At 63.0% G+C, this 115343-nt stretch carries 99 protein-coding genes and 2 tRNA genes (2 of these 101 cut by a window edge); 70 read left to right on the forward strand and 31 right to left on the reverse strand.

Annotation, left to right across the window (positions count from 1 at the left end):
- The 19 genes from BUS12_RS20250 to BUS12_RS20340 all read left to right on the forward strand — a co-directional run.
- On the forward strand, window positions 1-511 hold the 3' portion of the coding sequence (locus tag BUS12_RS20250) for a hypothetical protein (protein ID WP_074298679.1). The gene continues 212 nt to the left of window position 1, outside the view; the window shows 511 of its 723 coding nt (coding positions 213-723); its start codon lies beyond the left edge, outside the window; its stop codon occupies window positions 509-511.
- Window positions 512-601: 90 nt separating this feature from the next.
- On the forward strand, window positions 602-1648 hold the full coding sequence (locus BUS12_RS20255) for a major capsid protein (protein ID WP_074298681.1): 1047 nt from the start codon (window positions 602-604) through the stop codon (window positions 1646-1648).
- Window positions 1649-1657: 9 nt separating this feature from the next.
- Window positions 1658-2140: a Bbp16 family capsid cement protein gene (locus BUS12_RS20260; protein WP_074298683.1), complete on the forward strand. Its 483-nt coding sequence runs from the start codon at window positions 1658-1660 to the stop codon at window positions 2138-2140.
- A gap of 77 nt (window positions 2141-2217) precedes the next feature.
- Entirely contained in the window at window positions 2218-2553 is a 336-nt protein-coding gene (locus BUS12_RS20265; protein WP_074298685.1) for a hypothetical protein, read from the forward strand.
- 9 nt (window positions 2554-2562) lie between these two features.
- Window positions 2563-2919, forward strand: coding sequence for a hypothetical protein (locus BUS12_RS20270; protein WP_074298687.1), 357 nt, complete (start codon window positions 2563-2565; stop codon window positions 2917-2919).
- Window positions 2916-3266: a capsid staple protein gene (gene gp10 / locus BUS12_RS20275; protein WP_074298689.1), complete on the forward strand. Its 351-nt coding sequence runs from the start codon at window positions 2916-2918 to the stop codon at window positions 3264-3266. Before BUS12_RS20270 ends, gp10 begins: the two co-directional genes overlap by 4 nt.
- Before the next feature lie 3 nt (window positions 3267-3269).
- The gene (locus BUS12_RS20280; RefSeq protein WP_074298691.1) at window positions 3270-4034 is read left to right on the forward strand and encodes a phage connector family protein; all 765 of its coding nucleotides are present in this window, start codon (window positions 3270-3272) and stop codon (window positions 4032-4034) included.
- The gene (locus tag BUS12_RS20285; RefSeq protein WP_074298693.1) at window positions 4034-7123 is read left to right on the forward strand and encodes a ubiquitin-activating E1 FCCH domain-containing protein; all 3090 of its coding nucleotides are present in this window, start codon (window positions 4034-4036) and stop codon (window positions 7121-7123) included. Before BUS12_RS20280 ends, BUS12_RS20285 begins: the two co-directional genes overlap by 1 nt.
- A complete protein-coding gene (locus tag BUS12_RS20290; RefSeq protein WP_074298695.1) occupies window positions 7123-7581 on the forward strand; it encodes a hypothetical protein in 459 nt (152 codons plus the stop codon). Before BUS12_RS20285 ends, BUS12_RS20290 begins: the two co-directional genes overlap by 1 nt.
- A 1-nt stretch (window position 7582) precedes the next feature.
- On the forward strand, window positions 7583-8116 hold the full coding sequence (locus BUS12_RS20295; RefSeq protein WP_074298697.1) for a virion core protein, T7 gp14 family: 534 nt from the start codon (window positions 7583-7585) through the stop codon (window positions 8114-8116).
- 8 nt (window positions 8117-8124) lie between these two features.
- Window positions 8125-10404 (forward strand): hypothetical protein, encoded by a 2280-nt coding sequence (locus tag BUS12_RS20300; protein WP_074298699.1) that lies wholly within the window; start codon window positions 8125-8127, stop codon window positions 10402-10404.
- Window positions 10404-16049 carry a hypothetical protein gene (locus BUS12_RS20305; RefSeq protein ID WP_074298701.1) on the forward strand — a complete coding sequence of 1882 codons (5646 nt, stop codon included), beginning with the start codon at window positions 10404-10406 and terminating at the stop codon, window positions 16047-16049. Before BUS12_RS20300 ends, BUS12_RS20305 begins: the two co-directional genes overlap by 1 nt.
- Before the next feature lie 89 nt (window positions 16050-16138).
- Window positions 16139-18487: a glycosyl hydrolase family 28-related protein gene (locus BUS12_RS20310; protein ID WP_074298703.1), complete on the forward strand. Its 2349-nt coding sequence runs from the start codon at window positions 16139-16141 to the stop codon at window positions 18485-18487.
- A 12-nt stretch (window positions 18488-18499) separates the two neighbouring features.
- A complete protein-coding gene (locus tag BUS12_RS20315) occupies window positions 18500-19585 on the forward strand; it encodes a hypothetical protein (protein ID WP_074298704.1) in 1086 nt (361 codons plus the stop codon).
- A 207-nt stretch (window positions 19586-19792) separates the two neighbouring features.
- On the forward strand, window positions 19793-20110 hold the full coding sequence (locus BUS12_RS20320) for a hypothetical protein (RefSeq protein ID WP_074298706.1): 318 nt from the start codon (window positions 19793-19795) through the stop codon (window positions 20108-20110).
- Window positions 20103-20606: a glycoside hydrolase family 108 protein gene (locus tag BUS12_RS20325; protein WP_074298708.1), complete on the forward strand. Its 504-nt coding sequence runs from the start codon at window positions 20103-20105 to the stop codon at window positions 20604-20606. The genes BUS12_RS20320 and BUS12_RS20325 overlap by 8 nt, the downstream gene beginning before the upstream one ends.
- Entirely contained in the window at window positions 20603-20875 is a 273-nt protein-coding gene (locus tag BUS12_RS20330; protein WP_074298710.1) for a hypothetical protein, read from the forward strand. The genes BUS12_RS20325 and BUS12_RS20330 overlap by 4 nt, the downstream gene beginning before the upstream one ends.
- Window positions 20872-21159 carry a hypothetical protein gene (locus tag BUS12_RS20335; RefSeq protein ID WP_074298712.1) on the forward strand — a complete coding sequence of 96 codons (288 nt, stop codon included), beginning with the start codon at window positions 20872-20874 and terminating at the stop codon, window positions 21157-21159. The genes BUS12_RS20330 and BUS12_RS20335 overlap by 4 nt, the downstream gene beginning before the upstream one ends.
- Complete coding sequence (locus BUS12_RS20340; RefSeq protein ID WP_074298714.1) at window positions 21156-21959, forward strand: patatin-like phospholipase family protein; 804 nt, start codon at window positions 21156-21158, stop codon at window positions 21957-21959. The genes BUS12_RS20335 and BUS12_RS20340 overlap by 4 nt, the downstream gene beginning before the upstream one ends.
- Here the strand turns inward: BUS12_RS20340 and BUS12_RS20345 are convergent.
- The 3 genes from BUS12_RS20345 to BUS12_RS20355 all read right to left on the reverse strand — a co-directional run bounded on the left by BUS12_RS20345 (window position 21909) and on the right by BUS12_RS20355 (window position 24932).
- A complete protein-coding gene (locus tag BUS12_RS20345; protein ID WP_074298716.1) occupies window positions 21909-23021 on the reverse strand; it encodes an acyltransferase family protein in 1113 nt (370 codons plus the stop codon). The genes BUS12_RS20340 and BUS12_RS20345 overlap by 51 nt on opposite strands.
- Before the next feature lie 247 nt (window positions 23022-23268).
- Window positions 23269-23721: a MarR family winged helix-turn-helix transcriptional regulator gene (locus tag BUS12_RS20350; protein WP_074298718.1), complete on the reverse strand. Its 453-nt coding sequence runs from the start codon at window positions 23719-23721 to the stop codon at window positions 23269-23271.
- A 65-nt stretch (window positions 23722-23786) separates the two neighbouring features.
- Window positions 23787-24932: a glycerate kinase gene (locus BUS12_RS20355; protein ID WP_074298720.1), complete on the reverse strand. Its 1146-nt coding sequence runs from the start codon at window positions 24930-24932 to the stop codon at window positions 23787-23789.
- A gap of 442 nt (window positions 24933-25374) precedes the next feature.
- Here BUS12_RS20355 and tig point away from each other — a divergent pair, with 442 nt between their 5' ends.
- The 8 genes from tig to BUS12_RS20395 all read left to right on the forward strand — a co-directional run bounded on the left by tig (window position 25375) and on the right by BUS12_RS20395 (window position 34551).
- A complete protein-coding gene (tig, locus tag BUS12_RS20360) occupies window positions 25375-26721 on the forward strand; it encodes a trigger factor (protein WP_074298722.1) in 1347 nt (448 codons plus the stop codon).
- A gap of 166 nt (window positions 26722-26887) precedes the next feature.
- A complete protein-coding gene (clpP, locus tag BUS12_RS20365; protein WP_074264769.1) occupies window positions 26888-27541 on the forward strand; it encodes an ATP-dependent Clp endopeptidase proteolytic subunit ClpP in 654 nt (217 codons plus the stop codon).
- Between the two features lie 177 nt (window positions 27542-27718).
- The gene (gene clpX / locus BUS12_RS20370; protein WP_074298724.1) at window positions 27719-28990 is read left to right on the forward strand and encodes an ATP-dependent Clp protease ATP-binding subunit ClpX; all 1272 of its coding nucleotides are present in this window, start codon (window positions 27719-27721) and stop codon (window positions 28988-28990) included.
- Between the two features lie 184 nt (window positions 28991-29174).
- Window positions 29175-31595 carry an endopeptidase La gene (gene lon, locus BUS12_RS20375; protein ID WP_074298726.1) on the forward strand — a complete coding sequence of 807 codons (2421 nt, stop codon included), beginning with the start codon at window positions 29175-29177 and terminating at the stop codon, window positions 31593-31595.
- Window positions 31596-31953: 358 nt separating this feature from the next.
- Entirely contained in the window at window positions 31954-32226 is a 273-nt protein-coding gene (locus BUS12_RS20380; RefSeq protein ID WP_007585907.1) for an HU family DNA-binding protein, read from the forward strand.
- Window positions 32227-32345: 119 nt separating this feature from the next.
- Window positions 32346-32421 (forward strand) — tRNA-Val (locus BUS12_RS20385).
- A 35-nt stretch (window positions 32422-32456) separates the two neighbouring features.
- Window positions 32457-32533: transfer RNA gene (locus BUS12_RS20390), tRNA-Asp, on the forward strand.
- A gap of 86 nt (window positions 32534-32619) precedes the next feature.
- Window positions 32620-34551, forward strand: a complete 1932-nt coding sequence (locus BUS12_RS20395) for a SurA N-terminal domain-containing protein (protein WP_074298728.1) — start codon at window positions 32620-32622, stop codon at window positions 34549-34551.
- 129 nt (window positions 34552-34680) lie between these two features.
- Here the strand turns inward: BUS12_RS20395 and BUS12_RS20400 are convergent, their stop codons facing one another.
- Entirely contained in the window at window positions 34681-35022 is a 342-nt protein-coding gene (locus BUS12_RS20400; RefSeq protein ID WP_074298730.1) for a hypothetical protein, read from the reverse strand.
- 116 nt (window positions 35023-35138) lie between these two features.
- Complete coding sequence (locus BUS12_RS20405; protein WP_074298732.1) at window positions 35139-35834, reverse strand: arylesterase; 696 nt, start codon at window positions 35832-35834, stop codon at window positions 35139-35141.
- Here BUS12_RS20405 and BUS12_RS20410 point away from each other — a divergent pair.
- A complete protein-coding gene (locus tag BUS12_RS20410; protein WP_074298733.1) occupies window positions 35833-36519 on the forward strand; it encodes an ABC transporter ATP-binding protein in 687 nt (228 codons plus the stop codon). The two genes, BUS12_RS20405 and BUS12_RS20410, sit on opposite strands and share 2 nt — an antisense overlap.
- A gap of 110 nt (window positions 36520-36629) precedes the next feature.
- Here the strand turns inward: BUS12_RS20410 and pgi are convergent, their stop codons facing one another.
- The 3 genes from pgi to BUS12_RS20425 form a co-directional block, all read right to left on the reverse strand.
- Window positions 36630-38252 carry a glucose-6-phosphate isomerase gene (gene pgi / locus BUS12_RS20415; RefSeq protein WP_074298735.1) on the reverse strand — a complete coding sequence of 541 codons (1623 nt, stop codon included), beginning with the start codon at window positions 38250-38252 and terminating at the stop codon, window positions 36630-36632.
- 242 nt (window positions 38253-38494) lie between these two features.
- Window positions 38495-40102, reverse strand: coding sequence for an NAD(P)H-hydrate dehydratase (locus tag BUS12_RS20420; protein WP_083640529.1), 1608 nt, complete (start codon window positions 40100-40102; stop codon window positions 38495-38497).
- Between the two features lie 272 nt (window positions 40103-40374).
- Window positions 40375-41676 (reverse strand): FAD-dependent oxidoreductase, encoded by a 1302-nt coding sequence (locus BUS12_RS20425; RefSeq protein ID WP_074298738.1) that lies wholly within the window; start codon window positions 41674-41676, stop codon window positions 40375-40377.
- A 312-nt stretch (window positions 41677-41988) separates the two neighbouring features.
- Here BUS12_RS20425 and purL point away from each other — a divergent pair, with 312 nt between their 5' ends.
- Window positions 41989-46071, forward strand: coding sequence for a phosphoribosylformylglycinamidine synthase (gene purL, locus BUS12_RS20430; RefSeq protein WP_074298741.1), 4083 nt, complete (start codon window positions 41989-41991; stop codon window positions 46069-46071).
- Between the two features lie 148 nt (window positions 46072-46219).
- On the opposite strand, the gene BUS12_RS20435 is transcribed toward purL, so the two are convergent.
- The 5 genes from BUS12_RS20435 to BUS12_RS20455 all read right to left on the reverse strand — a co-directional run bounded on the left by BUS12_RS20435 (window position 46220) and on the right by BUS12_RS20455 (window position 50123).
- Window positions 46220-46999, reverse strand: a complete 780-nt coding sequence (locus tag BUS12_RS20435) for a peptidylprolyl isomerase (RefSeq protein WP_074298742.1) — start codon at window positions 46997-46999, stop codon at window positions 46220-46222.
- A gap of 10 nt (window positions 47000-47009) precedes the next feature.
- Window positions 47010-47324, reverse strand: a complete 315-nt coding sequence (locus tag BUS12_RS20440; RefSeq protein WP_074298744.1) for a BolA family protein — start codon at window positions 47322-47324, stop codon at window positions 47010-47012.
- A gap of 1 nt (window position 47325) precedes the next feature.
- The gene (locus BUS12_RS20445; protein ID WP_074298746.1) at window positions 47326-47859 is read right to left on the reverse strand and encodes a septation protein A; all 534 of its coding nucleotides are present in this window, start codon (window positions 47857-47859) and stop codon (window positions 47326-47328) included.
- 225 nt (window positions 47860-48084) lie between these two features.
- Complete coding sequence (gene msrB, locus BUS12_RS20450) at window positions 48085-48504, reverse strand: peptide-methionine (R)-S-oxide reductase MsrB (protein WP_074298747.1); 420 nt, start codon at window positions 48502-48504, stop codon at window positions 48085-48087.
- Between the two features lie 62 nt (window positions 48505-48566).
- Complete coding sequence (locus BUS12_RS20455) at window positions 48567-50123, reverse strand: protein adenylyltransferase SelO (protein WP_074298749.1); 1557 nt, start codon at window positions 50121-50123, stop codon at window positions 48567-48569.
- 143 nt (window positions 50124-50266) lie between these two features.
- On the opposite strand from BUS12_RS20455, the gene BUS12_RS20460 reads away from it, so the two are divergent.
- The 4 genes from BUS12_RS20460 to BUS12_RS20475 all read left to right on the forward strand — a co-directional run bounded on the left by BUS12_RS20460 (window position 50267) and on the right by BUS12_RS20475 (window position 56098).
- Complete coding sequence (locus BUS12_RS20460) at window positions 50267-51913, forward strand: 3-(methylthio)propionyl-CoA ligase (RefSeq protein ID WP_074298751.1); 1647 nt, start codon at window positions 50267-50269, stop codon at window positions 51911-51913.
- A 193-nt stretch (window positions 51914-52106) separates the two neighbouring features.
- Complete coding sequence (locus tag BUS12_RS20465) at window positions 52107-54191, forward strand: 3-hydroxyacyl-CoA dehydrogenase NAD-binding domain-containing protein (RefSeq protein WP_074298753.1); 2085 nt, start codon at window positions 52107-52109, stop codon at window positions 54189-54191.
- Window positions 54192-54273: 82 nt separating this feature from the next.
- On the forward strand, window positions 54274-54927 hold the full coding sequence (gene pncA / locus BUS12_RS20470) for a bifunctional nicotinamidase/pyrazinamidase (RefSeq protein WP_074298754.1): 654 nt from the start codon (window positions 54274-54276) through the stop codon (window positions 54925-54927).
- On the forward strand, window positions 54920-56098 hold the full coding sequence (locus tag BUS12_RS20475) for an acetyl-CoA C-acyltransferase (protein ID WP_074298756.1): 1179 nt from the start codon (window positions 54920-54922) through the stop codon (window positions 56096-56098). Before pncA ends, BUS12_RS20475 begins: the two co-directional genes overlap by 8 nt.
- 7 nt (window positions 56099-56105) lie before the next feature.
- Here BUS12_RS20475 and BUS12_RS20480 read toward each other — a convergent pair whose 3' ends face one another.
- Both BUS12_RS20480 and BUS12_RS20485 read right to left on the reverse strand, forming a co-directional pair.
- On the reverse strand, window positions 56106-56825 hold the full coding sequence (locus tag BUS12_RS20480; protein WP_074298759.1) for a DsbA family protein: 720 nt from the start codon (window positions 56823-56825) through the stop codon (window positions 56106-56108).
- Between the two features lie 43 nt (window positions 56826-56868).
- Complete coding sequence (locus BUS12_RS20485; RefSeq protein ID WP_143788413.1) at window positions 56869-57375, reverse strand: LEA/WHy family protein; 507 nt, start codon at window positions 57373-57375, stop codon at window positions 56869-56871.
- Window positions 57376-57576: 201 nt separating this feature from the next.
- Here BUS12_RS20485 and BUS12_RS20490 point away from each other — a divergent pair, with 201 nt between their 5' ends.
- Entirely contained in the window at window positions 57577-58167 is a 591-nt protein-coding gene (locus BUS12_RS20490; RefSeq protein ID WP_074298761.1) for a BPSL1445 family SYLF domain-containing lipoprotein, read from the forward strand.
- A 78-nt stretch (window positions 58168-58245) separates the two neighbouring features.
- Here BUS12_RS20490 and BUS12_RS20495 read toward each other — a convergent pair whose 3' ends face one another.
- A complete protein-coding gene (locus tag BUS12_RS20495) occupies window positions 58246-59232 on the reverse strand; it encodes a zinc-dependent alcohol dehydrogenase family protein (protein ID WP_074298763.1) in 987 nt (328 codons plus the stop codon).
- Window positions 59233-59347: 115 nt separating this feature from the next.
- Between BUS12_RS20495 and BUS12_RS20500 the strand changes: the two genes are divergently transcribed.
- From BUS12_RS20500 to BUS12_RS20515, 4 genes are all read left to right on the forward strand, one after another.
- Window positions 59348-60202: a LysR family transcriptional regulator gene (locus BUS12_RS20500; RefSeq protein WP_437123877.1), complete on the forward strand. Its 855-nt coding sequence runs from the start codon at window positions 59348-59350 to the stop codon at window positions 60200-60202.
- Window positions 60203-60383: 181 nt separating this feature from the next.
- Window positions 60384-60725, forward strand: a complete 342-nt coding sequence (locus BUS12_RS20505; protein ID WP_074298769.1) for a PadR family transcriptional regulator — start codon at window positions 60384-60386, stop codon at window positions 60723-60725.
- On the forward strand, window positions 60722-61852 hold the full coding sequence (locus tag BUS12_RS20510; RefSeq protein WP_074298770.1) for a DUF1700 domain-containing protein: 1131 nt from the start codon (window positions 60722-60724) through the stop codon (window positions 61850-61852). The genes BUS12_RS20505 and BUS12_RS20510 overlap by 4 nt, the downstream gene beginning before the upstream one ends.
- Before the next feature lie 94 nt (window positions 61853-61946).
- Window positions 61947-62744, forward strand: a complete 798-nt coding sequence (locus BUS12_RS20515) for a BPSS1780 family membrane protein (RefSeq protein ID WP_074298772.1) — start codon at window positions 61947-61949, stop codon at window positions 62742-62744.
- Window positions 62745-62789: 45 nt separating this feature from the next.
- On the opposite strand, the gene BUS12_RS20520 is transcribed toward BUS12_RS20515, so the two are convergent.
- Window positions 62790-63248 carry a GNAT family N-acetyltransferase gene (locus BUS12_RS20520; protein ID WP_074298774.1) on the reverse strand — a complete coding sequence of 153 codons (459 nt, stop codon included), beginning with the start codon at window positions 63246-63248 and terminating at the stop codon, window positions 62790-62792.
- A 75-nt stretch (window positions 63249-63323) separates the two neighbouring features.
- Entirely contained in the window at window positions 63324-64238 is a 915-nt protein-coding gene (locus BUS12_RS20525) for an AraC family transcriptional regulator (RefSeq protein WP_083640530.1), read from the reverse strand.
- 102 nt (window positions 64239-64340) lie between these two features.
- Here BUS12_RS20525 and BUS12_RS20530 point away from each other — a divergent pair, with 102 nt between their 5' ends.
- The gene (locus BUS12_RS20530; protein ID WP_074298778.1) at window positions 64341-65090 is read left to right on the forward strand and encodes an SDR family oxidoreductase; all 750 of its coding nucleotides are present in this window, start codon (window positions 64341-64343) and stop codon (window positions 65088-65090) included.
- Window positions 65091-65189: 99 nt separating this feature from the next.
- Window positions 65190-65948 (forward strand): SDR family oxidoreductase, encoded by a 759-nt coding sequence (locus tag BUS12_RS20535; protein WP_074298780.1) that lies wholly within the window; start codon window positions 65190-65192, stop codon window positions 65946-65948.
- A 452-nt stretch (window positions 65949-66400) separates the two neighbouring features.
- Here the strand turns inward: BUS12_RS20535 and BUS12_RS20540 are convergent, their stop codons facing one another.
- Entirely contained in the window at window positions 66401-66925 is a 525-nt protein-coding gene (locus tag BUS12_RS20540; RefSeq protein WP_074298782.1) for a DUF6998 domain-containing protein, read from the reverse strand.
- A 39-nt stretch (window positions 66926-66964) separates the two neighbouring features.
- Between BUS12_RS20540 and BUS12_RS20545 the strand changes: the two genes are divergently transcribed.
- Window positions 66965-67537: a hypothetical protein gene (locus BUS12_RS20545; protein WP_074298784.1), complete on the forward strand. Its 573-nt coding sequence runs from the start codon at window positions 66965-66967 to the stop codon at window positions 67535-67537.
- 503 nt (window positions 67538-68040) lie between these two features.
- Here BUS12_RS20545 and BUS12_RS20550 read toward each other — a convergent pair.
- The gene (locus tag BUS12_RS20550; RefSeq protein WP_074298787.1) at window positions 68041-69162 is read right to left on the reverse strand and encodes a type I restriction endonuclease; all 1122 of its coding nucleotides are present in this window, start codon (window positions 69160-69162) and stop codon (window positions 68041-68043) included.
- 1033 nt (window positions 69163-70195) lie between these two features.
- Between BUS12_RS20550 and BUS12_RS20555 the strand changes: the two genes are divergently transcribed.
- The 5 genes from BUS12_RS20555 (at window position 70196) to BUS12_RS20575 (ending at window position 74101) form a co-directional block, all read left to right on the forward strand.
- Window positions 70196-70498 (forward strand): Dabb family protein, encoded by a 303-nt coding sequence (locus BUS12_RS20555; RefSeq protein ID WP_074298789.1) that lies wholly within the window; start codon window positions 70196-70198, stop codon window positions 70496-70498.
- Between the two features lie 102 nt (window positions 70499-70600).
- A complete protein-coding gene (locus tag BUS12_RS20560; RefSeq protein WP_074301602.1) occupies window positions 70601-71047 on the forward strand; it encodes a PaaI family thioesterase in 447 nt (148 codons plus the stop codon).
- 88 nt (window positions 71048-71135) lie between these two features.
- A complete protein-coding gene (locus BUS12_RS20565; protein ID WP_074298791.1) occupies window positions 71136-72134 on the forward strand; it encodes an NADP-dependent oxidoreductase in 999 nt (332 codons plus the stop codon).
- Window positions 72135-72168: 34 nt separating this feature from the next.
- Complete coding sequence (locus BUS12_RS20570) at window positions 72169-73035, forward strand: SDR family oxidoreductase (RefSeq protein WP_074298793.1); 867 nt, start codon at window positions 72169-72171, stop codon at window positions 73033-73035.
- A gap of 91 nt (window positions 73036-73126) precedes the next feature.
- Window positions 73127-74101, forward strand: coding sequence for an alpha/beta hydrolase (locus BUS12_RS20575; protein ID WP_074298796.1), 975 nt, complete (start codon window positions 73127-73129; stop codon window positions 74099-74101).
- A gap of 144 nt (window positions 74102-74245) precedes the next feature.
- Here BUS12_RS20575 and BUS12_RS20580 read toward each other — a convergent pair whose 3' ends face one another.
- Together BUS12_RS20580 and ygfZ are read right to left on the reverse strand one after the other, a co-directional pair.
- Window positions 74246-75076 (reverse strand): NRDE family protein, encoded by an 831-nt coding sequence (locus BUS12_RS20580; protein WP_074298798.1) that lies wholly within the window; start codon window positions 75074-75076, stop codon window positions 74246-74248.
- Window positions 75077-75131: 55 nt separating this feature from the next.
- Window positions 75132-76184 (reverse strand): CAF17-like 4Fe-4S cluster assembly/insertion protein YgfZ, encoded by a 1053-nt coding sequence (gene ygfZ / locus BUS12_RS20585; RefSeq protein WP_074298800.1) that lies wholly within the window; start codon window positions 76182-76184, stop codon window positions 75132-75134.
- 78 nt (window positions 76185-76262) lie between these two features.
- On the opposite strand from ygfZ, the gene mltG reads away from it, so the two are divergent.
- From mltG to BUS12_RS20635, 10 genes are all read left to right on the forward strand, one after another.
- On the forward strand, window positions 76263-77273 hold the full coding sequence (mltG, locus tag BUS12_RS20590; RefSeq protein WP_074301603.1) for an endolytic transglycosylase MltG: 1011 nt from the start codon (window positions 76263-76265) through the stop codon (window positions 77271-77273).
- A complete protein-coding gene (gene tmk, locus BUS12_RS20595) occupies window positions 77273-77893 on the forward strand; it encodes a dTMP kinase (protein ID WP_074298801.1) in 621 nt (206 codons plus the stop codon). Before mltG ends, tmk begins: the two co-directional genes overlap by 1 nt.
- 93 nt (window positions 77894-77986) lie before the next feature.
- Window positions 77987-79024, forward strand: a complete 1038-nt coding sequence (locus BUS12_RS20600; protein ID WP_074298803.1) for a DNA polymerase III subunit delta' — start codon at window positions 77987-77989, stop codon at window positions 79022-79024.
- Between the two features lie 177 nt (window positions 79025-79201).
- Window positions 79202-79708 carry a GNAT family N-acetyltransferase gene (locus BUS12_RS20605; protein WP_074298805.1) on the forward strand — a complete coding sequence of 169 codons (507 nt, stop codon included), beginning with the start codon at window positions 79202-79204 and terminating at the stop codon, window positions 79706-79708.
- Between the two features lie 81 nt (window positions 79709-79789).
- Window positions 79790-80581 (forward strand): TatD family hydrolase, encoded by a 792-nt coding sequence (locus BUS12_RS20610; RefSeq protein WP_074298808.1) that lies wholly within the window; start codon window positions 79790-79792, stop codon window positions 80579-80581.
- A gap of 52 nt (window positions 80582-80633) precedes the next feature.
- A complete protein-coding gene (locus tag BUS12_RS20615; RefSeq protein WP_074298810.1) occupies window positions 80634-81383 on the forward strand; it encodes an ankyrin repeat domain-containing protein in 750 nt (249 codons plus the stop codon).
- A gap of 120 nt (window positions 81384-81503) precedes the next feature.
- Entirely contained in the window at window positions 81504-81860 is a 357-nt protein-coding gene (locus tag BUS12_RS20620; protein ID WP_074298812.1) for a Rap1a/Tai family immunity protein, read from the forward strand.
- Window positions 81861-82021: 161 nt separating this feature from the next.
- Window positions 82022-83434 carry an alpha,alpha-trehalose-phosphate synthase (UDP-forming) gene (gene otsA, locus BUS12_RS20625; protein ID WP_074298814.1) on the forward strand — a complete coding sequence of 471 codons (1413 nt, stop codon included), beginning with the start codon at window positions 82022-82024 and terminating at the stop codon, window positions 83432-83434.
- A 17-nt stretch (window positions 83435-83451) separates the two neighbouring features.
- Window positions 83452-84621: an AAA family ATPase gene (locus BUS12_RS20630; RefSeq protein WP_074301604.1), complete on the forward strand. Its 1170-nt coding sequence runs from the start codon at window positions 83452-83454 to the stop codon at window positions 84619-84621.
- A 128-nt stretch (window positions 84622-84749) separates the two neighbouring features.
- The gene (locus BUS12_RS20635; protein WP_074298816.1) at window positions 84750-85820 is read left to right on the forward strand and encodes a glycosyltransferase family 4 protein; all 1071 of its coding nucleotides are present in this window, start codon (window positions 84750-84752) and stop codon (window positions 85818-85820) included.
- Between the two features lie 94 nt (window positions 85821-85914).
- Here the strand turns inward: BUS12_RS20635 and BUS12_RS20640 are convergent, their stop codons facing one another.
- From BUS12_RS20640 to BUS12_RS20650, 3 genes are all read right to left on the reverse strand, one after another.
- Window positions 85915-86502 (reverse strand): BPSL1445 family SYLF domain-containing lipoprotein, encoded by a 588-nt coding sequence (locus tag BUS12_RS20640; RefSeq protein ID WP_074298818.1) that lies wholly within the window; start codon window positions 86500-86502, stop codon window positions 85915-85917.
- Window positions 86503-86937: 435 nt separating this feature from the next.
- Entirely contained in the window at window positions 86938-87384 is a 447-nt protein-coding gene (locus BUS12_RS20645; RefSeq protein WP_074298820.1) for a hypothetical protein, read from the reverse strand.
- A 170-nt stretch (window positions 87385-87554) separates the two neighbouring features.
- The gene (locus tag BUS12_RS20650; protein ID WP_074298822.1) at window positions 87555-87842 is read right to left on the reverse strand and encodes a PsiF family protein; all 288 of its coding nucleotides are present in this window, start codon (window positions 87840-87842) and stop codon (window positions 87555-87557) included.
- A 459-nt stretch (window positions 87843-88301) separates the two neighbouring features.
- Between BUS12_RS20650 and BUS12_RS20655 the strand changes: the two genes are divergently transcribed.
- Window positions 88302-88598 (forward strand): YciI-like protein, encoded by a 297-nt coding sequence (locus tag BUS12_RS20655; protein WP_074298824.1) that lies wholly within the window; start codon window positions 88302-88304, stop codon window positions 88596-88598.
- Window positions 88599-89131: 533 nt separating this feature from the next.
- Window positions 89132-90277 carry a DUF6566 family protein gene (locus tag BUS12_RS20660; protein ID WP_074298826.1) on the forward strand — a complete coding sequence of 382 codons (1146 nt, stop codon included), beginning with the start codon at window positions 89132-89134 and terminating at the stop codon, window positions 90275-90277.
- A gap of 88 nt (window positions 90278-90365) precedes the next feature.
- On the opposite strand, the gene BUS12_RS20665 is transcribed toward BUS12_RS20660, so the two are convergent.
- Window positions 90366-91886: a mannose-1-phosphate guanylyltransferase/mannose-6-phosphate isomerase gene (locus BUS12_RS20665; RefSeq protein ID WP_074298828.1), complete on the reverse strand. Its 1521-nt coding sequence runs from the start codon at window positions 91884-91886 to the stop codon at window positions 90366-90368.
- Window positions 91887-92503: 617 nt separating this feature from the next.
- Between BUS12_RS20665 and BUS12_RS20670 the strand changes: the two genes are divergently transcribed.
- The 10 genes from BUS12_RS20670 to BUS12_RS20715 all read left to right on the forward strand — a co-directional run bounded on the left by BUS12_RS20670 (window position 92504) and on the right by BUS12_RS20715 (window position 105532).
- The gene (locus tag BUS12_RS20670; protein WP_074298830.1) at window positions 92504-93901 is read left to right on the forward strand and encodes an undecaprenyl-phosphate glucose phosphotransferase; all 1398 of its coding nucleotides are present in this window, start codon (window positions 92504-92506) and stop codon (window positions 93899-93901) included.
- A 108-nt stretch (window positions 93902-94009) separates the two neighbouring features.
- Window positions 94010-95452 (forward strand): UDP-glucose dehydrogenase family protein, encoded by a 1443-nt coding sequence (locus BUS12_RS20675; RefSeq protein ID WP_074298831.1) that lies wholly within the window; start codon window positions 94010-94012, stop codon window positions 95450-95452.
- A 22-nt stretch (window positions 95453-95474) separates the two neighbouring features.
- Window positions 95475-95936, forward strand: coding sequence for an arsenate reductase/protein-tyrosine-phosphatase family protein (locus BUS12_RS20680; RefSeq protein WP_074298833.1), 462 nt, complete (start codon window positions 95475-95477; stop codon window positions 95934-95936).
- Window positions 95930-97102: a polysaccharide biosynthesis/export family protein gene (locus tag BUS12_RS20685; RefSeq protein WP_074298835.1), complete on the forward strand. Its 1173-nt coding sequence runs from the start codon at window positions 95930-95932 to the stop codon at window positions 97100-97102. The genes BUS12_RS20680 and BUS12_RS20685 overlap by 7 nt, the downstream gene beginning before the upstream one ends.
- Before the next feature lie 105 nt (window positions 97103-97207).
- Window positions 97208-99406: a polysaccharide biosynthesis tyrosine autokinase gene (locus BUS12_RS20690; RefSeq protein WP_074298837.1), complete on the forward strand. Its 2199-nt coding sequence runs from the start codon at window positions 97208-97210 to the stop codon at window positions 99404-99406.
- 27 nt (window positions 99407-99433) lie between these two features.
- Window positions 99434-100360, forward strand: coding sequence for a glycosyltransferase family 2 protein (locus BUS12_RS20695; RefSeq protein ID WP_074298839.1), 927 nt, complete (start codon window positions 99434-99436; stop codon window positions 100358-100360).
- Window positions 100361-100458: 98 nt separating this feature from the next.
- On the forward strand, window positions 100459-101607 hold the full coding sequence (locus BUS12_RS20700; protein WP_074298841.1) for a glycosyltransferase family 4 protein: 1149 nt from the start codon (window positions 100459-100461) through the stop codon (window positions 101605-101607).
- A gap of 3 nt (window positions 101608-101610) precedes the next feature.
- Window positions 101611-103071: a glucose-6-phosphate isomerase gene (locus BUS12_RS20705; protein WP_074298843.1), complete on the forward strand. Its 1461-nt coding sequence runs from the start codon at window positions 101611-101613 to the stop codon at window positions 103069-103071.
- A complete protein-coding gene (locus tag BUS12_RS20710; protein ID WP_074298845.1) occupies window positions 103072-104307 on the forward strand; it encodes a glycosyltransferase family 4 protein in 1236 nt (411 codons plus the stop codon). It begins immediately after the preceding gene.
- A 58-nt stretch (window positions 104308-104365) separates the two neighbouring features.
- Window positions 104366-105532 (forward strand): glycosyltransferase family 4 protein, encoded by a 1167-nt coding sequence (locus tag BUS12_RS20715; RefSeq protein WP_074298847.1) that lies wholly within the window; start codon window positions 104366-104368, stop codon window positions 105530-105532.
- 41 nt (window positions 105533-105573) lie between these two features.
- Here the strand turns inward: BUS12_RS20715 and BUS12_RS20720 are convergent, their stop codons facing one another.
- From BUS12_RS20720 to BUS12_RS20740, 5 genes are all read right to left on the reverse strand, one after another.
- Entirely contained in the window at window positions 105574-107403 is a 1830-nt protein-coding gene (locus BUS12_RS20720) for a tetratricopeptide repeat protein (protein WP_074298849.1), read from the reverse strand.
- Between the two features lie 362 nt (window positions 107404-107765).
- The gene (locus BUS12_RS20725) at window positions 107766-108236 is read right to left on the reverse strand and encodes a hypothetical protein (RefSeq protein WP_074298851.1); all 471 of its coding nucleotides are present in this window, start codon (window positions 108234-108236) and stop codon (window positions 107766-107768) included.
- A gap of 764 nt (window positions 108237-109000) precedes the next feature.
- Window positions 109001-110044: a GDP-mannose 4,6-dehydratase gene (gene gmd, locus BUS12_RS20730; protein WP_074298853.1), complete on the reverse strand. Its 1044-nt coding sequence runs from the start codon at window positions 110042-110044 to the stop codon at window positions 109001-109003.
- A gap of 57 nt (window positions 110045-110101) precedes the next feature.
- Complete coding sequence (locus tag BUS12_RS20735; protein WP_429305067.1) at window positions 110102-110854, reverse strand: SGNH/GDSL hydrolase family protein; 753 nt, start codon at window positions 110852-110854, stop codon at window positions 110102-110104.
- 8 nt (window positions 110855-110862) lie between these two features.
- Complete coding sequence (locus tag BUS12_RS20740; RefSeq protein ID WP_074298858.1) at window positions 110863-111951, reverse strand: acyltransferase family protein; 1089 nt, start codon at window positions 111949-111951, stop codon at window positions 110863-110865.
- Window positions 111952-112494: 543 nt separating this feature from the next.
- On the opposite strand from BUS12_RS20740, the gene BUS12_RS20745 reads away from it, so the two are divergent.
- Complete coding sequence (locus tag BUS12_RS20745; protein ID WP_143788415.1) at window positions 112495-114690, forward strand: NHL repeat-containing protein; 2196 nt, start codon at window positions 112495-112497, stop codon at window positions 114688-114690.
- 192 nt (window positions 114691-114882) lie between these two features.
- Window positions 114883-115343: the 5' end (the start) of an oligosaccharide flippase family protein gene (locus BUS12_RS20750; protein ID WP_074298861.1), read on the forward strand. It continues 1006 nt past the right edge of the window; the window shows 461 of its 1467 coding nt (coding positions 1-461); its start codon is at window positions 114883-114885; its stop codon lies beyond the right edge, outside the window.

Consider the following 115343-nt stretch of genomic DNA (forward strand, 5'->3'; position numbering starts at 1 on the left):
GGCGAAGCCCGAAGAGCCGATCACCTACGAGGCATTCAAACTGCCAGACGGCGTGACGCTTGACGAGGCGAAGCTCGGTGATTTCACCAAGCTCGCTGCCGAGGCGCGTATACCACAAGACGTGGCGCAAAAGTTAGTAGACCTGTATAGTTCTGATCTCAAGGCAATCCAGGATGCGCCAATGCGCGCGTGGACTGAGATGCAGAACAAGTGGCAGGAGCAGGTCCGGAATGACCCCGAGATCGGTGGAAAGAATCTGGACAAGAATCTTGCTGCGACGAAAACCGGGCTGAAGAATCTGCTCGGTGAAGGTGCAGACAAGTTTTTTGAGGCGCTCAACATAACGGGCGCCGGCAACAACCCCGAAATCATCCGTGGACTTTTTAAGGCGGCGTCAGCCCACGCACCCGCCAGTCCGGTAGCTGGTAGCCCTGCAGGCTTGAGTCAAAAGACTGCTGGTGCAACCCTCTATCCAGGCATGGCAGCACCGGGTAAAGGTAACGAAGGCTAACCCCACTTGCGCAGATCGGACACATCCCACGTGTCACCCGCGCTGAACAGCAAGGAGATTCGACTATGACCACTTAAAGGAAAGTCCATCATGGCACTTCTCGGCGGTACCGCGCTTACGTACGCGGACTGGGCGAAGCGGATCGATGACGATGGCAAGGTTGCCACGATCATCAACCTGCTGTCGCAGACCAACGAAATCCTCGACGACATGCTCGTCGTCGAAGGCAACCTCCCCACTGGCCACAAGACCACGGTTCGAACCGGTCTGCCATCGGCTACGTGGCGTCTGCTGAACTACGGCGTTGTCAAGACAAAGTCCACAACTGCACAGGTCACGGACAACTGCGGCATGCTGGAGTGCTTCAGCGAAATCGACAAGGCGCTGGCTGACCTGAACGGCAACACCGCTGAATTCCGCCTGTCGGAAGACATGGCCTTCCTCGAAGGCATGAATCAGCAGATGGCCGGCACGCTGTTCTACGGGAACGTGCAGACGAACCCGGAGCGGTTCATGGGCCTCTCGCCGCGCTACAACACGTCGACCACGGCCAGTGCTCAAACCGCTGTGAACGTGATCAACGCTGGCGGCGTGGCTTCGACCAACACGTCGATCTGGATCGTGACCTGGGGTCCGAATACCTGTCATGGCATCTTCCCGAAGGGTCAGATTTCCGGTCTGCAGCATTACGACCTCGGCGATCTCGTTCCGCTGACCGATGCCAACGGCAACCTCTACCGCGGCTACCGTACCCACTTCAAGTGGGATATGGGCCTCACGGTTCGTGACTGGCGCTACATCGTCCGGATTGCCGACATCGATGTGACGCTGCTCTCCGGCGGTTCGGCGGCGAACCTGATCAACGCGCTGATCCGCGGCGTGCACCGTCTCCCGACGGCGCCGGTGCGTGTGTCGACCGAGCAGAAGTCGGACGCGCCGGACGGCGCAATGATGCAGATGGGTCGCCTCGCGATCTACTGCAACCGTACGATCCGCACCTATCTGGACATCCAGGCGGTGAACAAGACGAACGTGCTGCTGCGCCTGGAAGAGTGGGAAGGCAAGGCAATCACGACCTTCCGTGGGATCCCGGTTCGCACCTGCGACCAGATCCTGTCCACCGAATCGTCGATCTAAGGAGCGGCCATGATCATCGATCAAATGCTGGTGTTCGACCAGGGCACCTACAGCACGACCACTGGCATGTCGGGGGCGAACCAGTTCGCCTCCGGTGCGACGACGACGAGCACGAACACGATCAACCTCGTGAACGCGCGCGACATCGGGGCGGGCTCCGTGAACGACAGCGCCGACCTGACGGTTGAGTGGCTGATCACGACCGCCTATACCGGCGGCACGTCGGTCAACTTCCAGATCCTCGGTTCGACCAACAACGCAGCGTGGACGGTATATGCCGAGACCGGTGCGATTCCGATCGCGAACCTGACAGTCGGCGCGCGCCTCAAGCTGAAAATGCCGATCGTCAACCCGGACGGTGGCCCGGCTCCGCAGTATCTGCAGTTGAACTACGTGAACGGCGGCGCGAATACCGCCGGCGCGGTGATCGCGTGGCTCGGCTCCGTCGACAACGCCCGTTACTACCCGCCGGGCATCGTCGTCAACAACTGAGTCTCCTCGGGGTCTTCGGCGGCCCCGTTTGCGGCGGGCTTCGGCCCGTCGCTTTTTAACCGGTTGAGGAAATCGCAATGGCATCCCAGGAAAAGAGCAAGGGTGAAGCTCCCGTTCAAATTCCCCGATATCGCCTGACCGAGAAGGCGTACATCAACGACATCCTGTATGACCCGGAGGCGCAGAACCCCAACCTCCACGAGGTCGACTACGAAGGCATTCCGGGCCACCACATGGAGCCCGTGAACGAGGCCGCTCGCGTCATGAAGGAAAAGCATCCCGGCGATTATGTCGACCCGATCGAGGCCATGACAAACATCCGCACTGGGACGGAGAACAGCGCGCTGGTGGATTTCGCCACCGTTCTCGCGAATGCCATGTCGCAGGCGAACACCGCCCGGGCGCACTCCTAAGGAGCTGTCATGGGCAAGTTTGGCACTTCCGGGCCAGAGCAGGCCCAGACCGTCGTGTCGGGTACCTTCGTGGCGACCGGCACGAGCGCGAGTGCTCCGTTCCTCGGCAAGTTCAACTTCGCCCTGTGGGGCACTTTCGCCGGCACGGTCAGCCTGCAAAAGTCATACGACGGTGGCTCGACGTGGATCATTGCGCGCGACATGAACGGCAATGCCATGACGCTGACGGCGCCCGACACCCACGTGGTCGAAGAGGATGAGCCGGGCGTGCTGTATGACGTCACGTGTTCGGCCTATACCAGCGGAACGGTCAGTTACCGAATATCTGCTGGCGCATCGCGCAGCAACGACGCGAGGTTCACATGAGCGACAACATCGTCGACATGGCGCGCAGCAAGGACTTCGACTACGTCGACTGCCCTCCCAATCCCTACCCCTACGGCCTGCGCATCCAGTTGTGCAAGGAAGATCTCGAAAAGCTCGGGATCGACACGATGCCCGATCTGGGCGACACGGTGGCGTTCTACGTCTGCGGGTGCGTCTGCAGCACGGCCGAATCGAAGGATGAGTATGGCGAGACGCGCTGCGTCGGCGTCCAGATCGAAAAAATGTCCATCGAAGAGCCGCCCGGCGAGGAAGAGGAAGAGCGTGCCGACGCAGTGAAGGGCGGCTTCAAGGAAGCTGCCAAGAAAATCTACAAGAAGCAGGGGTAATACATGGCCAGCAGCCAGGTCCAGATCGCGAACATGGCGCTCGACGTGATCGGCACGCGGTCGACCATTGCTAGCCTGACCGAAGGCAGCACCGAGGCCAACGCTATCGCGCGGCATTGGGACAACGCCGTCGATGCAATGCTTCGTGCCGCCCACTGGAATTTCGCGCGCAAGCAGATCCCACTTACGCTGTTGCAGGCTACATTCCTTGGTGGAACGGTCCCCACGCCGTGGACGCATGAGTACGCATACCCGAGCGACTGTGTCCTGCTGCGTCAGCTCGTGCCGCTAATCCAGCCGACCGACGGCGCAACCGCGACTGCGGATTTTGCGGCCACCAGTGGATCTCCTCTGTCACAAGCCGCCTTTATGGGGCCGCCGGTGCGATTCATCCTTGCGACCGATCTCGACATCAACGGCAACCCGATCGAGGTGCTGCTGACCAATCAGCCGCAGGCGATCGGCATCTACACCTTCCGCAACACGAACACGTCGATGTGGGACGCGCTCTTCGTGCAAGGCTTCGCCGCTTACCTTGGCGCGCGTATCTGCATGGCCTTGACGGGTGACAAGAACACGCAGCGCATGGCGCTGTCCGAAGCGCAGCAGTACGCCAATGATGCGCAACGCATGAACGGCAACGAGGGTCTGACGGTCATCAATCAGACACCGGACTGGATGCGCGTGCGTGGGTATGAGATGGACTGGGCGTGGCCAGATGGCGGCATGTTCGGGTTTGGTCCTCAAGCTCTATCGTTGATCGGCTGATGGGCAACCCGATCATACTTCCGAGTTTCGCCGCCGGCGAGCTGGCGCCGTCGATGTACGGCCGCGTCGATCTGGCCAAGTATCACGTCGGCGCGGCGTTGCTGCGCAACTACTTCGTGGACTACCGCGGCGGCGCGTCCTCGCGCACCGGAACGTCGTTCGTCGGCCAGTGCAAGGACAGCACGCAACCCAACCGTCTCATTCCATTCCAGTTCAACACGCAGCAGACCTATGCGCTAGTTTTCGGCGCTGGCTCGCAGTACTACTCCGCAACCGTCACCGGAAATTCTTACGACTCTCCGAGTGGACAGATTATCGTCGAGGTGACCTCGACCTCTGGCCTGACCAGTGGCGAGCGGGTTGTGATCGCCGGTACGCTCACGGCCGGCACTGGCGGTGGCGCGCGTCCCACGTTCGACGGTACTTACAGCGTCACTGTGATAGACAGCACGCACCTTTTGCTGCAGGGGAGCACTTATGTAAAGCCGTGGGTTTCCGGCGGTACCGCGACCGCGTCCGGGGGAAGCCTTCGCTTTGTCACAAACGGTGGCTATGTACTGGAGATAGGTACGGCGATAACGGGTATATCCCAGGCTAATCCGGGCGTTGTGTCCGATCCGGGCCATGGATACAGCAATGGCGACCTGGTGCTTCTTCAAGGTATCGTCGGCATGACGCAAATGAATCAGCGGTTCGGCGTCGTGGCGAATGTGACGACGAACACGTATACGCTAACGGACATGTATGGCAACCCAATAAACACGGTTGCTTACAGTGCGTATGTGTCCGGTGGCACAGCCGCGCGAGTCTACACGCTCACGACGCCGTACGACGCATCCGACCTGGCGCTGCTGAAATACACGCAGTCGGCTGACGTCATGACGCTGGTGCACCCCAGCTATACACCGCAGACGCTGACGCGATCGGGAAACGCCGACTGGGCGCTGGCTGCAATAACTTTCCAGCCGGCCAGCGCTCCTCCGGCCAGTTCGACCGTGAACGAAACGGAGACCGGGACGCAATACCCGAACACCGTCTACAGCTACCAGGTTACCGCAGTGGTGAACGGTGTGGAGAGTCTCCCGACGCCGCCGTGCACGACGGCCGGCATTCCTGCCCTGAGCCAGAACGTGGGCGCATTCAATGTCGTTTCATGGTCGTCTGTCACGGACGCGACTGTGTACAACATTTACCGGACGCAGGAAAACTTGGGCACGAATCCGCCGGCGGGCGCCCTTTTCGGTTATATCGGCTCCGCCAATCCGGCGACCACAAATACGTTCAACGACGACAATATCCTGCCGGATTTTACAAATTGCCCACCGCAGGCATATGACCCATTCACCGTTGCCGGGAACCCGGGCTGTGTGTGCTATTACCAGCAACGTCAGGTTTTCGCTGGCATGTCGAACGCTCCGGAGCAGATGGACTTTTCGAAGTCGGGCGACTTCTTCAACATGGACTTCTCGATTCCGTCGAAGGATGACGACAACATTGAGATCACGATCGCGAGCCAGCAGGTCAATGCGATCGAATTCATGATCCCGATGCAGAGCCTGCTGGTGCTGACGTCGAGCGGCGCATGGGCTGTCAGCGGCGGAACATCTGGCGCGGCCCTGACGCCATCCCAGGTTCAGGCGTTGCCACAAGCCTATAACGGCTGCAGCAGCTACTGTCCCCCGATCGCAATCAACTACGACATCCTGTATGTGCAGGCCCGCGGGTCGATCGTTCGTGACCTCGCGTACAACTTCTATGTGAACCTGTACACCGGCACCGACATCACCATGATGTCGAATCACCTGTTCTTCGGGCACCAGATACTGGAGTGGGCTTACGCCGAGGAGCCATTCAAGCTGATCTGGTGTGTGAGAGAGGATGGCATCCTGCTTTCCCTCACCTATCTGAAAGAACAGGACGTCATGGCATGGGCACACCATGACACGGAGGGGCTGTTCAAGAGCGTCTGTTCGGTGATCGAGGGCGAGGAGAACGTCGTTTATGTGATTGTGGAGCGCTTCATTCAGGGGCAGTACCTTCAATATATCGAGCGCTTTGCGAGCCGTCAGCTTGGCGGGGATCCGACGATTGGTCTGGCGGCGAATCCATCTCTGGCGTGGTGCGTAGACGCCGGGCTTCAGTATCCACTGAACGCGCCCGCCGCGACTCTAACGCCCGTAGAAACGGATGCTATCCCCATTATCAGTGCCGTTAATCTTATTGCCGGCGGCCAGAACTACAGCACGCAGACGGTGATCAACATCACGGATAGCACGGGGACTGGTGGCATCATTTCGCCGGTCATCGTGGGCGGCGTCATCACGGGCGCCGATATCCTTGAGGAAGGCATTGGTTGGACTAACCCGACATTGACGGTTTTCGATCCCACGGGGGCTGGATCGGGCGCTGCACTGCAAACCATCCTGGCTAGTCCGGTAACGATGAATGCCAGCGCTGCAGTATTCGGCTCGACGCAGGTGGGTGATGTGGTTCGCATCAACAACGGAATGGGCTATGTAATGTCTATTCCGAACCCCAGCCAGATCGTCGTTAATGTCGTCAATGCGCTGACCGGAACATGGCCGGCCAGCGCAGGAACGTGGTCGGTAACGACCCCGGCGCAGACGATTAGCGGACTAGACCATCTCGACGGGCAAACCGTGTCGGTACTCGCCGATGGAAGCGTCGCACCGGCTCAGGTAGTGGTCAATGGTGCCATCACGCTGGACCGCGCCTACAGCTCGATTACGGTGGGCCTGCCGTTCACTTGCCAGTTGCAAAGCCTGTACATCGACGTACAGGAACAGGGCGGCACGATCCAGAGCAAGCGAAAGACCATCCCGGCCGTCACCGTTCGGGTGCAGGACTCGCGCGGCGTCTTCGCTGGACCCACTTTCAACACCCTGATCCCGATCAAGGAGCGGACGACCGAAGCCATGGGGCAGCCGATCCAACTCTTCACGGGGGACCAGCGCGTCGTACTACCGGCGAATTACAACGTGCCAGGCCAGATTTGCGTGCAGGTCACGGACCCCTTGCCGTCGACGATTCTGGCGCTCATTCCCGAAATCGTGGTGGGCGACAACTGATGCTCGGCGAACTTGTCACCGCAACGCGAACGCACGCACTCATGATGGCGCCGCATATGCGCGCCGCCGAGGTGCGCGAGATCATGGCGTCTGACGGGCTGACCCCGATCAGGGGCCTGCTGCGCGAACTCGATCGATCGTCGTCCGCGTGGTCGTGGATCATCGACGGCGAGGTGGCGTGCATGTTCGGCATCATCACGCCGTACCTGCTCGATCAGGAAAGTTACCCGTGGATGCTCACCACTCCTCTTGTGGAGAGTAACTCGAGGCAGTTCGCGCGTGCATGCCGGGCGCTTTTGCCTGAATTGCTGGCAGTCCACCCGAAACTTTCCGGTATGGTCGACGCAAGATATGAGTTGTCGGTGCGCTGGTTGGGCTGGCTTGGCGCTAAAATTAGTAGTCCTGAGCCATGGGGCGCCGAGGGTGTCCCGTTCTGCAGATTCGAAATAGGAGCCTGATATGGGATTGGCCGTTCTTCCCGCCGTAGCGTTGGCGGCGACCGCAGTGGGCGCCGGAGTGAGTGCGTACGGCGCGATCGAGAATGGCGAAGCGCAAAAGTCGGCAGCGAACTACCAGGCTCAGGTCGCGAGCAATAACGCGCAGATCGCAAACCTGAACGCGAATGCCGCAATCCAGACCGGAAACACGCAACTGCAAGCGGCGCAGGAGCAGGCATCACAGCATCAGGGCATGATCCGGGCGGTGATGGGTGCTGGCGGAATCGATCTGAATTCCGGGAGCGCGCTGCGCAATCAGGAAGGTGAAGCCGAAGTTGATCAGCTCAACGAGGCGACGATCACGAGCAATGCCGCCAGATCGGCGTGGAACTATCGCAACGAAGGCGCAGACTATACCGCTCAGTCGGGTCTGGAGACGATGCAGGGAGAGCAGGCCCAGTCTGCCGGGTTCATGAGCGGCTTCTCGTCGATGCTGTCTGGAGCGGGGCAATTTGCCAATACGTGGAACAAGTTCTACCCGTCGCCCACTTCGTAAGGTAAGCCATGCCAGTTCTGCCAACCCTTGAATCCTCGCAGAGCGTTTTTAATAACGTCGCCCTTCGGCCGCAAGAAATCCAGTCGAGCCCGGCTGATTTCGGCGCGCTGGCGGGTGAGGCTGCGAAGGGCATCGGTCAGGCTGCTGAAGGCGCGGGCGCACAGGTTGCCGACGCCGGGCTGCGACAGCTTGACCTGCAGAGGGAGGCGAACGCGAATCAGTCATATACTGGATTCGCAAGTGACTCGCGCGCCCTGACGGACAAACTCTTCGCCTTGCAGGGCCAGGATGCGATCACTCAGGCTCCCCAGATCTCCGGGCAGTTGAATACCCTTCGTGAGCAGTATCGCGATCAGCTGAACGATCCTGTTGCGCAGCAGATGTTCGATCAGGTATCGATGCGTCACACAGAAATGACGCTCGACGAGGTTTCACGCTTTGCCGACGTGCAGACCAAGACCTATCAGCATCAGGTCTCGGATGGCATGGTGAACACCTTCCAGCAGAGCGCAGCGCGGCACTGGAATGACCCGAACGCGTTTAACGGTGACCTGGCCAATATAGTTTCGGAGCGTACCGCGCAGGGGCAGTCGGAAGGTCAACCGGTTGAATACACTAACGCGCTGATTCAGCGCGATACCAGTTCCACATGGATCGATCGCCTTAAGGGAATGGCAGCGGCCGGCACCGCTCAGACCGCTCTTACGCTTTTGAATAACGGCGAGGACTGGACAGACTCGACTGGGCGCACTCGACATACGGACATCCGCTCGCAGATCCTGCCTCAGGACCTACCTGCTATCCAGTCTGAGCTTTCCTCGCACGCCGCCGACCAGATTGGCGTGAGCTACGGCAACACCGCGACGGCCCCGGCGGCGGCATCCGGCGCGATTCCCGGTATCCGGAACAACAACCCGGGCAATCTGAAAGACCCGGCGACGGGCCAATTCCAGACCTTTGCCAGCCAGCAGCAAGGCATCCAGGCGGCAGACGCCAATCTGCTGGCCTACCAGACGAAGCACGGCATCAATACGATCGACGGCATTGTGAACCGGTGGGCGCCTCAGGGCGACGGCAACAACAATCCGGCGGCGTATGGTGCAGCGGTGGCGAAAGCCACCGGCATAGGTGCCGACCAGAAAATCGACCTGACCGACCCGGCGGTTCGCACGAAGGTGCTGAACGCGATGCTCGACGTCGAGACGCCGGGATGGCGCAGTGCGGCTAACCAAACCCCTGCTGGCGCAGCGCCAGGTGCAGTAAGTGGAACACTTCCTGTAGGCAATGCCGCGGGCGTGCCGAATGCCGCGCAGATCGCGCCGCCTCCTGTCGGGCTGGCGCAGGACCCGGCGCAGATGAGGGAAAATCAGGATGCCGCTGCCGAACAGGCGAGGCAGGCCGCGCAAGCGCACGTGCTCCAGTTGACCGGCGATCCCATCGCGGCGAAGCGCGCGGGCGACGTAGCCGCCTCGACGGTGGTGGGCAATACGAATGCTGCGATCGCCGCCCAACAGTCCCGTCAGCAGGTTGCGTCTGGCACGCTGGCCAAGATGATCGCGGGCGATCCTACGAACGGCACTCAGCCCATCACGTCGATGGCGCAGCTCGTAGCTGACCCGGTCGCCTACGCGAATTTTCGGCAGCTCTCGCAGGAGGGTCAGGCGGCCGTGACAGAGCGGCTGTCGAACCCGGCCAAGGTGCAGATGACGCCTCAAGGGTTCAACACCTACTACCAGCTCCGCGGACAGGCCATCAACGACCCCGGCAGTTTTTCGAAGCAGGACCTGTCGAAACTGTACGGCACTCTTCCGGAGGCGCAACTCGGCGAGCTCGTCAATCTGCAGATGACCATTGGCAAGGGTGATGCTGCGCAAGCGCAGAAGTCACTCGATTGGTCGCGTACGAAGGGCGATGTCGACGACATGCTCAAGCCGCTCGGGCTGGGCGCTACCGCAAAGTCGGGGAGCGACGAGGCAAAGACCACCGAGCAGTTCTACGGGAAGCTGCAGGCGTCGCTCGAGCAGTATCACGACCAGAACCAGAAATACCCTGACACGGCCACTACCCGCAAGCTCGCTGGCGCTTTGCTGGTGCAGGGCACGCAGGGAGACTCAAGCATCCTGCCTTCATGGCTCGGCGGCGCGCAGACCATGCCCGCGTTCCAGTCACCCGACATGTCGAAGTTCCACGCTCCGCAGAACGACAAAGGCTGGTCGCTCCACATCGACAAGAACGGCAATCAGGCCTACGTGAGCCCTGACGGCAAACAATTCCAGGCGGTCCAGTAATGGCTGGCTTCGATCTCGATTCCGCGCAACCGATCGGCGGCGCGCCGACGGCCGCACCGGCGCCTTCGGATAACGTGTTCGATCTGGCCACGGCCAAGCCGATCGGTCAGGCTCAAACGCTGCAAGCCGCGCAGGGCGTCGCGGTGGCAAACAGCGAACAGAGCGCGGATGCTGCCGGCCGTGCGGCAGGTATCGCGAAACAGATTGGCGCGCCGCAGGCTGCTGTCGAGACAGACCTCCCGCGCTACGAAGCTCAGGCCAAGGCGCAGAACAACGCACAGATCCTGTCGCAAAGCCCGAGGCTGGCGGACTGGGTGGCGAACAATCCGGACAGCGCGCGCGTCGCACAGGATGACTTCGACGGCATGTCCCAACTCGAGGGGTTGACGTCGGCGCAATCTGCGCAGGCGCTGACCGCGACCAAGGACATGCTGACGGGCTTGGCGAAAGGCGTCGGCTCGTCGTTCACAAGCTCAGCGCTAGCGCTTAACCGGGCCGTCGGCGGTGGCTTGAGTCTCCTTGACAAGGCCACCGGCACGGACGCTGGCGACTGGTGGTATCAGCGCATGATTGAGCCGGCGCTTGCGAACCGCCAGGCTCTCGCCGAACCCGCGACTGCGCCGTTTGGCGTGAAGGCCGCGGACACCGTCGGCAATATGCTAGGCCTGCTGGCGCAGGTTGCGTTGACAGGCCCTGCTGGCGCCGAGGCCCAGACCGCAGAAGCAGCTCCCGGCGTTGCGCAAGCCGTTGGGCAGACAGTGGCGCACGGCGCGCGCGCAATGGCGTTCCCTGCACTGACGTCGGCGGTCAACACCGGAAAGGATGTTTATGATCAGACGGGTGACATGGCGCAGGCCATCAAGGCCGCGCAGATGTCGTACGCCACAACGACACTCGGCGGTATCGTACCGCTCGGCGCGGAGGGGTCGCTTGCTTACCGTCTTGCGACGGGAGCGGCATCGGGAGTCGCAACGGGCGAAGTAAGCCGGCAAGCGATGAATCTCGTCATGCCGCAACAGGAAGGATTCGACCCAGAGCAAACCATCCTGTCGGGTCTGTCAGGCGCGATGCTTTCCGGCGTGATGGGCCGCAGTCCTCTGCACGACGCTGTGCAGCAGGCTTATCAGGTCGGGCTCGATGCCGAGACGGCCGAGCGCGGCGGCGCGACCGTGCAGCAGATCAGCCAGATTGCCCAGGCGTCGAAGCTTCGAACGCATGATCCTGAAGCCTTCCGCAACTATGTCCAGCAGGTCAGCGAAGACGGCCCAGTGTCGAACGTGTATGTGGACGGCAAGATGCTGGCGGATGCGCTGCATCAGTCTGCTGTCGACCCGAGCCAGATTCCCGGCTTGCCCGATCGACTCAACGAGGCCGTGGCCACCGGCGGTGACGTCCAGATCCCGATCGCGGACTATGCAACGCACATCGCTGGCACGGACCTCGACAAGGTCATCCTGCCTGAGCTGAAAACGGAAGAGGGCGGTATGACCTATTCCGAGGGACAGGCGTTTTACCAGAATGCCCGCGACGAGATGCAGGAGCGTGCCAACGGCGTAGTCGATGAGACGACGAACGCCGGCACGACCCAGAAGGAATTGGGCGATATCAGCGACAGCCTGACGAGTCAGATCGCAGCGACGGGCCGCTATCCGGCCAATGTCGGCCGCGCGAGCATTGAGCCTGCAGTTCAGTTCTACCGGACAATGTCCGAACGCATGGGAATCTCGCCGGCCGAGTTATTCGACCGCTACCCGCTGCGCATTGTTGGCGAGGATATGGGGGTCGGCCTGCAGCAGTCGGAGCGCGGTGCGTTCAATCCCGACACCAATACTATAGCGCTGCTGAAGGATGCCGATTTGTCGACCGCGCTGCACGAGTCGGGGCATTTCTTCCTGTCGACGTTGGGCGATCTGGCTGGTCGCGAAGATGCGCCGCAGCAGATCAAGGACGACATGCAGTCGTTCCTGACGTGGGCCGGTGGCAAGGATCTGGCCGACTGGCAGGGGCGCACACTCGAGCAGCAGCGCACCATGCACGAGAAGTTCGCCCGCGGCTTCGAGTCGTATCTGATGGAAGGGAAGGCGCCGACGATCGAGATGCAGTCGCTGTTCTCGCGCTTCCGTTCATGGTTGATGAACGTGTATCGCAACATGACGGCGTTCCATGGCGCCGAGCCAAACGACGAAATGCGGGGCGTTTTCGACCGCATGCTGGCGAGTGATGAGGCTATCCAGCGCGCCGAGCAGGTACGCGGGTATCTGCCGCTCGACGTGAAAGCCGCTGGCGCCTCGGATGCGCAGCAGGCAGCTTACGCGCGTCAGGGTGAGCAGGCCACCCAGGACGCAATCCGGGACATGCAGGCGAAGTCGATCAAGGACATGCAGTGGATGTCGAAAGCGCGCGGCAAGATCATCCGCGAGATGCAGCGACAACACGATGTGCTGCGCGACGAGGTCCGCGAGAAGGTTGCACTCGAGGTGATGGACCAACCCGTCAACCTTGCCCGCACATTCCTCGAAACCGGCGAAAGCACGGACCCGCGCACGGGCGACCGCGTCAGCGCAGAAGAGGGCTACAAGCTTAACAGCGATGCGCTCAAGCGCATGTACGCCGAAGACACCTACCCGCCAGACCTCACGAAGCTGCGCGGCCTGACGGCGAAGGGCGGCATGCATCCGGATGACGTCGCCGACCTGTTCGGCTATCGCAGCGGCGACGACCTGGTGCGCGATCTGATCAATGCCGAGAAGCCGAAGGCGGCTACCGAGCGCCTGACCGATGAGCGCATGCTGCAGGAGCACGGCGAGTTGACCGACCCGCAGGCGATCGAAGACGCGGCCAATCTTGCAGTTGCGAACCATGCTCGCGCACGCTTCATGGCCACCGGCCTGAAGATCCTGAGCAATTCCGATATCCCGGCCACCGAACTGGCTAAGGCCGCACAGGCGACTGCCGAGCGGATGATCGCCGGCAAACGCGTGCTCGAGCTCAACCCGCGACAGTACGAGGTCGCAGAGGCCAAGGCGAACCGCGAAGCGATCACAAAGGCGCCGAAAGACCCGAAGGGCGCCGTCGAATCCCAGCGACAGGCGTTGCTCAGTAACCGGCTGGCCCGCGCCGCTCGCGAGGCGCAGGCCGAGGTCGACAAGATCGTTGCGGAGCAGAAGCAGTACGACAAAGCGAGCATCCGCAAAAAAATGGATCTGGACGTGCTCGAGCAGATCGATGCGCTGCGCGAGCGCTTCGACTTCCGCCGCAACCCGCCTGACGAAAACCAGAAGACCGCCGGCCAGAAGAGCCTGAGCATGTGGATTCGCTCGCAGCAGGACCTCGGTTATTCGCCACTCGTCAACCCGGACATGACGAACCCCGCCGTGCGTATGCCGTATCGTGAAATGACGGTCGAGCAGATCCGCGGCTTCCGCGACACGATCCACTCACTGGAGACGATTGCCCGCGCGCGCAAGAGCGTCACGGTGGAGGGCCAGCAGCGCGACCTGGCGTCGGTAGTCGATGAGCTGGTGGCGAAGATGAAGGAAAAGCCGGACCAGTTCCAGATCGAGGATCTGGTCGAGAAGCCGCGCTCCGGCGTCGACAATCCGATGAAGGTCGCGCTCGACCGCGTATCCAGCTTCCTGCGCGCGACGGCGGCCGAGCTCAAACCGCAGCAGTTCAAGGCGAACCAGTTCGACGCGCAGGAAATCCTCGGCCCCTTTACGCGTACGATGTTCGACCGGGTATTCAGCGCGAACTATCAGAAGGTGGACATGCTCAAGAGCCTGTCCGATTACTTCGGCAATGCCGTCAAGGAAAAGCTCGGCCAGGAGTGGCAGGATCGGCTCACCGAAGAGGTGCCGAATAACCGCCTGCTCGACGCTGATTTGAGCAAAGAATTCGGCCCGAAGGTCTACCGGCGCCTGACGCGAGGCGACATGTTGGGCATCGCGCGCAACGTCGGCAACGAGTCAAACTTCGAAAAGCTGACGAAGGGTATGGACTGGGATCCTCGCGACGTCTGGCTGTTCCTGCATGACAACATGACCGAAAAGGACTGGCAGGCCACCCAGATCACGTGGGACGCCTTCGAGCAGCACTGGCCGGAAATGGTCGAGATGAACAAGCGCCTCGGCAACACGTCGCCAGACCGCGTCGAGCCCCGGCCGTTCCAGACCAAGTTTGGCGAGATGAAGGGCGGCTACGCGCCGATCGATTACGATCCGATCCGCTCACGCCTCGGCGCGCGCAAGCAGGACTCGGCTGCGATCGACCCGAGCGAGGGCCTGTTCGGCAAGGGCTACTATCGCGCCGACACCACGACGAACGGCTCGCTGAACGGCCGGATTGAAGGCTACTTCGACCGCGTCAACCTCGATTACCACTCCCTCGAAAAGCGCCTGCACGACACCGTGCACGACCTGGCGTACCGCGAAGCGCTGATTGACGTCCACAAGATCCTGATGAACCGGGACTTCGCGAAGCAGTTCAAGCTGTCGAATGGCCCGGAGCAGTACAAGTCCATGCAGCGGTGGCTGGGCAATCTGGCGAACTCCCAGAACATGGAGGACAAGAGCAGCCGGCTCGTGGCCATCATGTCGTCTGCTCGACGGGCGATCGTCGCGAACGGCATCGCGCTACGCATCTCTACGGTGCTCAAGCACGGCGGCAGCGCGGCGCTCAAGTCCACCGGCTATTTCAGTGGCGGCGGCCAGAAGTACTTCGCCGCGCGCATGGCGGCGATCGGGTTAAACCACAGCGCAGAGGTCGAGGGAGCGATCGAGAAATTTCCAGAGATCCGCGCACGGCTGATGCAGCAGGACCGCGACTACCGACAGACGTCGGCCAGCCTGTTCCAGCCAGAAAGCCTGCATGCCAAGGCAGAGCGCTTTGGCCACTCGATGGTGGCGTGGTCGGACATGATGACGGCCGTGCCGACCGCTTGGGCTGCGTACGACCGCGCGATCACGGAAGGTATCCCGAAGAACCGCGGCGGCACTGGCCAGCCCATGAGTGAAGCCGATGCCATCTCCTACGCAAACCAGATCGTGCGGGAGGCGCACGGCAGCAATATTGAGGCCAGCCGCTCGATGATTCTCGCCGAACGCAACGAAGCGATCAAGATGTTCACGACGCTCTACGGCTTCATGAACAACACACTCGGCCAGAACATGGACATAGTCGACAAGCTGCGCACGAATGGCTTCAGCAAGCCGGAGGTCCTGTCGCGCTATCTGATGGCGATGATCGTGCCGGCGCTGTGGGCGGGCGTGCTGGCGAAACCCGACAAGAAGGAAGGCGTTGCGAAATGGGCTATGGGGGCAATCGGCGGCGAATACGCTTCCATGGTGCCCATGATGCGAGACGCGTGGTCAGCGATCCAGGGCTACAGCTCGGCCGGCATGCCGGCGTACATGTCGGCGCTCGGCGCGATTGCCAAACCGGTCGAGGACATCGTTAAGAGCGTCGAAGGTAAACCCGTCAAGGCGCCGATCAAGGATTTTGGCAATGCGATCGGCCTCGCTATACCAGGTGCCGGACAGGTCGGGACTACTATACAATATGCGGCAGACGTGAAAAGCGGTAAGCAACAGCCTAAAAACGTTGTCGATGTCGCGCGCGGACTCGCGCTTGGGCAAGGCAATCAGTAAGTAATGCTAATGTAATTCTTGCGCTAGCCGGACACACATACCCACGCTGTCAGCCGCGCAACCGCAAGGCAACCCTTCCAGGTGCTGCCTTGACGATCTCGACCACGTCGAACACGACGGTTGCCCAAGGCAACGGCCTGACGACGAGCTTCAATTATTCGTTTCCCGTACCGGCGGCGTCTGAGTTGAACGTCTCCTACACGGACATCAACGGAAACGTCACCGAGCTTTCCCCATCGACCTATTCGGTTACCGGCATTGGCACGTCGAATGGGGGCGCCGTTACATATCCCCTCACGGGTAGTCCGATCGCATCCGGCACAAGCCTGACAATCCAGCGCGAGGTGCCTTACGTGCAGTTGACCGATCTCGTCAATCAGAGCGGCTATTATCCGAGCGTTGTGGAAGCCGCGCTTGACTATCTGACGATGCAAACGCAGCAACTGGCCGAGCAGACCCAGTTGTCGCTTCAGGTCCCTCTGGCATCCACGCCAGCGAACCTGGTGTACCCGCCCGCTGCCGCTCGTGCGAATATGCTGGCCGGTTTCGATTCCAACGGCAACGCCGCGGCCTATCCGGTTACTGCGTCCGTTGGCGCGGGAAATCTGACGATCGAAGGACCGTTCATCGCTGGCGTGAATTTCACCGCCGGCGTATCGAACAGCGTCACGCTGAGCCAGTCGTACGGCAGCAAGGCAAATCTCGGCACCGTGGTCATGGCTGGCATCGCGCAGTCGCCCGACACGTACAGCCTCGCTGGTAATGTCTTGGCGTTCAACGCGGTCATTCCGGTGGGCGTCGACAAGATCTGGTGCATTGGCGGAACGACTCTTTCGCTGGATGTGCCGCCCAATGGCACTGTTGGCGATGCCCAACTGGCCTGGGGCAATATCCTCGCCCGGGTTTGCGATTCGGTGTCGGCATTGGCTGCGCTCAATCCGACCACCTACACCCGCGCTTTCGCGACCGGTTACTATGCGGCCGGCGACGGTGGTGGTGGCCCGTACTACTACAGTTCAACGACATCTCAGGCACTGGCGAACGGCGGCACGATCATTGCGTCTGGCGTCGGCAGTGGCTGCTGGTTGATGGAGGTTGGTGCTGGCGGCGTGAGCGTTCGACAGTTTGGTGCGAAAGGTGATGGCGCAACCGATGACACGGCTGCAATCCAGGCCGCCGAGAACTCTGGAATTAGTCCCCTCCATTTTGACTTTGGGACATTCATCGTCAACACCACGGGCGTCACGAAGAAATCCAATGTTGATTGGATCGGCTCACAAAATGGTCTGTCGAGCATAAAGGCGATTTCCGGCGCATTCGGAAGTTCGAGTGGCATTGTCAACGGGACGTCGATTTCAGGTTTCAAGATATCTAACATTACATTCGATTTTACGGCCGCCACCGGAAACCTCGGACTGCTTAATTTCAGCCTGGTGAACAACTATGCGGTGGAGGGTTGCGTATTCCTTGGGAACTTCAAATTCGCCATCTCGCACAACGGCGGCAACCGCTTCACCTTCCGAACTAACCAGTTCCTGCGCACCACGGCGTCAAGTAGCCAGAACCAGGGCCTGTTGGTTTCCACGTCAGCCGGCCCTTGCCTTAATGGCTTGATCGAGGCGAATTATCACAACAACACGGGCATGGACATTAGCGCCCAGTACACGACGATCGCTTATAACCAAACTTACAACTGGCAGTTTGGTGCGGGTATCACGATCGAGCAGAACAACAACTGTTCTGATCTTAAGATCATCGGGAATATATCTTCCGGAGGATCCGGGACCGACGTCAACAACACTGTGTGCCTTGGCATCGAAAACTGGGCTCCACGTACTGCGATCGCATTTAACACATGCGCTGGCAATGCTGGCGACGGCATCGCGAATGGTGGTCAGAATTGCGTGATCTCGGCCAACACTTGCCTGAACAACGGCCAGGTGTCTGGCAATGGCATCACGACTCGATACACGAGTTCGTCAATTAACGGAAATTACAGCACGGTATTCGGCAACAACTGCATCGACACGCAAGGTACGCCGACGCAGAACTATGGCTATGCCGATTACAACTCCAGCGTGTACGGAGTGAACGTAGGTATCAACACGTTCTCAGGGAACAAGATTGGTCCGCAGAACATCCTTGGAACGACTGCGGTGCTCACGCCATCGTTCCAGGCTTACACGACGTTCAACCCCAGTTCTATCTCAAACGGAGCATCAGCCGGCGGCACCCTCACATGCAATGGTGCAGAGCCGAACGATTTTGCGCAGGCCAGTTTTCAGCAAAGCTTGCAGGGCGTGAAATTGTTTGCATGGGTATCCGCTGCGAACTCAGTGTCATTCCGGTTCGAAAATAATACCGGCGGAACTGTCATCTTCAGCACCGCGCAAATCAGCGTATCTGTCACGAAAGCAATAAATTACCCAAATTACTGATTGAGGCGACCGATGAAAAGGATTCTCTCCGCGCTTCTCCTGCTGTTTGCTTCGACTACGTTCGGCGCGTCGCTGTATCCGGTTCAGTTGCTAAATCCGGCTGGATCGACAGCCGGCCAGGTGGTGCTATCGGCTGGCGCGTCGAGCGCGCCCGGATGGGGAAGCGTGTCAGCTTCCGCGCTCGCGGCTCAGGCCGCAAATACGGTGCTGGCGAATGTCACAGGCGCGGCGGCGAGCCCAACGGCTTTTGTCATGCCGACCTGCAGCACGTCCAGTAGCGCGCTTCAGTGGACATCAGGAACCGGCTTCACGTGCTATGCGAGCTCGGCGACGACGGCGGGCACGCTAGCGCAGTTCGCTGCGACCACATCGGCGCAACTGGCGACGGTCCTGTCGGATGAAACGGGCACCGGCTTTGTGGTGTACAACACCAGCCCGGCGATCAGTTCACCAACGATTACGGGAGGCACAGTCAATAACGCTTCGGTCGGCGCGACGACTGCATCGACGGGTGCCTTTACGACGCTGTCTGCGAGCAGCACCATTAGTGGCTCGGGATTCTCAAGCTACCTCGCGGCGCCTCCGGCGATCGGCGGGACAACGCCGGCGCCTGGGTCGTTCACGACTATTGCTGCTTCTGGCGCTATTACTCCTTCGCAGACGGCCGGCATTGTCGGGACGACTACTAACAACGCGCCGAACGCGGGGAGCGTTGGCGAGATACTATCAAGTAGCGCCCTGACCACATCGGCCACCAACGGGACGCCGCTGAATGGCGCAAGTGTCAGCCTCACCGCCGGCCAGTGGGATGTTGCTGGCTTGTGCCAGGCCAACCCGGCGAGCGGTACTACTGTCAGCTATGTTATTGCGGGTATAAGCAGCGCATCGGCGACTTACCAGACGGTCGTTACCGGAATCACCAATGCAGCGCAGACGGTCGGTCTGTCAAGCACGGGAACTTCGAATCAGATAATTGCGGCACCAATTACGCCCGTAAGAATAGCGTCGACCACCACGATATATCTCGTGTGCCAGGCGGGCTTTACCAGCAGCACCTTGACATTTAGCGGCTTTATAAGCGCGGAAAGGCGACGGTAGGTCAACTATTCGGGGGGGTAAGATGTCGATAGACAGACTAATCAGTTGTCCTTATTGTGGACACGTCCACGGCGACCTTTGCCCACAGGTGAAGTCGTACACCTATGGCGAGGACGGCCGGATCATCAAGGTCGAGTTTTTCTCGCCAGTCGACCGCGTGCACCCGGAGTTGCTTGAGGCAGCTCGTCGCATTGTGGAGAACCAGAAATGACGCTCGACGGCGGCTGGGGGTTGATCATCGCAGGGATGCTGGTCCTGATCGTCGGCGCCGTGGGCACGCTGATCTGGCGACACGTCGACAACGCCCAGAAGTCGGCGAGCGAAGCGCACGAAGCGCTCGCCAGACTCGCCGAGAAGGTCCATGCGCAAAAGGAGGATTCCCTGCGATTCGAAACCCACGTGGCCAACACATACGCGCGCTTGCTGGGCGTCGAGCGCATGGAGACGAACATCTTCGCTGTGATGGCGCGGTTTGAAACCAAGCTGGACACGCTTCTTGAATACAGGAGCAACAACCATGGATAGCTACCCCGACGCTTTTGCCGTGCTCATGAACGTCGAGCGCGGTTTCCAGAACAACCCTCTCGATCCGGGCAACTGGACAGGCGGCCGGGTTGGTGTGGGCTCATGCCGTGGCACGAAGTACGGCATCAGCGCGGCCAGCTACCCCGACCTCGATATCGCGAAGCTGACGCTCGAGCAGGCTCAGTCGCTGGCGAAGGCGAAGTACTGGGACAAATATCACTGCGACGAGTACGACATCCGCGTGGCATTCCAGGTGTTCGACGCCGCGTACAACGGCGGCCATCCAGCTCAATGGCTGCAGCAGGCCGTCGGCGTGCGTCCGGATGGTGACATTGGGCCGGCCACGATCGCGGCGGTGAAGGCGGCGGATCCGCGGCGTGTCGTGCTGTTGTTCGACGCCGCCCGCCTCGACTATCTGGCTGACATCAATAACCCAACGTTTGCGGATGGCTGGATGCGCCGCATCGCGTCGAACCTTCGCGCGGGGGCGGCATGAACCAGACCTATCTCAAATACGCCGCTGCAGCGGCGCTGTTCGTCCTTTGGGCGCTCCTCGACTACCTGTTCAAGCAGGATCCAGCAGATCTGATTTCGTCGATCAAGTGGGCGCTTGGCGCGCTCGGCGCATATCACACGATTACGAATCTGCAGGGACCCCAGCAGCAGGTGCCCCTGGCCGTACTGATGCAGATGCTGCAGCAGTTTGCTCCACAGCAACCGGCCAAGCCTGGCCTCCCGACCGTTCCCTTGAAGGAAGCACCATGAAAACGCTCATCATGATTTCTGTCGCTGCTGCTGCACTTACCGCCTGCGGCGGTTTGACGCAACAGCAGCTTGATACCGATCTCGCCCAGACGGCGACGCTCATCAACGCCGGATGCGATGTCGTGCAGCCGACGCTTGGCGCTGCTGCCGTGGCCACAGCCAACCCCATCGCAGGCGTTGCAACCGGCGTGAATGGCGTATTCTGCGCCTCGCAGCCCGGCATCGCCGCGTCGGCATCTGCTGCCGCAGCCACCGCTGCATCATCGCCGACCGCTTCGAAATGAAGCCAATCCGCGTCGCGCTGTCTGGTTCCGGCTTCCTTCTGCCTGCGCATGTTGGTGCACTTCACGCTGTGGCTGATGCCGGGTATGAGCCGGTCGAGTACGCCGGTACGTCCGGCGGCTCAATCGTGGCGATTCTGGCCGCGACGCATATGCCGCTCGACGTCATGAAGAGCATCGCGCTGACGCTCGACTGGGCGCCGCTGATGTCGTTCTCGCTGCTCAACTTCGTGCGCGCCAAGTCGTTGTCGTCCGGCGCCGCGCTCCTGGATTTCCTCACCCAGAAGACGCACGGGATCGAGTTCAAGCAACTCGACGTGAGCCTGAAGGTGATGGCGTCTAACATCGGCACGAAAGAGCCGTTCATTTTCAGCAACTCGCTGACCCCGGATACCCCGATCGCGCTGGCGGCACGTGCGTCCGCATGCATCCCCGGCATCTACGATCCGGTGATATTCGACCAGGCGATTCTGTTCGACGGCGGCATGGTCAACAACATGCCGAGCGACATCCTGACGAACGGCGATGGCGTGCTGCGCATTGGCGTGGATCTGTCGTCGGACGAGTCGATTCTGCTGCCAGAGGATTACTCGCTGGTGAAAGCGTTGCCGCGGTTCATCGACATGTTGCTCTCCTCAAGCGAGGATGCGCACATCTCGGACGGCGAGGCGAGCGGGGTGAAAATCATCCGGGTAAACACTGGTACGGCGGAGAGCCTCGACAAGACGATGCCCTACGCCGAGAGGAAACAGCTATTTGACGTTGGGTACAGATCGACGGCCGCCGCTCTTGAGGCGCTCTGATGATCTGGCGCCTGATTTCGCCTTGGCGCCGGCGAGCAGGCGATTGGAAACGTGGTGGATCGCAGCGCCCATGAGCGCGACCGTTACCATATAAAAAATGTAGATCGCCCACTTCGGATCCTCGACAAATCCAAAGAAGTGCCGGTACCACCCCAGGAACGGCGCGTGTACCAGATAGGTCTCGAAGCTGATCTCGGTCAGCTTAGGCAGATGCCACGGTAGCGAGCAGATCGCGTAGGCGATGAGAAGTCCGCCAGCGCCGATCAGCGGGTGCACAAACGGGTCCAGAGGCTTCCTGAACGTCATCACTGTGCCGGCGGCGAACATCACTACGCCGAGCGGAAGCAGACGCCGCAACCACATCTCGGTGCGCGCCCGGTTCTCCCCCAAGTTGATCCCCACATAGACGCCGATGCAGAACGAGGCCATCCAGAAGATGACTGTCGACGCACCGGAGAACGGCCCTGTGCTGATCGGGTGGTGTACCCACAACGAATGGAAAATCAGCAGGCCAGCCAGCCCGAGCGCCCGGAAGCGGTTGATCAGCCAGTACAAGGCCGGGAAAATGACATAGAGCTCGACGAGGTTGTACAGGAACCAGAAGTGCGATGAAAACGGATTGAAATCATTTTGGCGCAGCAACAGGAAATTGCAGACCCAATCTAGCTGCGTGAAGGGTCCGCCGAATGGCCGGTCCCATGTGCCGCCCGCCACTGCGGCGCCCTGGTAGGCGAAGATCGCCACGACTGCCACCCAGTAGGGCACATAGATCCGTTTGAACCGCTTCAGCGAGAAGGAGAGCCAGTCCGGTTTCTTTCCAGCGAGCGACAGGGCCAGTCCTAGCCCGCTGACCAGAAAGAACAGGTCGTCGGCTTCCCAGCCGAGTTGCAGCGGCAGGGCGAGCGTCTGCGTGGTCGTCGCGAACATCTCGCGCAGACTGTGCACCTGTGGATGGAAATTGGTCCAGAAGTGGAACGACAGCACGCCGATCATCGCGACGAGCCGCATATTGTCGAGCCATGGAATAACGTTGCGGCTCTGCGGTGCATTGGCCCCCAACATTGTCTCTCCGATATTTTTGGTAAGGAGCGCAGTTTAGCGCGTCGCCCGAAATCTTTGTTTGACAGCTTTTTGCCAGCATTGCATATGCTAAGTACTATCTACAATGAATTGTAGGGGTTCGAGTCCCCTTCCTCGCACCATGTATTTGTGAGAACCCCGCCAGTCGATGACTGGCGGGGTTTTTTGCTTGATGGGACTGGCTCGCGGGGTTGGTCTTCCGGGGTCCGCCTTCCGGGGTTGGCCCTCGTTACTCGCTGCGGGTCTGCACGCTCTCGATGATCTTGTCGAGCGCCGCGCCGAACGCCGCTTTCTCGTCATCATCAAGGCAATCGAACAGATCGGCGTTCCACTTGCGGGCGACGGGCATGACCTTGCGATACAACTCGCGTCCTGCGGGCGTCAGGGAAATCAGCACGACGCGCCCGTCTTCTTCGCTGGCCTCGCGCTGCACGAGCCCCTGCTTGATGAGCGCCTCGGCTGCGCGGCTGGCCTGGCTTTTGTCGAGGTTGGCGTGCCGCGCCAGATCCATGATCGAAAAAGGCCCGAACGATCCCACCGACGCAATCACGCGCGCCTCCGGCACGGTCACGCCGAGCTTTTCCTGGTAGCGCTCGCCGATGCCGCGCTCGGCAAGCTTGTTCAGGACGTGCAGGCGATACGTCAGAAACTGTTCGAGCCCGGCTTTGGCGGAGGCCTTCATGGTCGTCCCGAATTTGAGTGGAGGCGGAAGTGGCGCTGTGATTGTTGCCGCAACCGCCGCACGGGTCAACGCGTGCCGTACTTCAGGCGCGTCAGTTGCTCGGCTTCGTTAGTGAGCAGCCGCGCCGCGTCACGGATCGCGACTTCGAGCGTGATCGGGCCGGGCGCCGGCGAGAAGCAGCCGCTGAAGTGCTCGGACAGGCGCGGCAGCGCGGCGGCGTCGACGCCGCCGGACAATAGCGTGGCCGGCACGCCCGCGGCGCGCGCGTGGCTGCAGGCGATGAACGGCGCCTTGCCGTGCAGCGTCTGCACGTCGGAGCGGCCTTCGCCCGTGATCAGCCAGTCTGCTCCGGCGAGCGCGGCGTCGAGACCGATCAGCCGTGCGACCGTCTCCGCGCCCGGTTCGAACTGCGCGCCGAGCATATGCAGCGCGAAACCGAGGCCGCCGGCCGCGCCGGCGCCGGGCAGGTTGCGCGCCGTGCGCTGCAGCGCCGGTTCGATCAGGTCGGCGAAGCGGCCGAGGGCAGCGTCGACGCTTGCAATCTGCTCGGGCTGCACGCCTTTTTGCGGCCCGAAGACCGCGGTGGCGCCGTGTTCGCCGGTGAGCGGATTGTCCACGTCGGACATGCCGACGAACGATGCATCGGCAAGCCGCGCGTCGAGTTGCGATACGTCCACGCGAGCGAGGCGGGCCAGTTGTTCCGGCGTCGGCTCGAGTTCCCGGTCTTCGGCATCGAACAGCTTCACGCCGAGACCGGCCAGCAGGCCCGCGCCGCCGTCATTGGTGCTGCTGCCGCCGAGCGCGACGAAAAAGCGCCGCACGCCGGCGTCGAGCAGGGCGCGAATCGCCTCGCCCATGCCACGCGAGCTGCGGGCTTCAACCGGGACGCCCATGCCGACCGGGTCGGTAATGCCCACAATCTCGGCCGTCTCGACAATCGCGCTGCCGTCGGCGAGCAGGCCTGTGGCCGCTTCGCGCACCGGCCCCGCGGCGCCGCGCACGGTCAGCACGCGGCGCTCGCCGCCGCCGGTGAGCATGGCGTCGAGCGTGCCTTCGCCGCCGTCGGCCATCGGGCAGATGCGTACCGTGGCATCCGGCCGCGCGCGCGTCACGCCGGTTGCAATGGCAAGCGCCACCTGTTCGGCGCTAAGCGAGCCTTTAAAAGAGTCGGGAGCAATGACGACGATGGGCGCGGACGACGGGTTCGGCATGGTGTCTCTGGATGGTTGGAATCGAGGCGATGGCGGTGCAGGCGGGCATGGGCCCGAACGCGTTCGCTAGCTTATCAGCATGCCGCGCGCGGCTGAATATGTCGAACGGCATAGCCGGCATCGAACGCGGCGACCCGGGCAAACCTCGGCGGCGATGGCGGCAGGCCGCCCAAACGATCCCAGGAGGGCCGCAAAGTTGACTCAAAGCACCCCCAAAACGACCCGAAAGCGGACAAAAACGGTCGCGAACCATCGAATCCCGGCTAAGCGCGCGAATAGTTTGCTAAAATATTCGGCTCTTTAGACCCAAACCGTGCTGCCGGTGGCCTGCAAGCCCGCGGCGCAGGCGCTGAATGGATGTGACGCTCGAAGCGAAGCGACATCGAAAAGCAGCACGAGAAGATAACTGATTCGCTCGAATAATTTTAGGACGATTGAAGCCATGGCTAACGTTGTTGAAAACCTCGGCAAGCTCGAACGCCGCGTAACGATTTCCCTGCCGAAGGACGCCGTGCAGAAGGAAGTGGACTCGCGTATCCGCCAACTCGCGAAGAACGTGCGCATGCCGGGTTTCCGCCCGGGCAAGGTGCCGCTCAAGATGGTCACGCAACAGTATTCGGGCCAGGTGGAAGCCGAAGTGCTGAGCGACAAGGTCGGCAAGGAATTCTTCGACATCAGCCGCGCTGAAAACCTGCGCGTAGCCGGCCAGCCGAGCTTCGCACCGAAGTCCGACGCGGCAGAAAACGACTACGCTTTCGACGCGACCTTCGAGGTTTACCCGGAAGTCAAGCTGGGCGACGTCGCCACGGCTGAGATCGAGCGCACCACGACCACCATCAGCGAAGCGGAAATCGACCGTACGCTGGACATCCTGCGCAAGCAGCGCGTGCATTTCCACGCACGTGGCGAAACGGGCGAGCACGGCGACGGCGGTGCGGACACCGCAGCGAAAGACGGCGACCGCGTCACGGTCGACTTCGTCGGCAAGATTGACGGTGAAGTGTTCCAGGGCGGCAGCGCCGACGATTTCGCGTTCGTGCTCGGCGAAGGCCGCATGCTGCCGGAATTCGAAAAAGCAGCGCTCGGCCTGAAGGTCGGCGAAGCGAAGGAATTCGATCTGGCATTCCCGGCTGACTATCACGGCAAGGACGTGGCCGGCAAGACGGCTCAGTTCACGATCACGATGAAGAAGATCGAATGGCCGCACCAGCCGGAAATCGACGCTGAGTTCGCCAAGTCGCTCGGTATCGAAGACGGCGATCTGGTCAAGATGCGCGCGGAGATCAAGGACAACCTCGAACGCGAAGCGAAGCGCCGCACGCAATCCATCGTCAAGAACCAGGTGATGGACGCGCTGCTGAAGATTTCCGAACTGGACGTGCCGAACGCCCTGGTCGAACAGGACCAGCAGCGCCTCGTCGAAATGGCGCGTCAGGACCTGACGCAACGTGGCGTGCCGAACGCCGCCGACGCGCCGATCCCGGTAGAAATGTTCAAGGAACAGGCTGAGCGTCGCGTCAAGCTGGGCCTCGTGCTGGCCGAGCTGGTCAAGGCCAACAACCTGCAGGCGAAGCCGGAGCAGATTCGTGCCGAAGTCGACGAATTCGCGAAAAGCTACGAAGACCCGAAGGAGGTCGTCCGCTGGTATTATTCCAACCAGCAGCGCCTTGCAGAAATGGAAGCGTACGTCGTGGAAGCCAACGTCGTCGATTTCGTCCTCGGCAAGGCCAAGGTGACGGACAAGGAAGTGAGCTTCGAAGAACTGGCAAGCGCAACGGCGCAAGCGTAAGCGTCGCTGCAACGGCGTGCCGGCTGTCGGAGCGACGGCCCGCACGCCGTTTTTTTCTGGAACGCCGTGTTGATCGCGTTGCGCTGGGTTTTGCGCACTTGAATACGGCGCTGTCGTACTCACCTGTCCGGCATCGAATAACTATTCCCAGACAAGGATCCATTGCATGACTTTTCGCGCCCAAATGCTGGACACGTTGACCTCCCAGTCGTCGCGGGATCTCGAAGCGCAGGCGCTCGGACTCGTGCCGATCGTCGTGGAAACGAGCGGCCGTGGCGAGCGCTCGTATGACATCTACTCGCGTCTGCTGAAGGAGCGTGTGGTGTTTCTGGTTGGTGAAGTGAACGACCAGACGGCCAACCTCGTCGTGGCGCAGTTGTTGTTCCTGGAAAGCGAAAATCCGGACAAGGACATCAGCTTCTACATCAACAGCCCGGGCGGTTCGGTTTCGGCCGGGATGGCGATCTACGATACGATGCAGTTCATCAAGCCGGACGTGTCGACACTGTGCATGGGCCTCGCGGCCAGCATGGGTGCGTTCCTGCTGGCGGCCGGTGCGAAAGGCAAGCGTTTCACGCTGCCGAATGCACGCGTGATGATTCACCAGCCGCTGGGTGGCGCACGCGGTCAGGCGTCGGACATTGAGATCCAGGCACGTGAAATCCTGTACTTGAAGGAGCGGCTGAACCAACTGCTCTCCCATCACACGGGCCAGCCGGTCGAACGCATTGCGCGCGACACCGACCGCGACAATTTCATGTCCGGCGATGACGCTCAGGCGTACGGTCTGGTCGACCAGGTGCTGCACAAGCGTCCATGATCCGGCGCGTTTTCGCCCTTTTTGAGGGCGAGAACGACCGCGTTTTTGGTGTGAAATAATTAGATTCGTCCAAACGCCTGCGGCAAGCGCCGTCACTGCTTTTGCTCATTCGCCCCAACTGCGAGGCAGGGGCAAACGGCGTATCATGTAATCGAGTGTCCGGAGGCTCACACATCTATGGCGGACAAAAAAGGTTCTAACAGCGAAAAGCTGTTGTATTGCTCGTTCTGCGGCAAGAGCCAGCATGAAGTCAAAAAGCTGATTGCAGGCCCGTCGGTCTTCATCTGCGATGAATGTATCGACCTGTGCAACGAAATCATTCGCGATGAGGCTGCAGGTGCGGGCATTGAAGCGGGCTTGTCCAAGTCCGATCTGCCGAGTCCGCAGGAAATCCGCGAAATTCTCGACCAGTACGTCATCGGGCAGGAACGCGCGAAGAAGATTCTTGCAGTGGCTGTTTACAACCACTACAAGCGTCTCAAGCACCTCGACAAGAAGGATGAAATCGAACTGTCGAAGAGCAACATCCTGCTGATCGGCCCGACCGGTTCCGGCAAGACCTTGCTCGCACAGACGCTCGCCCGCCTGCTGAACGTCCCGTTCGTCATTGCCGATGCAACGACGCTGACGGAAGCCGGCTATGTCGGCGAAGACGTCGAGAACATCATTCAGAAGCTCCTGCAGAACTGCAACTACGAAGTCGACAAGGCCCAGCGCGGCATTGTCTACATCGACGAAATCGACAAGATCAGCCGCAAGTCGGATAACCCGTCCATCACGCGCGACGTGTCGGGCGAGGGTGTTCAGCAGGCCTTGCTGAAGCTGGTTGAAGGCACGATGGCGTCGGTGCCGCCGCAAGGTGGCCGTAAGCATCCGAACCAGGACTTCATCCAGGTCGACACCACCAATATTCTGTTCATTTGCGGTGGCGCGTTCGACGGCCTCGAAAAGGTCATCGTCGACCGTACGGAAAAGACCGGCATTGGCTTTGGCGCCAGCGTCAAGAGCAAGCAGGACCGCGATGCGGGCGAAGTGCTGCGCGAAGTGGAGCCGGAAGATCTGATCAAGTTCGGTTTGATCCCTGAACTGATCGGCCGTCTGCCGGTGGTCGCCACGCTCGGCAAGCTCGACGAAGCCGCACTGATGAAGATTCTCGTCGAACCCAAGAACGCGCTCGTGAAGCAGTATCACAAGCTGTTCAATATGGAACGCGTCGAGCTCGAGATTCGTCCGGGTGCGTTGCAGGCGGTGGCCCGTAAGGCGATTCGTCGCAAGACGGGCGCGCGCGGTCTGCGTTCGATCCTGGAACAGGCATTGCTGGACGTGATGTACGAATTGCCGGCCATGAAAGGCGTTAGCAAGGTCATCATTGACGACAACGTCATTGATGGCGACGGCAAACCGCTGCTGATCTACGAAGACGCGCCGAAGGTCGCGGGTTCGAATTGATCGGCTTGACGAGTTCTGCAAAAAAAGCCGTTCATGGCAACGTGAACGGCTTTTTTGTTTATCTTGGGTTAGGATGGTTGTGTTTCCTTTGGAGTCACTGAACTTTTCCCACACGCGGAGGCTTGTAATCGTTTTTGCAGGCCTCACCTATCGAACGAACTGATACCACTCATGGGGAAATGAAATGTCAGGAACCCAACTCCTTCCGCCGGAACGCACTACGCTCCCGCTGCTCCCGCTGCGTGATGTAGTCGTTTTCCCGCACATGGTGATTCCGCTCTTCGTAGGCCGCCCGAAGTCGATCAAGGCTCTCGAAGCAGCGATGGAAGGCGGCAAGCACATCATGCTCGTCGCCCAGAAGACGGCTGCGAAAGATGAGCCGACCGAAAAGGACATGTACGAAGTAGGATGTATTGCCAACATCCTGCAAATGCTGAAGCTGCCGGATGGCACCGTGAAGGTGCTCGTCGAAGGCTTGCAGCGCGCGAAGACGCTCTCGATCGAAGAGCAGGAAACGCAGTTTTCGTGCGAAGTCATGCCGCTCGAACCCGACCACGCCGACAGCGCTGAAACTGAAGCGCTGCGCCGCGCGATCGTGTCGCAGTTCGACCAGTACGTGAAGCTGAACAAGAAGATCCCGCCGGAGATTCTGACCTCGCTTTCGGGCATCGACGAAGCCGGCCGTCTGGCCGACACAATCGCCGCGCATCTGCCGCTCAAGCTCGATCAGAAGCAACACATCCTCGAGATGTTCCCGGTCATCGAGCGCCTCGAGCATCTGCTCGCGCAACTCGAAGCCGAGATCGACATCCTGCAGGTGGAAAAGCGCATCCGCGGGCGCGTGAAGCGCCAGATGGAGAAGAGCCAGCGCGAGTACTACCTGAACGAACAGGTCAAGGCCATCCAGAAGGAATTGGGCGAAGGCGAAGAGGGTGCGGATCTCGAAGAACTCGAGAAGCGCATCACCGCCGCGCGTATGCCGAAGGAAGCCAAGAAAAAGGCGGACGCCGAGCTGAAGAAGCTCAAGCTAATGTCGCCGATGTCGGCGGAAGCCACCGTCGTGCGCAACTACATCGACACGCTGATCGGCTTGCCGTGGCGCAAGAAGAGCAAGGTCAACAACGACCTCTCGAATGCGGAACGCGTGCTCGACGAAGACCACTTCGGTCTCGAGAAAGTCAAAGAACGCATTCTCGAATATCTTGCTGTCCAACAACGCGTGGATAAGGTGAAAGCGCCGATCCTCTGCCTCGTTGGGCCTCCGGGTGTCGGCAAGACGTCGCTGGGTCAATCGATTGCACGCGCAACGAATCGCAAGTTCGTGCGTATGGCGCTCGGTGGCGTGCGCGACGAGGCCGAGATTCGCGGCCACCGCCGGACCTACATCGGTTCGATGCCCGGCAAGATCCTGCAAAGCCTGACCAAGGTCGGCGTGCGCAATCCGCTCTTCCTGCTCGACGAAGTCGACAAGATGGGCCAGGATTTCCGCGGCGACCCGTCGTCGGCATTGCTGGAAGTGCTTGATCCGGAGCAGAACCATACGTTCGCCGACCACTACGTCGAAGTCGACTTCGATCTGTCGGACGTGATGTTTGTGGCGACGTCGAACTCGCTGAACATTCCGCCGCCGCTGCTCGACCGGATGGAAGTGATCCGTCTGTCGGGTTATACGGAAGACGAGAAGGTCAGCATCGCGCAACGCTATCTGTTGCCGAAGCAGAAGAAGAACAACGGCCTGAAGGAAGGCGAGGTCGACGTCACGGAAACTGCGATCCGCGACATCATTCGTTACTACACGCGTGAAGCGGGCGTGCGTTCGCTCGAGCGTGAAATCTCGAAGATCTGCCGCAAGGTCGTGAAGATGCTTCTGCTGAAGAAGGCAGAAGGCGCGGTGAAGGTCGACGGTACCAATCTCGACACCTTCCTCGGCGTGCGCAAGTACGACTTCGGTCTGGCAGCGAAGGAAAACCAGGTCGGCCAGGTCACGGGTCTCGCGTGGACGGAAGTGGGCGGCGATCTGCTGACCATCGAAGCCGCGGTGATGCCGGGTAAGGGCAATGTGACTCGCACGGGTTCGCTTGGCGACGTGATGAAGGAATCCGTCGAAGCGGCACGTACGGTGGTCCGTTCGCGCTCGCGCCGCCTGGGTGTCAAGGACGAAGCGTTCGAGAAGCAGGACATTCACATTCACGTGCCGGAAGGCGCGACGCCGAAGGACGGTCCGTCCGCCGGTATCGCGATGACGACCGCGCTGGTGTCGGTGCTGACCGGTATTCCGGTGCGCGCCAATGTCGCGATGACGGGCGAAATCACGCTGCGTGGTGAAGTGTTGCCGATCGGCGGCCTGAAGGAAAAGCTGCTCGCAGCGCATCGCGGCGGCATCAAGCTGGTGCTGATTCCGGAAGAAAACACCAAGGATCTGACGGAGATTCCGGACAACGTGAAGAATGCAATCGAGATCGTGCCGGTCCGTTGGATCGACAAGGTGCTCGAACTTGCACTCGAACGTGTGCCGCAACCGTTGCCGGACGAAGAGCCGAAGCCTGCTGCGCCGGTCGCGGCGGAGGCCGGCAAAGACGCCGCAACGGAAGTGGTGAAGCATTAAGCGAGTCCCTGCCGTACGCAGTCTTCGCATCAACAAAAAACCCGCGGCATAGCCCGCGGGTTTTTTGTTATCCGGGCTGAATGCGCCATATGCGGCGCCTCGCGTTTTGCCTTTGGTTTCCCATTCTCTGGGCCAAAAATCGCTGGACTCGATCGATGAGTTACCCCCGTATTCAGCGACTGCAAGATTTGGTGATCAAATGGTGCGCCGAAGTGCCTGCTAATCCGGCGCAACCCCGCTTGACACAAGGGTTTCGGCCAATTCTAATTGGCTGGCTCGGCGTCCTTGCCGTGCCGCGTTGGTACCTGGCGCTACGAAGCGCCATTACGATTGCCCAATAATATTCTCGGGGGTTGGAATGAATAAAACGGAATTGATCGATCACATCGCACAGCAAGCCGACATTTCGAAAGCGGCGGCAGGGCGTGCGCTTGATGCCGTGATCGGTGGCGTCAAAGGGACCTTGAAGAAGGGCGGTTCGGTGACGCTGGTCGGCTTCGGTACGTTCGCGGTCGGCAAGCGTACGGCGCGCACCGGTCGCAATCCGCGCACGGGTGCCGCGATCAAGATCAAGGCGGCCAAGGTGCCGAAATTTAGGCCTGGCAAAGCGCTAAAAGATGCGCTAAACTAATCGACTTGCTGCTTCAGGGTGGCGCGGTTTAAAGGCTGGAAAGCTTGGGGTTGAGAAACCCGAAGTTGAAAGGCCAGAAGGCGCGACACCACATCAAGCAGCGGGCAGAATCGCGGAGCGGGTGCTTAGCTCAGTTGGTAGAGCGGCGCCCTTACAAGGCGTAGGTCGGGAGTTCGAGCCTCTCAGCACCCACCAGTTCCCGGTTCGGCAAGCAGCACACAGTTGTATAAGGAGTGGTAGTTCAGTCGGTTAGAATACCGGCCTGTCACGCCGGGGGTCGCGGGTTCGAGTCCCGTCCACTCCGCCAGTATCCTTGAAAGGCGAACTCCGGTTCGCCTTTTTTATTGCCCGCTGTTGTAAGATCGGGCGTTCCGTTTTTGGCATCCTTAACGCATGCTCGATTTCTTCCGCAATCACAAACGCCTGATGATGTTCATGCTCATCCTGGTCATCGTACCGGGGTTGGGTTTTGTGGGTATTCAAGGCTTCCGTGGCTTCTTTGACGAAAGTGCAAACGTCGCCAGCGTCAACGGTCACAAGATCACCCGGGCCGAGTACGACGACGCGATGCGTCAGCAGTTGGATCGAGCGCGCCAGATGCTCGGTGGACAGTTCGACGCGAAGATGTTCGATACGCCCGAGCGCCGCAAGGAAATGCTCGACAGCCTGATCGAGCAGCGCGTGCTGGCCGATGAAACGCAGCGTTTGCATCTGACCGCCTCGGACGACGCGGTGCGCCGCACGTTGCTGAGCGATCCGGTCATCTCGTCGCTCAAGAATCCTGACGGTTCCATCGATGTGAACCGCTACAAGGAACTGCTCGCCATGCAGGGCATGACGCCCGATCAATATGACGAGCGCGTGCGCTACACGCTGGCCACGCAGCAGTTGCCGGGCAGCATCGAGGGCAGCGCCTTTACGTCGAAGACGCTCGCACAGAATCTGACCGCGCTTGCCGAGCAGCAGCGCGAAGTGCAGGGGCTGGCATTCAATCCTCACGACTACGTGGCAAAGGTGCAGCCGACTGACGCGCAATTGCAGGCCTACTACGACGCGCATCGCAACGATTTCGCTACGCCCGCTACGGCCACCATTCAGTATCTGGTGATGTCGCCGGCGGCGCTGGCCGCAGGTCTGCAACCCACGGATGCCGATCTGAAGAAGTTCTACGACGACAACATCGCCCACTATCAGACCGCTGCGCAAATGCGTGCGAGCCTGATCCTGGTCGCGGTTGCGCCGAACGCAAGCGCGGACGACAAGACCAAGGCGAAGCAGAGGGCGGACGCGCTGCTGGCGCAAGTCAAGGCGCACCCGGACGACTTCGCGAAGGTCGCTGAGCAGAGCTCGCAAGACCCGGCTTCGGCCTCGAAGGGCGGCGACCTCGGCTACTTCGGCCGCGGCATGATGGCCGGCGGCCAGGCGTTCGACGACGCCGCGTTCAAGCTGAAGAAGGACGAGATCAGCGACGTCGTGCCGACAGACGTGGGCTATCTGATCCTGAAGGCGACGGACGTGAAGCCGTCGGTCACGCAGCCGTTCGACACGGTGAAGGACGCCATCGCGAAGGATCTGAAGACGCAACTGGCGGGCAAGGCATTCAGCGACGATTCGGATGGCTTTACGTCGGTGGTGTATGAGCAGGCCAAGAGCCTGCAACCGGCAGCCGACAAATACAAGCTGCAGATCCAGACCGCCACGGTGACGCCGCAACCGAACGCAGCGTTGCCGCCGGGCAGCCCGCTGAACAACGCCAAGTTCCTGAGCGCCGTGTTTGCGAATGACTCGGTTCAGGCGCATAACAACACGCAAGCTATCGATGTCGGCAACAACACGTTGATCGCAGCTCACGTCACCGACTACAAGCCGGCTGCCGTGCCTCCGCTCGACACGGTCAAGGACGCGGTGCGCCAGAAGGTTATCGCCGTTCAGGCGGACGAGTCGGCGCATAAGGACGGCATCGCGAAACTCGCCGAGTTGCAGAAGTCGAATGCAAGCACCGGCTTCTCGGCGCCGCTGAAGGTCTCGCGCAACGACGCACAAGGCTTGCCGCCTGCGGCACTGAGCGCAATCTACAAGGCCGATGCGCAAAAATTGCCGGCTTACGTGGGTGTGGATCTGGGCGATGCGGGCTATGCGGTATATCGCGTGAATGCCGTGGTGCCGGGTGCACCGATCGACCCGCAGCGTCTGGTCGCCGCGCAACAGCAGATTGCTCAGGCCGAGGCGCAGTCCGAGGTTGAAGCCTATGTCCAGGCGTTGCGCGCCCGCTCGAAGGTCAAGTTCTATGGCTCGCTGGATAGCGCGCAAGCGGGCGGCGACTAAGCGAAGCTGCGCCGTCGCATGAGCGGCGTGCGCCGCGAGCGAGTACAAAAAAACCCCGCAAATTTGCGGGGTTTTTTCTTATCCGGCGCACGCAGCGCCAGAGGGATTGATGGGGGCGTTAAGGCAGCCTTATAGGCAGCCGGTGATCGCGCCGGTTGCGTCGCTTCCGGCAGCGCCGCCGGAACGGAAACCGACCCATGAGCCCGTGCCGGTGTAGGCCGGGCGTACGACAGCCGCTGCGCCGTTAGGTGGTTGCTGGCCCGGCACATAAACGTCGAGTGCCTGATCGTTTGCCAGGGTGTCCTGCGAGACGACCTGTTGTTGCGAGCCGTCAGCCCACTTCTGGGCAATACATTGCGCGACGACTTTAGGCGGTTGCTGGCTTTGTCCAACGGATTGCACGCCAGCCGGCGGTTGGGCGGCGCAGGCAGAAATGGCCACGGTCAAAGCGATAAGCGGTAGGTATTTCACGTTATCTCCTCACAAAAGCGCTCGAGACGAGCCGGATTTCGCGGTTAGCGAAAGTGTCTGATCGACCTTCCCCGGCCACGTTCCTCGTTCGTTCGCAACAAGATGTAAGAGCCTTGTCAGTGTGAGGAGCTGCTGTGCAGCAGGGGTTTGAGTGTCGTCCACACGTTATCGAGTAGCACGGGCTGTGCCTGCTGGGTGGGATGCATCTGATCGGACTGGAACATTTCCGGTTTGTCCGCGATGCCTGCGAGGAGGAACGGCACGAGCGACGTGTGGAGTTCCTTCGACAACTGTTCATACAGGCCGTGGAACTTTTGCGTGTAGTCCGGGCCGTAATTGGGTGGCACGTACATGCCGACCAGCACGACCTTCGCATGACCTTGTTGTGCTTCTTCGACGATCGTGCGCAAGTTGTCTTCGGTGGTCGAAAGCGGGACGCCGCGCAGCGCGTCGTTGGCGCCCAGCTCGACAATCACGATGCTGGGCTTGAGCCGCAGCATCAGCTCGGGCATGCGGGCGCGTCCGCCGCTGGTGGTGTCGCCGCTGATGCTTGCGTTCGCAACGCTATAATCGATGCGCTCACTCGCCAGACGCTCGCGCATGAGCGCGACCCAACCCGTGTCGTGCGGCAGGCCGTACTCGGCGGAGATGCTGTCGCCGAGCACCATGATGACGGGTTTGGCCGTCTCCGGTGGCGTGGCGGCATGAGCCGCGAGCGGCAGCGTCGCGGCCAGCATGACCATGCCGAAGGCTGTGTTCAACGCGGCGGCGCGCGGCGCCGTCAGGCGCACTTTCAACCTACGCCTCACCATGCAAAAGAAAACTGATCCAGTCATCGAAGTGCGGGGGTTGTGCAAGAGGGTTAAGGATGCAACGGGCGAGCTAACGATTCTTGATCATATCGATCTTTCAATCGAAGGCGGCAGCAGCGTGGCCATTGTCGGCGCATCCGGGTCCGGCAAGTCTACGCTGCTAGGTTTGCTCGCAGGATTGGACAGCGCGACCTCAGGGTCGGTTCGGCTGCTGGGCCAGGAACTCACCGAGTTGAGCGAGGACGAGCGCGCGGCGTTGCGCAACGGCTCGGTCGGCTTCGTGTTCCAGTCGTTTCAGTTGATGCCGCATTTGACGGCGCTCGAGAACGTGACCTTGCCGCTGGAGTTGCAAGGCGGCATCACGACGCGCGATGCCGCCGCGCGTGCGCGTGGCCTGCTCGAACAGGTGGGACTGGGACAGCGCACCCGTCACTATCCCAAGCTGTTGTCGGGGGGCGAGCAGCAACGTGTCGCACTTGCACGCGCCTTTGTCACCCATCCGGCTATTCTGTTTGCCGATGAACCCACCGGCAGTCTCGACGCCGCAACCGGACACGCGGTCATCGATCTGATGTTCGAGATGAACCGGGCCAACGGCGCAACCTTGATTCTGGTCACGCACGACATCGAACTCGCGCGTCGTTGCGATACCACGGTGACGATCGAGGCGGGGCGGCTCGCCTGAGAGCTTAATGAAGCCGCGCAAAAGAAAAGCGGGCCGTCGACGGCCCGCTTTGCAATGGCAAAAAATCAGCGGGCGACGCTCAGGAAGCCGTCGCCGCGCATCTCACAGACTCAACGCTTCAAAGCCGCACGCGCCCGGGCGATCAGCGCCGAGGTCGACGAGTCGTGCTTGCCGCCGTCGACGCTCGCCGAGGTCAGATCGGCCTCGACTACCTTGCCGAGGATCTTGCCCAACTCGACGCCCCATTGGTCGAACGAGTTGATGTTCCACACCGTTCCCTGGACCAGCACCTTGTGTTCGTAGAGTGCGATCAGCGCGCCGAGCGAACGCGCCGTGAGCGCCTCGAGGATCAGCGTGCTGGTGGGACGATTGCCCGGGAACACCAGGTGCGGTGCGAGTTCCGGCTTGTCCGGACCCGCCACCTTCTTCGCTTCTTCCAGCGTGCGGCCCAGCATCAGCGCTTCGCTTTGCGCGAAGCAGTTAGCCAGCAGCTTCGGATGATGGCTGACCAGCGGATGCTCGGGCGTGAGCACGGCGACGAAGTCGATCGGCACGATCGTCGGACCTTGGTGCAGCATCTGGAAGAAGGCGTGCTGGCCGTTCGTGCCCGGTTCGCCCCACGTCACGGCTGAAGTGGGGTAGTCGACCATTGCGCCGTCGAGCCGCGCGGACTTGCCGTTGCTTTCCATCTCCAGTTGCTGCAGATACGACGGCAGATAGTGCATTGCCTCGGAATACGGCGCCACCAGATAGCTCTGCGAGCCGAAGAAGTTGCGATACCAGATGCCGATCATGCCCATCAGCACCGGCAGGTTGCGTTCGAGCGGCGTGTCGCGGAAGTGCTGGTCCATGTCGTTCGCGCCGGCGAGCAGTTCGTCGAACTGCTTCGGGCCGATTGCGATCATGATCGACAGGCCGACCGCCGACCACAGCGAATAGCGCCCGCCTACCCAGTCCCACATCTCGAAGACGTTCTCTTTCGCGATGCCGAACTTGACGACCTCGGCCGGATTCGCCGACACGCCGACGAAGTGTTTCGCCAGCGCGCTTTCCGGGCAACCTTTCTCGATGAACCAGTCGCGCAGCGAGCGCGCGTTCGTCATGGTTTCGAGCGTGGTGAAGGTCTTCGAAACGATGATGGCGAGCGTCTCTTCCGGATCGATCTCCTGAAGGACGCGGTACAGATCGGCGCCGTCGACGTTCGACACGAAGTAGCTCTTGATCTCCGGCGTGGCCAGGTGGTGCAGCGCGTGCACGACCATCTTCGGACCGAGATCCGAGCCGCCGATGCCGATGTTCACCACATAGCGGATCCGCTTGCCGGTATAGCCGGTCCAGGCGCCGCTGCGCACCTGGTCGGAAAACGCAGCCATCTTGGCGCGCTCCGCCATGACCTCGGCGTGAAACGGCGCCTTCGGATCGCTCGCGCGCAGCGCGGTGTGCAGGACGGCGCGGCCTTCCGTCGGATTGACGATTTCGCCGGCGAACATCGCGTCGCGGCGTTTTTCGACACCGGCTTCACGCGCCACCTGCACGAGCAGCTTGAGGGTTGCGTCGGTGATGCGATGCTTCGAGAAATCGGCCGTAAGACCTGCGCCGGAAAACGCGAAGCGTTCGGCACGGGTCGGAGCGGGATCGTTCGCCGGGGCGAACCAGTCGCGCATATGCGCATCGCGAATCTGTTCGTAATGGGCTTGCAGCGAGGACCAGGCGGGGAGCGAGTTCAACGTCATGGGATCGTCCGTCTAACGAAGGGGCACGAATGAAAGGCAGTGCGCAAAGCGCGGCCGCGGGGATGCTCTGGCGCGCTGTCGGGCTTCGGGTTCGCAACGGTTCCCGGCCGGTCAGCGCAGTCATTCAGTATAGCGGCCTTGGCGCGAAGCGGGCAGGGAGTTGGGCGGCGCGTCCAGATAGCGGGATGGCGGCGGGGTTTAAGGTGGCGGAGGAGTTCCCGGGAGGCGCCACCGCACGCGGCTCAACCCGAATAGAACATCCGGTTTAGCAACTTGCGCACCATCGGCGCCAGCTCGCCCGCTGTCAGGCCGGCCGGACCGTCGCCCTGCGCCGTCAGCGTGTCGGCGGCGAGGCCGTGCAGATAGACGCCCGCCAACGCCGCCTCGTATGGCGGCAAGCGCTGCGCCAGCAAGGCGCCAATGATGCCGCCAAGCACGTCACCCGTGCCGCCTGTCGCGAGCGCGGCGTTGCCGGTCGGATTGACGGCAAACCGGCCATCCGGCGCGGCGATGACCGTGCCGGTTCCCTTCAGCACGATCACGCTGGCAAAGCGCGCCGTCAGGGCGCGCGCCGCGGCCAACCGGTCGCGCTGCACGGCGGGCGCGTCGCAGCCGAGCAGGCGCGCCGCTTCGAGCGGATGCGGCGTGAGCACGCACGGGTCGCCCTGCGCGCCGCGCGCCGCGACCCTGGCCGCCAGTGAGGCATCCACGGCCAGCAGGTTCAAGGCGTCGGCATCGAGCAGTTTGGGGACATCGAGCGCCAGCACGTCGTTGAGCACCTGGCTGGCGCGCTCGCGGTTGCCCATGCCGCAGCCGATCGCCAGCGCGTCCATCTTGTCGAGCGGCAGATCGTCGACGGGATGCAGCATCAGTTCCGGATGCGGCGGATCGTAGGGCGGGGCGCCCGCGCCGAGCAGCGCGACGTGGATTTTTCCCGCGCCGGTGTGCAGCGCGGCGCGCGCCGCAAGGATCGGCGCGCCGCACATGCCGGTGTCGCCGCCGACCACCGCGAGGCTGCCGAAGGAACCCTTGTTGGTCGAGAAATCGCGCGCCGGCAGGAAGCGGGCGAAGAGCGCCGGGGCGTTCAGTTGCACCGCCGTGCGGGCGGCGCTGGTCACGTGTTCCACGTCGATTGGCGCGAGCGTCACGATGCCCGCCAGGTCGCGCCCCGAGGCCATGAAGAGACCCGGCTTCGCGCCGATGAAGGTGACGGTATGCGTGGCGCGCACTGCGGCGCCTGCGCCGACTGCGTTGCCGGTGTCGCTGTCGAGCCCGCTCGGGACATCGAGCGCCAGCACCCGGCCTTGCCTCGCGCGTTGCGACAGGCTGTGCGCGAGGCTCGCGAAGATGCCTTCGAGCGGCCGGGCGAGGCCGATGCCGAACATGCCGTCGACCAGCCAGCCATAGCGTTCGAACGATGCGGGTGGGGCAGCCGTGATCGCTACGCCGGCGGCACGCGCCTCGGCGAGTGCCCAGCGGGCGTCGTCCGGTTTGACCTCGACCGGCATGCAGACTTCTACCGCGATGCCCGCGCGCTGCAATTCGGCGGCAAGCACCAGCGCGTCGCCGCCGTTATTGCCGTGGCCTGCTGCGACCCAGACCGTGGCCGTGGCTGCGGCTGCGTTGTCGTGCGCGATCTGCTCGCGCAGAAAGCGGGCGGCGGCGTGGCCGGCACGCGCCATCAGTGTATGCGGCGGCAAGCCGGCCATGGCATCGGCCTCGATCGCGCGCAACTCGGCGACGCTATAAAGCGCGAGCGGGAGATCGTGCGGGTTCAGCAGTTCGGAGGCAAGGGAGCGTGCAGCGGGCGCGGCGGGTGCGGCATGCGCGGCAGGGGTGGCTTCAGTCATGGCAGTCTCGAGCGTTGCCCGGGGCGTCGACTCCGAGCGTGGAGCCCGGGCGTTGCCGCGAGGCATTGACCCAGGCCTTCACCCAGGGCGTGTCCCCGGACGGTATGGAACTGCCATGGTAGATGAATGCGTGCGCAGTGGTGGGGCGGTTCGGCAAGCGTTCAACTCAGTCGGAGTCTCCACAAGCCTCGGTGAGTCCAGGCGGGCCGAGCCAAACCCGCCTCAGCCCGAGCTTCCTTCAGCCAGGCCACCCTGAACCCGCCAGGCTCGCTTCAGCGCCCGAAGCGCTCCGGCCGCAACGCGGCGAGCGTGTCCGCCGGCAGTTCCGGCGTGACGCCGCCGATCAGATCCGCCACCAGCCTGGCGGCCCCGCAAGCGAGTCCCCAGCCGGCCGGTCCATGCCCGGCGTTGACGAACAGGCGCGGATGCAACGCATTGCCGACCAGCGGCAAGCCATCCGGGGACAGCAGCTTGAGTCCATCCCACGACAGCGCCGCCGAAATTTTGGCCGCGCCTGGAATCCAGTCGTGCGTGGCCTGGCCGAGCAGCGCCAGAGCATCCTTGGTGACCGCCTCGGAGAGCGGCTTGTCGGCCTGGCCTGCGCCTTGCAGCACCGCGCCGCCGGCGATGCGCAGCCGGTGGTTCATGCGGGTGATGGTGATGCGCTTCACGGCATCGACGATCGCCACATGCGGCGCGCATTCCTCATGGGCAATCGGCGCGGACAGCGTATGCAGGCGCAACGGATGCAACGGCACGCGCAAGCCGAGCCGCTCGAGCAGCGGCAGCGTGCCGGTACCGGCCGCGACCACGATGGCATCGGCGTTGATCACGTCGACTTCGCGGCTCGAGGTGAGTTCGCCCAGCCGCGGCGCCAGTTCGACGGCCGCGCGTTGCCCGTCGAGCCGGATGGCCTCGACTTCGCGGTTCAGCATGAACTGGACGCCGCCCTGGGTGTCGAGCGTCTGCTTGATGAGCTTGGTGAAGAGCGGGCAGTTCGCGGTGCGTTCCTGATCGAACAGGACGCCGCCGGCGAACTCCGGGTCGGTCGGCACCGAATGTTCGAACGCGGCGCACTCGGCGGGCGTCAGCACGTGGTGCGGGACTTCGTATTGGCGCAGCAACTCGAGCGCCGGCTGGGTCTGCTGCCATTCCTGCGCCGAGCGCGTGAGGTACAGCACGCCGTTCGACTGTTCGAATTCGAGTCCGAACCGGGCTTCCACGTCAGCCATCGCGTCGCGCGAGGCCTCGATCAGCGGCCGCAGCAGCCCATATTGCCGGCTGAAGGCCTGCGGTTCCTGCCAGCTGGACAACTGTTTTTCGAACAGGCGCGCGGCGCCGTTAAACCCCGTTTTGCGGATCACGCCGCTTTTGGCGCCCTGGCGGCTGTGCATGAAGGTCGGGCCAAACCAGACGTCGAGCGGCGTGGGCAGCACGGTGCCGCCGTGGCCGTAGGTCGCGCCTTGCGCGACCGTCGCAAAGCGTTCGACTACGCATACGCGGTGGCCGGCAGCACGCAACTGATAAGCGGTGGCGACGCCCGCAATTCCGCCGCCAATGACGATGACATCCATGTTTGATTCGATTTGCCGGCGGAACACGAGTGGCAGGCGTTCCCCGTAGGCGTGGCATGCGGCGCAGACGAAGGCTTCTGCGCCGATCTGATGAAAGGCCGAATGATATCAGTCAAACAGGTCAGGCGCGCAGGCGCGGGAGTATCCCGAAAACGGCCGGCCGTGCGTCCCGACGCTCGCCAAAACGCCACGGACACGCCACCCGGACGCTTCTGGCAGGGGCGCTGGAGGGTCTTCCCGGGGTATAATCTCGGACTTCCCTTTCGCCTCACGTCGCCTGCACGCGCGACTCATAGACGCAACGTCAAGTCCATGGCCCACTTCTCGTGTTTCCCCGGCGCTTCGGCCCTCTCCGATTTCCGTCAAACCCGCCTGCTCGAGACGCTTACGCGCATCGATCCCAACATCACCGGTGTGCGCGGACAGTATCTGCACTTCGTCAATTCGCAAACGCCGCTTGCGGCTGAAGACAGCGCGAAGATCGAGGCGCTGATGCACTACGGCGATCCGTTCGCCGACGCGAAGGAGCGCGGCGCCGCCGAGACGTTCCTCGTGGTGCCCCGGTTCGGCACGGTGTCGCCGTGGGCCAGCAAGGCGACGGATATCGCGCACCACTGCGGTCTCACGCAGGTGCGGCGCATCGAGCGCGGCGTCGAATATACGGTCACGCTCAAGAGCGGCCTGCTGGGCGGCAAGAAAACCCTTTCCGACGAAGCACGCGAGGCCGTGGTGGCCGCGCTGCACGACCGCATGACCGAGAGCGTGGCGCCGTCGCGCGAGCACGCCATGCATCTGTTCGACGAACTGCCGGCCAAGCCGCTGCAAACCGTCGACGTGCTGGGCCACGGGCGCGGCGCGCTGGAAACGGCCAACGCGGAACTGGGCCTCGCGCTCGCGGACGACGAGATCGACTATCTGGTCGACGCCTTCACGAAGCTCGGCCGCAATCCGACCGACGTCGAACTGATGATGTTCGCGCAGGCCAACAGCGAGCACTGCCGCCACAAGATTTTCAACGCGGATTGGACCATCGACGGCGAGAAGCAGGACATCTCCCTGTTCAACATGATCCGCAACACCGAGAAGCTCAATCCGCAAGGCACGATCGTCGCGTATTCGGATAACTCGGCGATCATGGCGGGCGGCGTGGCCGAACGCTGGTTCCCGCGCAAGCCGGGGCAGACTGATAGCGCAGGCGAACTGGCCGAGCACTACGGCCGCCACACCGAGCTGACGCACACGCTCATGAAGGTGGAGACGCACAACCACCCGACCGCGATCTCGCCGTTCCCGGGTGCAGCGACCGGCGCGGGCGGCGAAATCCGCGACGAAGGCGCGACCGGCCGCGGCGCGCGTCCGAAGGCCGGTCTGGCGGGCTTCACCGTGTCGAACCTCGATTTGCCGGATGCGCGCGAAGCATGGGAAAACGCCCGTGACGCCGTGCAGCCGGTCGGCCACCGCAACCCGGCCGACGCGCAGGGCGTGTATGGCCGCCCGGATCGCATCGCCTCGCCGCTGCAGATCATGATCGACGGGCCGCTCGGCGGCGCGGCGTTCAACAACGAATTTGGCCGGCCGAACCTGGGCGGGTACTTCCGGGCCTACGAGCAGAACGTGGCGGGCGTCGTGCGCGGCTACCACAAACCGATCATGATCGCCGGTGGTATCGGCAACATCTCGGATCAGCACACCCACAAGCACGATCTGCCGGAAGGCTCGCTGCTGATCCAGATCGGCGGCCCGGGCATGCGCATCGGCATGGGCGGCGGCGCGGCCAGCTCGATGGCGACCGGCACGAACACCGCCGAGCTCGACTTCGACTCGGTGCAGCGTGGCAACCCGGAAATCGAACGGCGCGCGCAGGAAGTCATCAACGCCTGCTGGCAGTTGGGCGAGAAAAACCCGATCCTCAGCATTCACGACGTGGGCGCGGGCGGTCTGTCGAACGCGTTCCCTGAAGTGGTGGACGGCGCAAGCAAAGGCGCGATTTTCGAACTGCGCAAGATCCAGCTCGAAGAAAGCGGTCTGTCGCCGCGCGAGATCTGGTCGAACGAAGCGCAAGAGCGCTATGTACTGGCGATTGCGCCGGCCGATCTGGCCGAATTCCAGGCCATCTGCGAACGCGAGCGCTGCCCGTTCGCGGTGATCGGCACGGCGACCAACGAACGTCAGTTGAAGCTGATCGACACCGAACAGAAAGACGACAACGCGCACCAGCCGGTCGACATGCCGATGGAAGTGCTGCTCGGCAAAGCGCCGCGCATGCATCGCGATGTGAAGCACGTCGAGAAGACGCTGCTGCCGGTCGACGTCACGGGCGTCACGTTGTCGGAAGTCGCGGTGAGCGTGCTGCGCCATCCCACGGTGGCCAGCAAGTCGTTCCTGATTACCATTGGCGACCGCTCGGTGGGCGGCACGACCGCGCGTGACCAGATGGTCGGCCCGTGGCAGGTGCCCGTTGCCGACGTGGCGATCACCACAATGGACTACGCCGGTTTCCGCGGCGAAGCCATGACCATGGCCGAGCGCACGCCGCTCGCCGTGATCGACGCGCCGGCCTCGGGCCGGATGGCGGTCGGCGAGGCGGTCACGAACATCGCCGCAGCGCCGATCGCGTCGCTCGACAAGCTGAAGCTGTCGGCGAACTGGATGGCTGCTTGCGGCGCGCCGGGCGAAGACGCGGCGCTGTACGACACCGTCAAGGCGATCGGTATGGAACTGTGCCCCGCGCTCGGCATTAGCATTCCGGTGGGCAAAGATTCGCTGTCGATGCGCACCAAGTGGCAAGACCAGGGCGTGGCGAAGGAAGTGGTCGCGCCGGTCTCGCTGATCATCTCGGCGTTCGCACCGGTCGAAGACGTGCGCGGCCATCTGACGCCGCAACTGCGCCGTGCCGACGAAGCGGGCGACAGCGTGCTGATCGCCATCGACCTGGGCCGCGGCAAGCATCGCCTCGGCGGCAGTATCCTCGCGCAGGTCACGCAGCAGGTGGGCGATACCACGCCGGACGTCGACGATCCGGAAGATCTGAAGCGCTTCTTCGCCGCCATCCAGGCGCTGAACGGCGACGGCAAGCTGCTTGCTTACCACGACCGCTCGGACGGCGGCCTGTGGGCGACGGTGTGCGAAATGGCGTTTGCGGGTCACGTGGGCGTGTCGCTGAACGTCGACATGCTGACGCTCGATCCGAACCACGAATTCGACTATGGCGACGCCAAAGATTGGGCCAAGCAGACCAGCGGCCGCCGCGAAGACCGCACGATCCGCGCGCTCTTCAACGAGGAACTGGGTGCGGTGATCCAGGTGCGGGCGCAGGATCGCGATGCCGTGCTGGCGGCGCTGCGTGAACATGGCCTGTCGGCGTGCTCGCACGTGGTCGGCAAGATCAACGAACGCGATACGATCGAAATCTACCGCGACGCCAAGAAGATCTACGAAGCGCCGCGTACCGAACTGCATCGTGCGTGGAGCGAAGTGAGCTGGCGCATCTCGCGTCTGCGCGACAACCCGGCTTGCGCGGATGCCGAATACGACACGCTGCTCGACGCCGCCGATCCGGGCATCACGCCGCAACTGAGCTTCAATCCGGCTGAAGACGTGGCTGCGCCGTTCATCGGCAAGGGCGCGCGTCCGCGTGTGGCGATCCTGCGTGAGCAGGGCGTCAACTCGCACCTCGAAACCGCGTACGCGTTCGATCGCGCCGGTTTCGACGCGTACGACGTGCATATGAGCGACCTGCTGGCCGGTCGCGCCACGCTCGCGGACTTCGCCGGTGCGGTGGCGTGCGGCGGCTTCTCGTACGGCGACGTGCTGGGGGCAGGCGAGGGCTGGGCGAAAACGATCCGCTTCAACGCGCAACTGGCGGATATGTTCGCTGCGTTCTTCGGTCGTAGCGATACGTTCGCGCTGGGCATCTGCAACGGCTGCCAGATGATGAGCAGCCTCGCGTCGATGATCCCGGGCGCAGAGGCCTGGCCGAAGTTCACGCGCAACAAGTCGGAGAAATTCGAAGCGCGCTTCTCGCTCGTCGAAGTGCAGCAGTCGCCGTCGCTGTTCTTTACGGGTATGGAAGGCTCGCGGATTCCGGTGGCCGTTGCTCACGGCGAAGGTTTCGCCGACTTTTCGCAGCAAGGCGACGCCTCGAAGGTGGCGGTCGCGATGCGCTTCGTCGATCACCGCGGCCAGGCTACCGAGCACTATCCGTTCAATCCGAACGGCTCGCCGGACGGCATTACCTCGGTGACGACGCCCGATGGCCGCTTCACCGTTCTGATGCCGCACACGGAGCGCGTCCATCGCACAGTGCAGATGAGCTGGCATCCGGAAGGCTGGAGCGCCAACGACGGTAGCCCGTGGCTGCGCGTGTTCCAGAACGCGCGACGCTGGTTGGGTTGATGCGTTAAGCCAAGCCGTTAGAAACGACAAAGCCGCCCGAGGGCGGCTTTGTCGTTTGCGGGCGAGGCGAAAGTGAAGTCACCCGGCCCGTCAGTCAACAGCAACGCCAGAGCGAACCCCAGCGTCTAACTGTCCTTACTGAAGGTGCTTACTGAACCTTCGCGTTCTTCCGCAGGTTTTCTTCAAACGCCTGCAGCTTTTCCTGCTGGATCTGCTGGACGATCTGCGCACGCACCTGCTCGAGCGGCGGCGGCGTGATGTCGCGCGTGTCGTCGAGACGGATGATGTGCCAGCCGAATTGCGTGTGCACCGGCGTGTCGGTCATCTGGCCTTTCTGCAGCTTCTCGGCCGCAGCGGCGAACTCAGGCACATACGCCTTCGGATCCGACCAGTCCAGGTCGCCACCGTTCTTGCCCGATCCCGGGTCCTTCGAGTATTGCTTGGCAAGGTCTTCGAACGAAGCGCCGGCCTTGATCTTGGCGATCAGGTCCTGAGCCTGCTGCTCGTTGTCGACGAGGATGTGGTGCAGGTGATATTCCTTGCCGCCCGCGTCCTTCACAAGCGTGTCATAGCGTGCTTTGACTTCCGCGTCGGTCGGCTGGTTGTTCTTTACGAAGTCTTCGATCAGCGCGCGCAGCACGACGGTCTGCTGAGCCACGGCGACTTGCGCCTTGACGTCCGGACGGTTCGGGATGCCGCGGCGAGCCGCTTCCTGCATCAGGATTTCGCGGTTGATCAGCTCTTCGCGTACGGCCGCCTGCAACTGCGGCGAGTCCTGCTGGCCCTGATGGACGAGTTGCTCGACGAGCGCGTCGACGCGTGCCTTCGGGATCGGCGTGCCGTTGACGACGGCGATGTTCTGTGCAAACGCAGGCGCAGCCGCAAAAGCGGCCAGCAATACCCAGAGGCGGGTTTTCTTCAAGGTCATCGGAAGTTTCCTAACGGGACAGCAAATCGAATTCTTCGGGCGTGTACGCCGTGATGGCAAGGGCGTGAATGCCGCGCTGCATGGCATCGGCCAGCGCATCATACACCAAGCGGTGCCTTGCTACGCGTGCCTTTCCGGCGAATGCAACCGCAACAATCGTGACGCTGAAATGACCGCCTGCGGAGGCGCCCGCGTGCCCCGCATGTTGCGCGCTGTCATCGCGCACGCTGATCGACGCAATCGGCGCGAGCGCCGCGGCGAGACGCGCTTCGATCAGCGCGAGGCGCTCGGCGGGGGTGGCGTGCAGGAAGGTGTCGTCGCTCATGTCACTCTTCTTCCTTCATGTACTTCGACAGCCACAGGCTCTGGCCGACAATGAACACCACGAGGCAGCCGGTCGCGCCGAACAGCTTGAAGTTCACCCAGGCGTCCGTCGAGAAGTGGTAGGCCACGAACAGGTTGAGAATGCCCAGCAGCACGAAGAACACCGCCCAGATGATGCTGAGCTGGCTCCAGATGCGATGCGGCAGCGTGATCTGCTTGCCCATCATCGCCTCGATCAGGTTCTTGTTGAACGCCAGTTGCGAAACGATCAGCGCGACCGAAAACGCCCAGTACAGCACGGTCGGCTTCCATTTGATGAAGGTGTCGTTGTGCAGCACCAGCGTGGCGCCGCCGAACACCGTGACGACCCCGAGGCTCACCCACAGCATCGGGTCCACTTTGCGGTGCCGGAACGCCACCCAGGCGATCTGCACCAGCGTGGCGACGATCGCCACCGCCGTGGCCGTGAAAATGCCCCACAGCTTGAACGCGACGAAAAACAGGATGATCGGGAACAGATCGAACAGGAATTTCATTATCTGGGCGGGGATCTGGAGAAATGAGCGAAAGTTGAGCGCAAAGTGAAGGGCGCTTCGCGCCCATGCTACGCGTGCTGTGTGTAACCGTCGCGGCGGCCGGCTGGCGGCCGGCGCCGGGTGGCCGGTTCGCAGGCGGGCTGAAGGGTTCGGATTGGCGTGTGCATCGCCGGACGGCCACGCGCCGCCCAGCCACGCCGCCGGACCCGCGCTGCCCGCGTTGCGTTACTTGGGCTCGAATTGTAGCGCAGCCGAATTGATGCAGTAGCGCAGTCCGGTCGGCGCCGGACCGTCTTCGAAGACGTGGCCGAGATGCGCGCCGCAATGCTTGCATTGCACCTCGATGCGCAGCATGCCGTGCGAGCGGTCGGTTTTCTCGGCGATCACTTCGCCGTTGATCGGCTTGAAGTAGCTCGGCCAGCCGCAGCCCGCGTCGAACTTGGTGTCCGATTCGAACAGCGGCGTGCCGCAGCAGACGCAGTCATAGATGCCGCGGTCCCAGTGGTCGTGATAACGGCCGGTGAACGGGCGCTCGGTGGCGGCGTGGCGGGTCACCTGGTACTCGACATCGGACAACTGCTGGCGCCATTCGGCATCGTCTTTCTGCACGGCGGGCGCGGGGGTTTGGGTGTCGTCTGGGTTCATGGTCGGTTCCTGTCTCGGGGTTCTGTCTTTAACCAGCTTTGTTAGAGGCGCGGCCGCATGCCTTATGACGAACAACTGACTTCCAGCGAACTCGCCCAGTCGGGCGGCAGCGCGGCATACGCCTCGTGTTCCGGTTGTTCGTCGAAGGGACGGCGCAGCACCGCCGCCAGCCGCTCGACTTCCGAAAAGTCCTTCTCCCTGGCGCGGCGAATCGCCGTTTCGGCCAGGTGATTGCGAAGAATGAATTTGGGGTTCACGCGGTTCATTGCAATGGCGCGTTCGGCATCGTCGAGTGTTTCTTCGGACAGCCGCGCGCGGTAGTCGTTCACCCAGACATCGAACGCGGCACGGTCCAGAAACAGGTCGCGGACCGGTGCGTCGCCGCTCGCATCGTGCTTCGATACACGCGCCAGGTTGCGGAAGGTCAGCGTGAAATCCGCGCGGTTTGCCTGCATCACTTCGAACAGGCGGTTGGCCAGGACGTCGTCGCCCGGGCGTTCGGTTTGCAGGCCGAGCTTGGCGCGCATGCGCTGTTCGAGCGCCGGCGCAAAGCGGTCCTTGAAGCCTTCGAGCACACCCTGCGCGTCCTTCACCGCTGCCTCGCCGCGCACGCTTTCGTCGTGCTGCTGGCCGAGCAGCGGCAACAGCCCCTGGGCGAGGCAGAAGAGGTTCCAGTAGGCAATCTGCGGCTGCATCCGGTAGGCGTAGCGGCCCTGCGAATCGGAGTGATTGCAGATGTAGCCCGCATCGAAGCCGTCGAGGAAGCCGAACGGACCGTAGTCGATCGTGAGGCCGAGGATCGACATGTTGTCCGTGTTCATCACGCCGTGGCAGAAGCCGACCGCCTGCCATTGCGCGAGCAGATCCGCCGTGGACAAAACCGCTTCGTTCAGCAGCGCGAGATACGGATCGTCCGCTTCCTTGCAGTGTGGGTAGAAGCGCTCGATCACGTGATCGGCGAGCGCTTGCAGCGCATCGACGCGGTCGTTGGAATAGAAATGCTCGAAGTGGCCGAAGCGGATGAAGCTGGGCGCGACGCGCGTGACGACCGCCGCGGTTTCGATTTCCTCGCGCCGCACCGGCTGGTCGGAGCCGATCACGCACAGCGCGCGGGTCGTCGGAATGCCGAGGTGATGCATGGCTTCCGAACACAGATACTCGCGGATCGACGAGCGCAGCACCGCGCGGCCGTCGCCCATGCGGGAATAGGGCGTGCGTCCCGCGCCCTTGAGCTGCAGCTCGTAACGGGCGCCGTCGTGCGCGACTTCGCCCAGGCCCAGCGCACGGCCGTCGCCGAGCTGGCCGGCCCATACGCCGAACTGATGGCCCGAATACACAGAGGCATACGGCATCGCCTCGGCGGGCCAGTCACGTGTGGTATTGCCGGAGAAGAACTCGGCGAAGGCGGGATCGTGCGCCAGACTGGCGTCGAAACCGAGTAGCGCGGCGGTCCCGGCAGAAAAGCCGACCACATAGGGCGCGCTGAGCGGCTGTGCCGGCAGACGGGTCATAAACACGTTGCCGAGCTGGGCGAAGGTGCCTTCGCGCGGGGTGCCGAGGGCCTCGGCGAGCGCCGCCATCGACCCGGACAGGCCGGAAATGCTTGGGGAAAACGACATGTTGAGCGCCTCTGGATTAACCGATATTGTAAGTCGGCGCCCGCGGCGCTGCTGGCTGGCCGGTTGCTTGCGCCGCCGGCCCGGCGCCGCGCGGCATCGAACCTGAGAGAGATGGCGGAAATACCGCCAGGAGACTGCTGCTTATGACGACGCCGTTGCTGGGCCAGATGATGGACATGCCGCTCACCGTGTCTTCGCTGCTCGCGCATGCCGCGCGGCATTTCGGCGACACGGAAATCGTCTCGCGGCGCATCGAAGGCGACGTGCATCGCTACACCTACCGCGACTGCGAAAAACGCGCGAAGCAACTGGCGCAGGCCCTGATTGCGCTCGGCGTGCAGCCGGGCGAGCGGGTCGCGACGCTCGCGTGGTGCGGCTACCGCCATCTGGAGGCGTACTACGGCACGACCGGCTTCGGTTCCGTGTGCCATACGATCAATCCGCGGCTCTTTCCCGAGCAGATCGCTTACATCGTCAATCACGCCGACGACAGCTACGTGCTGTTCGACATCACGTTCGCCGCGCTGGTCGATGCGCTCGCGCCGCAGTGTCCGAAGGTACGCGGCTGGATCGCGCTGACCGACGACGCCCACCTGCCGCCGATGCAGACGCCGGTGCTCAGCTACGAGACGCTGCTGGCGGCGCAGGACGGCGCGTACGAATGGCCGCCGGTCGACGAACGCGCGGCCTCTTACCTTTGCTATACGTCCGGAACCACGGGCAATCCGAAGGGCGCGCTGTACTCGCATCGCTCGACGGTGTTGCATGCCTACGGCGCGTCGTTGCCGGACGCGATGAGCCTGTCGGCGCGCGACTCCGTGCTGCCGGTGGTGCCGATGTTCCATGTGAACGCCTGGGGCATTCCGCACGCGGCGCCGTTGACGGGCGCCAAGCTGGTCTTCCCCGGCAAGGACCTCGACGGCAAGTCGCTCTACGAATTGATGGAGGCCGAACGCGTCACCTATTCGGCCGGCGTGCCGACCGTCTGGCTCGGCCTGCTCACCTACATGAAGCAGGCCGGTGTGCGCTTTTCTTCGCTCAATCGCACGGTGATCGGCGGCTCGGCGTGCCCGCCGGCCATGCTGCGCGCTTTCCAGGACGACTACGGCGTCGAAGTGATCCATGCATGGGGGATGACGGAGATGTCGCCGCTCGGCACGCTGTCGAAACTCACATGGGAGCAGTCGCAGCGCTCGCCTGACGAGCAGCGCAAGCTGCGCGAGAAGCAGGGCCACGTGATCTACGGTGTCGATATGAAGATCGTCGGTGCGGACGGCGGCGAACTGCCGTGGGACGGCGTCGCGTTCGGCGATCTGCATGTACGCGGCCCGTGGGTGATCGACCGGTATTTCCGCAAGGACGCCTCGCCGCTCGTCGACGGCTGGTTTCCGACCGGCGACGTCGCGACCATCGACCCGGACAGCTTCCTGCACATCACCGACCGCAGCAAGGACGTGATCAAGTCCGGCGGCGAATGGATCAGCTCGATCGACATCGAGAACGTCGCGATCGCGCATCCGGCGGTGGCCGAGGCGGCGTGCATTGCGTGTTCGCATCCCAAGTGGACCGAGCGGCCCTTGCTGGTGGTGGTCAAGCGCAAGGGCGCCGAGGTGACGCGCGACGAGCTGATTGCCTTCTACGACGGCAAGGTGGCGAAATGGTGGATACCCGACGACGTGGTGTTCGTCGACGAGTTGCCGCACACGGCCACCGGCAAGCTGCAGAAACTCAGGCTGCGCGAGATCTATCGCGATCACGTGTTGCCCTCGGCGCTGCAGGGCGCGGTCTGAGTCAAGCATCCGACCCAAAGGTCGGACCCGGAGATCGAACCGGGGCCCGTCATCACACCAGGGCAAACCCGCTCCCCCAATAAATTGAACGAGCGTGCTTTTTTGTGTATTCTGCTTGCTGACCCGGAATGTCGGACAATGAACCGGCACAGGCAGCGCGCGATGCGCTGCCTTACCGCATGGAGGCAGGCAGATGGCAGTGGACTACACGACTCATGACGGCGTCGCCGTCATTACGCTAAACAATCCCCCGGTCAATGGGCTCGGTCTGTCGACGCGAGCCGGCATCGTCGAAGGGCTCGAGCGCGCGCAGAACGATCCAGCCATCAAGGCCATCGTGCTGACGGGCGCCGGCAAGGCCTTCTCGGGCGGCGCGGACATCACCGAATTCAATACTCCCAAAGCGACGCAGGAACCGACACTGCATACGGTCATCAAGGCCGTCGAAGGCAGCGCGAAGCCGGTCGTCGCGGCGATCCATAGCGTCGCCATGGGCGGTGGCCTGGAACTCGCGCTCGGCGCGCATTACCGGATCGCCTCGCCCGGTGCGCAGATCGCGCTGCCGGAAGTGAAGCTCGGCATCCTGCCGGGCGCGGGCGGCACGCAGCGTCTGCCGCGCGCCATTGGCCTCGAAGCGTCGCTCAATATGATCGTGTCCGGTGCGCCGGTGATGTCGGAGAAACTGGCCGGCTCGGGCCTGTTCGACGAAGTGGTGGACGGCAGTCTGGCGGAAGCCGCGCTCGCCTTTGCACGCAAGGTCGGTGCGCAGGCCGGTCCGCATCCGAAGGTGCGCGATCGCAAGATCGAGCATGCGAATGCCGAAGGCTTCATCCAGTTCGCGCGCAATAGCGTCGCGGGCATGGCGAAGAATTTCCCGGCGCCGCACAAGTGCATCGACGCGGTCGAAGCGGGTGTCAAGAACGGTTTCGACAAAGGCCTCGCGTTCGAACGCGAATGCTTTATGGCACTGGTGCAGACGCCGGAGAGCCGCGCGCTGCGTCATGCGTTCTTCGGCGAGCGTGCGGCCAGCAAGATTCCCGATGTGCCCTCGGACACCGCTACACGCGAGATCAGACAGGTTGCCGTGATCGGCGCCGGCACGATGGGCGGCGGCATCGCGATGAACTTCATCAACGCGGGCCTGCCGGTCACGCTGCTCGAAACGAAGCAGGAAGCGCTCGACCGCGGCATCGCGACGATTCGCAAGAACTACGAAGCCACCGTCAAGAAGGGCAAGCTGAAGCCCGAGGCGCTCGAACAGCGCATGGCGCTGATCACCCCCACGTTGTCCTACGACGACCTGAAAAACGCCGACCTGATCGTCGAAGCCGTGTTCGAAGAACTCGGTGTGAAGGAGCAGGTGTTCAAGCGTCTGGATGAAGTCGCGAAGGCCGGCGCGATCCTCGCATCGAACACCTCCACGCTCGACGTGGACAAGATCGCCGCCTTCACGAAGCGTCCGCAGGACGTGGTCGGCATGCACTTCTTCAGCCCGGCCAACGTGATGAAGCTGCTCGAAGTGGTGCGCGGCAAGGAAACGGCGAAGGACGTGCTCGCCACCGTCATGCAACTGGCGAAGAAGATCAAGAAGACCGCGGTGGTGTCGGGCGTGTGCGACGGCTTCATCGGCAACCGGATGATCGAGCAATACATCCGCCAGGCGCTCTTCATGCTCGAAGAAGGCGCGTTGCCGGCGCAGGTCGACAAGGCCATCGAGAAATTCGGCTTCGCCATGGGCCCGTTCCGCATGAGCGATCTCGCGGGCAACGATATTGGCTGGGCTATCCGCAAGCGCCGCTATCTGGAACATCCGGACATGCACTACTCGAAGATCGCCGACCGTCTGTGCGAGACGGGGCGCTTCGGGCAGAAGACCGGCGGCGGCTGGTACGACTACAAGGCAGGCGACCGCACGGCGTACCCGTCGAAGCTGGTCGACGAGATGATCGTTTCCTTCTCGAAGGAGACGGGTGCCGAGCGCCGCAAGATCGGCGACGCGGAAATCGTCGAACGCCTGGTGTTCGCGCTCGCCAACGAAGGCGCGAAGATTCTCGAAGAGGGGATCGCGTCGAAGGCGTCGGATATCGACATGGTCTATCTCACCGGCTACGGCTTCCCGCTGTGGCGCGGTGGCCCGATGCTGTACGCGGACACGGTGGGCCTCTACAACGTCGAACGGGCGATTCGCGGTTATGCCGCGCGTCCGAACGGCGATGCGTGGCAACTCGCGCCGAGTATTGCCGAGCTTGCCGGCAAAGGCCGCGGGTTCAACGGCTGAGTGCTGGATTCAGATGAGGCGGGCTGCGCGCGAGCGACAGCCCGCTGACGGCAAAGTGAACGAGGTAACGCGAGGTGCCGCGATGAAAGATGCCGACGACGTCCTGCTCGTCATCGACGTGCAGAACGATTTCATGCCTGGCGGCGCATTAGCGGTCGCGCACGGCGATGAAGTGGTACCGGTCATCAACCGGCTGGCGCGCGGGTTCAGTCACGTCGTGCTGACGCAGGACTGGCATCCGGCTGCGCACATCTCGTTTGCGGCCAATCATGCGGGCCGCTCGCCGTTCGACATGCTCACGCTGCCGTATGGCGAGCAGGTGTTGTGGCCCACCCATTGCGTGCAGGACACGCCGGGCGCGGCCTTGCATCGGGATCTCGACATTGCTCATGCACGTGCGGTGATTCGCAAGGGGCACCACGCCGGCGTCGATAGCTACTCGGCTTTTCTCGAAGCCGATCGCAAGACGCCGACGGGCCTCGGGGGCTATCTGCGCGAAGTGGGCGTGAAGCGCGTCTGGTGCTGTGGCCTTGCGACGGACTATTGCGTCGCCTGGTCCGCGCTCGATGCACGGGCAGCAGGATTTGAGGTTGCGCTGATCGAAGACGCGTCGCGCGCCATCGATCTCAACGGTTCGCTCGAGGCCGCATGGCGCCATCTGCACGCAGCGGGTGTCAAGCGCGTGCAGGCCGCGGACCTACATTCAACATTGGAAGCAGGAGACATGCATGACTGACGCCGTAATCGTATCGACCGCCCGCACGGGTCTTGCCAAATCGTGGCGCGGCGCTTTCAACATGACGCACGGCGCGACGCTCGGCGGCCATGTGACGCAAGCCGCGGTCGAGCGGGCCAAACTCGATCCGGCTCGCGTCGAAGACGTGATCATGGGTTGCGCGAATCCGGAAGGCGCGACGGGCGGCAACATCGCCCGGCAAATCGCTTTGCGCGGCGGCTTGCCCGTCAGCGTGCCGGGCATGACGGTCAACCGTTTCTGCTCATCGGGCCTGCAGACGATCGCCTTGGCCGCGCAGCGGGTGATTGCCGGTGAGGGCGAGGTGTTCGTCGCGGGCGGGGTGGAGTCGATCTCGTGCGTGCAGAACGAGATGAACCGCCACATGATGACCGAAGGCTGGCTGAACCAGAACAAGCCCGAAATCTACTGGTCGATGTTGCAGACCGCCGAGACCGTGGCCAAGCGCTACTCGATTTCGAAGGAGCGCCAGGACGAATACGGCGTGCGTTCGCAGCAGCGTGCGGCGGCCGCCCAGGAAGCCGGCCGGTTCAACGACGAGATCGTCCCGATGACGGTGCTCGCGGGCGTCGCCGACAAGGCCAGCGGCCGGCTCTTTACGAAGGAAGTGACGATTGCCGCCGACGAAGGCATCCGCGCCGACACGACGCTCGAAGGCGTGTCGAAGATTCGCACGGCGCTGCCGGGCGGCGTGATCACGGCCGGCAACGCGAGCCAGTTTTCGGACGGCGCGTCGGCCTGTGTGGTGATGAACGCCAAGGTGGCCGAACGCGAAGGGCTGCAACCGCTGGGGATTTTCCGCGGCTTCGCCGTGGCGGGGTGCGAGCCTGACGAGATGGGCATTGGGCCGGTGTTCGCGGTGCCGAAGCTGCTCAAGCAGGCCGGCCTGAAAGTGGGCGATATCGACCTGTGGGAACTGAACGAAGCGTTTGCCGTGCAGGTGCTGTACTGCGCCGACAAGCTGGGCATCCCGCACGACAGGCTCAACGTGAACGGCGGCGCGATTGCGGTGGGCCATCCGTACGGCGTGTCGGGTGCGCGTCTGACCGGACATGCGCTGATTGAAGGCAAGCGACGCGGCGCGAAGCTGGTGGTCGTGACGATGTGTATCGGCGGCGGCCAGGGCGCGGCGGGCTTGTTCGAAGTGGTCTGAGCGCCGCTCAGTCCGGCCGCGCGCAGCTACCGTCGGCGCAGTCGGCTGCGGGATTCGCTTGCTGCGTCACGCTGCGCGCGGCGTCTGCTTCGTCCTGAAGCAGGCGCTGCAACATCGCGGTCCATTGATCCGGGTGGCCGATAAACTGGCCGGCATCGATAACCGCGAGCGTCCCATTGGCGGGCTCCACCGCAAACGTCGGAAAACCACGCGCACCGGTACGCGCCAACAAGGCGCGGCTCGCTGCGATATGGCCATGCGTCGCCTTGCCGGCGACCCGCTCGAATTCAGCGGCGAACGCCACAGGATCGACGCCGAGTTGGGCCGCCTGCCCGGTCAGCACATCACGGTCGGCAATGCGCCGGCCTTCCTCATAATGCGCCCGCTGCAGGCGATGAATCATGTCGAGGCCGCGCGTGTCGAGCGCCTCGGCGGCGAGGATCGCTGTGATCGGCGGTTCGGAATCCATTATCGCGGTGGTATCGCGCAGCAGGCCTTCGAAATACGCTTCGCCGAACGGCTGACCGGAGAGCGCCGCGATGCGCGCGTCGTGCGGCATCACATAGTCGCGCCATTGCGGCGTGATGGGACGCCGGTTGCTGCCCGCGAGCATGCCGCCGGCGTGGAACGCGACGGCGAGCCCGGACAGTGCGCGGGCCGCTTCGACCAGCGGCGCGACCGCATAGCACCAGCCGCATAGCGGATCGAAAATGTAATGCAGTTTCATCGTGGACGTTCGGTTGATTGGCAAATACGGGTCTCGCGAGGCATCACTGCCCGGCTATCCCGAGTGACGGCAGCGACAGCACACCTTGATCGAGAAAGCGCGTGCCCCCCGTCAGGCCGCCGGCCAGCCGTCCATGCAAGATGTAGGGATACTGGCCGGGCAGCGTGTCGCTGCCGGCGACCGAGTAGGCCTGATGCAGGACCGCAAACGCGGGCACCGTCAACGGTACGTTCACGACGGTCTCGCCGTAGCGCGGCACCGTGCCGTGCTGATCGCTGACGCCGCTGGCGAACGCGTTGCCGTTCAACTGCAGATCCACCGAGACGCCGTCGAAGTTCAGCGCGTCTTCGTTGGGATTCTGGACTCGCAGCTTCAGGTTGAAGCGCATCTCCATCCCCTGGTTGTCGAGCGGTTCGATGCCGGCCACGCTCACCCGCAGCGGGTCGTGGCCGAACCACCCGGCACAGCCACCGAGCGTGAGCGCCGCGAGCAAGCCCGCCGCGAGGAGACGGGCAGAGCGGCCGGACCACAACAGACGAAGGAAGGGCATAGCGGGCACCTCGAGACGGACTGGGTTGGGTTGGGGTTGGGCGGTATTCTACCGGCAAGCTCTGTTTGCTGGTGTGACCACCTATTGACGGAACACGCGTGCAATGAAACGGTTGCAGAGGGATCGAAAACCGACTTCAATGCCGTACTAACGCGATTCGTGCCCGTTATCGCGCAACCCTCTCTTCATAGGAACGCAACAATGCACCGACGTCAATTCATTACCGGTACCAGTGTGCTTCTCGCGTCGAGCGGCCTGACGCTGGCAGGCTGCACCACCACGCCGCTCGGCTCGGGTGAGACCGCCGAGGACTACACGCAACAGCGCAACACGATCAACGCCGGTATCGATTCGACGCTCGCCCGCCTGCAGAGCTCGGTGCATGGTTCGCAGGAGATCCTTGGCAAAGCCCGCGGCGTGCTGGTGTTTCCTTCGGTGTTTGCGGCCGGTTTCTGGTTCGGCGGGCAGTACGGGCAGGGCGGCCTGCGCGTCGACGGGCAGACGACCGGTTACTACAGCACCGTCGCCGGCTCGTTCGGCCTGCAGATTGGCGCGCAATCCAAGGCCATCATCTTTGCCTTCCTGACGCAGCAGGCGCTCGACCGCTTCATGCAAAGCCAGGGCTGGGCGGCCGGGGCGGACGCCACCGTCGCACTGGCGAAGATCGGCGCGAACGGCAATCTCGATACCTCCACGGCGATGAGCCCGGTGGTCGCGTTCGTGCTGACCAACGCTGGACTGATGGCGGGCATCTCGCTCGAAGGGACCAAGGTTTCGCGGCTGGTTATCTGATCCGGGTGGCGCCGGGATAGTACGGCTGACGCCCTTGGGATCCAGTCCACCACTCGCCGTGCGTTCTCCAAGCCCCGCTCAGGCTATCTCCACCACCACTTTGCCGCGGGCGGTGCCGCTCGTGATGGCATCGTAGGCGAGTTCGGCCGAGCCCAGATCGAAGCGGCGCGGATCGAGGCGCGGCACGAGCTTGCCCGCTTCCGCGAGCCGCGTGGCCTCGCGCAGCATGGCGCCGTGATGGGCGCGATGCTCGCCGGTGAGCAGCGGATACAGGGTGAACACGCCCGAGTAGCTCGCTTCTCGAAACGACAGCGGCGCGAGGGCATGGGTGCCCCAGCCCAGCGCGCTCACCACATGGCCGAAGTGCCGGACCGCTGCGAACGATGCATCGAGGGTCGCGCCGCCGACCGTATCCACCACCAGTTCGAAGCCTTTGCCGTCTGTCGACGTCGCCACATACTGCTCGACGGTGTGCGCCCGATGGTCGATCGGCGTGGCGCCCAGGTTCGCCACGAAATCCAGATCGCGCGTGCTCGCCGTGGCGAACACCTGCGCGCCGATCGCACGCGCCAGTTGCACGGCGACATGTCCGACACCGCCGGCACCCCCCTGGACCAGCACGGTTTGCCCGGCCTGCAGCCGCGCCCGGTCCACGATGCCCGCGTAGGCGGTGATGAAGGCGAGCGGCAAGGCGGCGGCTTCGCGCATCGACAGGTTCGCCGGTTTGAGGGCGAGCAGGTCGGCGTCGACGGCTGCGTACTGGGCGAGCGAGCCCTGGATGCCGCCCACGCCGCCGGTCATGCCGTACACCTCGTCACCGACCTTGAACGTGCTAACGCCAGGCCCGACTGCTTCGACTACGCCCGCCGTGTCGATACCTAACACCAGCGGCAACGGATGCTTCGCGTGCTCGGCAGTGCCGGCGCGGATCTTGGTATCGAGCGGATTCAGCCCGCTCGCCGCAATCCGCACGAGCACCTGACCCTGCGACGGGCGCGGCCGGGAGAGTTCGGTCAGTTCGAGGGGACCTTGGTAACGGTTGAGTACGAGGGCGTGCATGGACATGGCGATCTCCGTTGCGGTTGAGTCGGCGCTGCGAAAAGTCCATACTCGTCCATGCGAAACAGCATGTAAATCAACATCGATGCATGGGAATCAAACGAAAATGATTGGGCGCGAGATGGACTGGAGCGACGTGCGCATCTTCCTGGCCATTGCCCGGGCTGGCACGTTGGGCGCGGCGGCGCGGCAAGCCGGCCAGACCCAGCCGACGATGGGCCGGCGTCTGCGCGCGCTCGAGGAGGCGACGGGGCAAGCGCTGTTCCAGCGCACCCGCGACGGCTTCGTCCTGACCGACGAGGGCGCGGCGGTACTAGCCTATGCCGAGCGAATGGAAGAGGAGGCGCTTGGCTTCACCCGCGCGCTGGCCGGCAAGGACGCCCAGTTGACGGGCTTGCTGCGCGTGTCGTCGTCGGACTGGTTTGGGATCCACGTGTTGACGCCGGTGTTCGCGCGTTTTTTGGCCGGGCAGCGGGGCGTGTCGATCGAACTGGTGACGGATTCGCACCGCTACAACCTGGCGCGCCGCGAGGCGGATCTGGTGTTCCGCATCACACCGTTCGACGAGGCCGGCGTCATCCAGCGCAAGCTGATGCATATGGAGTACGCGTTGTACGGACGTCAGGATCTCGTCGCCCCGCAAGCAGGCGACGGCGAGGGCCACACGCTCGTCACGATGGACAGCGCGTTCGGGACGCTGCCCGACGTGGCGTGGGCCAAACGCATGCTGCCGAACGCGCGGATCGCGTTCGGCAGCAACAACCGTGGCGCGCAGGCGCGGATGTGTGCCGAGGGCGGCGGTTTTGCTGTGCTGCCGTGCCTGCTCGGCGACGCGACCGCCGGACTGCGGCGTATCGATCTGGGCGAAGCGCCGCCGGGCCGGGACGTCTGGTTCGGCTACCACCGCGACCTGCGCCGGGTGGCGCGCCTGCGGGCCTTGCTGGACGCGACGATCGAGGCGCTGGGCGAGAGTTGATGGGGCATGATCGCGTTGTGTCGGGGTTAAAACCACGATCCGGAGATATGTATAAAACGGTACCTTGCATAAAACAGTAGACCCTGCTACATTTCAGCCATGGTCACCGAGGCCATCAGTCCGCCCGGTGACAGTGCATAGCACGGTACCTTGCAACGCACACTACAATCCGTGGAATGTGATGAAAACGCAGTTAAAAAAAGGAACGCTCGATATGTGCGTACTGGCTGTCCTGGCCCGAGGGGATAGCTACGCGTACGAGCTGGTGTCGACGCTCGCTGAAACCATGGAAATCAGCGAAGGCACGATCTACCCTTTGATGCGCCGGCTGCAGGCCGAGGCATGGGTGTCGACCTACCTCGTCGAATCGAGCTCCGGGCCGCCGCGCAAATACTACTCGCTGACCGGAACCGGTCGCCGCAGTCTGCTGGAGATGGAAGACGAATGGCGCAGTTTCGTGGATGAGGTCAACGGCGTGCTTGGACAATCCGGCATAAAAATGAACCCAGGGGAAAACCCATGAAGCAGGAAGTATTCATTGAAGCGCTACGGCAGGAATTGAGCAGTCTGCCGAAGCATGCGGTCGATGAAATCATTGCGGACTATCGCGAGTACATCGGCGACGCGCTTGCCGCCGGGCGGCGCGAAGAAGAGGTGGTCGCGGCCCTCGGCGACCCGGTCAAGCTCGCTCGCGAACTGAAGGCGCAGGCGAATTACCGTCAGTGGCAAGACCGCCGGTCGTTCAGCAACCTGGTTCGCGTGATCATGTCGATTTCCGCGCTGGGCCTGCTGAACGTTCTGCTGCTGGTGCCGTTCATGGTGTACCTGGTCATTCTCACCGTCGGCTACGTTGTGTCCACGGGGTTGACCATCGCCGGGCTGGTTGGGGTGCTCGCCTTGAGCGGTCATCACTTCTTCGGCAAGCCCGGACATGGCACGGTGTCGTTCAACATCGACACCAACGCCAGCGCACCCGCCAATGCTGCCGCGGCCGGCGCGTCGGAGACGAAGGATGCGGACGACGATGGCGACGACGACACGCCGGGCAATCTGAAGAGCCTGAAGATCGTGGGCGACCGTTTCGTCTTCAATCTGCAGGACGACAGCAAGCTGGAGCTGGTGACGCGCTCCGGCTCGATCGAGATTCATAACGATGGCGACAACTTCCGCTTCGAGAGTTCGTCCGACGCTGCCCGGCATCTGCTGAAGAGGGGCGACGACGGTACGTGGAGCATCGCTCGCGACGAAGTGGTGACGCTAGAGTTGAAAGACGACGACGAGAAAGTATCGTTCGTGCGTTCCAGCACCGATCCCAAGTCGGGCGTCTGGGACATTTCGAGCGACGACGGCGACAACGTCAAGCTCGAGCAGGACGAGCAGGGCAAGACCCATCACCTGACGGCGCATAGCGGCCAGGACACGGTGGACATCGCCGACGGCAAGGTTGCCATCAACGACGGTCACAACGTGATCCGGGTGGCGGGATCGGACGGCAAGTACACCTACGCGATCGTGATGCTGCCCATCGGTCTGCTCGGTCTTGCGCTCTGCATCTGGCTGACGCGGATTACCTGGCGCGGCATGGCGCGCTACGTGAAGCGGCAAATCGACGTCGTCTCGGCGAGTCTCGACCGCCAGCAGACGTCCTGAAGAAGCACGGGAAGTACCCGAATACCGAAGTACCGGATATCTGAACCCTTAGTAGTCCGTATAACCACTTTTCGCTTTAAAAGAGGAAATCGTCATGAACATCGATTATCCGAGCGACGTTTCTAAGGAAACCCGTCTCCATCGTGTCCCGGCACTGCCTTTTTCCGGTGGAAGAGAAGTCAATCCCCTGCGGATTGCCGACTGGTTGATGAGCGGCTTGCGTGCCGCCGGCGTGCAGCCGGTGCTGTGGCTCAGCGTGTTGCTGATCTGCGCCGATTTCGCGACCGCGCTGGTGTTCCTGCCGCTGTTGCGTCCGCTGGCGGTGCTGCTGGCGCCGCTCGTCGTGGGTGGGTTGATGGTGATTCAGGACGGCGCCACGAAGGACCAGCCGGTGTCGCTGCGCGAAGCGTTCGCGGCGCTGGCGCGGCGCAGCAACGCGCTGTGCGTGATCGGGTTGTACGGCGCGGCGATCGTTGCCGTCGGTTACGTGATCCTGCTGGCGACGTTCCATGTTTCGTTGAACGCCTCGGTCACATCTAGCGGCGTGCATAACCTGTCGATCAGCTACGGTGGCGACCACGGCGTGCGCGGCGCGCTTGAATCGCTGCTCGGCGCGTCGATCTTTGCGGTCGCGATTGCTTCGGCCTGCTTTGCGCCGGCACTGGTGATGCTGCACGACATGACCCCGCATGACGCGATGATCGCAAGCCTGAGCGGTGCCGCACGCAACTGGCCTGTGACGCTGATGTACTTCGCCGCGATGACGGTGGCCGTGCTGTTCGCACCGATGGTGCCGCTGGCGCTGCGCGCCCTGGTGCTGACGCCGCTTCTGACCGCTGTGCCGATGCTGTCGATCTACGGCGCCTACCGGGATGTTTTCCTCGGACGCTGAGCGGGGACCTTGGTGGGTACGCGGACGGGCTGGAAGCGGTCTGCGTTAGCGTTGCAGCAGATCCTTCTCCATGAAAACGCTCAACGGATCGGGCCGGTAGTCCGCGAACGGCTCGCGGGCAACGAAGCCGGCCCGGCCGTAGAGACCGAGCGCCGAATGGCTGTCGATGCCGGTTTCCAGACGCAGCCAGCGCACGCCGTGCGCACGCGCCTGATGCTCGAGCTTCGCGAGGATGGCTTTGGACAGTCCCTGGCCACGAGCCTGCGGCTCCACCCACATGCGCTTGATCTCGGCCCAATCGCCTTTCAGGACCACGGCGCCGGTCGCCAGCGCTTCGCCGGCGGCGTCGCGGGCGACATGAAACAGCACGCCAGGTTCGCGCAACGAATCGAGCGGCAAGAGATGGTTGCTCTCCGCCGGATAAAGCTTCGCGGCTTCTGCGTCGCCATGTTCGAGCAGGGCGATGATGTCGGGCTGGGCGGGATCTTCGATAGCGATGTTCATGTGTGACGGGGTCGTTGTAAGCGGATGGTCAGGCAGGCGTGAGCGTATCAAAGGTGGCGGAAGCGTGCTTGCGTTTCAGGTGGGGGCAACCGCCTGTTCCTCGCGCGCATACTGCGTCGGCGGCCGGCCGACGTGCCGCGTGAAGGCGACGCTGAAGGTGCTGGCGGAGCTATAGCCGACGCGCTGCGCAATCTCGGCGATACGGCCTTCATTGCGGCGCAGCAGGTCCTTCGCGAGCGCCATGCGCCAGGTGAGCAGATATTCCATCGGCGCGATGCCGACCGCTCGGCTGAAGCGCTCAAAAAAGGTCGAGCGCGACAGCGCAGCCTCCTTCGCCAGTTCGGCAACCGTCCACGCGCGGGTCGGGTGCGCGTGCATGCCGCGGATCGCGGCCGCGAGGCGGCCGTCGGCGAGTCCGCGCGCGAGGCCCGGCGATGCGTGGGTTCCGGTTGTAGAGCGCAGTGCCTCGATGAGCAGCACTTCCAGCAGCCGTGCGAGCACGACCTCGCGCGCGGGCCGCTGTTCGCGCGACTCGTCCCGCACGAGTTGCACGAGCGTGGCGAGCCGCTGCTCGCCGCGGACATGCACGAATTGCGGCAGCAGCGAGACCAGCAGCGACGCATCGGGCGAACCGAAGCTGCAGTGGCCCACCATCATGCGCACGTCGGCCGGGCCGTCCGGGACGCCGACTCTGAATTCATTGTTGCCCAGCGCGACGGGTGCCGCCGTCTCGACGTCCGCTGGCGGCGGCTCGAGACTGGACATCGCGACGCCATAAGCCGCGGGAATCAGGACGAAGTCACCCGACCGGAGCGCGATCGGCTCGTGTCCGTCGATTGCAATGCGGCTGCCACCCTCGAGGATCGCGCAATAGAACGGCTCGCCGGCATCGGAGCGGCTGACGCGCCAGGCGCCCGCTCCGAGAACGAGTTTGGAGAACCGGGCACCCGGCTGCAGCAGCGTGACCACTTCGGCCAGTGGATCGATCATCGCCGGACTCCTGCAAATGAAATTCGGATGATTGATTGTAGCAAGTACGGACTCGGCGATCTATCGTAGGGGCATACGCAATCCACCCCCACAGGAGTACCTATGCCAACCGTCCTGATCTCCGGCTGCTCGTCCGGATTCGGCCTTGAGATCGCCCGCTACTTCCTTGCCCGCGACTGGCAGGTCATCGCCACGATGCGCACGCCCCGTGCCGACCTGCTGCCGCCTTCAGAGCGTCTGCGCGTCCTGGCGCTCGACGTCACGAATCCGCAGAGCATTCGCGAGGCGGTCGAGGCCGCGGGCCCGATCGACGTCCTCGTCAACAACGCGGGTTTCGGCGCGGCGTCGCCGGCCGAACTCGTGCCGCTTGCGACGGTGCGCGATCTGTTCGAAACCAACACCTTCGGCACGATCGCGCTGACGCAAGCGGTGTTGCCGCAGTTTCGGCAGCGCGGGGCCGGCGTCGTGGTGAACGTCACGTCGAGCGTGACGCTGAGGGCGCTGCCGCTGATCGCCGCGTACCGCGCAAGCAAGGCGGCCGTGAACGCGTTCACCGAGTCGATGGCGCTGGAGATGGAGCCATTCGGCGTGCGGGTGCGCCTCGTGCTGCCGGGCCGTGCGCCCGACACCCGGTTTGGCGACAACGCGCGCGCCCACATGCACGGCTTCGACCACGAGGCCTACGCCGAGCTCGTCAAGCAGGTCATGGCGCACTTAGGGGACACCTCTGCCCCGGTCACGCGGGCACAGGACGTCGCCGAAGCCGTGTGGCGGGCGGCGACCGACCCGTCATCGCCGCTGCACATTCCGGCCGGCGCCGACGCGCAAGCATGGGCGGCCGAGCGTCGCTGAGCGGCCGGCGTCACCGCTTTGACGCGAGAAGCAAAACCGGCTTCCGAGCAATACAGCGCAACACCACGCAACACAGCGCAACACCACCAGGAGATTGCCATGCAGGATAAACCCGTCGCTCTCGTCACCGGGGCTAATCAGGGAATCGGTCTTCAGATCGCCAAGGATCTCGTGGGCCACGGCTTCACGGTGCTGGTCGGGTCGCGCGATCTCGTGCGCGGCGAGGCTGCGGCCACCGAGGTCGGACCGCAGGCCCACGCACTCCAGCTCGACGTGACGGATCACGCTTCGATCACGGCCGCGGCACAGCGCGTGCGCAACGAATTTGGCCGCCTCGACGTGCTGATCCAGAATGCGGCCATCTCGAACACCAGGAAGCAGCCCGGTCAGTCCGTCGAGGCGTACTCGAAGACGACCCGTCCGAGCAACGTCTCACTCGACGAAATGCGCGCAGTGTGGGACACCAACGTGTTCGGCGTGCTGGCCGTGTACCAGGCGATGCTGCCGCTGCTGCGTGAAGCGCCGGCTGCCCGCATCGTCAACGTATCGAGTGGCGTCGGTTCGCTCACGACGAACTCGGATCCGGCCTTCGCCTACCGGGCGATCTTCGGCCCTGTCTACCCCGCATCGAAGACGGCGCTTAATGCGTTGACCGTCGCCATGGCGCTCGAACTGGAGCCGGAGGGCATCAAGGTCAACGCGGTTTCGCCGGGCTATACCCGGACGAATCTCAACGGCTATTCGGGCACGGAGACGGTCGAGGAGGGCGCGCGCGAAGCGGTGCGCGTCGCGCTGCTGGGTCCGGACGGTCCCACCGGGACGTTCACGCGCTGGGAAAACGAAACGATCCCATGGTGATGTCGTCCTGATTCTGATCCAGCGCCTGAGCGGCGGTACCGGCGCGGGTACCGCCGTCACCGTCTCGCCACCATCGCTTCAAGTCCCCCTGTTTCGCCTCAACATAACGACCCCCTCAGTCCGTAAGTTTGATAGGCGCAAACCTTGGGCTACCCGACCGCGAGGCGCTCTAGTTCGGTGGACGCTCTGCACCGCACGGTTAGGACCTTTTACGCTTCGCCCGGTTCTCTGCACGGGTTTTGAATTCGTCATAGCGATCAGCAAGATCGTAGACATATTCGACAATCGCATTTGCGAAGGTTTGTAGATCGCCCGTGTCTTCTCTCGAAATGCCGGCGTCTTCTGGATAAGCGGCGGGATTTTGAAGCCTAAATTTCGTGCATGGTCTGGAGGAGTGCACGTAACCGATCGGTTTCGTGCAGGCCCGGAATCAAACGAACGGCGAGCTGTCCTCAACGTGCAAACGTATGACTCACGTATTCGACGGTGCGATCGACTGCCGGGGATTGGGGAATCCTGTCCGAGATCGCTACGCGCTTCGCGAGAGCGTGGATGCCTGCAAGAGCAAGCACCTTCGTACCCTCCCATTTGTCTGGTAGCATCGCACGGACTGGCGCCTCAGGACCGTTGTAGACAACGACGGCCACGCTTCTTTCGAAGTCGAGGGCGAAGAAAAGCAAGTAGTCAGCGCGTCCTTTGCCTGGTGTGAACGCCGGACCGGTATTGCGCTTCCCTGTCGCCTTAACTTGAACGGTCTTCCCTGATCTTGTGCGCGCGTCGACGCCCCCCGTGCGCTTTTCTGGGACCAGCAGATCGAAGTGATGTAGAGCCAGTGCCTCGGCGATGTCGCCAACGAGTCGCCCATCAAGAGTGAACTTCAGGCCGGTGTCTGCATAGTGTTTTGCGAGCTCCTGTTGTGCGGTCCACAAGCCCTTTACCGCATGAGGCAATTGAAGTGTAATTGGGGTGTCGAGCATCTATTCTTCCTTTTTGACTTGTTCCTGCAAGGCTCTGAAATGGATCGTGCATGGCTGCGCTTTGCCCAGAAGCTTGAATATCGAGATCCAGTACGTCTCTTGAAGGATTTCCGGAAAGTTGAATCGCGGATCGCGACGTCGAATACTCCCAAGAAAATTAAGAGTTTACGAACCAACAGCCTAAGGGAGTTTAGGGAACTTCGTGAGGCGGCAATATTCTGTCATGGGATGTCCCAGCGACTTGGTCAGAAGGTCTTTGTCGGCAAGGGGGAGTCACAAGACTATGATTTTGTTGCATCGTGGGTCACGGAAGGCAAGCAACATCTGGCTCCCGTCCAAATCAAAGAAGTAGTTCCAGTTGATCTAAATTCGAAGGCATCCGTGCAAGCTACGGTCGACGCGTTGACGAAATACGTCGACTCTGATGAACTCACAGTGGCCATCCACCTTAACCGGCAGACCTCGTTCGACCCTGTCCAGTTGGTTGTGCCGGCCCTGAACATTGCGGCGCTTTGGGTGTTTGCTGCGTTAGCAGCCGATCAGTCAGTTTGGGGATTGTGGGGCAATTTCATGGAGAGCCCGTCTGGGATGCGCTTCCGATATCCAGTTTAATCGCGACAACGTGAGCCAACGCGCGCACCCCATGCATGGACGGTCCGTCAAGAAGTCTCGCGTCCAGGTTCTCCGTCACCAAGACTTTGGTCAAGGTGTGCCGGTGCGTAAGCCAGGCCGATCTAATGCTAGATTCCGGCCGTTTGGGGATGGCGGGGGGAAATGCCCCAAATTTGCGCCCTCAATGCAATCAATAGGTTAGCCAAGGGGCACAACGCATTTGAGAAGTCCGGTGCGACGATAGAAGGCAACTTCAGCCAAAGCGAGGGCCGTCCGAAACGGTTGGCCGACGGACCGTTGACCAGCCCGCTTTCACGCACTGCCGGCGCATCAGGTCAAGTCGTAACTTCTGCCGATGCGAACAAGAGCGAGCTACCCAACTAGCGTTGGCAGTACTTCTTGTACTTGAATCCTCTACCGCAAGAGCCCGGCGCGTTGCGACCGATCTTCGTTTGGGGACTCTTGCCTTTAAGCAACGCCGCGAACGTATCCGTCAGGCAGAGCTATACGGTTCGTACCGCAGCGACATCATCAGTATTTTCCTTCGTTGTATCGGCCTTCACGTACGCCCCCACGCACGCCTTCAGGCGGTCGTCGAAATCGAAAATCTGGTCGACGCTTGTGATGGGCACTCGTTCTTCTTCTTTGCTTCCGTTGAACAGTCCAATGACAAGTCGATTTTCGTTGTTGAACCGCAATCGACAGATCGGCTTGCGATTGTTGTCGTCAAACAGAACAGCGCAGTAGCTTGCCGCAGCGCGTATGGAAATCCGCGCCGGTTTCACCAAGGGGCGAAGGATCGCACGGACAATTTGGAACGCTTCTAATTCGGCCTCCGAGGGCGCAAGCACCTCCTCACCATCAGGGGATGCCTCCAGAGCAGGTTGGGTTATGGGAGCGGCTATTGGCTCAGGCGTCATTGCGCCCTTGAGTCGCTCATTGATCTTGTCGCTCACGAGCTGCTGGAATGCCTGCTTGGTGACCTGCGTAAAAAGGTCCTTCACCGCGTTTCTAAATTGCTTTCCTGCTAGGAATTCTGCCGACGCGAGGCGGACAAACTCTTCTGGAGGATTGGTCATCCATTCGTTCAGCGTGTTCTGGATCGATCGGGTGTATTTGAGGTGATTCGCTGTAGTTAGTATGGTCTCGACGTCGAACGTAGCCTTGGCAAATTTCTTCAGTTCTTCTACGTCCTGCTCTCGGAAATCCAGGATGTTGAACTCGAAGAATGGTTTGTCATCCATCTTGTTTGCTTTTTCGAGGTCTGTGAAAAATCTGTAAACAATACCGTTCGTTAGGACGCCAAATCGTGCCTCAGTCACATGAAAGTAGCGAAACAACTGGCTTGCATGGTTGATATGCAAATCGCCACCGCTCTTCTTGCACTCAAACAGCATAATGGGCTGCCCATCTTTCAGGATCGCGTAATCAACCTTTTCGCCCTTTTTCGTCCCGACGTCGGCTATCAACTCCGGTGTTACTTCTTGGGGATCGAATACGTTGTATCCCAGTAGCTGGATGAACGGCATGACCATTGCGTTTTTGGTTGCCTCTTCAGTCTGCAGCATATCCTTCGCAAGCGCCACACGGGACGCAAGAGCTCTGACTTGGTCGATGAAATCCATTTTTTGGTCCTTTATCGTTATGATTCTCGGTCAATTTCGTGCAGTTTCGGAAATTCTGGATGTCTACGCGAGTTTTTGCAAGATGCACAATAGGAAAAGTTGCCGATGGTTTTGCAGTGAGTCATCGCCGAGGTCGCCGAAACGCGAACAATAGGCGATCGTCTAAAATCTGCGGAGCTTCGCAAAAAGGCATCACCTTGCCTCTACATGATCGGGGTCGAGAAAGCTTGCATTCACCAAACGATGAAAACAGGCAACCACGAAGAGTGGGCTAGACCCGGCATCGATGGCTGAGGTGGCGAACCGGCAAAGTCTATGCGAATTGTTGGATTTTGCGAACGCGGAAACAGACACTGCGACCGCGATCTGGCTGTAATAACGCAGGTGAGACTGCTAACAGTGAGGAAATATCTGATTGGCCCTCTCGCAGGAATCCTCCATTCGCCAGCGTTCGGATCAATCTCCTCTCATTTGGCGCAACACAGCCCGATCGTGCGGGTGAATAACATCACTATCGCTGGTAACTTGACGGCAAGCACGGTAGGCCTGCTCTGGTAAAAGGGTAACGCGCGGCAACTGGCAGCGATCTCGTAACGGCCCAAATCCCGCGAATGCACCGTCCGCTGGCTTTATCACAGCGCGCCGCAGCACGGATGCGGGGTCGGCGTCCGCTCGCGAAGCGGTGCGCGTCGCGCTGCTGGGTCCGGACGGTCCCACCGGGACGTTCACGCGCTGGGAAAACGAAACGATCCCATGGTGATGTCGTCCTGATTCAGCGCCTGAGCGGCGGTACCGGCGCGGGTACCGCCGCCACCGTCTCGCCACCATCGCTTCAAGTCCCCCAGTTTCGCCTCAACATAACGACCCCCTCAGTCCGTAAGTTTGATAGGCTTGGAAGTTGCCTCAGCCTGCCTGATCCATGCGTCTGTCAATGCCCTGCTCTGGAGCGTGGGTATTGAACGACGCCGCGAGGCAAGCCGGGCAAGCACCTTAACTCTCTCTTTACGGACTGGCGGGCACCGCCAGCAACACCATGATTCGACACATCGTCATGTGGAAACTGAAGGAATCGGCACAAGGCGCGAGCCGCGCGGAAAACGCTGCCAAGCTCAAGGAAAAGCTCGAAGGCTGCCGCGACATCGTCCCGGGCATCCTGCACCTCGAAGTGGGGCTGGCCGGGCCGGGTCTCGAATCGACCTATGACGTGGTGGTGCTGTCCGACTTCACCGACAAGGCCGCGCTCGACGCCTACCAGGTTCATCCCACGCATCTGGCGCTCAAGGATTTCGTCGGCGCGGTGCGTGAAACGCGCGAATGTGTCGACTACGTCGTCTGACACGCAGCAATGACTGATTCGCAGAAAGAGGCCGGCCACCCGGAGTCCGGCCATTCCGCCGCGGCTCCCGCTGCGCCCGGCGTTGCCCCCAACGCATTGGCCGTGCTCGAAAGTCCCTTTGTCGATCTCCTCGGCGTGCAACTGGTGTCCGCCGCGGACGGTGTCAGCGAAGTCGTTCTGCCGCTCGCGCCGGACCATATGAACACGTGGGCGGTCGCCCATGGCGGCGTGACCATGACGCTCGCCGACGTCGCGCTGGCCATGGCCGCGCGCAGTCTGGCGGGCGACGGCGTCGGCGTCGTCACGGTGGAAATGAAGGTCAACTTCATGCAGCCGGGGCGCGGCGAGTTGCGCGCTTCTGCGCGCGTCCTGCATCGTTCGACTACGATGGCCTATTGCGAAGGCGAGATCCGCGATAGCGAAGGCCATTTCGTCGCCAAGGCGCTCGGCACTTTCAAGTACATGCGGCGTCTTGCCGTGGGCCGCGACGTGACGCATCAGCGTCTGCGCAGCGACCCGTCCGCGAAACCCGGTCCCAGCGACGGTTGATGGCGGCGCCGGGACGTGCCAATGCGCACGTCCCGCGCGGCACGTCGACCGGTGGCCGGCCTTACCTAAAATTATGGAGACGATCGTCATGACCCAGATCAACCGTCAACTCGTGCTTGCCTCGCGTCCGGAAGGCGCGGCCACAACGGACAACTTCAGGCTCGTCGAAACGCCGCTGGCGCCGCTTGCGGAAGGGCAGTTTCGCGTGCGCAATCACTATCTGTCGCTCGATCCGTACATGCGCGGTCGCATGAACGACAGCAAGTCCTATGCAGCGCCGCAGCCGCTCGACGAAGTGATGATCGGCGGCACCGTGGGCGAAGTGGTGGAGTCGAAGCATCCGAAGTTCGCCGCGGGCGACAAGGTGGTCGCGATGTTCGGCTGGCAGGAATACGGCACCTCCGACGGCACTGGCGTGCGCAAGGTCGACGACACCCATGTGCCGCTCTCCGCCTATCTCGGCTCGGTGGGCATGCCGGGCGTCACCGCGTGGTACGGGCTGAACCGCATCATCGCGCCCAAAGCCGGCGAGACGGTGGTGGTCAGCGCGGCGAGCGGGGCGGTCGGCAGCGTCGTCGGGCAACTGGCGAAGCTGGCGGGGGCACGGGCGGTCGGCATCGCCGGCGGCGAGGACAAGTGCCGCTATGTGGTCGAGAGCCTCGGCTTCGACGCCTGCGTCGACTACAAGGCCGGCAATCTGTATCAGGACCTCAAGGCGGCGACGCCGGAGGGTGTCGATGGCTACTTCGAGAATGTCGGCGGCGAGGTGCTCGACGCAACGCTCGCGCGGATGAACGCGTTCGGCCGCATCGCGCTGTGCGGGATGATTGCCAACTACGACGGCGAACCTCTGCCGCTCAAGCGTCCGGCGTTGTTGCTCACGCAGCGCTTGCTGGTGCAAGGCTTTATCGTCAGCGAGCATCCGGACGTGTGGCCCGAAGCGCTCACGCAACTCGGCACGCTCGTCGCGCAAAAGAAACTGCATTATCGCGAGAGCATCGCGCAGGGGCTCGAACGGGCGCCCGAGGCGTTTATCGGCCTGCTCAAAGGCAAGAACTTCGGCAAGCAACTGGTCAGGCTGATCTGACGTTGCGCGTTCAGGACACTAGCGGAGACACCTGATGTTCGAGTTCGAAGGCAAAGTGGCGGTCATCACCGGCGCGGCGAGCGGCTTTGGGCGCGCGTTTGCGGAACAGGGCGCGGCGCTCGGCATGAAGCTGGTGCTGGCCGACGTCGATGGCGCCGCGCTTGCGCAAACCGTCGAGGCCTTGCGTGTGGCCGGCGCCGATGCGATCGGCGTGCCGACCGACGTCGCCGACGCCACCCAGGTCGAAGCGCTGGCGCTGGCGGCGCTCGACGCGTTCGGCAAGATTCATCTGCTGTTCAACAACGCGGGCGTGGGCGCCGGCGGCTTCCTGTGGGAAGGCACGGCGAACGACTGGGCGTGGGTGTTCGGCGTCAACGTGATGGGCGTCGCGCACGGCGTGCGCGTGTTCACGCCGATCATGCTGCGGCAGAACGAGCCGGCGCATATCGTCAATACGGCTTCGGTGGCGGGGTTGTTGTCGCCGCCCGCGATGGGCATCTACAACGCCTCCAAACACGCGGTCGTCTCGTTGACGGAGACGCTCTATCACGATCTGCAGAACGCGGGCGGACAGGTGGGGTGTTCGCTGCTGTGTCCGGCCTTCGTGCCGACCGGCATCGCCAACGCCGAACGCGCCCGTCCCGAGACCTTGCGTAACGACGCGGCGCCGACCCGCTCGCAACTCGCCGCGGGCAAGCAACTGCAGCGGGCCGTGCAGTCGGGCAAGCTCAGCGCGAAGGATGTCGCGGAGCTCACGTTCGAGGCGATCGAAGCAGGGCGCTTCTACATCATCACGCACCCGGCGATCCTGCCGACCGTGCATCTGCGCCACGAGGACATCGAACAGCAGCGCAATCCGACCGATCCGCTCTCGCTCAAGCCGGAGGTCAAGGGCGAGTGAAGGGCGAGTGAAGGGTAAGGGGGCGCTGCGGCTTCATGGCATCATACGGCGCTCACTCCACCCATGGCGCGCCCGCGCCGCCCGACGCACGATGCCGCTGAATCCGCAGATCGAGTTGATACTCGACATGATCGCGCGCGCGAAGCGCCCGCCGTACCACACGCTCACCGCGCAGGAGGCGCGTGCTTCTTACGAGAAGAGCGCGCCGATTCTGGAGATTGCCGGTGCGCCGATGTTCTCCGTCGAGGATCTCGCGGTGCCGACGCGCGACGCGGCGACGATCCGCGCACGGCTCTATCAGCCAGCGGAGCCGAGCTGGGCTGAGCCCGCGCCGGCGCTCGTGTACTACCATGGCGGCGGCTTTACGGTCGGCAGCGTCGACACGCATGACGCCCTGTGCCGGATGTTCGCGCGCGACGCGCGCTGCATGGTGCTGTCGGTCGATTATCGGCTTGCGCCGGAACATAAATTTCCCACTGCCGTGAACGATGCGTTCGATGCGTTGCACTGGCTGCACGCCAATGCCGCGCTGTATGGCGTCGACTCGGGGCGAATCGCCGTCGGCGGCGACAGCGCGGGCGGTACGCTCGCCACGGTCTGCGCGGTACTGGCACGCGATGCCGGTCTGCCGCAACTGGCTTTGCAACTGCTGATCTATCCGGGCACGTCCGGGCATCAGCAGACCGACTCTCATGCTCGGCTCGCTGAGGGCTATCTGCTTTCGAGCGACACCATCCAATGGTTTTTCGAGCAGTACGTTCGCGACGCGGGCGATCGCGACGACTGGCGTTTTGCGCCGCTCGACGGCACGCGCGGCGCACCGGTGTTCGGCGGCCTCGCGCCCGCCTGGATTGCGACGGCGGAATACGATCCGCTGAGCGACGAGGGCGCTGCGTACGCAGAGAAGCTGCGCGCGGCGGGTAACGAAGTCACGCTCAAGCGGTACGCCGGCATGATCCACGAGTTCTTCAAGATGGGCGGCTTCGTGCCGGAGGTGGCGCAGGCTCATGCGGATGCGGCGGGGGCGCTGCGTCTGGCGTTCGGGGTCGATCCGGAGTCGGACTGAACGTCGAAGCCCGAAGCCCGGATCGAAGGCGCAAGCCCGAAGCCCGAAGCCCGAAGCCCGAAGCCCGAAGCCCGAAGCCCGAAGCTCGAAGCCCGAAGCCCGAAGCCCGAAGCCCGAAGCCTGAATCGAAGGCGCAAGCCCATCTCAGCGCTCGATGTTGAACGCGAAACTGCGCTCGAAGTCCCCCGGCCGGACCACACGATGCGAGCCGTTGTCGTCGCTGCGTTCGGCGACGGCGGCGCTGAGATGCTCGCCATGCGTGCAGTTCGCCACCACTCTCAACGCCGTCGTACCGCGCGTGCCGTATTCCGGCGACTCGATGAACGCCGCCGACAACACCCGCTCGCGTTCGAGCGGAATCCCGGTCGACGGCAACTCGTCGTCGCGGGCGAGCTGCGGATCGCGCATCAGATCGATGAGCCGTTCGAGCGGCACCAGCGGATCCGCGGCCAGCAGCCCGCCTAGCTCCGCGCGCTTGCGCACGAGCTTGGGCCAGGGTGTGTCGAGTACGGCATTGGAGATGCCATGCGTGCCGGCTGCGAGCAAGGCAGGACCCGTCGCCGACCGGTTGCAATACCAGCCGAGTTCACGCCGCGACCAGTCGCCGACCAGCAGGTTAAAGCCGTCATAGATTTCGCCGTCCTGCGCGACTTGCTGCAGGTAATCGAGCGGCGCGAGCCCGGCGGACGATTCGCCCAGCAGCCAGTTGCTCACCAGCGTGCCGCGCGTGGGCGCATCGGGACGCATTTCGTGCGGCGCCCGGTAGTTGGTCAGCGCCGCGAAGCGGCCGTCGCGCGTCATGCCGAGCCATGTGCCGCCGCCCAGCAGATCGCGTCCGGCCAGCAAACCCGGCGCCTCGGACCACCAGTGCATTGGCTCGGCGGTACGGCGAAAGAACTCGTCGCGGTTGGCGGCAAGCGTAAAGAGCGGTCCGTCGACCGCAGCGGGCCGCCAGTCGAAGACGATCAGGCACATCGGGGGGCGTCTCCCGCAGTGGGGTGAGGGTGCGCGGCACTCGCGCGAGGCCGCCTCAAACCTCGGCGGGCAGCGCGTACGGCAGCGGCAGGAACGTCAGCGCCGGCCCCTCGGCCGAGCCCAGATGCACCGTACCGGTTTCCAGCGCCGCCAGCTTGACCTCCACCAGCACGTCCACGCCGCCGTCCGGCGCCGAGGCGGCATTGACGACCATGCCGCACGGCTGCCCCGGATCGTCCGAATGGAACACTTCCGCACCCGCCAAAACCGACTCCAGCTCGCCGGCGACGTTCGCGAGCGCCGTGCGCCGCTTGATCGTGCCGCGATACTGGCTGCGCGCGACCACTTCCTGGCCCGGATAGCAGCCCTTGCGGAAATTCACGCCGCCGAGTACGTCGAAGTTGACCATCTGCGGCACGAACTGCTCGACCACCGGCTGGGTGATGCGCGGCTCGCCGGCGCGGATATCGAGCCAGTCCCACACGGCCGCCGAGGCGTGCGTGAGCTTGCCCTCTAGCACCGGCAGGCGCGCTTCGACCTCGGCCTTCGGTCCGACCCACAGATAACGCAGGCGCCCGAGCGCGTCCGGCACGCGGATCAGCGCACCCGCCGGGCCGTCCACCTTGACGTGCACGCCGTCCGGCACGGCGTCGAACACGCCCGAGAGCGCCTTGCGCACGTCGCCCGCGAGACCCACCACGGCGAGTTCGCCGCTGGCGTCCGTGAGCTTCGCCTTGGCGCGCAGCACGAACATCGACAGCCGTTTTTGCACTGCGGCCTGGACGTCTTTCGACACCAGCAGACGGATCGTCTCGCCGCTGCGCCAGCTCAGAAACGATGCCAGCAGACGGCCCTTGGCCGAGCAGTAGCCGGCCAGACGGACGTTGGCCGCTTCCAGATGCTGGGTGTCGTTGGTCAACTGGCCGTGCAGGAAGCTCGCCGCATCGTCGCCGGTCGCATCGATGACGCCGAATTGCGTGAGCGGCATATAGGCGCCGTGTGCCGTCACCGCCTCGAATTCCTCGCGCGCGGGGCGCGGCAGCGGGGCGAGCGTGACCGGCGAGGCGGCGGAAGCGGTGCCGGGAGCAGAAGCGAGCGGTGCGTTCATGGATTCAGAGAGCAGTCAATTGTGACTTTAGCTAGGGCAAGCAAGTATTATATGGGGTCCACCCCAGCCATGTTTCGCATGTCCCTTCTGAAGAAATGTCTCGTTGCCGGCACGATCGTCGTTGCGCTGGCCGCAGCCGCCATTGCCGGCGGATACCATTGGGCCAACACCCCCATCAGCCTGACACCCCCGCAACTCGACGTCACCGTCAAACCGCACAGCAGCCTGCGCAGCGTCACGCTGCAGCTAAACCGCGGCGGCGTGCCGGTCGAACCGGAGCTGTTCGTCGTCATGACGCGCCTGCTCGGGCTGCAAAGCGAGCTCAAATCGGGCAACTACGAGTTCAAGAGCGGCGTGACGCCGTATGAAGTCCTGCAGAAGATCGCCCGCGGCGACGTCAACGAATACGTCGCGACGATCATCGAGGGCTGGACTTTCAAGCGCATGCGCGCCGAGCTGGACACCAATCCGGCGCTCACGCACGACACGGCCGGCATGACCGACGCCCAGTTGCTCTCCGCGATCGGCGCACCGGAAGCGACGCTCGGCAACGGCGAAGGGTTGTTTTTCCCCGACACGTATCTGTTCGACAAGAACACCAGCGACCTCGACGTCTACCGCCGCGCCTATCACCTGATGCGCGAGCGCCTCGACGAAGCGTGGATGGCACGAGCGCCAGGGCTGCCGTACAAAACGCCTTATGATGCACTGACCATGGCGTCGATCATCGAAAAGGAAACCGGCAAGGCCTCGGACCGGCCGATGGTCGCGGCGGTGTTCGCCAACCGGCTGCGCGTGGGCATGCCGCTGCAGACCGATCCGACGGTGATCTACGGCATGGGCGACAGCTATACGGGCCATCTGCACAAGCGCGATCTGCTGACCGACACTCCTTACAATACCTATACGCGGATGGGCCTGCCGCCCACTCCCATCTCGCTGCCGGGGGTCGCGTCGCTGCAGGCGGCGCTGAACCCGGCGCAAACCACCGCGCTGTACTTCGTGTCGCGCGGCGACGGCAGCAGCATTTTTTCTGACACACTCGGCGATCACAACAAGGCCGTCGACAAATATATTCGAGGGCAATGATGGCGCGGGGCAAATTCATCACGTTCGAAGGCATTGACGGTGCGGGCAAGACCACCCATCTCGCGTGGTTTCGCGAGCGCCTCGAACAGCACATCGCGGCGGGCGGCCGGTCGGTCGTCATGACGCGCGAGCCGGGCGGCACCGCGCTCGGCGAGTCGCTGCGCGAGATCCTGCTGCACCAGAAGATGGACCTCGAAACCGAGGCCCTGCTGATGTTCGCGGCGCGCCGCGAGCACCTGGCCCAGGTGATCGAGCCGGCGCTGGCGCGCGGCGACTGGGTGCTGTCGGACCGCTTCAGCGACGCGACTTTCGCCTATCAGGGCGGCGGCCGCGGCCTGCCGCGCGACAAGCTCGAAGCGCTCGAGCGCTGGGTGCAGGGCGGCTTCCAGCCGGACCTGACGCTGCTGTTCGACGTGGCGCCGGATACCGCCAGCGAGCGGCGCAGTTCGGCGCGCGAGCCGGACCGCTTCGAGAGCGAATCGGATGCGTTTTTTACCCGCACCCGTGCCGAGTATTTGCGCCGCGCGGAAGAAGCGCCGTACCGGTTCGCTATCATTGACTCTTCGCAGAGCATTCCGCACATTCAGAAAAGACTCGAAGAGTTGATCTCAACGCTTTGATTTTAAATAAATATAAACGCCAATTATAACGAGTTGCCAGCTAGCGCCGGACTCGAACAAGCGCTGTCAACCGATTGAATTCAAAGAGAAACGATGATTTATCCGTGGCAAGCCGATGACTGGAACCGCCTGCAACAACTGCGCGGGCACTGGCCGCATGCGTTGTTGCTCCATGGGCAGGCGGGGATCGGCAAGCTGCGCTTCGCGCAGCATCTGGCGCAAGGCCTGCTGTGCGAGGCGCAGCTTCCCAACGGCGAGCCGTGCGGCGCCTGCGCCGCCTGTCACTGGTTCGTGCAGGGCAACCATCCGGACTACCGGATCGTGGTGCCGGAGGCGCTGGCTGCCGAAGCGGGCCTCACCAACGCCGCTGCGGACGAAAAAGCCGACAAGGCCGACGCCGACGACAGCAAAAAGACTCGCGCGCCGAGCAAGGAAATCAAGATCGAACAGGTGCGCTCGCTGCTGGATTTCACCGGCGTGGGTTCGCATCGCGGCGGCGCCCGGGTGGTCGTGCTGGCGCCGGCCGAGGCGCTCAACGTCGCGGCCGCCAACGCGCTCCTGAAGACGCTGGAGGAGCCGCCCGCGGGCGTGGTATTCCTGATGGTCTCGGCGCGCATCGACCGGCTGTTGCCCACCATCATCAGCCGTTGCCGCCAGTGGCCGATGACGGCGCCCGCAGCGGAGGTGGCCACGCCGTGGCTGGCCGCCCAGGGCGTGGCCGATGCGCCGGCGCTGCTGGCCGAAGCGGGCGGCGCGCCGCTCACCGCGCTGGCGCTCGCCAGCGACGAAAACCGCACGCTGCGCGACTGGACCCTCAAGCAACTCGCCGCCGGCCCGCAGTGCGATGCCTTCGCCTGCGCCGAGGCGCTGCAGAAGCTGCCGGTGCCGCTCGTGCTCGGCTGGCTGCAGCGCTGGCTGTACGACCTGCTCGCGCAACGCACCGCCGGCGCGCCGCGCTATTTTCCGCAGGCCGCAACGGCGCTCACGCGCTGCGCCGCGCAGGCCGACGCCACCGCGTTCGCCCGTTTCACCAAGACGGTGACGCGCCAGCGCGCGGTGGAAAACCATCCACTGAACGCCCGGCTGGTCTTCGAGGAGCTGTTTATCGGCTACCGCGACCTGTTTGCTTAAGCCTGCTGAGTGAGGGCGCCGCGCGCTGTTCGCCCGGTCGCGGGCTGGCCCGAACGAAGCGCGGGCCACTTTGCCGCCGGTCCGCTGCGCGATGGATACCCGATCGACCCCCGACCTGATCGATACCCGCTGGAACCCGCTTCAACCCGACTGACCCCTGACAAGTTCGCCATCACCATGAGCCTTTCCTACCGCGATGCCACGCTCGACGATCTGCCCGCCATCGTCGCCATCTACAATTCGACCGTGCCGTCGCGCCAGGTCACGGCGGATCTGGAGCCGGTGAGCGTCGAAAGCCGGCTCGCCTGGTTTCACGCCCACGGGCCGGCCAAGCGGCCGCTGTGGGTGGTCGAAGGGGAAGGCCGGGTGATCGCCTGGCTGAGCTTTTCGGACTTCTACGGCCGCCCCGCGTACTCGCATACCGCCGAGGTCAGCATCTATCTGGACGAAGCGGCACGCGGCAAAGGGCTCGGCAAACAGTTGCTGGCGGCGTCGCTGGAAGCCGCGCCGGGGCTTGGCATCGACACCGTGCTGGGCTTCATTTTCGGCCACAATGAAGCGAGCCTGCGGCTGTTCCGCAGCTTCGGCTTCGGCGACTGGGGCACGCTGCCGCGCGTCGCGGTGCTGGACGGCGTCGAGCGCGACCTGCTGATTCTCGGGCGCCGGCTCGAGCCGTCCGCCTGACCTGTTCGCCCGAAGCGGGCGGTTCCCGATCCCGCTTCATAGGCCTTGGTACCACCACCGGATTCATCGCAGGACACCACCATGTTTGTCGACTCGCACTGCCACATCAACTTCGAAGGACTCGCCGACCGCCTGCCGCAGGTCATCGAGAACATGCGCAGCCACTCGGTCACGCATGCGCTGTGCGTGTCCGTCGACCTCGAGAGCCTGCCGTCCGTGCTGGCGGTCGCCGAGGCGTATGAGAACGTCTACGCCTCGGTCGGCGTGCATCCGGATCACGAGGATGCCCAGGAGCCGAGCGTCGCCGAACTGGTCGAACTGGCCGAACACCCGAAAGTGGTCGCCATCGGCGAGACGGGGCTCGACTACTACCGCCTCGAAGGCCGCACGATCGCCGACATGGAATGGCAGCGCGAGCGCTTTCGCACTCATATCCGTGCCGCGCATGCCACGGGCAAGCCGCTGATCGTCCATACCCGCTCGTCGGCGCAAGACACGCTGCGGATCATGGCCGAGGAGCGCGCGGGCGAGCCGGGCGGCGTGATGCACTGCTTTACCGAGCCGTGGGCAATCGCGGAACAGGCGCTGGCGCAGAACTTCTATATCTCGCTCTCTGGCATCGTCACGTTCAAGAGCGCGACCGACGTGCAGGACGTGGCGCGGCGCGTGCCGCTCGAGCGGCTGCTGATCGAAACCGACTCGCCGTACCTCGCCCCCGTGCCTTATCGCGGCAAGCCGAATGAACCTGCGTACGTAAGTTATGTCGGACGCTTCATCGCACAACAACGCGAGATGCCGGATGCGGCGCTGGCCGCCGCCACGACGGACAATTTCTTCCGGCTCTTCAGGATTCCTGCGCCGGCCGGCGCCTGAACCCTGAAATTGAATATTATCAACAGGATAGAGACGTTTCTTAAAGCCATCTATGAACAACTACTCGACTCAGACCCACGCCCAGATCGCCACGTCGTCCGCCGCCAACCGCACGCGGGGCCTGTCGCCATTGCGGCGCGGCGCCGTCCGGGTGGCCCGGCTCGCGCTGGCCGGCGGTTTCGCCTGCGCGGCATTCGCCGCGCTGCCGGTGCAGGCTGCGCCGGCTGACACCATGATCAAGGCCGTCAAGTTCGACGACGTCAACGAAGTCAACAAGCAGCTTTCGCACGGCATGGACCCGAACATGACCGACGACCAGGGCATGCCGCTGCTGGTGCTCGCCGCCCGCGAAAAGTCGGACAAGGTCGCCGCCGCGCTGGTCGCCAATCCGAAGGCCAACATCGAGATCACGGACAAGGCCGGCGAAAACGCCATGATGCTGGCCGCGCTGAACGGCGACATGGAGATGGTGCAACTGCTGATCTCGAAGGACGCCGAGGTCAACAAGAAGGGCTGGGCGCCGCTGCACTACGCGGCCGCCAACGGCCATGACGACATCGTCAAGCTGCTGCTCGACCACTCGGCCTATGTCGACGCCGGTTCGCCGAACGGCACCACGCCGCTGATGATGGCGGCGCGCGGCGGCCATATCTCGACCGTGAAGCTGCTGCTCGACAACGGCGCGGATCTGAACGTGAAAAACCAGATCGGCATGAACGCGCTGGACTTCGCCAAGCAGTACAAGGAACCGGACGTCGTCGAAGGCCTGACGGCGCGCATGCAGCAGACGCAGCCGAAGTAAGGCAGCCGGCATGCTTCGCATGCCGTAAAAACAGTGCAGAATAACGGTTACGGCGCGCTTTGGGGCGCGCCGTTTCTATGCGGCATCAGACCGCTCGATCATTACCCTGGAAGGATCACCATGCTGCGGGCTTTGATTTGCGCCAGCGCGCTTGCCGTACCGCTAACGGCAGCCGCGTTTACGGGAGGCGACCTCAACAAGCTGTGCGAGAAAACGGATGTGGCCTCACGAAGCGCCTGTGCCGCGTATATCGAAGGCGCGGCCGACGGCGTGTTCAACACGATCGACGCGATCGGCGGCACCACCGGCCCGCGAGTCGGCCAGTACTTCTGCCTGCCGCAGGACGCCCGCTCGCAACAGTTGACCGATGCGGTGCGCAAGTACATTGCGGAGAATCCGAACGTGGCCGGCTACAACGCCAGCACGGCTATTTCATTGGGGCTCGGCAAGGCCTTTCCCTGCAAGAGCGGCGAGTAAGACCCGCTGGGTCGAAGCGGGTCCCGGCCGCGAATACCTGGCCTGAGCGCCGGGCTTGCAACTGATCCTCCTCGAGACGGGTCGAAGTGTCATTCCGACCTGACTAGCGAACCTGGGCGGCGCCTGCGCGCCCGCCCGCCGAACCGAGGAGGACACCAGACATGGGCCGACTGATCGTCGTGTCGAATCGCGTCGCAACGCCGACGGAAACCAAAGGCTCGGCCGGCGGCCTCGCCGTGGGCGTATTCGGCGCCTTGAAGGACGCGGGCGGCGTGTGGTTCGGCTGGAGCGGCGACGTGGTCAGCGAGACCGTCGCCAACGCCGGCCCCACGCTTGAGCAGGACGGCGCGGTGACGTTCGCCACCGTCGGGCTCACGCGCAAGGACTACGATCAGTACTATCGCGGCTTTTCGAACGCGACGCTGTGGCCGGTCTTTCACTATCGCAATGACCTCGCCCGTTACGAGCGCGAGGAATACGCGGGCTACCGGCGCGTCAATGCCTGGCTCGCGCACCGCCTGATCAAGCTGCTCGAGCCCGACGACATCATCTGGGTGCACGACTATCACCTGATCCCGTTCGCCGAGGCGCTGCGCTCCGAAGGCATCACCAACCGCATCGGCTTTTTCCTGCATATCCCGTTTCCAGCGCCGCAGATCCTGCTCAATATTCCGCCGCATGAAGAGCTGGTGAAGTCGCTGTGCTGCTACGACCTGCTCGGCTTCCAGACCGCTACCGACGAACTCGCGTTCCACGATTACCTGGTGCGTCATGCGCGCGGCAGCGTGAACAAGGACGGCCACGCGGAAGCCTTCGGGCGCAAGCTGCGCACCGGTGTGTACCGGATCGGCGTGTTCCCCGACGAGATCGCCGAGCAGGCGCAGCGGTATGAGAGCCGCCAGCACGTGCTGGACCTCAAGCAGAGCCTCGAAGGCCGCAAGCTGATCATGAGCGTCGACCGGCTCGATTATTCGAAGGGGCTCGTCGAACGCTTTCGCGCCTTCGAGCAACTGCTGGAGCGCTCGCCCGAGTGGCGCGGCAATGTCACGCTGGTGCAGATTGCGCCGCCCACCCGTTCGGACGTCGCCACCTACCAGCAGATCCGCCAGGACCTCGAATACGAAGCCGGCCGCATCAACGGCCGTTATTCGGGCCTCGACTACACGCCGATCCGTTATCTGAATCAGCGTTACGACCGCTGGAAACTGATGTCGCTGTTTCGCGAGTCGCAGATCGGCTTTGTCACGCCGCTGCACGACGGCATGAACCTCGTCGCCAAGGAGTATGTGGCCGCGCAGAACCCCGACGATCCGGGCGTGCTCGTGCTGTCCATTTTCGCGGGCGCGGCGGCCGAACTGAGCGGCGCGCTGCTGGTGAATCCGCATGATGCGGTGGGCATGTGCGAGGCCTTGCAGCGCGCGCTGTCGATGCCGCTCGAGGCGCGCCAGCGCCGTCACGAGATCAACATGGCCGCGCTGCGCGAGAACGATCTCGGCGTGTGGCGCGACTCGTTCCTGCGCGACTTGCGCAGCGTGCCGCTGCATGGCGCGGATCACGCCGGGCGGTCGTCCTGATGCAGGCGGGTTCGAATGTGTTGAACGCACTCGCCATTGCCAACTATCGTTCGTTGCGCGAAGTGATCGTGCCGCTCGGGGCGCTGAATATCGTCACCGGGCCGAACGGCAGCGGCAAATCCAGCGTGTATCGCGCCTTGCGGCTGCTGGCGCAGACCGCGCGCGGCGGCGTGATCGGCTCGCTGGCGCGCGAAGGCGGTCTGCCGTCGACGCTCTGGGCCGGTCCCGAGCGTTTCTCGCGCGGCATGCTGACGGGCGATCTGCCGGTGCAGGGCACGCGCCGCAGCGAGCCGGTCAATCTGCGGCTCGGCTTCGCCGGCGATCAGTTCAGCTATGCAATCGACCTCGGTCTGCCGACCATCAAGGCATCGACGACGGCGTTCGCGCTCGACCCGGTCATCAAGCGCGAATGCATCTGGAGCGGCCCGCTGCTGCGGCCGTCGGCACTGCTGGTGGACCGCCAGGGCGCGTCGATCCGGACGCGCGACGACAGCGGCGACTGGCAGACCATCCCGCAGCCGGTCGCGACGTTCGACAGCATGATGACGGAGTTCTCCGACCCGCGTACCGCGCCGGAAATGATCGCGGTGCGCGAACAGATCCGCTCGTGGCGCTTCTACGACCATTTCCGCACCGATAGCGAGTCGCCCGTGCGGCTGCCGCAAATCGGCACGCATACGCCGGTGCTGAGCGACGACGGCGCCGATCTCGCCGCCGCGCTGCAGACCATCCGCGAGATCGGCGATGCCGGCGCGCTCGATGCGGCCATCGACGACGCGTTTCCCGGCTCGAGCGTATCGGTTGCGAGCCTCGAAGGCCGCTTCGAAGTGACGATGCATCAGCACGGCCTGCTGCGCCCGCTGAAGGGTGCGGAGCTGTCCGACGGCACCTTGCGCTATCTGCTGCTGGTGGCCGCGCTCCTGACGCCGCGTCCGCCCGCCTTGCTGGTGCTGAACGAACCGGAAACGAGCCTGCACCCCGATCTGCTGGCGGCGCTGGCGCGGCTGATCGCGCGCGCCGCCCGGCATTCGCAGGTGGTGGTGGTGTCGCACGCGGCGCGTCTGATTGCGGCGCTGGAGCGCGAGGACGGCAGTCATTCGATCGTGCTCGAAAAGGAGCTGGGCGCCACGCGGATTGCCGGCGCGGACGACCTCGATTTACCGCCCTGGAAGTGGCCGGCGCGCTGACAGCGGTCCCTGCCGGGATGTTTCCCGACTGTAACAGCGCAAAGGAATTGAAAGGCTTGCGGCTTTTTGGGGCTTAATCGGCAATAATTCGCAGTCAGGACATAATAAGCAGGCCACGGAGACACACGATGAGAATTGCTCAGATCGCCCCCTTGACGGAATCGGTGCCGCCCAAGCTGTATGGCGGGACGGAGCGCGTCGTGTCGTACATCACCGAGGCGCTGGTCGACCTCGGTCACGATGTGACGCTGTTTGCCAGCGGCGACTCGGTCACCAGCGCGAAGCTCGAAGCCGTATGGCCGCGCGCGCTGCGGCTCGACCCCGGCATCCGCGACCGTATCGCGCCGCATATGCTGCTGATGGAGCTGGTGCGCCGCCAGGCGGACTCGTTCGACGTGCTCCATTTCCACATGGACTACTACTCGTTCTCGGTGTTCAAGCGCCAGGACACCCCATTCGTCACGACCCTGCACGGCCGGCTCGATTTGCCGGAGCAGCAGCCCGTGTTCGACACCTTCAATACCGCGCCGGTGATCTCGATTTCGAATTCGCAGCGCCAGCCCTTGCCGCAGGCCAAGTGGCTGACCACCGTGTATCACGGGCTGCCCGAGATGCTCTATACGCCGCAGCCGGTGGAGCAGAAGTACTTGGCGTTTCTCGGCCGCATCTCGCCGGAAAAGCGCGTGGACACGGCGATTCGCATTGCCGGCCGCTGCGGGCTGCCCATCCGCATCGCGGCGAAGGTCGACTCGGCCGACCGCGAGTACTTCGAACGCGATATCAAGCCGCTGCTGGATCTGCCGTATGTCGATTACATCGGCGAGATCGCCGACGATCAAAAGGCCGCGTTTCTCTCGGGCGCGCATGCGCTGCTGTTTCCGATCGACTGGCCGGAGCCGTTCGGCCTCGTGATGATCGAGGCCATGGCGTGCGGCACGCCGGTGATCGCCTTCAATCGCGGCGCGGTGCCCGAAGTGCTGGACGACGGCGTGACGGGCTTCATCGTCGAAGACGAGATCGGCGCCGTGGCGGCGGTCAACCGTCTGCACAAGGTGCCGCGTGCCGGCGTACGGGCTTGCTTCGAGGCGCGCTTTACCTCGCACCGGATGGCGCAGCAGTATGTCGACGCGTATCAGTCGGTGATTCGTGCGCAGAAGCGCTCGCGCTTCAAGGTGATCGATACCTCGGCGCCGCGCTGAGCCCAACGTCCGCGCAGCACAAAAAAACGGCGATGCCTGCAGCATCGCCGTTTTTGTCTGGTGGGACCTTGCGTCCCGTCCCGCGGCCGTGCGCCTAGATACTCAGGCGCGATACCTTGGTGCCGTTGATCGAAATGTCGCCCATCAGGCCGGCGTTCGTCAGCACGAACACTTCGACCGGCGCGGTGGCGGTGGTGGTGTCGATGGCGCCGTTCGCGCCCATCTTCACGAGGGCGACCGAAGCGTCGCCGCCCGCGGACCAGCCGTCGGTATTGCGGAATTTGTCGAGCGCGTCCTGTGTCATGAACAGGAAGATGATGGCCTTCGACTGCGCACCGGCCTGCAGGCCGAACGAGCCCGACACGGTGCTGTAGTAGCCGACCGTGCCGCCGCCGACCCGCAGCGAACCCTCGCCATACTGGCCGCCGACAATGAAGCCCGCCTGCAGCACCGACGGGAATACCAGTACGCCACGCGCCTTCGACACGAGCTCACGCGAGCCGGGCACCGTCTGGAAGAGGCGCGACATGGTGCCGTCGACACTGGAGTCGATTGACTGGCGCTTCGACATGTTGGTCGATGCGTTATCGGGCGTACCCGACGACGTGGTACATCCAGCGAGTGCAAGGCCTCCGAAAGCTAGCGCAGCGGTAGTCTTCAGCATGAAGTTTCGTCTTTGCATCGTTTTTCTCCATCACGGTTCCTGGGCGCAACCTCGTGTGTGTTGCCGGGTTGCCTGATTAGTTATATCACACGCAAGCTTAAAGGGTGCAAACCCTCGCATCGCGAGAAGCCTTGTGGGGCGGGCGTTTGCGGCAAATCCGCAAAATCCGTCGGGTAACATTGACCGATCGCAATGCGGCCGTTGAGGCGCTCGATCTGCTTGAAACGCAGGGGTTTTTTCGTCACTGGCGCGTTTGCCCCAGCAGCCATGCGGCACGCTTCAGGCGGACGCCGTCGCGCTCCTTTTTACCGATTTCACGCCCGCACAGAGCGTTTGAAATAAATATGAAAGAATTGTGCGAATGTGTTGCACGGACGCCGCGCCGAGGCCGCGTGGTCACTTCGCAACGTCGTACGGGTGCTGTCCGAGGCCCGGGCGATAGCGTGCTGCCATTCAATGATTGGGCGTGCTTTTGACGGACGGCGGCCGGCGCAGCGCGCGGCGAATCCCGCCGATCACCATGCCGATCAGAAACAGCGTGACGGCCGGCACGACCCAGTAACCGACGAACGCATGCCACAGGTAGGCGGCGAGGGTGGTGCGGCGGACGGTGTATTCGTCGCGGGCCTCCTGCTGGCGGGGCGCGTTGGCGGCCAGCACGGCCGCCGGGCAGCCTGCCGCGCGCGCCTCGTCGGGCTCGCCATGGCAGCGGGCGGCGGCGCCTGCGGCGCGTTGGGCATCGGTGAGATCCCAGCTGGTCAGCGAGCGTTCGAGGTCGACGGCGTTATAGGCCATCTCTTCCTGGATTTCGCGCACCGCGACGATCGCGACCGGCACCGCCCAAAAGACGATGACAACCAGCCACCGCCTGAACCAGCGGTTTTTGTGTCTCCATACCATTCTTGCCTCCGTTCAATGCTCTGTGGCATCAACGACAAGATGGCGGCCCAATGGGGCATAGTGTTTTATAGATGGGCCGTCTCCGCAGCCATCATAGAAGAAAATGCCGGGCTCCGGCGAACGGTGTGGAACGTCGCGACCGTGGCCGCGACGCCCGGTCCGGCTTGCGCTTAGCTCTTGTTGCTCAGGCACGTCGACATGAAGGCCTTGCGATCGTCGCCTTTCTTGCCGGCGGCTTGCGTGTTGCAGGCCTTCATCTTGTCCTGCTGGGACATCGGTGCGGCAGCGGGTTTCGACGACAGGCACGATTTCATGAAAGCCTTGCGATCGTCGCCTTTCTTGTCGCCGGCCTGCTGGTTACAGACGGTCATCTTCGACTGCTGGCTGTTCTGGGCCAAAGCGGGCGAGGCCAGAACGGCGCCGAGGACGAGGGCAGCGAGAGCGGATTGGATCTTCATGGGACACTCCATCGGTGGTGAAACTGTTGTTGGTAGTTGTACAACCGGGCGTCACAGGCATCCGTTTGCCCATCGCCGTCGTTATTATGGCAAAACTGTCAGGTAAAACGGATGACGTTGTTGGCCGGTTGACAGGCGCCAGGGGCAGGTTTTCCCCTGGCAGACGGCCGCCTGCCAGTGTGGGGCGACGCGCCGCGAATGCGCCGCGGGTGAAAGATCCGGTAAGAGTAGCGCGCGCAAATAGTATGGAATCCATATTGAATGGAGCGATATCGAGAAGCCATTCACGACGCTTATCCGGCCTCGTAGAGACTCATACCTCAGCGACATTGATATCTCAACCATTCGATCGGCGCCAATAAGAATCCGGCAGAAAATTCCGTAAATAATGTAATGCCGCAATATTGACTCTATTGACTCTATTTAATTTTTTTGATCCGTAATTAGCGAGGCATAACCATGCACTATCTGTTGATCTATGATCTGGCCGCGGACTATCTCGAACGCCGCGCCGCGTGGCGCGACGCGCATCTGAAGCTGGCATGGGCCGCTGCTGAGCGCGGCGAATTGCAACTGGGCGGGGCGCTGGTCGAGCCGGCCGATACCGCCGTGTTGCTGTTCGAAGGCGCTTCGCCCGCTGCGGCCGAAGCGTTTGCACACGCCGATCCATACGTACGTGAAGGGCTTGTGACGCAATGGCGCGTGCGTCCGTGGATGACGGTGGTGGGCGAGCACGCGTCGAATCCGGTGCGTTGACGAGGGGCGGTTTCGTTCGCCTTCGTATGCGCTCAGGCCCAGGCGAACGGGCGCATCGCGGCGTGGAAGGGCGGCGCGGCAGAGCCATCTGCTGAGCATGTCCCGGCCGCGCCGGCAATTAAAAAAGCGTAAAAATTTTCAGCCGTCTTTACGTCGCCATTCGACGGCTATTCCACCACAAGGGTCTGCGCGATAGCCGGTTGTGCTGTTGCCACTGCCGGAATTTCTGCCGCGGCTATTAGAAATTCAACACCGCCAAAGCAGAAGTTTGTTTCCATCCGTAACACTTGTCATTGTCATATTCATGCAAACCCTGGTGGTGGTATGCTTCCTGCACAAATTCTCCAATGCACGAGTGAGACCACGTTTTGTGCTTCGCGGTGGGGAAGGTTCGCACTATCACAGTGCGGCAGACGCGAATAAGCCCGAACGTAAATACATATTTGTGCAACCGCGGGTCCTACACGAATCGTGAACGCTGAATTCGTGAGCGGCCCAAAGCCGCAGCCTGGCCAGGCTGTGTGGAGAACCGCATGTTTTTCGATGAGCTAAGCAATGACGAATGGGCGCTGCTCGCGGCGCTCGTTTCCGATGAGCCGGCGGTCCGTCTGAATCGACGCGGCCGGCCGCGCGCCGAGCCACGCGTCGTGGCGAATGCTGTCCTGTGGATACTGACAACCGGTGAGCCCTGGTCGAAACTGCCGGGCCGCTATCCGTCGGGTCCGACCTGCCGGCGCCGTTTTGAGGAATGGCAGTTGAACGGCACGCTCGCCGAGATGATCCGGCTGTTGTCGCAGACGGGCCGCAGCTTCGTGTATGTGCCGCAGGCGTCGCAACCGGTGGCGGCGAAACCCGCTGCGCAACCGGAAGTCGTCAGCGTGCGCGAAGACACGTTGCGCGGGGTGAGCTGGAAGAGCCCCGAGTCGTGGCAGACGCCTGCCGGCGTCAGCAACGGCTGGCGCTCGCTCGATCCGCTCGCCGACATGACCCGGCAGTTGTCCGGCGCGTTGCCCCACGAGACGTCGCATGCCGAGCCGCAGGTCAGCCGGGCGGTCGAGCTGGGCGGGGAGACGCCGTGCCCTGACCATCCGCGCAGTCCGCTGCCCATGAGCGTCGCGGCGCGCGGCACGCAGGTTGTCGACCGGCGCGGCTACGTGATCTACGTGGCGGCCGAGCGCGTGCCGAACGCCATGTATCGCGCATGGGCGGAGATTGAACAGGACGGTCGTCGCGTCGAGCGCTCGGGTCTTGTCGGCCCGCGTTTCGCGGACCCTGACGAAGCGCAGGAGTATGCGCTGGAATGGGCGCATCAATGGATCGACCGGCAGTGCCGCACCTTGAGCGCTGCGCCGGGCGCGCCGCTGCCGGGTAATTACGCGCGGCCTTTGCCGGGTGTGCGGACCATGCCGAATACGCCGACCGTCAGTTCAGCGGGCGTGCATGTAGATGGGCCGGGTAGTGCGCAGATGAGCGGCCAGATGAGCGGCCAAATGCATGCACAAGCGCACGCACCAGCGAGCGGTCACGTGGCGAAGCCGATCAACGGCCCGCTGACCGGTCCGCTACATGGCCCGGTCAGCGCGTTGCGAGCCCCGCTGCGTCGCTATCCGGGCGACACAACGGACAGTACAGCCGAACGATTCCCGACGGCTTCCGAGCTCATTTCCCACGCAGGATGAGCCAAAGAGCAACCCGCGGCCGGTAGGAGCAACCGCCGCAGGATCCGCATCGCCAGCGAGTGAAACACCGCAGGGCCTGTTGCCGTCTTCATTGCCGGCCGTACGTGTCGTCGAAGCGCACGATGTCGTCTTCGCCGAGATAGGAGCCTGACTGCACCTCGATCATTTCCAGCGGCATCTTGCCGGGATTCTCGAGGCGGTGAGTCGTGCCCAGCGGAATATAGGCGGACTCGTTTTCGGAGACGATGAAGCGCTCTTCACCGCGCGTGACGAGCGCCGTGCCGCGTACGACGATCCAGTGTTCGGCGCGGTGATGATGCATCTGCAATGACAGCCGTGCCCCAGGATTGACGACGATGCGCTTGACCTGAAAGCGTTCGCCGCTATCCACGGAATCGTAGTGGCCCCAGGGGCGGTGCACCTTGCGATGGTTCGCCGCCTGGGCGCCGCCGGCGGCGCGAATCCGCCCGACGATCTTCTTCACATCCTGCACGCGCGACTTGTCGGCCACCAGCACGGCATCGGCGGTTTCCACGATGACCAGATCCTGGGTGCCGACGCAGGCAATCAGGCGTCCTTCGGAATGCGCGAAGGTCGAGGCCGAGCCTTCGAACATCACGTCGCCGCGGGCCACATTGCCGGCCTCGTCCTTGGACGAGATCTGCCAGATCGCATCCCACGACCCCACATCCGACCAGCCCGCCCGCAACGGCACAACCACGCCCGAGGCGACCGAAGGAGCGCTGCCGAGTTGCTCCATCACCGCGTAGTCGATCGAATTCGACGGCGAGGCACTGAACGCGTCGCGCTGCAAACGGAAGAAATCGCCGTCCGCCTTGCCGCCGGCGTAGGCCGCTTCGCAGGCCGCGAGAATCGCCGGCTGAAAATGCCCGATCGCGGCAAGCCACGTCGAAGCACGCATGATGAAGATGCCGCTATTCCACCAGTACTCCTTAGATTCGACATAACGCTGGGCAAGCTCGAGGTGCGGCTTTTCGACGAAGCGGTCGAGGCGGTGCGCATCCACCGTGCCGGCGCGGCCGAGCGGGGCGCCGAGACGGATATAGCCGTAACCGGTCTCCGCATGCGTCGGGACGATCCCCATGGTGACGATATGGCCGGCGTACGCGTGCTGCACGCCGGCGGCGACCGCGGCATGGAACGCGTCGGGATCGGTGACCGCATGGTCGGCGGGCATCACCACCATGATGCCGTCGTCGTCCTGCGCGGCAATCGACAGCGCCGCGACCGTCAGCGCCGGCGCCGTATCGCGCCCCGTGGGTTCGAGGATCAGGCGGCTCGCCTTGCCGCTGGTGCGCAATTGCTCGGCGGTGGTGAAGCGGTGTTCTTCGTTCGCGACCACGATCAGTTGATCGGCGAGCGGATGGCCGGCATCGAGCGCGTCGAGGCGGCGAGTGGTGGACTGCAGCAGCGAATCCGCGCCCAGCAGGCCGATCAGCTGCTTGGGATACTGCTCGCGCGACATCGGCCACAAACGCGTGCCGGAGCCGCCCGCCAGGATGACGGGATGAACCTTCAGCTTGACCTTCAGGGATGCGGCGGCGTCTGGCCGGGTGTCGGCGACGGACGCCGTAACCGATGCTGTCATGGTGATGTACTCCTCGGGGCTGGGTGAGTGCGTCGAGTTTTATCACGGCGTAAATAACCAATAAAAGATCGTTAATCGGAGCTGCTGAAAAATTAATCGAAATAAGGCATAAGAAATCTCTGGATAATTTCGGTTTTATTGCAGGACGCCGGAAAAATAAAAAAATAATGTCAAAAAAATGGTGATCGTTTTCGACGCGCCGCGGCGTGCTGAAAAAAGGGGCGGCACGGGCAGATCCCATGAGATGCAAGGTTCGGAGGAAAACGCCGTGCATGGCGCCAGCGCGAAGGCTCGGCTCACCTCAAACACGATCTTTTACGGCAACAATTGCCGAAAAAATAGAAGAAAAACCAGGCATTTTTGACCGATACATTTTGAGATATTTTGCGATCTTGCAGTGCGATTTTTAATACCGCCTTATCTAGTCCTGTACGGGTATTCACTCATTCGGATACGCACTTTTTCGAATGGGCTCGATAAGCCCAGGCACCGATTCTTTGTCATTGGCCATTACGCGAGCGGCGCGAGGCGAATGTCGGGTGCCGATGCCTTTCCCGCGGTGCGCAGGCCCGCTTACTTCACGGATGGAACTTGACTGACGATCTGAGGTGCAGCGCATGCTGAGCGTTCTATCGAGAATCATCGACATCGCCATGGTCGCACTGGGCGCGCTGATCGCAGCGGCCGTGCACAACGGGCAATGGGTCTGGTTGGACGACGTGCAGAGCGTCTCGCTGGCGTTCGACTGCCTGCTGGTGGTGGTGTTCTTTCCGGCGCTGGGTATCTATCAGTCGTGGCGCGGCAAGCCGCTCGTCGACCTGCTGTGCCGCGTCTCGGGCGCCTGGGTGATGGTGGAGACCACCGGCGTGCTGATCAGCTTCAGCCTGCACCGCTCGGACATGCTGTCGCGCCTCTGGCTGCTCTACTGGGCGGCCGCGACCATCGTGCTGCTGATCGTGACCAAGGCGCTGGTGTACTCGGTGCTCAAGGGACTGCGCCGCGAGGGCTTCAATCACAAGGCGGTGGCGATCGTCGGCGGCGCGCCGTACGGCAAGTTTCTGATCGAACAGATGCGCAGCCGCCCCGAAGCCGGTTTTAGCCCGCTGGTGGTGTACGACGAGGACGGCCCGGTCGATCCCTACCAGGATCCCGATGCGGCGCAGGCCGTGGAGGGCGTGCCGGTCGAGCGCGACTTCGCCGCCATGATCCAGCTCGTGCGCGACCGGGCGATTCGCGAACTGTGGCTCGCGCTGCCGATCTCGAAGGAGAAGACCATCCATCGCTTCGTGATGGAGCTGCGCAACGACTTCGTGAATATCCGCTTCATTCCGGACGTGCGCAGCCTGACGCTGTTCAGCCAGCCGATGGTCGATCTGCTCGGCGTGCCGGCCATCAACCTCGCGGCCTCGCCGATCACCGATCTGCGCGTGCTGCCCAAGCGCGTGTTCGACCGCCTGTTTGCTTTCGGCGCGCTCACGGCGCTCGCCCCGCTGATGCTGGTGATCGCGGTGATGGTCAAGCTGTCGTCGCCGGGACCGGTGTTCTTCCGCCAGAAGCGCAAGGGCATCGACGGCAACCAGTTCGAGATCTACAAGTTCCGCTCGATGAAGGTGCACGCGGAGGTCGCCGGCAAGGTGACCCAGGCGACCCGGCGCGATCCGCGCATTACGGCGGTGGGCGCGTTCCTGCGCCGCACCAGCCTCGACGAACTGCCGCAGTTCATCAACGTGCTGCGGGGGGAAATGTCCGTGGTGGGGCCGCGCCCACACGCGCTCGAACACGACGACATCTACAAGGACCTGGTGAAGGGCTACATGCACCGTTACCGCATCAAGCCGGGCATTACCGGCTGGGCACAGATCAACGGCTACCGGGGCGAGACCGACCGCATCGAAAAGATGATGGGGCGCGTGAAGCTCGACCTGTACTACATGCAGAACTGGACCTTCTGGCTCGACATCAAGATCGTTGTACTGACGTTCTGGAAGGGTTTTGTCGGCAGCAACGCTTATTGAGCGGCGCGGCAGGCGACGCAGGAAATCAGCAGGCCTAAGCGGGCGCGAGCAGACACGACGATGCAGGCGCCCTGTTTCAGATCCATTCAAATCTCCGAGGTGTAATTCATGAACGTGACGATCATTGGTAGCGGCTATGTGGGCCTCGTGACAGGCGCCTGTCTTGCCGACATCGGCAACGACGTGTTCTGTCTCGACCTCGATCAGCGCAAGATCGACGTGCTCAACAGCGGCGGCGTGCCGATCCACGAGCCGGGCCTGCAGGAGATCATCGCGCGCAACCGCAAGGCCGGGCGCCTGACGTTTTCGACCGACGTCGCCGCCGCCGTGGCGCACGGCGATATCCAGTTCATCGCGGTGGGCACGCCGTCCGACGAAGACGGCTCGGCCGATCTGCAATACGTGCTGGCCGCCGCGCGCAACATTGGCCGCCATATGACGGGTTTCAAGGTGATCGTCGACAAGTCGACCGTGCCGGTCGGCACCGCTGTGCGGGTGCGCAATGCGATTGCCGAGGAACTGGCCGCACGCGGTGCGCAGCATATGTTCTCGGTGGTGTCGAATCCGGAGTTCCTCAAAGAGGGCGCCGCGGTCGAAGACTTCACGCGGCCCGATCGCATCGTGCTCGGCTGCGACGAGGACGTGCCCGGCGAAAAGGCCCGCGAACTGATGAAGCGCGTCTACGCGCCGTTCAACCGCAACCGCGAACGCACGCTGTATATGGACGTGCGCTCGGCCGAGTTCACCAAGTACGCCGCCAACGCGATGCTCGCGACGCGCATCTCGTTCATGAACGAACTGGCGAACCTGGCCGATCGCGTGGGCGCGGATATCGAAGCGGTACGCCGCGGCATCGGCTCGGACCCGCGCATCGGCTACGACTTCCTGTACGCGGGTTGCGGTTACGGCGGCTCGTGCTTCCCGAAGGACGTGCAGGCGCTGATCAACACGGCGGTCGAGCATCGCGCGGGCCTGCGCATCCTCGAGGCCGTCGAGGCCGTCAACGAAACGCAGAAGAAGATTCTCGCCCACAAGATCGTCGCGCGTCTCGGGGACGATCTGGCCGGTCGCACGTTCGGCGTGTGGGGCCTCGCGTTCAAGCCCAATACCGACGACATGCGCGAAGCGCCGAGCCGTCCGCTGATTGCGGAACTGCTCAAGCGCGGCGCGCGCGTGAAGGCCTACGACCCGGTCGCGGTCGACGAAGCGAAGCGGGTCTTCGCGCTCGATCTGCAACACGTGCCGCAACAACACGCCCGCCTCACGTTCGAGAGCGAGGAAATGGATGTGGCGCGCGGCGCCGACGCGCTGGTGATCCTGACGGAATGGAAAGTCTTCAAGAGTCCTGACTTCGACAGCCTCAAACAGCACCTGAAGACACCGCTGATTTTCGACGGCCGCAACCTGTATGAACCGGAGGCGTTGCAGGAGCTCGGCATCGAGTATCACGCGATCGGCCGTCAGCATGCGCAGCGCGAGACGCCAGGACGCGCCGCGGCACACGCTGCTGCGAGTCATATCACGAGCGCGGCCGGCGCCGCCGCGCGTTGAGTTCAAGCGAAGGAGTCCGCCTATGTTCGCCAACGTACTGATTGTCTGTCACGCCAACGTCTGCCGTTCGCCGGCCGCCGAGATGCTGTTCAAGGCACGGCAGCGCCTCGCGCTAGGGGGCGAGGGCTATGCACGGCGTGCGATCAGGTTTCATTCGGCGGGCATTCGCGCCGTCGACGGCTATGGCATGGACCCGGTCATGCGGCGCCTGCTCGCCGAGCGCGGCGTTGCCTCCGGCATCCACCATGCACGGCGCCTGAACCGCCAGATCGTGCGCGACGCCGATCTGGTGCTGGTGACCGAATACCGCCAGGTGAAGGACGTCGAAGCGCTGGATCCGTGTTCGCGCGGCAAAGTCTATCCGCTTGGCCAGTGGGAGGACTCCGATGTGGCGGACCCGCACGGCGGCGCGGAAACCGAGTATCGCGAGAGCCTTGGACTCATCGAACACCTGGTCATCGGATGGCTGAACAAAATATGCTGAAACGAAATCTTACTGTTGCTCTTTTGCTGACGGCTTTTCTGTCGGCCTGTGCTACCGCGCCCGGTAATTATCTCGACACCTCCAGTCTGAAAGAGGATTCGCAGAGCAAGCCGGCAGAAACCTATCCGGTCCATCTGATCGACTCCGATCTCGTCATGACCCAGGCGCAACAAGCCGCGTCGCAGCAGACGCCGCTGCCGCCCGGCAAGTACAGCGATCCGTCGCAGTACATCTACCACGTGGCGCCGCAGGACATTCTCGGCATCACCGTGTGGGACCACCCCGAACTGACGACGCCGAACGGCAGCACGCTGTCCACCGGCGACAACACCACGCAGACGCTCGCGGGCGCCGTGCAGCAGCCGTACACCACGGCCTTGCCGGGTCAGGCCGACCCGTACGGCCAGACGGTCGCACCCGACGGCACGATCTTCTTCCCGTTCGTCGGACGCATGCAGGCGGCCGGCAAGACAGTGGGCGATATCCGCAACGAACTGGCGACGCGTCTCGTGCCGTACATCCGCAATCCGCAGGTGGATGTGCGGGTGCTGTCGTTCCGCAGCCAGAAGGTGCAGGTGACGGGCGAAGTGAAGTCGCCCGGGCCGCTCGCCATCAGCGACGTGCCGCTCACGCTGCTCGATGCGATTACGCGCTCGGGCGGCAGCACCAACGTTGCGGACATCCAGCGCGTGCGTCTGACCCGCAACAACCAGCTGTATGTGCTCGACGCCAACAGTCTGCTCGACCGCGGCGATACGCGCCAGAACGTAATGCTGCAGGCCGGCGACATCATCAACGTGCCGGACCGGGTCGATAGCCGCGTGTTCGTGATGGGCGAGGTGAAGACCCCGCAGACGGTCTCGATGTTGAGAGGAAAACTGACGATTGCCGATGCGCTGACGCAAGCCACCGGGATTCTCGATACCGACGCGAATCCGCGCCAGATCTACGTGCTGCGCGGCATGAAGGACCACCCGACCACGCCGGAAGTGTATCGCCTCGACATGACGCAGCCGAACGCCATCATGCTGTCGTCCCAGTTCCAGTTGCAGCCGCTGGATGTGGTCTACGTCGGCACGGCACTTTCGACCACCTTCAACCGCATTATCCAGCAGGTGTTACCGGCCATCCAGTCGGTGTTCTACATCAAGGAAATGACCAACTAGGCGCCTGACCCGCCGACGGTCCTGGGCTGTGCGAAACATTGCGCGGCGCAGGACCCGAGGCGACCCAACCGGGATCGAATTGTGAGCACTCAAGTAAATCCTCATATGGCCATGCCGGCCAGGACCGAAGAAGAGGACGTTGTCCTCGGTCAACTGTTGCAGGTGATTCTCGACGACATCTGGTGGCTGATCGCCATCGCGGTAACGATCGTCGCGATGGCCGCGCTCTACTGCTTCGTCGCCAAGCCGGTGTATTCGGCCGATGCGTACGTGCGGGTAGAGGAATCCGACAACACCTCGCAAGCCCTCACGCAGACGCAGACGGGCGCGGTGATTTCCAGCGGCCAGACCTCGCTGCCCACCGACGCCGAGATTGAGATCATCAAGAGTCGCGGCGTCGTCGGGCCGGTGGTTCAGCAGTGCAAGCTGAACTTCTCGGTCGAGCCGAAGACGATTCCGCTGCTCGGCAGTCTCGCCGCGCGTCTCGCCACGCCTGGTGTGCCGGGCCGCCCGTGGTTCGGTCTCACGAGCTATGCGTGGGGCGGCGAGCTCGCCGATGTCGACACGGTCGAAGTCGTGCCGGCGCTCGAAGGCAAGAAGATGGTGCTGACCGCGCTGTCCGATACGCAGTACGAACTGCGTGCGCCCGACGGCACGCTGCTGTTGCGCGGCGTAACGGGCCAGACCGAGCAGGGCGGCGGCGTGACGATTCTCGTCAACAAGCTGGTGGCCCGTCCCGGCACGCAGTTCACCGTGATGCGCGCCAACGACCTCGATGCGATCACCGCGTTCCAGTCGGCGATCAAGGTCGAGGAGCAGGGCAAGCAGACCGGTGTGATCGAAATCTCGCTCGAAGACAAGGACCCGGCGCACGCCGCGCTGGTCGCCAATGCGCTCGCCGAGTCGTATCTGCGCCAGCACGTGGCCGCCAAGCAGACCGATGCGAACAAGATGCTGGAGTTCCTCAAGAGCGAGGAGCCGCGTCTGAAAGGCGACCTCGAACGTGCGGAAGCCGCGCTCACCGCGTATCAGCGCCAGTCCGGCTCGATCAACGCGAGCGATGAAGCGAAGGTTTATCTGGAGGGCAGCGTCCAGTACGAGCAGCAGATCTCCGGCCTGCGCCTGCAGATCGCCTCGCTTGAGGAGCGTTACGGCGACGAGCATCCGCTGATCAAGGCCTCGCGCGAACAGATGGCCGAACTCGAAGCGCAGCGCGACAAGTACAGCGACCGCTTCCGCGATCTGCCGGCCACGGAAGTCAAGGCCGTGCAGTTGCAGCGCGACGCCAAGGTGGCCGAAGACATCTACGTGCTGCTGCTGAACCGCGTGCAGGAACTCTCGGTGCAGCGGGTCGGCACGGGCGGCAATGTGCATATCGTCGACGAGGCACTGCGTCCGGGCACGCCCGTCAAGCCCAAGAAGGTGCTGATCCTCTCGGCCGCGGTGATTCTCGGCCTGATTGCGGGCACCGGCTTCGTGTTCCTGCGTCGCAACATGCTGAAGGGCATCGACGACCCGGAACGCGTCGAGCGCATGTTCCATCTGCCGATCTATGGACTGGTGCCGCTCTCCGCCGAGCAGGCAGTGCTCGAGAATTCGTTCGAGCGCGGCGGCAACCGCTTGCGCTCGGTGCTGGCCGACGCAAAACCGAAGGACGTCTGCATCGAAAGCCTGCGCAGTCTGCGCACCTCGATGCAGTTCACGATGATGGACGCGCGCAACCGCATCGTCATGCTCACGGGCCCGATGCCCGGCGTGGGCAAGAGTTTCCTGACCGTCAACCTCGCGGTGCTGCTGGCGCATTCCGGCAAGCGCGTGCTGATGATCGACGGCGACATGCGGCGCGGTGCGCTTGAACGCTATGTGGGCGGTGCGCAGGACAACGGCCTGTCCGAGCTGCTGAGCGGCCAGATCTCGCTGGAAGAGGCGATTCGCAGTACGACCGTCGACGGCCTGAGCTTCATCGCCTGCGGCCGGCGCCCGCCGAATCCGTCCGAGCTGCTGATGTCGCCGCGTTTGCAGCAGTATCTCGACGGTCTTGCCAAGCGCTACGACGTGATCCTGATCGACACGCCGCCGGTGCTGGCCGTGACCGATGCGTCGATTATCGGCGGCTACGCCGGCTCGACCTTCTTCGTGATCCGTTCGGGCGTGCATAGCGAGGGCGAAATCGCCGATTCGCTGAAGCGCCTGAAAGCGGCCGGCGTACACGTGCAGGGCGGCATCTTCAACGCCATGCCGCAGCGCGCGCGCGGCGGTTACGACCGCAGCTATGCGGCGGTGCAGGAATATCTGAGTGCGTGAGGAATCCTCAACAAGGAGCATGACGCGATGAAAGTAACGGTACTGGTCCCCACCTTTCGCCGCCCGGGCGATCTGGCGCGCTGCCTTGCCGCCTTGCAGGCGCAAGTGCGCGCGCCGGACGAAGTCGTGGTCGTGGCGCGTCCCGACGATACCGCGACGCACGTCTGCCTGCGCGACCCGGCCGTGGTCGGCGCGTTGCCGCTTTCGGTGGCGCTGGTCGAAGCGCCGGGGCAAGTGGCCGCGCTCAATCGCGGTCTCGATGCCGCCAACGGCGACGTGATCGCCATCACCGACGACGATGCCGCGCCGCACCCCGACTGGGTTCAGCGGATTGCCGCCGCATTCGGGAGCGACGCCCGTCTGGGCGCCCTCGGCGGGCGCGACTGGGTGCATGAGAAGGGCCGCGTGCTGGACGGCGAACGGCCGTTGGTGGGCAAGGTGCGCCCATCCGGCAAGATCGTCGGCAATCACCACCTCGGCGTAGGCGGCGCACGTGAGGTCGATCTGCTCAAGGGCGCCAACATGAGCTACCGGCGCGATGCGGTGCGCCGGATCCGCTTCGACGCGCGGCTGCGCGGCGCAGGCGCCCAGGTGCATAACGACATGGCCTTCAGCATGAGCGTGAAGAACGCCGGCTGGAAGCTCGTCTACGACCCGCGCGTAGCGGTCGATCATTACCCCGCAGAGCGCTTCGACGACGACCGTCGCGATGCGCAGACGCTGGCGGCGGTGCGCAACGCCGCCTACAACCTGCATCTGATCCTGCGCGACCAGTTGCCGCCGCTGCGGCGCGAAGCCGCCTGGTGGTGGTACGCGCTGGTCGGCACACGCGTCTATCCGGGCTTTGTGCATGCGGCGCTGGCGCTGACCTCGAAGCAGGGCCGCGCGCGGCTCTCGCGCTGGCGTGCGGTGCGCACAGGCGCGCATGAAGCGCGCCGCGCGGCAACGTCGTAATGCGAACTTGCCTTGTGAACACCATGCGCGACCCTGCATCGACCCTCGGGCGCCGATGCCTTCTCAAACCGCGTCAACCCGCAGACCGGAGTGCCTGAATGAGTACGAAAGTCCACGTTCATCTGTTTTACGGCGCCGATCCCCGTTTCTATCGCCAGGGCGATAATATCGGCTGCCTGTACGGCTATCACCATGCCGAGTCCGAGGACTACGCGCTGACCTATTCGCAGGATGCGCGCGAAAGCGCCCCTGTGCGTCTGTTGCGCCGGGCGCTGAAGACGGTGCTCGGCTTCGACCTGATCCATACGCTGCGCAATCGCGACGAGATCCTGCGCTCGGACGTGATCTGGACGCACACGGAACACGAGTATCTGTCGGTCGCGCTGGTGCTGCTGCTGAACGGCCGCCGCACGGCGCCGCCGCTGCTGCTCGCGCAAAGCGTCTGGCTGCTCGACAAATGGCCGAGCTACGGCATGCTGCGGCGCTGGCTGTATCGCAAGCTGATTGCGCGCGCCGACGTCCTGACCACGCTGGCAAGCGAGAATGCCGAACTGTGCGAGCGTTACCTCGGACGCAAGGCCACGCACGTGTTCTACGGCCTGAACACAATCGACTTTCCGGTCAGGATGCCTGACGACTGGCAGCCGCATACGCCGCTGCGGATTGCCGCGATCGGCAACGACCGCGATCGCGACTGGGAGACGCTCATCCAGGCCTTCGGCAACGACGCCCGCTATAGCGTCCGGCTTGCGACGCGCCGGCGGATCCCTGCGAAGCTGCGCGCGGAAAATGTCGAGATCGCGCCCGCTGCGGGGCTGACGAAAGCCCGCGAGCTATACGACTGGGCCGACGTCGTGCTGGTGCCGTTGCGGCCCAACTCGCACGCCTCCGGCATCACGGTGATGCTCGAGGCCGCCGCGCTCGGCAAGCCGATGGTGGTGACCAACGTGGGCACGCTCACCGATTATTTCTCGTACCGGGCCGCCGCTTATGTGCCGCCGTTCGACGCCGAGGCGCTGCGCGAGGCCGCCAACCGGCTGGCCGCGTCGCCCGCGGAAGGTTTGCGCCAGGCGCAGGCCGCCACGGAACAACTGCTGTCGCGCGATCTGACCACGCGCCAGTTCGCGCTGCAGCACGTGCGCATCACCGACGAACTGCTGCGCCGCCGTGCCGCGCCGCAGGGTCGTGCGGCGGAAGAGCGGCGCACGCCGGTGAGTGTGCATAGCCAGTCGCGCGGAGGTCTCTAACCGATGTCGACGATCGCGCACGCCGCCGCGAGCGGCGCCGTCCGCCGCCTCAAGCGCGACCCGATGGAATGGGGGCCGCCCGCCTTGCTGTGGCTCGTCACGGCGCTGCTGATCGGCGCGCATCAGGGCACGGTGCTCACACTGGCCTTTCCGGTGCTCGCCACGCTGACGGGGCTGTGGCTGTACTTCAAGAGCCCGGCGCGCTATGTGGGTTTCATGTGGTGGCTGTGGTTCCTGAGCCCCGAAGTGCGCCGCCTCGCCGACTGGTCGAAGGGCGCCTTCACGCCGACCAGCCTGATCCAGATTGCGCCGCTGGCCGTCACGATGATCAGTGGCCTCTCGCTGATTCGCTACTACCCGGTACTCGGACAACGGCGCGGCCTGCCGGTGCTGCTGATCCTGGCGGGACTCGCCTATGCGTTCATGGTCGGGGTTGTCTCGAGCGGGCCGCTTGCCGCCACCTACGACCTTGCCAACTGGCTCTATCCGATTCTGATCGGCTTTCACATCATGGCGAATACGCGCGACTATCCGGCGTATCGCGACACGATCGTCAACACCTTCATCTGGGGCATGCTGGTGATGGGTGCGTATGGCCTCGTGCAGTTCGCCATCATGCCGCCGTGGGACGCGCTGTGGATGCTCGGCTCGCAGATGAACTCGCAGGGCGACCCGGTGCCGATGGGCGTGCGTGTATTCAGCACGATGAACTCGTCGGGCCCGTTTGCATTCGCGATGATGGGCGCGATGGTCTATGTGATGGCCGCGAATCATCGCGTGCGCTGGATTGCCGCCGCGCTGGGCTTCTTCGCCTTCGGCCTGAGCCTCGTGCGTTCGACGTGGGGCGGCTGGGTCGTCGCGTTGCTGATCCAGCTGGTCAAATCGAACAACCGCGTGCGGCTGCGCATTGTCGCCAGCGCGATGCTGCTGGCCGGCCTGTGCGTGCCGTTGCTGGCGGTGGGTCCGGTGGCCGAGCGTCTGCAGACGCGTCTGGACAGTATCGTCAATCTCAAGGACGACCAGAGTTACGCGGCGCGTAACGAGTTCTACGCGACCTTCGCGAAGACCGCGTTTACCGACGTCTCCGGCGAAGGCATGGGCGCGACCGGCACCTCCACGAAACTGTCGAACGACGGCGGCCAGCTCGGCCAGTACGGCAATTTCGATAGCGGCGTGATGAACATCCCGTTCGTGCTCGGCTGGCCCGGCACGCTGCTGTATCTGTCCGGCATCCTCTGGCTGCTGGTGCGGGCGGTGCTGGCCTCGTTCAAGATGCGCGACGACAAATTCGTCTCCGCATCGCTAAGTCTTGGGCTCGCGATCTTCGCGATGCTGGTGTTCACTAATTCGCTGGTCGGCACAGGCGGACTGCTGCTGTTCATGAGTCTTTTTTCGATCCTCTCCGCGGCGCACTGGCAAAAGCAGCAGCGCCGCCGCGAGCTTATTCTGCACGGAGGCACCTGATTGAGAGTCGCCATAGTCACGCATGTGGTGCGCCATAACGACGGCCAGGGGCGCGTCAACCACGAGATCGCGCGCGCGGCCCTCGACGAGAATATTGCCGTGACACTCGTCGCCTCGCACGTGGCCCCCGAACTGCTCGCGCATCCAAAGGTGCGCTGGGTGCCGATGAAAATTGGCCGCTGGTGGCCGACCAATCTGCTGCGCCAGCAGGTGTTCGCACTGAAGAGCGCGCTCTGGCTGCGCACTCATCGCCGCGAGTACGACGTGCTGCACGTCAACGGCTTCATCACGTGGATGCCCGCCGACGTGAACACCGCGCACTTCGTGCATAGCGGCTGGTTCGGCAGCAAGTACTATCCGTTCGGGCTGACCAAGGGCGTGTGGTCGGCGTATCAGTTCGTCTATACGCGCGTGAATGCGTCGCTCGAGCGCTGGGCGTATCGCCGCTCGCGGGTCATTACCGCAGTCTCGCAGAAGGTGGCCGACGAGATTCGCGCGATCGGCCTCACGCCGCGCAATCGTGTCGACGTGATCTATAACGGCGTCGATACGCAGGGCTTCGCGGCGGCGCAGGGTGATCGCGCGAAATTCAATCTGCCGGCCGAGGCGTTCCTGCTGCTGTTCGTGGGCGACCTGCGCACGCCGCGCAAGAACCTCGGCACGGTGCTGGAGGCGTTGCGGCATTTGCCGGATCACGTGCATATCGCGGTGGCCGGGTATCTGCCTGGCAGTCCTTATCCGGAGCAGGCGCGTGCGCTCGGCATCGCCGATCGGGTGCACTTCCTCGGGCTGGTGAAGGAGATGCCGGTGCTGATGCACTCGGTCGATGCCTTTGTGTTTCCGTCGCGCTACGAAGCGATGAGTCTGTCGCTGCTCGAAGCGATGGCGGCCGGTTTGCCGGTGGTGACCGCGCGCACGGCGGGCGGCGCGGAAATCATCACGCCCGAATGCGGCATCGTGCTCGACGATCCCGACGATCCCAAAGCGCTCGCCGGCGCGATTGCATGGCTCGCCGAATCCGGCGACACACGCCGCGCCATGGGCGTCGCCGCCAACGAACTTGCTACCGGCTTCGGCTGGGCCCGCATGGCGGCGCAGTACATCGCGCTGTACCGGCAACTGGCGGGACAACAGGAGGGCCGCCAGCGCATCGGCGCTGCGGTCGATGCCGAGCCTCAAGCGCAGCCGCAGTCGCTCGCGGCAAACGTGCTGGCCGGCCACAAGGGGGCCGAATGAACCCGATCGCCCCATCACAACGCCATATGCAGTTTCACGCTACCCAGGGGATACCGTCATGAACACGGACTCGATCAAATCGTTGCAAATCGGCATGCACTGGTTCCCGGAGCGTGCGGGCGGACTCGATCGCATGTACTACTCGCTGGTGGGTGCATTGCCCGGCGCGGGGGTGGCGGTGCGCGGCGTGGTCGCGGGTTCGCCGCGTGTCGCGGAGGATACGGGCGGCGCGATCCAGGGCTTCGGCTCGGCGGCGCAGTCGTTGCCGCTGCGCCTGATGGCGGCCCGCCGTGCGCTGCGCCGCGAGATCACGCGGCAACGGCCCGACGTGATTTCCTCGCATTTCGCGCTCTATACGTTTCCGGGCCTCGACGTGACGCGCGGCATTCCGCAAGTCTCGCATTTTCAGGGACCGTGGGCGGACGAAAGTCATGTCGAAGGCGCCGATTCGTTCGGCCAGCGCGCGAAGCGTTATCTGGAGCAGTCGGTGTATGCGCGCTCGTCGCGCTTGATCGTGCTGTCCGATGCGTTCGGCAAGATCCTCACGTCGCGCTATGGCATCTCGCCGGAGCGGGTTCGGGTGGTGCCGGGTTGTGTGAACGTGGATCAGTTCAACTTGCCGATCACGCCGGCTGAGGCGCGTCTGAAGCTGCAATTGCCGCAGGGCCGGCCGATCGTGCTGGCGGTGCGGCGGTTGGTGCGGCGTATGGGGCTGGAGGATCTGATCGATGCGGTGCAGGTGCTCAAGAAGCGCGTGCCGGATGTGTTGTTGCTGATTGCGGGCAAGGGGCGGTTGCAGGAGGAACTGCAGACGCGCATCAACGAGGCGGGGCTCGACGATAACGTGAAGCTGCTTGGTTTTGTGCCCGATCAGCATCTGGCTGCCTTGTATCGTGCGGCGACAATCAGTGTGGTGCCGACAGTGGCGCTGGAGGGGTTTGGGTTGATTACCGTGGAATCGCTTGCTTCGGGTACGCCGGTGCTGGTGACGCCGGTAGGCGGCTTGCCGGAAGCGGTGGCGGGGTTGTCGCCCAATCTGGTGTTGCCGGCGACGGGTGCGGCGGCGATCGCAGAAGGATTGGGGGCTGCGTTGACTGGTTCGTTGAAGCTGCCGGATGCCGATGCGTGCCGCGCTTATGCGAGGGCAAACTTCGATAACTCGGTGATCGCGAAGCGGGTGGCGGCGGTGTATGGGGAGGCGATTGCGGCGGGGGAGGTTCATTGAGGGAGAGGTGAGCGTCTGGCCGATACCGACTTATCGGCCATTCAGACTGCCCAGCGATCCTCAGCGGGAGCGGATTGTGCGCACCATTCCTGCAATGCGTCTCGCACTTCGTCGATGACCGGTCCCCAATCGCCTGGCTGGCGCTGACGAAACAGACGCATCGACGGATACCAAGGGCTGTCTGTTCTTTCGGTCAGCCAGCGCCAGTCGGTGTAGGCGGGGATGAGCGTCCACACAGGCAAACCCGCTGCGCCGGCAAGATGGGCCAGCGATGAATCGACCGTAATTAACAGGTCGAACGAATGGAGTATTGCGAGGGTATCGGCATAACTTCCAATGTCTTGTCCGAGCGCGCGCACATCGAACTCGCGCTGAAGGGCCTCGATGTCTCGTTCGTGCTTGCCTTTCTGCACCGAATACCAGGTCACGCGAGGAAGACTAAAAAGACTTTCTAACGCATCGATCCGGATCGACCGGAAACGGTCAAGCGGATGAAGAGGATTGCCTGCCCAAACAATGCCAACGCGCCTGTTTATCGAGCCAGGGAGTTCGCACGGGGCGACTGCAATACGATGTCGCCATTTATCCAGTTTCTCAGGCGCCGCCGCGAGATAGGGCATTGAAACCGGCAGCATAGAGATCTCGAGTTTCATGTGCTCCGGTACCCTGAACATATGGGCCCAAAAGTCGTAAGGTCCGGCAGGGATGGCAGCAAACGCGTTCCTGACGCTGTCCATACTGCTTGCGAGTTCTACGATCTCTTCATTTACCAGAACGTCCACGGTTGCTCCCTGCTTGTAAAGCCAGTCGGCGAACCGCAGGAACTGTATCTGATCGCCAAGCCCCTGTTCTCCTACGAGAAGGAACTGGCGCCCTGAAACGGGTTCGCCATGCCACGCTGGAAAGCCCGGCCACAGAAGATTTGCCTTGTGTTCCGGCACCTCGTAAAACCACCGGTTTAGTTTCCAGCCTTTTTCAAATTCGCCGAGACACAGGAGTGCATCCGCGAAGTAGTACTGTAATTTCGGCTCATGGACCAATACCCGCGCAGCCTCCTCGCTGTATGGCAGGCATTCCGCGACTCTCCCTAGTTGTCTAAGCGCCCATGCTGCGTTGTGAGACAGGACGGCGTTGTGCGGTTCGATGACCAGACCCTGCCGGGCTGCTTCGAGTGCACCTTCAAAGTGTTGGCTCGTGTTCAGCACATAGGCGACTGCCTTGAGAGCCGCAGCATTGTCGGCCCCGTGTGTCGTGATCTGTCGAACGGTATTGTCGAGTGAACCGGTGCGGCCAGTTTTTAAAATGAAAACTATCTTGTCGAGGTCATCCCTTGGCGCCGCGGGATGAAGCGTCCATGCGCGCAGCCAGTATTCAAGGGCTGCGTCACGGTCACCTAGCTCTGCGTTGATCATTGCGAGCGCGCGATTGGCGTGGTGCAATTCTGGGTCTAACAGCAAGGACTTTTCGTATTGAGCCATTGCGTCACGAAGACGACCCAACTGCCGCAGGCAGTCGCCAAGGTTTCTGTGGAGACTGGCGGTGCCTCCCGTCAATGTTATTGCCTGACAGTAAAGCGATTCGGCTACGTCATATCTACGCCTGACGGCAGCCAGCAGCCCGGCGCACTCCAGCAAATCGGCGCGCGCCGGCGCAATTTGCAATGCCCTTTCCGAGAATGCCCACGCCTGGTCCAAATCGTCCATATGAAAATGGGCGAGCGCCATATGGTGTAGCGCGTGCACATCTTGCGGACTTACAGCAAGAATTTCCACGTAGCGGACTGCGGCTTCGTTGATGCGTCTCGCGGCGAAGTGGCTATCTGCGATCGACTTGAGCGTGTCGATATCGGTTTCGTTGGTGGCAATGGGCATTGTGCGAAGCGGCGGGGGGGGAAGTTACATCGGTGCACATGACGTGCAGGAGATATGCCCTATGACGTCGCTTGAAAACGATCCCCTCCGGCTTTCGGTCTCATTTTGTTCATCTGTTTATTGCCCCTGTTTCTGTCGTGTTGGGTCTTTCAAACAAACGACGACACGCGCGGACATGCGCAAAGCCGATCGTAATGAAAGGCTAGACCGTCAGAAACGAAGGGGGTAGCAGACGCCGCTGCTTTGTATGAGAGATCATTTACCCGCGACGTAAGGAAAGGCGTCGCAGCTGACGCGATCGTCTGCAAGCATGGTTGACCTGCTTGCGAGACTTCGTTCCAGTGAGTCGCGGCTATTTGCCGTCAATGCTGCACGGCTATGGCATGTGCATCGGTTGTTGCCGTCTTAACCCGCTTCGATGATGTCGCGGTATCTCTTGCGGCTTTACGTGTACCGCGAGACGTACGCGAATCAGTATTCGCTTTGCCTGTCGGCGAGAGAAGGCGCGCCGCCGATTTCGCGCTGATTGTTGCGTCCGGAATTCCGCACGCATCGTGAGAGATGATGCGGAACATTTCGCGCGAACCTTCTGCCTGCATCAGATACGTCTCAGCGGTATCGGTCAGCAGGCACAGCATTGTTTGCTGGTTTTTCCGCTCGTCGGAGGTGATGGCCGGTTGCCTCTGCATGGTTGCTGACAGCGCGACAATCCGCTGAAGGTTCCGTATTTGTTCCTCGCAGAATTCAAGGGCGGATCGGGCGACACGCTCATGATGGACTGCGCTGACGGGTTTGCGGGGGATGAGGTGTTTGTTTTCGGCCGATTGGGTCATGGTGCGATTTCCGGTGTGTTCCTGAATCGCCCGACACTCGCTAATAGACGGGGTGAGCGGGCACGTAGCGAGTTTGAGAGACCGGGCGTAAGACCATAACCGGCGAGCCTTGCGACTCCCTCACCACGGCCCGCCCATTGAACTGGCGTGCATGGCTCGGCACTACCCACGTTCGCAGATAGTGCGGTCTTACGCGACGGGCTCTCACACCCGCGCCGTTTTGTCTAACGGCAGGAACAATCTAAACCACTTTCATTTTGGGACGATCAACCAAACCAGCTAATTCGGAAGTTTATACAGATTAGTGACACTTTCGCTGCGAGTACCGAGCGGCCATGAGCTGTTCTGGGGAGCGCGCAGACAATCCGCGGCGGTCAGCTCGTGCTATGCGGCTACCGCGATACAACGACATCTTGCAGCGCGGTTCCGGCTATGACTTGAGCGTGAGCGTAGACCTGCCAGGCAGACCCATCCGCGACGCACTCCGTGCGGAGTGGGGTGGATGAGTGCTGTGTCACGAACGGGGGGAAATGCGAGGGCAGGTCTCGTCTCGGACCACTAAGGATACCGAACAGAGAGGGCTCACTACGGGCTAGCGGTGGCAAGCCCGCTTTCTTTGCCTACTTTCTTTGCGGCGGCAAAGAAAGTAGGTGCCGCCCCGCACAGGGGCAACGCAAATAGACCACTAAGACAGCAAGGAGAGGCCAACACCGCAAGAACTGCGACCAAGAACCACCACGCCGCCTCCCCCAAAAAAAACCAAATCAAAACGTCTCATGCTCCTGATTCCGCGAAAGATCCGCGGCGACCATCATCTTGCAGAGCTGTTCGAGGCGGGTTTCCGGCACCCACCCAAGCTTCTCCTTAGCCTTATCGGCGCAGCCAATGAGAAGATCCACTTCAGCGGGCCGATAAAACTTAGGATTCACACGAACGAGCGTCTTCCCGGTAGCAACATCAATCCCAATCTCCCGCTGCTCCTTCCCGGACCATTCAAGCTGAAACCCAGCACCGGCAAACGCCATCCGCACAAAATCCCTAACAGTCTCAGTACGATTGGTAGCGAGCACAAACGTATCCGGTTCATCGACCTGCAGCATGCGCCACATCCCTTCAACATATTCGAGCGCAAACCCCCAATCCCTCTTGGCATCCAGATTCCCGAGCTCAAGCGCATCCTGCTTCCCAAGCTTGATCTTGGCGACCGTATCGGTAATCTTCCGCGTAACAAACTCACGCCCCCGCAACGGCGACTCATGATTGAACAGAATCCCGCTGCTGGCAAAGATCCCATACGACTCGCGATAGTTAATCGTAGTCCAATGAGCAAACAGCTTGGCCACACCATAAGGACTACGAGGATAAAACGGCGTATCCTCCCGCTGCGGCACCGCTTGCACCTTCCCGAACATCTCAGACGTCGAAGCCTGGTAATACCGCGTCTTGGGACTCAAAATCCGAATCCCCTCAAGCAGATTCAACGCACCAATCCCAGTCACCTCAGCCGTCGTCACCGGCTGATCAAACGACACGCCCACAAAACTCTGCGCCGCAAGGTTATAAAGCTCATCGGCCTGCGCGCCGTCGAGCAAACGCAGCGTCGAGCCGAAATCGGTCAGGTCATGTTCGACGAGGCGCAGACTCGGATGCCCGGCAATCCCGAGCTCGTTCATGCGCCAGAAATTGACGGAGCTGGTGCGCCGATACGTGCCGGTCACCTGATAGCCCTTGTCGAGCAGCAGTTTCGCCAGATACGCGCCGTCCTGGCCGGACACGCCGGTGATGATCGCTTTGCGTTGGTTGCTCATAGGTCGCCTTGGGTAACGGTAAAGAAAAAAGTCAGGAGGTAAGGGGAGAGCGCGTTGCTACGACGAACCCGCCAGCAGCCGCCGCACCAGCGGATCGACCACACGCAGGTCCTGGCCGGCTTTCAGGCGGTACAGCTCGGGTCTCGGATGCGCGCCGTCGGACATCATGGCTTGCCAGTCCGGCAGGCCGCTAATGTAGGCATACTGATCGACGAGTGGCACATGCTGTTCGGCGGCCACCCGGCGCGTCATCGCCACCATCGCTGCGAGCCGGGCATTGAGACGGCCGTCGGGCATCGGGTTCGAGGTCTGCAACACCGGTTCCTTGCCGAGCGCGAGCGCGGCCTTCACCAATGCCGTTTCCGCTTCGTAGAACTGCTCCGGCGTCTGGTTGTGCATCACTTCGTTGATGCCGTAGTTAATCGTCACGATCTGTGCGTCAGAGGCCGCGAGCCGCTGTGTCCACGGCACGCTGCGGCCGCGATCGGTACCGTCGCGCAACTGGTAGGCCATGGTGCCGCCAACGCCGAAATTGATCACGCTGACGCGCTCGCCATACGTCGTGCGCAAGGCGTCTTGCAGATACGTCACCGCGTTTTGCGGACGCGGGCTGCAATGACCCTCGCTGCAGGAAATGCCGAGCGTGGTCGAGTCGCCATAGGCTTCGATCACCACCTGCGCGGTCGGTCCGGCACGCAGCGCCTGGCCGCCGGGCGCCGCCGGCGCATCCGCATTCGCACGGCCGCAGACCGTAGCGATCAGCAGGACGCCGGCCGCGCCGCGCAACCCGCGGGTCAATGGCGTAAGCACGCGGAGTCTCATGCGCGCGGCTGCGGTGCTTGGGACGACGCACCGTTCAACGACGCCGTAGAGCGTCCCGAACGCGCTGCCGGCCCATGAATCAGGCGCCGCTCGAACGCAAACCACGTGAGGCTCGCATACGCAAGCGTGATGGTCAGCGCAAGGGCGGCCGTCACAAAGCGGTTCATATGCAGCGGCCACAACGCGTAGAGGACGCTCAGGTGAATCAGATAAATCGTGTAGCTGATCGTGCCGATATAAACCAGCACCGGATTGCACAACAGCCGCTTGACGATGCCCTGGCTCTGCAAGGCGATGACCACGAGCGATGTGCACAGCACCAACGAAACGCTATACAGCGCCGCATTCGAGAGCGGCGTGTTTTCGGCGCGAAAGCGCGGATAGTGAAGATGCAGCCACGCCAGCACGGCCAGCGCCGCGACGCAGCCCGCGAGCGCGAGCGGCCGGAACGGTTGCAACGCATTGGGATTGCGCCGCACGGCCACGGCAAGCAATGCACCGGCCGACAGCAGATCCATACGGAACGGCGTCAGGTAGTAGATGGGCCAGAACGAATCGAACCACGGCGTCGCGACGGCGCGCAGCACGGGCACGGCGAGAATCAGCGCGGCGGCGACCCACGCAAGCACGCGTTCGGGCAGCAGCAGGATCACGAACGGCCAGACAATGTAGAACTGCTCCTCGACGGCCAGCGACCACAGCACGTTCAGGCTGTCATGGCCGCTCTGGCCGAGCGCATCGCCGATGTTGGTGGCGAAGAACGCATACCACTCCCAATGCTTCGCCCAGCCGAAGCCGAACAGCACCGACGACACGGCCATCAGCAGCAGATACGGCGGCAGGATGCGGCGCGCCCGGCGGGCATAGAAATAGCCGAAATACGATTGTTGACGCGCCTTGCGCTCCAGCAGGATGCCGGTGATCAGAAAACCGCTCAGGACGAAGAACAGATCGACGCCCATCCACAGCGGCGCCTTCAGCGCGTGCTGCGCAAACACCGCCAGCACGGCAATCGCGCGCAAGCCGTCGAGCTGCACGATGCGGCGTGAGTGAGAAGGCGGGGCAGGCAAGGCACTGGCTGTCATGAACCGTCCATGGTGGGCATCGGGTGGGCCGGCAAGCGAACGCGCTGCGGCATGGGCATTCCGTCGTGCATCGACGCCAGCTCCTCATGGCGGGCCCAACGGAAGTGGAATTCATTCTAGGGAAAAGAAATTGATGAAAAAACGGGAATGAAATGAAGAAATAGATTGCGGCGTGAACGCGGCGGGAAAATTAATTGCTGAAGTCATCGCGGCGACATATTCGTGGCGCGCCACACGTGCTGTAGCCGGTCATAAGAGATATCAACGGCAGGCTGCCTCCGGACCGTTGCAGCGGCGCGACTCCAAGGCGATATTTTTTAAATCGAATATTTATTCCCGCATTAATGAATGAATATTTTTGAATTATTTTCGAATTTCGTCACGGTGGATTTCCCGCGTAATGTGAACCGGTAACAGGCGCCGGATGCGTGCGCCGCCGTTGCGCTTTACGCGCCCCATGTGCCGTCCCGGCCATCATTTCATTGGACAACGCCCGCTCGTGCGCGCCGCTCGCCGCCGCACGGCCTTGACTGGAGGAACACCTTGGTCCGTCTCATCTTCGCGAAACTGCTCGCTGCGCTGCTATGCCTTACAGCGCTCGCTGCCTCGGCCGAAACGGTGCTGAACGCGAAGACCTCATGGATCGGTAACACTTTCGGTTTCGGCGACGGCACATGGACGCAGATCAATATCACCGCGATCGCCGTCGCCCCTGACGGCAAGGTCTACACCAACGCACCATGGGACGAAAGCGGCGCCGAAGCCAGCACGTATCAGAACGGCAAGATGCTCGGCTTTGCAGGCGGCACGCACGGCTGGGGCACAGGCGGCGGCAATGCGATCGCGATCAATCGCCGCTATGTGTTCATGGCCGTATCGGTTGGCAATGAGAAGGGCCATCTGGTCGGGCAGGGCATCTGGCCGCAAAAGGGCAAGCAGTGGTTCGGCATTTCGCGGCGCAAGATCGAAGATCCGAAACTCAGCGCGCTGTTTCAGCCCGCCTCGAGCGCGGCCAATGGGGCGGTCGACCCGCACGCGCAACTGGCCGCCGGCTTTCTGATGACGAACGAAGTGGCCGCCGGCGCCCGCGCCGACATCGACGGGCTGGCCGCTAATGACACCACGCTATACGCGTCCAACACCACGCAAAACCGCATTGAGGTCTACGACGCCGAATCGATGCAGAAAAAAACGGCGTGGAGCGTGCACGAGCCTGGACGTATCGCGCTGGCGCCCGACGGCTCGCTGTGGGTATTGACGGGCACGCTCACCGACAGCACGCCGCGTGTCGCGCATTACTCCGCGAGCGGCCAGTTGCTCGCCGACACGCTGCCGCTGCCGCCGGACGCGGTGCCGGTCGACATCGCGCTCGACGCCCACGGCCGCGTGCTGATCGCCGACAACGGTCCGCGTCAACAAGTGCTGTTCTTCAGCAAGAGCGGCGATCGCTACGTGGCTTCGGGCACGCTCGGCGAGCGCGGCGGCATCTTTTCGGGCGTCGCGGGCCGGCCGGGGCCGCAGCGCTTCAACGGACTAACCGGCGTCGGCGTCGACGCGCACGGCAACGTCTACGTCGCCACCAACGGCATCGGTCCGCGCTACGCGCCGCTCGGCGCGGGGCTCGGCGGCACGCTCGAAAGCTACGCGCCCGATGGCAAGCAGCTCTGGCAGGTGCAAGGGCTGCTGTTCGTCGACGGTGCGTGGATCGATCCGGCGCGCCCAGACAGCGTCTACACCGGCAACAAGCGCTTCCAGCTCGATCTCACGAAGCCGCCGGGGCAGGACTGGAAATACGTAGGGTTCCTGTCGAATCGCTTCAGGTATCCGGACGACCCCGTGTTTCACACCGACCAGTGGCCGGGGCTGCCCATTGCCCGTCAGTTGAAGGGGCACACCTTCCTCTACCTGACGGACATGTACGCGGACCATCTGAAGATCTACCGCTTCGATAGCGCGCACGACGGCGAAACCGCGATCCCATCGGGCTTCATTGCGGGCCGCGAACGGCCGGTTGCCAACGTGCCGAACGCGCCTCCCGGCGGCGACTGGATGTGGCGCGACATGAACGGCGACGGCAAATTCGCCAGCGACGACTTCACGCCCAACACCAGCGGCACACGGCTCGCGGGCGGTTGGGGCTGGTGGGTCGACACCCACGGCGACATCTGGCGTACGAGCGATATCAAGGGCATCCATCGGCTGCATTTCGGCGGTCTCGATGCGAAGGGCAATCCGGTCTACTCGTACTCGGACATGACCACGTATCCCGTGCCGCAGCCCTTCACGGAACTACGCCGCGCGATCTACGTGCCCGAGACCGACTCGCTCTACGTGACCGGTTACACGGCCGATGCCGCGGTCCAGGCCGGCTTCTGGAAAGAAGTCGGAAGGGTGCTGGTGCGCTACGACAACTGGTCAAGCGGCAAGCCCGTGCAGCGTTACGTCATCAACCTGCCGTGGGACACCCAGGCCAAACCGATCGAAACGATCATCGGCCTGACCGTCGAAGGGCAATACGTGTTCGCCGTCGAGCCGGTTGGCACGATTCACGTCCTCGACAAGGACAGCGGCAAGGAAGTCGGCGTGATCCGGCCGGGGCCGGAGGTGGGCAAGGCATCGGGCTGGGTCGACGTGCCGAACGGCGTGAGCGCCTACCGGCGCAGCGATGGCGAATACCTGGTGTTCGTGGAGGAAGACGCGCGCGGCAAGGTCATGATGTACCGCTGGAAACCGGCCTGAGAGCGGACCGGAAACCCGGGCGGAAACGCGACCTGAGATGCCACCGCATCCATCGTGCTGCGAATTATTTTTCTGTCGATTTATGGCAGGTGGCGCGCATTTTTTACGTGCTTTACTCGTAGCAGGCTCCTCGGTGTGGCGCGGTGCGTTGCCATGCGCGCCAAGCCGACCCTCTGAATCAAAAGGCATCCGATGGACAAAGGCATTCTCAAGAACGTAGCGATCAATTTCTTCGGTCTCGTGCTGCCGACCTTCGTTTCGCTCGTCACGGTGCCGTCGTATATCCGGCTACTGGGCGTCGAGCGTTACGGCGTGATTGCTCTCGTGTGGACCCTGATCGGCTACTTCTCGATTCTCGATCTGGGCATGAGCATGGCCGCGCAGAACCACATCTCGAAGGCGCTGGCCTCGAACGACGCGGATGAAAGCGCCCGCGTGTTCTGGAGCGCGACCTGGCTTAACCTGGTGACGGGCATCATCGGCGGCCTGATTATTTATTTTGGCGCATTTCTTTACACCGCCTATTTCACCAAAGTGTCACCGGAGCTGCAGCACGAGGTCTATATGGCGCTGCCGTGGCTCGCCATTGCGATTCCGATTGCCAACGTCTCGTGGGTGTTCGCCGGCGCGATCAACGGGGCGGAGCGCTTCGG

The organism is Paraburkholderia phenazinium (genome assembly GCF_900142845.1).
Lineage (GTDB): Bacteria > Pseudomonadota > Gammaproteobacteria > Burkholderiales > Burkholderiaceae > Paraburkholderia > Paraburkholderia phenazinium_A.

What these genes read in the sequence shown, in the direction of transcription:
- BUS12_RS20695 (WP_074298839.1), top strand. Translation starts at nt 99,434, where the DNA reads ATGAAAGTAACGGTACTGGTCCCCACCTTTCGCCGCCCGGGCGATCTG.
- BUS12_RS20445 (WP_074298746.1), bottom strand. Translation starts at nt 47,859, where the DNA reads ATGAAATTCCTGTTCGATCTGTTCCCGATCATCCTGTTTTTCGTCGCG.
- BUS12_RS20425 (WP_074298738.1), bottom strand. Translation starts at nt 41,676, where the DNA reads ATGGATGTCATCGTCATTGGCGGCGGAATTGCGGGCGTCGCCACCGCT.
- BUS12_RS20325 (WP_074298708.1), top strand. Translation starts at nt 20,103, where the DNA reads ATGGATAGCTACCCCGACGCTTTTGCCGTGCTCATGAACGTCGAGCGC.
- BUS12_RS20410 (WP_074298733.1), top strand. Translation starts at nt 35,833, where the DNA reads ATGCAAAAGAAAACTGATCCAGTCATCGAAGTGCGGGGGTTGTGCAAG.
- ygfZ (WP_074298800.1), bottom strand. Translation starts at nt 76,184, where the DNA reads ATGAACGCACCGCTCGCTTCTGCTCCCGGCACCGCTTCCGCCGCCTCG.
- BUS12_RS20650 (WP_074298822.1), bottom strand. Translation starts at nt 87,842, where the DNA reads ATGAAGATCCAATCCGCTCTCGCTGCCCTCGTCCTCGGCGCCGTTCTG.
- BUS12_RS20465 (WP_074298753.1), top strand. Translation starts at nt 52,107, where the DNA reads ATGGCAGTGGACTACACGACTCATGACGGCGTCGCCGTCATTACGCTA.
- BUS12_RS20610 (WP_074298808.1), top strand. Translation starts at nt 79,790, where the DNA reads ATGTTTGTCGACTCGCACTGCCACATCAACTTCGAAGGACTCGCCGAC.
- BUS12_RS20570 (WP_074298793.1), top strand. Translation starts at nt 72,169, where the DNA reads ATGTTCGAGTTCGAAGGCAAAGTGGCGGTCATCACCGGCGCGGCGAGC.
- BUS12_RS20535 (WP_074298780.1), top strand. Translation starts at nt 65,190, where the DNA reads ATGCAGGATAAACCCGTCGCTCTCGTCACCGGGGCTAATCAGGGAATC.
- BUS12_RS20655 (WP_074298824.1), top strand. Translation starts at nt 88,302, where the DNA reads ATGCACTATCTGTTGATCTATGATCTGGCCGCGGACTATCTCGAACGC.
- BUS12_RS20270 (WP_074298687.1), top strand. Translation starts at nt 2,563, where the DNA reads ATGGGCAAGTTTGGCACTTCCGGGCCAGAGCAGGCCCAGACCGTCGTG.
- BUS12_RS20355 (WP_074298720.1), bottom strand. Translation starts at nt 24,932, where the DNA reads ATGCCGAACCCGTCGTCCGCGCCCATCGTCGTCATTGCTCCCGACTCT.
- BUS12_RS20265 (WP_074298685.1), top strand. Translation starts at nt 2,218, where the DNA reads ATGGCATCCCAGGAAAAGAGCAAGGGTGAAGCTCCCGTTCAAATTCCC.
- BUS12_RS20435 (WP_074298742.1), bottom strand. Translation starts at nt 46,999, where the DNA reads ATGACCTTGAAGAAAACCCGCCTCTGGGTATTGCTGGCCGCTTTTGCG.
- BUS12_RS20690 (WP_074298837.1), top strand. Translation starts at nt 97,208, where the DNA reads ATGGCCATGCCGGCCAGGACCGAAGAAGAGGACGTTGTCCTCGGTCAA.
- BUS12_RS20720 (WP_074298849.1), bottom strand. Translation starts at nt 107,403, where the DNA reads ATGCCCATTGCCACCAACGAAACCGATATCGACACGCTCAAGTCGATC.
- BUS12_RS20700 (WP_074298841.1), top strand. Translation starts at nt 100,459, where the DNA reads ATGAGTACGAAAGTCCACGTTCATCTGTTTTACGGCGCCGATCCCCGT.
- BUS12_RS20545 (WP_074298784.1), top strand. Translation starts at nt 66,965, where the DNA reads ATGGATCGTGCATGGCTGCGCTTTGCCCAGAAGCTTGAATATCGAGAT.
- BUS12_RS20635 (WP_074298816.1), top strand. Translation starts at nt 84,750, where the DNA reads ATGAGAATTGCTCAGATCGCCCCCTTGACGGAATCGGTGCCGCCCAAG.
- BUS12_RS20460 (WP_074298751.1), top strand. Translation starts at nt 50,267, where the DNA reads ATGACGACGCCGTTGCTGGGCCAGATGATGGACATGCCGCTCACCGTG.
- BUS12_RS20715 (WP_074298847.1), top strand. Translation starts at nt 104,366, where the DNA reads ATGAACACGGACTCGATCAAATCGTTGCAAATCGGCATGCACTGGTTC.
- clpP (WP_074264769.1), top strand. Translation starts at nt 26,888, where the DNA reads ATGACTTTTCGCGCCCAAATGCTGGACACGTTGACCTCCCAGTCGTCG.
- BUS12_RS20380 (WP_007585907.1), top strand. Translation starts at nt 31,954, where the DNA reads ATGAATAAAACGGAATTGATCGATCACATCGCACAGCAAGCCGACATT.
- BUS12_RS20645 (WP_074298820.1), bottom strand. Translation starts at nt 87,384, where the DNA reads ATGGTATGGAGACACAAAAACCGCTGGTTCAGGCGGTGGCTGGTTGTC.
- BUS12_RS20315 (WP_074298704.1), top strand. Translation starts at nt 18,500, where the DNA reads ATGAAAAGGATTCTCTCCGCGCTTCTCCTGCTGTTTGCTTCGACTACG.
- BUS12_RS20305 (WP_074298701.1), top strand. Translation starts at nt 10,404, where the DNA reads ATGGCTGGCTTCGATCTCGATTCCGCGCAACCGATCGGCGGCGCGCCG.
- BUS12_RS20685 (WP_074298835.1), top strand. Translation starts at nt 95,930, where the DNA reads ATGCTGAAACGAAATCTTACTGTTGCTCTTTTGCTGACGGCTTTTCTG.
- BUS12_RS20705 (WP_074298843.1), top strand. Translation starts at nt 101,611, where the DNA reads ATGTCGACGATCGCGCACGCCGCCGCGAGCGGCGCCGTCCGCCGCCTC.
- BUS12_RS20295 (WP_074298697.1), top strand. Translation starts at nt 7,583, where the DNA reads ATGGGATTGGCCGTTCTTCCCGCCGTAGCGTTGGCGGCGACCGCAGTG.
- BUS12_RS20640 (WP_074298818.1), bottom strand. Translation starts at nt 86,502, where the DNA reads ATGCAAAGACGAAACTTCATGCTGAAGACTACCGCTGCGCTAGCTTTC.
- BUS12_RS20285 (WP_074298693.1), top strand. Translation starts at nt 4,034, where the DNA reads ATGGGCAACCCGATCATACTTCCGAGTTTCGCCGCCGGCGAGCTGGCG.
- BUS12_RS20340 (WP_074298714.1), top strand. Translation starts at nt 21,156, where the DNA reads ATGAAGCCAATCCGCGTCGCGCTGTCTGGTTCCGGCTTCCTTCTGCCT.
- BUS12_RS20510 (WP_074298770.1), top strand. Translation starts at nt 60,722, where the DNA reads ATGAAGCAGGAAGTATTCATTGAAGCGCTACGGCAGGAATTGAGCAGT.
- BUS12_RS20740 (WP_074298858.1), bottom strand. Translation starts at nt 111,951, where the DNA reads ATGACAGCCAGTGCCTTGCCTGCCCCGCCTTCTCACTCACGCCGCATC.
- mltG (WP_074301603.1), top strand. Translation starts at nt 76,263, where the DNA reads ATGTCCCTTCTGAAGAAATGTCTCGTTGCCGGCACGATCGTCGTTGCG.
- BUS12_RS20280 (WP_074298691.1), top strand. Translation starts at nt 3,270, where the DNA reads ATGGCCAGCAGCCAGGTCCAGATCGCGAACATGGCGCTCGACGTGATC.
- BUS12_RS20495 (WP_074298763.1), bottom strand. Translation starts at nt 59,232, where the DNA reads ATGTCCATGCACGCCCTCGTACTCAACCGTTACCAAGGTCCCCTCGAA.
- BUS12_RS20300 (WP_074298699.1), top strand. Translation starts at nt 8,125, where the DNA reads ATGCCAGTTCTGCCAACCCTTGAATCCTCGCAGAGCGTTTTTAATAAC.
- BUS12_RS20405 (WP_074298732.1), bottom strand. Translation starts at nt 35,834, where the DNA reads ATGGTGAGGCGTAGGTTGAAAGTGCGCCTGACGGCGCCGCGCGCCGCC.
- BUS12_RS20565 (WP_074298791.1), top strand. Translation starts at nt 71,136, where the DNA reads ATGACCCAGATCAACCGTCAACTCGTGCTTGCCTCGCGTCCGGAAGGC.
- BUS12_RS20665 (WP_074298828.1), bottom strand. Translation starts at nt 91,886, where the DNA reads ATGACAGCATCGGTTACGGCGTCCGTCGCCGACACCCGGCCAGACGCC.
- purL (WP_074298741.1), top strand. Translation starts at nt 41,989, where the DNA reads ATGGCCCACTTCTCGTGTTTCCCCGGCGCTTCGGCCCTCTCCGATTTC.
- BUS12_RS20350 (WP_074298718.1), bottom strand. Translation starts at nt 23,721, where the DNA reads ATGAAGGCCTCCGCCAAAGCCGGGCTCGAACAGTTTCTGACGTATCGC.
- BUS12_RS20320 (WP_074298706.1), top strand. Translation starts at nt 19,793, where the DNA reads ATGACGCTCGACGGCGGCTGGGGGTTGATCATCGCAGGGATGCTGGTC.
- BUS12_RS20530 (WP_074298778.1), top strand. Translation starts at nt 64,341, where the DNA reads ATGCCAACCGTCCTGATCTCCGGCTGCTCGTCCGGATTCGGCCTTGAG.
- BUS12_RS20540 (WP_074298782.1), bottom strand. Translation starts at nt 66,925, where the DNA reads ATGCTCGACACCCCAATTACACTTCAATTGCCTCATGCGGTAAAGGGC.
- BUS12_RS20345 (WP_074298716.1), bottom strand. Translation starts at nt 23,021, where the DNA reads ATGTTGGGGGCCAATGCACCGCAGAGCCGCAACGTTATTCCATGGCTC.
- BUS12_RS20420 (WP_083640529.1), bottom strand. Translation starts at nt 40,102, where the DNA reads ATGACTGAAGCCACCCCTGCCGCGCATGCCGCACCCGCCGCGCCCGCT.
- BUS12_RS20605 (WP_074298805.1), top strand. Translation starts at nt 79,202, where the DNA reads ATGAGCCTTTCCTACCGCGATGCCACGCTCGACGATCTGCCCGCCATC.
- BUS12_RS20500 (WP_437123877.1), top strand. Translation starts at nt 59,348, where the DNA reads ATGGACTGGAGCGACGTGCGCATCTTCCTGGCCATTGCCCGGGCTGGC.
- BUS12_RS20525 (WP_083640530.1), bottom strand. Translation starts at nt 64,238, where the DNA reads ATGATCGATCCACTGGCCGAAGTGGTCACGCTGCTGCAGCCGGGTGCC.
- gmd (WP_074298853.1), bottom strand. Translation starts at nt 110,044, where the DNA reads ATGAGCAACCAACGCAAAGCGATCATCACCGGCGTGTCCGGCCAGGAC.
- BUS12_RS20680 (WP_074298833.1), top strand. Translation starts at nt 95,475, where the DNA reads ATGTTCGCCAACGTACTGATTGTCTGTCACGCCAACGTCTGCCGTTCG.
- BUS12_RS20455 (WP_074298749.1), bottom strand. Translation starts at nt 50,123, where the DNA reads ATGTCGTTTTCCCCAAGCATTTCCGGCCTGTCCGGGTCGATGGCGGCG.
- BUS12_RS20615 (WP_074298810.1), top strand. Translation starts at nt 80,634, where the DNA reads ATGAACAACTACTCGACTCAGACCCACGCCCAGATCGCCACGTCGTCC.
- BUS12_RS20395 (WP_074298728.1), top strand. Translation starts at nt 32,620, where the DNA reads ATGCTCGATTTCTTCCGCAATCACAAACGCCTGATGATGTTCATGCTC.
- BUS12_RS20335 (WP_074298712.1), top strand. Translation starts at nt 20,872, where the DNA reads ATGAAAACGCTCATCATGATTTCTGTCGCTGCTGCTGCACTTACCGCC.
- msrB (WP_074298747.1), bottom strand. Translation starts at nt 48,504, where the DNA reads ATGAACCCAGACGACACCCAAACCCCCGCGCCCGCCGTGCAGAAAGAC.
- tmk (WP_074298801.1), top strand. Translation starts at nt 77,273, where the DNA reads ATGGCGCGGGGCAAATTCATCACGTTCGAAGGCATTGACGGTGCGGGC.
- pncA (WP_074298754.1), top strand. Translation starts at nt 54,274, where the DNA reads ATGAAAGATGCCGACGACGTCCTGCTCGTCATCGACGTGCAGAACGAT.
- BUS12_RS20575 (WP_074298796.1), top strand. Translation starts at nt 73,127, where the DNA reads ATGCCGCTGAATCCGCAGATCGAGTTGATACTCGACATGATCGCGCGC.
- BUS12_RS20260 (WP_074298683.1), top strand. Translation starts at nt 1,658, where the DNA reads ATGATCATCGATCAAATGCTGGTGTTCGACCAGGGCACCTACAGCACG.
- BUS12_RS20520 (WP_074298774.1), bottom strand. Translation starts at nt 63,248, where the DNA reads ATGAACATCGCTATCGAAGATCCCGCCCAGCCCGACATCATCGCCCTG.
- BUS12_RS20330 (WP_074298710.1), top strand. Translation starts at nt 20,603, where the DNA reads ATGAACCAGACCTATCTCAAATACGCCGCTGCAGCGGCGCTGTTCGTC.
- BUS12_RS20600 (WP_074298803.1), top strand. Translation starts at nt 77,987, where the DNA reads ATGATTTATCCGTGGCAAGCCGATGACTGGAACCGCCTGCAACAACTG.
- BUS12_RS20620 (WP_074298812.1), top strand. Translation starts at nt 81,504, where the DNA reads ATGCTGCGGGCTTTGATTTGCGCCAGCGCGCTTGCCGTACCGCTAACG.
- BUS12_RS20660 (WP_074298826.1), top strand. Translation starts at nt 89,132, where the DNA reads ATGTTTTTCGATGAGCTAAGCAATGACGAATGGGCGCTGCTCGCGGCG.
- BUS12_RS20475 (WP_074298756.1), top strand. Translation starts at nt 54,920, where the DNA reads ATGACTGACGCCGTAATCGTATCGACCGCCCGCACGGGTCTTGCCAAA.
- gp10 (WP_074298689.1), top strand. Translation starts at nt 2,916, where the DNA reads ATGAGCGACAACATCGTCGACATGGCGCGCAGCAAGGACTTCGACTAC.
- BUS12_RS20580 (WP_074298798.1), bottom strand. Translation starts at nt 75,076, where the DNA reads ATGTGCCTGATCGTCTTCGACTGGCGGCCCGCTGCGGTCGACGGACCG.
- BUS12_RS20515 (WP_074298772.1), top strand. Translation starts at nt 61,947, where the DNA reads ATGAACATCGATTATCCGAGCGACGTTTCTAAGGAAACCCGTCTCCAT.
- BUS12_RS20490 (WP_074298761.1), top strand. Translation starts at nt 57,577, where the DNA reads ATGCACCGACGTCAATTCATTACCGGTACCAGTGTGCTTCTCGCGTCG.
- BUS12_RS20555 (WP_074298789.1), top strand. Translation starts at nt 70,196, where the DNA reads ATGATTCGACACATCGTCATGTGGAAACTGAAGGAATCGGCACAAGGC.
- BUS12_RS20480 (WP_074298759.1), bottom strand. Translation starts at nt 56,825, where the DNA reads ATGAAACTGCATTACATTTTCGATCCGCTATGCGGCTGGTGCTATGCG.
- tig (WP_074298722.1), top strand. Translation starts at nt 25,375, where the DNA reads ATGGCTAACGTTGTTGAAAACCTCGGCAAGCTCGAACGCCGCGTAACG.
- BUS12_RS20485 (WP_143788413.1), bottom strand. Translation starts at nt 57,375, where the DNA reads ATGCCCTTCCTTCGTCTGTTGTGGTCCGGCCGCTCTGCCCGTCTCCTC.
- BUS12_RS20440 (WP_074298744.1), bottom strand. Translation starts at nt 47,324, where the DNA reads ATGAGCGACGACACCTTCCTGCACGCCACCCCCGCCGAGCGCCTCGCG.
- lon (WP_074298726.1), top strand. Translation starts at nt 29,175, where the DNA reads ATGTCAGGAACCCAACTCCTTCCGCCGGAACGCACTACGCTCCCGCTG.
- BUS12_RS20255 (WP_074298681.1), top strand. Translation starts at nt 602, where the DNA reads ATGGCACTTCTCGGCGGTACCGCGCTTACGTACGCGGACTGGGCGAAG.
- otsA (WP_074298814.1), top strand. Translation starts at nt 82,022, where the DNA reads ATGGGCCGACTGATCGTCGTGTCGAATCGCGTCGCAACGCCGACGGAA.
- BUS12_RS20290 (WP_074298695.1), top strand. Translation starts at nt 7,123, where the DNA reads ATGCTCGGCGAACTTGTCACCGCAACGCGAACGCACGCACTCATGATG.
- BUS12_RS20550 (WP_074298787.1), bottom strand. Translation starts at nt 69,162, where the DNA reads ATGGATTTCATCGACCAAGTCAGAGCTCTTGCGTCCCGTGTGGCGCTT.
- pgi (WP_074298735.1), bottom strand. Translation starts at nt 38,252, where the DNA reads ATGACGTTGAACTCGCTCCCCGCCTGGTCCTCGCTGCAAGCCCATTAC.
- BUS12_RS20725 (WP_074298851.1), bottom strand. Translation starts at nt 108,236, where the DNA reads ATGACCCAATCGGCCGAAAACAAACACCTCATCCCCCGCAAACCCGTC.
- BUS12_RS20505 (WP_074298769.1), top strand. Translation starts at nt 60,384, where the DNA reads ATGAAAACGCAGTTAAAAAAAGGAACGCTCGATATGTGCGTACTGGCT.
- BUS12_RS20670 (WP_074298830.1), top strand. Translation starts at nt 92,504, where the DNA reads ATGCTGAGCGTTCTATCGAGAATCATCGACATCGCCATGGTCGCACTG.
- clpX (WP_074298724.1), top strand. Translation starts at nt 27,719, where the DNA reads ATGGCGGACAAAAAAGGTTCTAACAGCGAAAAGCTGTTGTATTGCTCG.
- BUS12_RS20675 (WP_074298831.1), top strand. Translation starts at nt 94,010, where the DNA reads ATGAACGTGACGATCATTGGTAGCGGCTATGTGGGCCTCGTGACAGGC.